This is a genomic window from Rhodococcus shunpengi, from assembly GCF_048381395.1.
Taxonomy (GTDB): domain Bacteria; phylum Actinomycetota; class Actinomycetes; order Mycobacteriales; family Mycobacteriaceae; genus Rhodococcus.
The window spans coordinates 317,478-431,302 of the sequence record NZ_JBLWIU010000034.1 but is presented as its reverse complement, the minus strand read 5'-3'; the positions used below and the strand labels follow the sequence as shown (position 1 = coordinate 431,302).

General features: G+C 69.1%; 106 protein-coding genes and 6 tRNA genes (2 of these 112 cut by a window edge). 50 read left to right on the top strand and 62 right to left on the bottom strand.

Annotated elements, in window-relative coordinates; genetic code table 11:
- From pgsA (ACNJ7K_RS22275) to ACNJ7K_RS22255, 5 genes are all read right to left on the bottom strand, one after another.
- Positions 1-146, bottom strand: partial view of a phosphatidylinositol phosphate synthase gene (gene pgsA, locus ACNJ7K_RS22275; RefSeq protein WP_106199936.1) — the 5' end (the start) only. 526 nt of this gene lie to the left of the window's left edge; 146 of the gene's 672 nt are visible here — the first part of the coding sequence; the start codon lies at positions 144-146; its stop codon lies off the left edge, out of view.
- A 151-nt stretch (positions 147-297) separates the two neighbouring features.
- Positions 298-819, bottom strand: coding sequence for an ATP adenylyltransferase (locus ACNJ7K_RS22270; RefSeq protein ID WP_060653306.1), 522 nt, complete (start codon positions 817-819; stop codon positions 298-300).
- A 59-nt stretch (positions 820-878) separates the two neighbouring features.
- Positions 879-2,945, bottom strand: coding sequence for a threonine--tRNA ligase (gene thrS, locus ACNJ7K_RS22265; RefSeq protein WP_487042196.1), 2,067 nt, complete (start codon positions 2,943-2,945; stop codon positions 879-881).
- Positions 2,946-3,084: 139 nt separating this feature from the next.
- Positions 3,085-3,717, bottom strand: coding sequence for a DUF742 domain-containing protein (locus ACNJ7K_RS22260; RefSeq protein ID WP_487042195.1), 633 nt, complete (start codon positions 3,715-3,717; stop codon positions 3,085-3,087).
- Between the two features lie 239 nt (positions 3,718-3,956).
- A tRNA-Val gene (locus ACNJ7K_RS22255) sits at positions 3,957-4,028 on the bottom strand.
- Between the two features lie 434 nt (positions 4,029-4,462).
- On the opposite strand from ACNJ7K_RS22255, the gene ACNJ7K_RS22250 reads away from it, so the two are divergent.
- From ACNJ7K_RS22250 to ACNJ7K_RS22230, 5 genes are all read left to right on the top strand, one after another.
- Positions 4,463-4,535: transfer RNA gene (locus ACNJ7K_RS22250), tRNA-Gly, on the top strand.
- A 25-nt stretch (positions 4,536-4,560) separates the two neighbouring features.
- Positions 4,561-4,631 (top strand) — tRNA-Cys (locus tag ACNJ7K_RS22245).
- Between the two features lies 1 nt (position 4,632).
- A tRNA-Val gene (locus tag ACNJ7K_RS22240) sits at positions 4,633-4,707 on the top strand.
- Between the two features lie 50 nt (positions 4,708-4,757).
- Positions 4,758-4,833: transfer RNA gene (locus tag ACNJ7K_RS22235), tRNA-Gly, on the top strand.
- 20 nt (positions 4,834-4,853) lie between these two features.
- A tRNA-Val gene (locus ACNJ7K_RS22230) sits at positions 4,854-4,925 on the top strand.
- A gap of 139 nt (positions 4,926-5,064) precedes the next feature.
- Here ACNJ7K_RS22230 and ACNJ7K_RS22225 read toward each other — a convergent pair.
- A complete protein-coding gene (locus tag ACNJ7K_RS22225; RefSeq protein ID WP_159418497.1) occupies positions 5,065-5,559 on the bottom strand; it encodes a 2-isopropylmalate synthase in 495 nt (164 codons plus the stop codon).
- A gap of 400 nt (positions 5,560-5,959) precedes the next feature.
- Here ACNJ7K_RS22225 and ACNJ7K_RS22220 point away from each other — a divergent pair, with 400 nt between their 5' ends.
- Entirely contained in the window at positions 5,960-6,529 is a 570-nt protein-coding gene (locus ACNJ7K_RS22220) for a GNAT family N-acetyltransferase (protein WP_487042194.1), read from the top strand.
- 54 nt (positions 6,530-6,583) lie between these two features.
- Here the strand turns inward: ACNJ7K_RS22220 and zapE are convergent, their stop codons facing one another.
- The gene (gene zapE, locus ACNJ7K_RS22215; protein ID WP_487042193.1) at positions 6,584-7,597 is read right to left on the bottom strand and encodes a cell division protein ZapE; all 1,014 of its coding nucleotides are present in this window, start codon (positions 7,595-7,597) and stop codon (positions 6,584-6,586) included.
- Between the two features lie 180 nt (positions 7,598-7,777).
- On the opposite strand from zapE, the gene ACNJ7K_RS22210 reads away from it, so the two are divergent.
- From ACNJ7K_RS22210 to msrB, 3 genes are all read left to right on the top strand, one after another.
- Positions 7,778-9,322 carry an alpha/beta fold hydrolase gene (locus ACNJ7K_RS22210; protein ID WP_487042290.1) on the top strand — a complete coding sequence of 515 codons (1,545 nt, stop codon included), beginning with the start codon at positions 7,778-7,780 and terminating at the stop codon, positions 9,320-9,322.
- A 63-nt stretch (positions 9,323-9,385) separates the two neighbouring features.
- Positions 9,386-10,621, top strand: coding sequence for a glycosyltransferase family 87 protein (locus ACNJ7K_RS22205; protein WP_487042192.1), 1,236 nt, complete (start codon positions 9,386-9,388; stop codon positions 10,619-10,621).
- A gap of 57 nt (positions 10,622-10,678) precedes the next feature.
- On the top strand, positions 10,679-11,107 hold the full coding sequence (gene msrB / locus ACNJ7K_RS22200) for a peptide-methionine (R)-S-oxide reductase MsrB (RefSeq protein WP_059381498.1): 429 nt from the start codon (positions 10,679-10,681) through the stop codon (positions 11,105-11,107).
- Here the strand turns inward: msrB and ACNJ7K_RS22195 are convergent.
- The gene (locus ACNJ7K_RS22195; protein ID WP_487042191.1) at positions 11,070-11,795 is read right to left on the bottom strand and encodes an HAD family hydrolase; all 726 of its coding nucleotides are present in this window, start codon (positions 11,793-11,795) and stop codon (positions 11,070-11,072) included. The genes msrB and ACNJ7K_RS22195 overlap by 38 nt on opposite strands.
- A 172-nt stretch (positions 11,796-11,967) precedes the next feature.
- Here ACNJ7K_RS22195 and ACNJ7K_RS22190 point away from each other — a divergent pair, with 172 nt between their 5' ends.
- The gene (locus ACNJ7K_RS22190; RefSeq protein WP_487042190.1) at positions 11,968-12,936 is read left to right on the top strand and encodes an L-lactate dehydrogenase; all 969 of its coding nucleotides are present in this window, start codon (positions 11,968-11,970) and stop codon (positions 12,934-12,936) included.
- 32 nt (positions 12,937-12,968) lie between these two features.
- Here the strand turns inward: ACNJ7K_RS22190 and ACNJ7K_RS22185 are convergent, their stop codons facing one another.
- From ACNJ7K_RS22185 to hemE, 4 genes are read right to left on the bottom strand one after another with little or no spacing between them, the layout of a single operon-like run.
- Complete coding sequence (locus ACNJ7K_RS22185) at positions 12,969-15,254, bottom strand: molybdopterin-dependent oxidoreductase (RefSeq protein WP_487042289.1); 2,286 nt, start codon at positions 15,252-15,254, stop codon at positions 12,969-12,971.
- Between the two features lie 55 nt (positions 15,255-15,309).
- Positions 15,310-16,005, bottom strand: a complete 696-nt coding sequence (gene hemQ, locus ACNJ7K_RS22180) for a hydrogen peroxide-dependent heme synthase (protein ID WP_060651217.1) — start codon at positions 16,003-16,005, stop codon at positions 15,310-15,312.
- A 5-nt stretch (positions 16,006-16,010) separates the two neighbouring features.
- Positions 16,011-17,369 (bottom strand): protoporphyrinogen oxidase, encoded by a 1,359-nt coding sequence (locus ACNJ7K_RS22175; protein WP_230787277.1) that lies wholly within the window; start codon positions 17,367-17,369, stop codon positions 16,011-16,013.
- On the bottom strand, positions 17,366-18,463 hold the full coding sequence (hemE, locus tag ACNJ7K_RS22170; protein WP_230787282.1) for a uroporphyrinogen decarboxylase: 1,098 nt from the start codon (positions 18,461-18,463) through the stop codon (positions 17,366-17,368). The genes ACNJ7K_RS22175 and hemE overlap by 4 nt, the downstream gene beginning before the upstream one ends.
- A gap of 168 nt (positions 18,464-18,631) precedes the next feature.
- Between hemE and ACNJ7K_RS22165 the strand changes: the two genes are divergently transcribed.
- The 3 genes from ACNJ7K_RS22165 (at position 18,632) to ACNJ7K_RS22155 (ending at position 22,041) form a co-directional block, all read left to right on the top strand.
- The gene (locus ACNJ7K_RS22165; RefSeq protein ID WP_026061620.1) at positions 18,632-19,207 is read left to right on the top strand and encodes a DUF3000 domain-containing protein; all 576 of its coding nucleotides are present in this window, start codon (positions 18,632-18,634) and stop codon (positions 19,205-19,207) included.
- A 50-nt stretch (positions 19,208-19,257) separates the two neighbouring features.
- Complete coding sequence (locus tag ACNJ7K_RS22160; RefSeq protein ID WP_230787285.1) at positions 19,258-20,670, top strand: WS/DGAT/MGAT family O-acyltransferase; 1,413 nt, start codon at positions 19,258-19,260, stop codon at positions 20,668-20,670.
- A 117-nt stretch (positions 20,671-20,787) separates the two neighbouring features.
- Entirely contained in the window at positions 20,788-22,041 is a 1,254-nt protein-coding gene (locus tag ACNJ7K_RS22155) for an HRDC domain-containing protein (RefSeq protein WP_159418503.1), read from the top strand.
- A 61-nt stretch (positions 22,042-22,102) separates the two neighbouring features.
- Here the strand turns inward: ACNJ7K_RS22155 and ACNJ7K_RS22150 are convergent, their stop codons facing one another.
- Positions 22,103-22,906, bottom strand: coding sequence for an oxygenase MpaB family protein (locus ACNJ7K_RS22150; protein ID WP_487042189.1), 804 nt, complete (start codon positions 22,904-22,906; stop codon positions 22,103-22,105).
- A gap of 287 nt (positions 22,907-23,193) precedes the next feature.
- On the opposite strand from ACNJ7K_RS22150, the gene ACNJ7K_RS22145 reads away from it, so the two are divergent.
- Positions 23,194-24,591, top strand: coding sequence for a sugar porter family MFS transporter (locus tag ACNJ7K_RS22145; RefSeq protein ID WP_159418505.1), 1,398 nt, complete (start codon positions 23,194-23,196; stop codon positions 24,589-24,591).
- A 76-nt stretch (positions 24,592-24,667) separates the two neighbouring features.
- Here the strand turns inward: ACNJ7K_RS22145 and dxs are convergent, their stop codons facing one another.
- The 5 genes from dxs to ACNJ7K_RS22120 form a co-directional block, all read right to left on the bottom strand.
- A complete protein-coding gene (gene dxs / locus ACNJ7K_RS22140; RefSeq protein ID WP_159418506.1) occupies positions 24,668-26,611 on the bottom strand; it encodes a 1-deoxy-D-xylulose-5-phosphate synthase in 1,944 nt (647 codons plus the stop codon).
- Positions 26,612-26,770: 159 nt separating this feature from the next.
- The gene (locus ACNJ7K_RS22135; RefSeq protein ID WP_159418507.1) at positions 26,771-28,366 is read right to left on the bottom strand and encodes an MDR family MFS transporter; all 1,596 of its coding nucleotides are present in this window, start codon (positions 28,364-28,366) and stop codon (positions 26,771-26,773) included.
- Complete coding sequence (locus ACNJ7K_RS22130) at positions 28,363-28,821, bottom strand: MarR family winged helix-turn-helix transcriptional regulator (RefSeq protein ID WP_159418508.1); 459 nt, start codon at positions 28,819-28,821, stop codon at positions 28,363-28,365. Before ACNJ7K_RS22130 ends, ACNJ7K_RS22135 begins: the two co-directional genes overlap by 4 nt.
- Before the next feature lie 174 nt (positions 28,822-28,995).
- Complete coding sequence (locus ACNJ7K_RS22125; protein ID WP_159418509.1) at positions 28,996-30,279, bottom strand: class I SAM-dependent RNA methyltransferase; 1,284 nt, start codon at positions 30,277-30,279, stop codon at positions 28,996-28,998.
- Positions 30,276-32,273, bottom strand: coding sequence for an APC family permease (locus ACNJ7K_RS22120; RefSeq protein ID WP_159418510.1), 1,998 nt, complete (start codon positions 32,271-32,273; stop codon positions 30,276-30,278). Before ACNJ7K_RS22120 ends, ACNJ7K_RS22125 begins: the two co-directional genes overlap by 4 nt.
- A 141-nt stretch (positions 32,274-32,414) precedes the next feature.
- Here ACNJ7K_RS22120 and ACNJ7K_RS22115 point away from each other — a divergent pair, with 141 nt between their 5' ends.
- A complete protein-coding gene (locus ACNJ7K_RS22115; protein ID WP_060650900.1) occupies positions 32,415-33,080 on the top strand; it encodes a potassium channel family protein in 666 nt (221 codons plus the stop codon).
- Positions 33,081-33,105: 25 nt separating this feature from the next.
- Complete coding sequence (locus ACNJ7K_RS22110) at positions 33,106-33,759, top strand: potassium channel family protein (protein WP_019289215.1); 654 nt, start codon at positions 33,106-33,108, stop codon at positions 33,757-33,759.
- 40 nt (positions 33,760-33,799) lie between these two features.
- Here ACNJ7K_RS22110 and ACNJ7K_RS22105 read toward each other — a convergent pair whose 3' ends face one another.
- Positions 33,800-34,540 (bottom strand): DUF3159 domain-containing protein, encoded by a 741-nt coding sequence (locus ACNJ7K_RS22105; RefSeq protein ID WP_159418511.1) that lies wholly within the window; start codon positions 34,538-34,540, stop codon positions 33,800-33,802.
- A gap of 74 nt (positions 34,541-34,614) precedes the next feature.
- Positions 34,615-34,989 carry an OB-fold nucleic acid binding domain-containing protein gene (locus ACNJ7K_RS22100; RefSeq protein WP_016694463.1) on the bottom strand — a complete coding sequence of 125 codons (375 nt, stop codon included), beginning with the start codon at positions 34,987-34,989 and terminating at the stop codon, positions 34,615-34,617.
- 184 nt (positions 34,990-35,173) lie between these two features.
- On the opposite strand from ACNJ7K_RS22100, the gene ACNJ7K_RS22095 reads away from it, so the two are divergent.
- The gene (locus ACNJ7K_RS22095) at positions 35,174-35,905 is read left to right on the top strand and encodes an alpha/beta fold hydrolase (protein ID WP_192378839.1); all 732 of its coding nucleotides are present in this window, start codon (positions 35,174-35,176) and stop codon (positions 35,903-35,905) included.
- A 12-nt stretch (positions 35,906-35,917) separates the two neighbouring features.
- Here ACNJ7K_RS22095 and ACNJ7K_RS22090 read toward each other — a convergent pair whose 3' ends face one another.
- Positions 35,918-36,790 (bottom strand): DUF3710 domain-containing protein, encoded by an 873-nt coding sequence (locus ACNJ7K_RS22090; protein ID WP_159418513.1) that lies wholly within the window; start codon positions 36,788-36,790, stop codon positions 35,918-35,920.
- A gap of 1 nt (position 36,791) precedes the next feature.
- A complete protein-coding gene (gene dut, locus ACNJ7K_RS22085; protein ID WP_277371523.1) occupies positions 36,792-37,262 on the bottom strand; it encodes a dUTP diphosphatase in 471 nt (156 codons plus the stop codon).
- Positions 37,263-37,388: 126 nt separating this feature from the next.
- Here dut and ACNJ7K_RS22080 point away from each other — a divergent pair, with 126 nt between their 5' ends.
- Positions 37,389-37,841: a DUF3093 domain-containing protein gene (locus ACNJ7K_RS22080; RefSeq protein ID WP_159419248.1), complete on the top strand. Its 453-nt coding sequence runs from the start codon at positions 37,389-37,391 to the stop codon at positions 37,839-37,841.
- A 184-nt stretch (positions 37,842-38,025) separates the two neighbouring features.
- Here the strand turns inward: ACNJ7K_RS22080 and ACNJ7K_RS22075 are convergent, their stop codons facing one another.
- Complete coding sequence (locus tag ACNJ7K_RS22075; RefSeq protein WP_006551346.1) at positions 38,026-38,328, bottom strand: DUF4193 domain-containing protein; 303 nt, start codon at positions 38,326-38,328, stop codon at positions 38,026-38,028.
- A gap of 361 nt (positions 38,329-38,689) precedes the next feature.
- Between ACNJ7K_RS22075 and cei the strand changes: the two genes are divergently transcribed.
- Positions 38,690-39,373 carry an envelope integrity protein Cei gene (gene cei / locus ACNJ7K_RS22070; protein ID WP_159418515.1) on the top strand — a complete coding sequence of 228 codons (684 nt, stop codon included), beginning with the start codon at positions 38,690-38,692 and terminating at the stop codon, positions 39,371-39,373.
- Between the two features lie 85 nt (positions 39,374-39,458).
- Here the strand turns inward: cei and ACNJ7K_RS22065 are convergent, their stop codons facing one another.
- Entirely contained in the window at positions 39,459-40,352 is an 894-nt protein-coding gene (locus tag ACNJ7K_RS22065) for an inositol monophosphatase family protein (protein WP_159419249.1), read from the bottom strand.
- A gap of 101 nt (positions 40,353-40,453) precedes the next feature.
- On the opposite strand from ACNJ7K_RS22065, the gene ppgK reads away from it, so the two are divergent.
- Together ppgK and ACNJ7K_RS22055 are read left to right on the top strand one after the other, a co-directional pair.
- Complete coding sequence (gene ppgK / locus ACNJ7K_RS22060; RefSeq protein WP_060650906.1) at positions 40,454-41,239, top strand: polyphosphate--glucose phosphotransferase; 786 nt, start codon at positions 40,454-40,456, stop codon at positions 41,237-41,239.
- A gap of 134 nt (positions 41,240-41,373) precedes the next feature.
- The gene (locus ACNJ7K_RS22055) at positions 41,374-42,747 is read left to right on the top strand and encodes an RNA polymerase sigma factor (protein ID WP_487042188.1); all 1,374 of its coding nucleotides are present in this window, start codon (positions 41,374-41,376) and stop codon (positions 42,745-42,747) included.
- A 98-nt stretch (positions 42,748-42,845) separates the two neighbouring features.
- Here the strand turns inward: ACNJ7K_RS22055 and ACNJ7K_RS22050 are convergent, their stop codons facing one another.
- Genes ACNJ7K_RS22050 through ACNJ7K_RS22040 form a run of 3 tightly spaced genes read right to left on the bottom strand, consistent with a single transcriptional unit; the run spans position 42,846 to position 44,943 of the window.
- A complete protein-coding gene (locus ACNJ7K_RS22050; protein WP_268655603.1) occupies positions 42,846-44,060 on the bottom strand; it encodes a cation:proton antiporter in 1,215 nt (404 codons plus the stop codon).
- Between the two features lie 9 nt (positions 44,061-44,069).
- Positions 44,070-44,552, bottom strand: a complete 483-nt coding sequence (locus ACNJ7K_RS22045; protein WP_159418517.1) for a cation:proton antiporter regulatory subunit — start codon at positions 44,550-44,552, stop codon at positions 44,070-44,072.
- Between the two features lie 10 nt (positions 44,553-44,562).
- On the bottom strand, positions 44,563-44,943 hold the full coding sequence (locus tag ACNJ7K_RS22040; RefSeq protein WP_159418518.1) for a DUF952 domain-containing protein: 381 nt from the start codon (positions 44,941-44,943) through the stop codon (positions 44,563-44,565).
- A gap of 258 nt (positions 44,944-45,201) precedes the next feature.
- Between ACNJ7K_RS22040 and ACNJ7K_RS22035 the strand changes: the two genes are divergently transcribed.
- Positions 45,202-45,396 (top strand): DUF7455 domain-containing protein, encoded by a 195-nt coding sequence (locus ACNJ7K_RS22035; protein ID WP_006551338.1) that lies wholly within the window; start codon positions 45,202-45,204, stop codon positions 45,394-45,396.
- Between the two features lie 75 nt (positions 45,397-45,471).
- Here the strand turns inward: ACNJ7K_RS22035 and ACNJ7K_RS22030 are convergent, their stop codons facing one another.
- Entirely contained in the window at positions 45,472-47,199 is a 1,728-nt protein-coding gene (locus ACNJ7K_RS22030; protein WP_225623776.1) for a DEAD/DEAH box helicase, read from the bottom strand.
- Positions 47,200-47,410: 211 nt separating this feature from the next.
- On the opposite strand from ACNJ7K_RS22030, the gene ACNJ7K_RS22025 reads away from it, so the two are divergent.
- Entirely contained in the window at positions 47,411-48,745 is a 1,335-nt protein-coding gene (locus tag ACNJ7K_RS22025; RefSeq protein WP_230787300.1) for a YihY/virulence factor BrkB family protein, read from the top strand.
- Here ACNJ7K_RS22025 and ACNJ7K_RS22020 read toward each other — a convergent pair.
- Complete coding sequence (locus ACNJ7K_RS22020; protein WP_006551335.1) at positions 48,718-48,954, bottom strand: DUF3039 domain-containing protein; 237 nt, start codon at positions 48,952-48,954, stop codon at positions 48,718-48,720. The genes ACNJ7K_RS22025 and ACNJ7K_RS22020 overlap by 28 nt on opposite strands.
- A 73-nt stretch (positions 48,955-49,027) precedes the next feature.
- On the opposite strand from ACNJ7K_RS22020, the gene ACNJ7K_RS22015 reads away from it, so the two are divergent.
- The 3 genes from ACNJ7K_RS22015 to ACNJ7K_RS22005 all read left to right on the top strand — a co-directional run bounded on the left by ACNJ7K_RS22015 (position 49,028) and on the right by ACNJ7K_RS22005 (position 52,034).
- Positions 49,028-49,387: a DUF3099 domain-containing protein gene (locus ACNJ7K_RS22015; protein WP_230787303.1), complete on the top strand. Its 360-nt coding sequence runs from the start codon at positions 49,028-49,030 to the stop codon at positions 49,385-49,387.
- Between the two features lie 37 nt (positions 49,388-49,424).
- Positions 49,425-50,903, top strand: a complete 1,479-nt coding sequence (locus ACNJ7K_RS22010; protein ID WP_230787306.1) for a DUF7782 domain-containing protein — start codon at positions 49,425-49,427, stop codon at positions 50,901-50,903.
- 168 nt (positions 50,904-51,071) lie between these two features.
- On the top strand, positions 51,072-52,034 hold the full coding sequence (locus tag ACNJ7K_RS22005; RefSeq protein ID WP_016692730.1) for a sigma-70 family RNA polymerase sigma factor: 963 nt from the start codon (positions 51,072-51,074) through the stop codon (positions 52,032-52,034).
- 102 nt (positions 52,035-52,136) lie between these two features.
- On the opposite strand, the gene ACNJ7K_RS22000 is transcribed toward ACNJ7K_RS22005, so the two are convergent.
- Entirely contained in the window at positions 52,137-54,791 is a 2,655-nt protein-coding gene (locus tag ACNJ7K_RS22000; RefSeq protein WP_120284204.1) for a bifunctional acetate--CoA ligase family protein/GNAT family N-acetyltransferase, read from the bottom strand.
- Positions 54,792-54,897: 106 nt separating this feature from the next.
- Positions 54,898-56,169, bottom strand: coding sequence for an acetoin utilization protein AcuC (locus ACNJ7K_RS21995; RefSeq protein ID WP_487042187.1), 1,272 nt, complete (start codon positions 56,167-56,169; stop codon positions 54,898-54,900).
- Between the two features lie 104 nt (positions 56,170-56,273).
- Here ACNJ7K_RS21995 and ACNJ7K_RS21990 point away from each other — a divergent pair, with 104 nt between their 5' ends.
- Entirely contained in the window at positions 56,274-56,960 is a 687-nt protein-coding gene (locus tag ACNJ7K_RS21990; protein WP_016692727.1) for an iron-dependent transcriptional repressor DtxR, read from the top strand.
- A 45-nt stretch (positions 56,961-57,005) separates the two neighbouring features.
- Positions 57,006-57,998 carry a UDP-glucose 4-epimerase GalE gene (gene galE / locus ACNJ7K_RS21985; RefSeq protein ID WP_487042186.1) on the top strand — a complete coding sequence of 331 codons (993 nt, stop codon included), beginning with the start codon at positions 57,006-57,008 and terminating at the stop codon, positions 57,996-57,998.
- A gap of 36 nt (positions 57,999-58,034) precedes the next feature.
- Here the strand turns inward: galE and ACNJ7K_RS21980 are convergent, their stop codons facing one another.
- Together ACNJ7K_RS21980 and ACNJ7K_RS21975 are read right to left on the bottom strand one after the other, a co-directional pair.
- On the bottom strand, positions 58,035-59,171 hold the full coding sequence (locus tag ACNJ7K_RS21980; protein WP_487042185.1) for a DUF4192 domain-containing protein: 1,137 nt from the start codon (positions 59,169-59,171) through the stop codon (positions 58,035-58,037).
- 171 nt (positions 59,172-59,342) lie between these two features.
- The gene (locus ACNJ7K_RS21975; protein ID WP_487042288.1) at positions 59,343-60,017 is read right to left on the bottom strand and encodes a sensor domain-containing protein; all 675 of its coding nucleotides are present in this window, start codon (positions 60,015-60,017) and stop codon (positions 59,343-59,345) included.
- Positions 60,018-60,236: 219 nt separating this feature from the next.
- On the opposite strand from ACNJ7K_RS21975, the gene ACNJ7K_RS21970 reads away from it, so the two are divergent.
- From ACNJ7K_RS21970 to ACNJ7K_RS21955, 4 genes are all read left to right on the top strand, one after another.
- Positions 60,237-61,259, top strand: coding sequence for a proteasome assembly chaperone family protein (locus ACNJ7K_RS21970; RefSeq protein WP_120282342.1), 1,023 nt, complete (start codon positions 60,237-60,239; stop codon positions 61,257-61,259).
- A gap of 173 nt (positions 61,260-61,432) precedes the next feature.
- Entirely contained in the window at positions 61,433-62,470 is a 1,038-nt protein-coding gene (locus tag ACNJ7K_RS21965; protein WP_487042184.1) for an alpha/beta fold hydrolase, read from the top strand.
- A 139-nt stretch (positions 62,471-62,609) separates the two neighbouring features.
- A complete protein-coding gene (locus ACNJ7K_RS21960; protein ID WP_120282341.1) occupies positions 62,610-65,114 on the top strand; it encodes a DEAD/DEAH box helicase in 2,505 nt (834 codons plus the stop codon).
- A 41-nt stretch (positions 65,115-65,155) separates the two neighbouring features.
- A complete protein-coding gene (locus ACNJ7K_RS21955) occupies positions 65,156-65,923 on the top strand; it encodes a LysR family substrate-binding domain-containing protein (RefSeq protein ID WP_120282340.1) in 768 nt (255 codons plus the stop codon).
- An 11-nt stretch (positions 65,924-65,934) separates the two neighbouring features.
- Here ACNJ7K_RS21955 and ACNJ7K_RS21950 read toward each other — a convergent pair whose 3' ends face one another.
- Together ACNJ7K_RS21950 and ACNJ7K_RS21945 are read right to left on the bottom strand one after the other, a co-directional pair.
- Positions 65,935-66,867 carry a hydrogen peroxide-inducible genes activator gene (locus ACNJ7K_RS21950; RefSeq protein ID WP_120282339.1) on the bottom strand — a complete coding sequence of 311 codons (933 nt, stop codon included), beginning with the start codon at positions 66,865-66,867 and terminating at the stop codon, positions 65,935-65,937.
- A gap of 67 nt (positions 66,868-66,934) precedes the next feature.
- Positions 66,935-67,645, bottom strand: coding sequence for a hypothetical protein (locus tag ACNJ7K_RS21945; protein ID WP_120282338.1), 711 nt, complete (start codon positions 67,643-67,645; stop codon positions 66,935-66,937).
- A 132-nt stretch (positions 67,646-67,777) separates the two neighbouring features.
- Here ACNJ7K_RS21945 and ACNJ7K_RS21940 point away from each other — a divergent pair, with 132 nt between their 5' ends.
- A complete protein-coding gene (locus ACNJ7K_RS21940) occupies positions 67,778-68,044 on the top strand; it encodes a hypothetical protein (RefSeq protein WP_088898209.1) in 267 nt (88 codons plus the stop codon).
- On the opposite strand, the gene ACNJ7K_RS21935 is transcribed toward ACNJ7K_RS21940, so the two are convergent.
- Positions 68,004-69,197 (bottom strand): aminotransferase family protein, encoded by a 1,194-nt coding sequence (locus ACNJ7K_RS21935; RefSeq protein ID WP_159419252.1) that lies wholly within the window; start codon positions 69,195-69,197, stop codon positions 68,004-68,006. The genes ACNJ7K_RS21940 and ACNJ7K_RS21935 overlap by 41 nt on opposite strands.
- A gap of 124 nt (positions 69,198-69,321) precedes the next feature.
- Between ACNJ7K_RS21935 and ACNJ7K_RS21930 the strand changes: the two genes are divergently transcribed.
- A complete protein-coding gene (locus ACNJ7K_RS21930; RefSeq protein WP_230787313.1) occupies positions 69,322-70,272 on the top strand; it encodes a TIGR03621 family F420-dependent LLM class oxidoreductase in 951 nt (316 codons plus the stop codon).
- A 67-nt stretch (positions 70,273-70,339) separates the two neighbouring features.
- Entirely contained in the window at positions 70,340-74,233 is a 3,894-nt protein-coding gene (gene hrpA, locus ACNJ7K_RS21925; protein ID WP_159418527.1) for an ATP-dependent RNA helicase HrpA, read from the top strand.
- A 12-nt stretch (positions 74,234-74,245) separates the two neighbouring features.
- On the opposite strand, the gene nrdR is transcribed toward hrpA, so the two are convergent.
- A complete protein-coding gene (nrdR, locus tag ACNJ7K_RS21920; RefSeq protein WP_059381265.1) occupies positions 74,246-74,716 on the bottom strand; it encodes a transcriptional regulator NrdR in 471 nt (156 codons plus the stop codon).
- A 193-nt stretch (positions 74,717-74,909) separates the two neighbouring features.
- A complete protein-coding gene (locus ACNJ7K_RS21915; protein ID WP_230787320.1) occupies positions 74,910-75,179 on the bottom strand; it encodes a LysM peptidoglycan-binding domain-containing protein in 270 nt (89 codons plus the stop codon).
- A gap of 613 nt (positions 75,180-75,792) precedes the next feature.
- Here ACNJ7K_RS21915 and lexA point away from each other — a divergent pair.
- Positions 75,793-76,503, top strand: coding sequence for a transcriptional repressor LexA (lexA, locus tag ACNJ7K_RS21910; protein ID WP_230787322.1), 711 nt, complete (start codon positions 75,793-75,795; stop codon positions 76,501-76,503).
- Positions 76,504-76,582: 79 nt separating this feature from the next.
- On the opposite strand, the gene ACNJ7K_RS21905 is transcribed toward lexA, so the two are convergent.
- From ACNJ7K_RS21905 to ptsP, 3 genes are all read right to left on the bottom strand, one after another.
- Positions 76,583-77,725, bottom strand: a complete 1,143-nt coding sequence (locus ACNJ7K_RS21905; RefSeq protein WP_016692710.1) for an acyl-CoA dehydrogenase family protein — start codon at positions 77,723-77,725, stop codon at positions 76,583-76,585.
- A 147-nt stretch (positions 77,726-77,872) separates the two neighbouring features.
- A complete protein-coding gene (locus ACNJ7K_RS21900; RefSeq protein ID WP_487042183.1) occupies positions 77,873-79,165 on the bottom strand; it encodes a uracil-xanthine permease family protein in 1,293 nt (430 codons plus the stop codon).
- 131 nt (positions 79,166-79,296) lie between these two features.
- Positions 79,297-80,964, bottom strand: a complete 1,668-nt coding sequence (gene ptsP, locus ACNJ7K_RS21895) for a phosphoenolpyruvate--protein phosphotransferase (protein ID WP_230787337.1) — start codon at positions 80,962-80,964, stop codon at positions 79,297-79,299.
- A 132-nt stretch (positions 80,965-81,096) separates the two neighbouring features.
- Here ptsP and ACNJ7K_RS21890 point away from each other — a divergent pair, with 132 nt between their 5' ends.
- The 4 genes from ACNJ7K_RS21890 (at position 81,097) to ACNJ7K_RS21875 (ending at position 85,271) form a co-directional block, all read left to right on the top strand.
- Positions 81,097-81,864 (top strand): DeoR/GlpR family DNA-binding transcription regulator, encoded by a 768-nt coding sequence (locus ACNJ7K_RS21890; protein ID WP_060651224.1) that lies wholly within the window; start codon positions 81,097-81,099, stop codon positions 81,862-81,864.
- Positions 81,861-82,850, top strand: coding sequence for a 1-phosphofructokinase (pfkB, locus tag ACNJ7K_RS21885; RefSeq protein WP_487042182.1), 990 nt, complete (start codon positions 81,861-81,863; stop codon positions 82,848-82,850). Before ACNJ7K_RS21890 ends, pfkB begins: the two co-directional genes overlap by 4 nt.
- An 8-nt stretch (positions 82,851-82,858) precedes the next feature.
- Positions 82,859-84,949, top strand: a complete 2,091-nt coding sequence (locus ACNJ7K_RS21880) for a PTS fructose transporter subunit IIABC (RefSeq protein WP_277371506.1) — start codon at positions 82,859-82,861, stop codon at positions 84,947-84,949.
- A 64-nt stretch (positions 84,950-85,013) separates the two neighbouring features.
- Positions 85,014-85,271: an HPr family phosphocarrier protein gene (locus tag ACNJ7K_RS21875; RefSeq protein ID WP_120282330.1), complete on the top strand. Its 258-nt coding sequence runs from the start codon at positions 85,014-85,016 to the stop codon at positions 85,269-85,271.
- A gap of 52 nt (positions 85,272-85,323) precedes the next feature.
- Here the strand turns inward: ACNJ7K_RS21875 and ACNJ7K_RS21870 are convergent, their stop codons facing one another.
- The 5 genes from ACNJ7K_RS21870 to ACNJ7K_RS21850 form a co-directional block, all read right to left on the bottom strand.
- Positions 85,324-86,364, bottom strand: coding sequence for an NHL repeat-containing protein (locus tag ACNJ7K_RS21870; protein ID WP_487042181.1), 1,041 nt, complete (start codon positions 86,362-86,364; stop codon positions 85,324-85,326).
- Positions 86,364-87,830, bottom strand: a complete 1,467-nt coding sequence (gene hflX / locus ACNJ7K_RS21865; protein WP_120282328.1) for a GTPase HflX — start codon at positions 87,828-87,830, stop codon at positions 86,364-86,366. Before hflX ends, ACNJ7K_RS21870 begins: the two co-directional genes overlap by 1 nt.
- Positions 87,831-87,935: 105 nt before the next feature.
- Positions 87,936-88,802 (bottom strand): diaminopimelate epimerase, encoded by an 867-nt coding sequence (dapF, locus tag ACNJ7K_RS21860; RefSeq protein ID WP_487042180.1) that lies wholly within the window; start codon positions 88,800-88,802, stop codon positions 87,936-87,938.
- Between the two features lie 10 nt (positions 88,803-88,812).
- A complete protein-coding gene (gene miaA / locus ACNJ7K_RS21855) occupies positions 88,813-89,775 on the bottom strand; it encodes a tRNA (adenosine(37)-N6)-dimethylallyltransferase MiaA (protein WP_174247048.1) in 963 nt (320 codons plus the stop codon).
- On the bottom strand, positions 89,772-90,485 hold the full coding sequence (locus ACNJ7K_RS21850) for a class III extradiol ring-cleavage dioxygenase family protein (protein ID WP_487042179.1): 714 nt from the start codon (positions 90,483-90,485) through the stop codon (positions 89,772-89,774). The genes miaA and ACNJ7K_RS21850 overlap by 4 nt, the downstream gene beginning before the upstream one ends.
- Before the next feature lie 149 nt (positions 90,486-90,634).
- Between ACNJ7K_RS21850 and ACNJ7K_RS21845 the strand changes: the two genes are divergently transcribed.
- On the top strand, positions 90,635-92,047 hold the full coding sequence (locus ACNJ7K_RS21845) for a DUF349 domain-containing protein (protein WP_487042178.1): 1,413 nt from the start codon (positions 90,635-90,637) through the stop codon (positions 92,045-92,047).
- Positions 92,048-92,123: 76 nt separating this feature from the next.
- Here the strand turns inward: ACNJ7K_RS21845 and ACNJ7K_RS21840 are convergent, their stop codons facing one another.
- Positions 92,124-92,717: an Rv2732c family membrane protein gene (locus ACNJ7K_RS21840; protein ID WP_487042177.1), complete on the bottom strand. Its 594-nt coding sequence runs from the start codon at positions 92,715-92,717 to the stop codon at positions 92,124-92,126.
- Positions 92,705-94,234: a tRNA (N6-isopentenyl adenosine(37)-C2)-methylthiotransferase MiaB gene (gene miaB / locus ACNJ7K_RS21835; protein WP_455408884.1), complete on the bottom strand. Its 1,530-nt coding sequence runs from the start codon at positions 94,232-94,234 to the stop codon at positions 92,705-92,707. Before miaB ends, ACNJ7K_RS21840 begins: the two co-directional genes overlap by 13 nt.
- Before the next feature lie 225 nt (positions 94,235-94,459).
- On the opposite strand from miaB, the gene gluA reads away from it, so the two are divergent.
- From gluA to ACNJ7K_RS21815, 4 genes are all read left to right on the top strand, one after another.
- Positions 94,460-95,188, top strand: a complete 729-nt coding sequence (gene gluA, locus ACNJ7K_RS21830; protein WP_172414951.1) for a glutamate ABC transporter ATP-binding protein GluA — start codon at positions 94,460-94,462, stop codon at positions 95,186-95,188.
- A gap of 69 nt (positions 95,189-95,257) precedes the next feature.
- Positions 95,258-96,091, top strand: coding sequence for a glutamate ABC transporter substrate-binding protein (locus tag ACNJ7K_RS21825; RefSeq protein ID WP_120282322.1), 834 nt, complete (start codon positions 95,258-95,260; stop codon positions 96,089-96,091).
- Positions 96,092-96,217: 126 nt separating this feature from the next.
- Positions 96,218-96,898 (top strand): amino acid ABC transporter permease, encoded by a 681-nt coding sequence (locus tag ACNJ7K_RS21820; protein ID WP_006551296.1) that lies wholly within the window; start codon positions 96,218-96,220, stop codon positions 96,896-96,898.
- Positions 96,895-97,803, top strand: coding sequence for an amino acid ABC transporter permease (locus tag ACNJ7K_RS21815; RefSeq protein WP_159418538.1), 909 nt, complete (start codon positions 96,895-96,897; stop codon positions 97,801-97,803). The genes ACNJ7K_RS21820 and ACNJ7K_RS21815 overlap by 4 nt, the downstream gene beginning before the upstream one ends.
- Before the next feature lie 33 nt (positions 97,804-97,836).
- Here the strand turns inward: ACNJ7K_RS21815 and recX are convergent, their stop codons facing one another.
- The 6 genes from recX to ACNJ7K_RS21785 form a co-directional block, all read right to left on the bottom strand.
- Entirely contained in the window at positions 97,837-98,454 is a 618-nt protein-coding gene (gene recX, locus ACNJ7K_RS21810; protein ID WP_277371501.1) for a recombination regulator RecX, read from the bottom strand.
- 101 nt (positions 98,455-98,555) lie between these two features.
- Positions 98,556-99,599, bottom strand: coding sequence for a recombinase RecA (recA, locus tag ACNJ7K_RS21805; RefSeq protein ID WP_059381245.1), 1,044 nt, complete (start codon positions 99,597-99,599; stop codon positions 98,556-98,558).
- A 252-nt stretch (positions 99,600-99,851) separates the two neighbouring features.
- The gene (locus tag ACNJ7K_RS21800) at positions 99,852-100,046 is read right to left on the bottom strand and encodes a DUF3046 domain-containing protein (protein ID WP_006551291.1); all 195 of its coding nucleotides are present in this window, start codon (positions 100,044-100,046) and stop codon (positions 99,852-99,854) included.
- Between the two features lie 37 nt (positions 100,047-100,083).
- Positions 100,084-101,229 carry a glycosyltransferase gene (locus ACNJ7K_RS21795; protein WP_183070806.1) on the bottom strand — a complete coding sequence of 382 codons (1,146 nt, stop codon included), beginning with the start codon at positions 101,227-101,229 and terminating at the stop codon, positions 100,084-100,086.
- A gap of 87 nt (positions 101,230-101,316) precedes the next feature.
- Positions 101,317-102,036 (bottom strand): PIG-L deacetylase family protein, encoded by a 720-nt coding sequence (locus tag ACNJ7K_RS21790; RefSeq protein WP_120282319.1) that lies wholly within the window; start codon positions 102,034-102,036, stop codon positions 101,317-101,319.
- Positions 102,037-102,052: 16 nt separating this feature from the next.
- Positions 102,053-102,226 (bottom strand): hypothetical protein, encoded by a 174-nt coding sequence (locus ACNJ7K_RS21785; RefSeq protein WP_006551287.1) that lies wholly within the window; start codon positions 102,224-102,226, stop codon positions 102,053-102,055.
- Between the two features lie 249 nt (positions 102,227-102,475).
- On the opposite strand from ACNJ7K_RS21785, the gene ACNJ7K_RS21780 reads away from it, so the two are divergent.
- The 3 genes from ACNJ7K_RS21780 to ACNJ7K_RS21770 are packed head-to-tail and all read left to right on the top strand — an operon-like array spanning position 102,476 to position 104,374.
- Positions 102,476-103,072, top strand: coding sequence for a biotin transporter BioY (locus ACNJ7K_RS21780; protein WP_120282318.1), 597 nt, complete (start codon positions 102,476-102,478; stop codon positions 103,070-103,072).
- Positions 103,073-103,091: 19 nt separating this feature from the next.
- Positions 103,092-103,772: an energy-coupling factor ABC transporter ATP-binding protein gene (locus ACNJ7K_RS21775; protein WP_024100681.1), complete on the top strand. Its 681-nt coding sequence runs from the start codon at positions 103,092-103,094 to the stop codon at positions 103,770-103,772.
- On the top strand, positions 103,769-104,374 hold the full coding sequence (locus ACNJ7K_RS21770) for a CbiQ family ECF transporter T component (protein ID WP_120282317.1): 606 nt from the start codon (positions 103,769-103,771) through the stop codon (positions 104,372-104,374). The genes ACNJ7K_RS21775 and ACNJ7K_RS21770 overlap by 4 nt, the downstream gene beginning before the upstream one ends.
- A 59-nt stretch (positions 104,375-104,433) precedes the next feature.
- Here ACNJ7K_RS21770 and pspM read toward each other — a convergent pair whose 3' ends face one another.
- The 4 genes from pspM to pgsA (ACNJ7K_RS21750) all read right to left on the bottom strand — a co-directional run bounded on the left by pspM (position 104,434) and on the right by pgsA (ACNJ7K_RS21750) (position 107,603).
- Positions 104,434-105,243: a phage shock envelope stress response protein PspM gene (gene pspM / locus ACNJ7K_RS21765; RefSeq protein WP_120282316.1), complete on the bottom strand. Its 810-nt coding sequence runs from the start codon at positions 105,241-105,243 to the stop codon at positions 104,434-104,436.
- Positions 105,244-105,269: 26 nt separating this feature from the next.
- Entirely contained in the window at positions 105,270-106,076 is an 807-nt protein-coding gene (gene pspA, locus ACNJ7K_RS21760; RefSeq protein ID WP_006551283.1) for a phage shock protein PspA, read from the bottom strand.
- A gap of 199 nt (positions 106,077-106,275) precedes the next feature.
- Entirely contained in the window at positions 106,276-106,662 is a 387-nt protein-coding gene (locus ACNJ7K_RS21755) for a helix-turn-helix domain-containing protein (protein WP_006551282.1), read from the bottom strand.
- Positions 106,663-106,856: 194 nt separating this feature from the next.
- Positions 106,857-107,603, bottom strand: coding sequence for a CDP-diacylglycerol--glycerol-3-phosphate 3-phosphatidyltransferase (pgsA, locus tag ACNJ7K_RS21750; protein WP_120282315.1), 747 nt, complete (start codon positions 107,601-107,603; stop codon positions 106,857-106,859).
- A 43-nt stretch (positions 107,604-107,646) separates the two neighbouring features.
- Between pgsA (ACNJ7K_RS21750) and ACNJ7K_RS21745 the strand changes: the two genes are divergently transcribed.
- Positions 107,647-108,174 carry an amino-acid N-acetyltransferase gene (locus tag ACNJ7K_RS21745; RefSeq protein ID WP_225623775.1) on the top strand — a complete coding sequence of 176 codons (528 nt, stop codon included), beginning with the start codon at positions 107,647-107,649 and terminating at the stop codon, positions 108,172-108,174.
- 25 nt (positions 108,175-108,199) lie between these two features.
- The gene (locus ACNJ7K_RS21740) at positions 108,200-108,484 is read left to right on the top strand and encodes a YciI family protein (protein WP_120282314.1); all 285 of its coding nucleotides are present in this window, start codon (positions 108,200-108,202) and stop codon (positions 108,482-108,484) included.
- On the opposite strand, the gene ACNJ7K_RS21735 is transcribed toward ACNJ7K_RS21740, so the two are convergent.
- The 4 genes from ACNJ7K_RS21735 to ACNJ7K_RS21720 all read right to left on the bottom strand — a co-directional run.
- Positions 108,474-109,457: a TerC family protein gene (locus ACNJ7K_RS21735; protein WP_159418545.1), complete on the bottom strand. Its 984-nt coding sequence runs from the start codon at positions 109,455-109,457 to the stop codon at positions 108,474-108,476. The two genes, ACNJ7K_RS21740 and ACNJ7K_RS21735, sit on opposite strands and share 11 nt — an antisense overlap.
- 217 nt (positions 109,458-109,674) lie before the next feature.
- Positions 109,675-112,458, bottom strand: a complete 2,784-nt coding sequence (locus ACNJ7K_RS21730) for a DNA translocase FtsK (RefSeq protein ID WP_455408888.1) — start codon at positions 112,456-112,458, stop codon at positions 109,675-109,677.
- A gap of 93 nt (positions 112,459-112,551) precedes the next feature.
- Positions 112,552-113,178: a TIGR03085 family metal-binding protein gene (locus ACNJ7K_RS21725; RefSeq protein ID WP_487042176.1), complete on the bottom strand. Its 627-nt coding sequence runs from the start codon at positions 113,176-113,178 to the stop codon at positions 112,552-112,554.
- Between the two features lie 77 nt (positions 113,179-113,255).
- Positions 113,256-113,825, bottom strand: the end of a protein-coding gene (locus ACNJ7K_RS21720; protein ID WP_225623774.1) for a ribonuclease J. The gene runs 1,236 nt beyond the window's last position; only the last 570 of its 1,806 coding nucleotides appear in the window; its start codon lies beyond the right edge, outside the window — the gene reads right to left on this strand; its stop codon occupies positions 113,256-113,258.

Here is a 113,825-nt window from a genome sequence, read left to right as displayed (position 1 = left end):
ATGGGGAACAGGGTCACGGCGGCGGCGATCGTGGCGACGGTACCGATGAGCGTGACGGCGTCCGGAGTCAGGCCGGTACGGATCAGCGCCTTGCCGAGCGGCGCGGTGACCTTCGACACCGACGCACGCCCGAAGAAGCTCAGCATCCCGCGACCCCTGTCTTCCTGTCCGACCGTTGTGTCCGGAATCCGATCCTGCCACGAGTAGGGCCGGAAATGCGCAGTCGGCCCGCAGCGGATCGGCACGCGAACGGCACCACGGCCGTGCGCTGCGATCGCGACGACTCGGGGAGGGTTGTCACTCGTCCCATGCCGAGGCGAGCAGTGCACGGGTGTCGCGCAGCAGCTGCACCATGACCTTCGACCCACCGAGGACGGTGATGAAGTTGGCGTCCCCACCCCAGCGCGGCACGACGTGCAGGTGGAGATGCTCGGCCAGCGAGCCTCCCGCCGCGGCACCGAGGTTGAGGCCGACGTTGAAGCCGTGCGGACGCGAGACGCGCTTGATGACGCGGAGCGCCCGCTGCGCGAACTGCATGAGTTCGGCGCTCTCCTCGGGCGTCAGGTCCTCGAGGTTGGCCACCCGGCGATACGGTACGACCATCAGATGACCCGGGTTGTACGGGTACAGGTTGAGCACCGCGTACACCAGTTCGCCGCGTGCGACGACGAGGCCCTCCTCGTCGGACATCTTGGGGATGTCGGTGAAGGGCTCGTACGGCTCGTCGCGACCCCGCGGGGACTCGGTGATGTACGACATGCGATGGGGCGACCACAGGCGCTGCAGGTGGTCGGACTCCCCCACGCCGCGGTCGACCATCGAGGCGGGACTGTCGTCGGTCGCTGGGATGTCGGCGGGCCCCGGGGTACGGTCGCCCGTCACGACGGGCTGCCTTCCCCGCCGGAACCGACGAGTTCGGCGGTGGGCGAGGCGTTCTCGCGGCGGCGGACCCACTCGGTGACGATTCGCACGGCCTCGTCGACGGGCACGCCGTTGACCTGCGTGCCGTCGCGGAAGCGGAAGCTGACCGCGCCGGCCGCGACGTCGCGCTCGCCGGCGAGCAGCATGAACGGCACCTTCTGCGTGGTGTGGGTGCGGATCTTCTTCTGCATGCGGTCGTCGGAGACGTCGACCTCGGCGCGGATCCCCTGCGCCTTCAGCTTGCCGACGACGTCGAACAGGTGGCCCTCGAAGTCGGCGGCCACGGGAATGCCCACGACCTGCACGGGCGAGAGCCACGCGGGGAAGGCACCGGCGTAGTGCTCGGTGAGCACACCGAAGAACCGTTCGATGGAACCGAACAGGGCGCGGTGGATCATGACGGGGCGGTGCTTGGCACCGTCGGCGCCGGTGTACTCGAGCTCGAACCGCTCGGGCAGGTTGAAGTCGAGCTGGATCGTCGACATCTGCCAGCTGCGGCCGAGCGCGTCCTTGACCTGCACCGAGATCTTCGGGCCGTAGAAGGCGGCCCCGCCCGGGTCGGGCACGAGGTTCAGGCCGGAGGCCTCACCGACCTCCCGCAGCGTCTCGGTCGCGACGTCCCACAGCTCGTCGCTGCCGACGAACTTCTTGGGGTTCTTCGTCGACAGTTCGAGGTAGTAGTCGTCGAGCCCGTAGTCCTTGAGCAGGTCGAGGATGAAGTTCAGGACGCTGGTGAGCTCGTCGCGCATCTGCTCGGGGGTGCAGAAGATGTGCGCGTCGTCCTGCGTCATGCCGCGCACGCGGGTCAGGCCGTGGACGACACCGGACTTCTCGTAGCGGTAGACCGAACCGAACTCGAACATGCGCAGCGGCAGTTCGCGGTAGGAGCGCCCGCGCGACCGGAAGATCAGGTCGTGCATCGGGCAGTTCATGGGCTTGAGGTAGTAGTCCTGGCCCGGCTTGCGGACGGTGCCGTCCTCGTTGAGCTCCTCGTCGATGTGCATCGCCGGGAACATGCCGTCGCGGTACCAGTCGAGGTGACCGGACACCTCGTACAGCTGGCCCTTGGTGATGTGCGGCGAGTACACGAACTCGTAGCCGGCCTCGACGTGCCGCTGGCGCGAGTAGTTCTCCATCTCCTGGCGGATGATGCCGCCCTTGGGATGGAAGACGGGCAGACCCGAACCGAGCTCGTCGGGGAACGAGAACAGGTCGAGCTCGTTGCCGAGCTTTCGGTGGTCGCGGCGTTCGGCCTCGGCGAGGAGTTCGAGGTGCGCGTCGAGCGCTTCGGTGGACTCCCAGGCCGTGCCGTAGATGCGCTGCAGGCCGGCGTTGTCCTGGTCGCCGCGCCAGTAGGCCGCGGAGCTACGCGTGAGCTTGAAGGCCGGGATGAACTTGGTGGTGGGCACGTGCGGGCCGCGGCACAGGTCCTTCCAGACGAGCTCACCCGTGCGCGGGTTGAGGTTGTCGTAGATGGTCAGTTCCTTGCCGCCGACCTCCATCACCTCGGGGTCGTCGATACCGGACTTGTCGTCGATGAGTTCGAGCTTGAACGGCTCGTCCTTCAGTTCCTCACGGGCGTCGTCGAGGCTGTCGACGACGCGACGCGAGAAGCGCTGGGCGTCCTTGACGATCTTCTTCATCCGCTTCTCGAGCTTCGCGAGATCCTCGGGCGTGAAGGGACGCTCGACCTGGAAGTCGTAGTAGAAACCGTCGCGGATGGGCGGGCCGATGCCGAGCTTGGCCTCCGGGAACTCCTGCTGCACGGCCTGCGCGAGCACGTGGGCGGCCGAGTGGCGGATGACGCTGCGGCCTTCCTCGGTGTCGGCGCCGACGGCCTCGACCTCGACGTCTGCTTCGGGCGTCCAGGACAGATCGCGCAGCGCGCCTTCGGAGTCGCGGACGACCACGATCGTCTCGGGTCCCTTGGTGGGCAGACCCGCGTCACGGACCGCCGCGCCCGCAGTGGTCCCCGCGGGCACCCGGACGATCGTGGCTGGTTTCGCGGATGCGGGCGTGGTCACTGTGACGGACTCCTCGGCTCGATGCCTGATACGTGGTCGTCGCCGGGCACGTGCTGCGGTCGACGACCGCGAGCACACGGCAACTTCATCATGCTATCGACATCCGCGCGGACCGCGAACACAGGGAGCCGCGAAGTCCTCAGAGGTGGTTGAGACCCGTCAGTACCCGTTCGAGCAGTTCGACGTTCGGTCCCACCTTGTCGGCCGTGCGGTGCACGGTGATCTCGCCGGTCGCCGCGAGATCCCCGACGAGCACGCGCGCGACACCGAGTGGGATCTGCGCGAGGGCAGCGATCTCCATGATCGATCTCGGCTGGGCGCACAACGCCAGCACGAGGCGATGCTCGTCCATCGCCGGACCGGACTCGCTGCCCATCGCGGAGGGGACGGCCGACACGAGCACTTCGAGAGGCAGCTCCACCTCGGCTCGGGTGCGTCCCCCGCTCCGCACGAACGGGCGCACGAACGACGACGTCTCTGGCTGGTTCATGTCCTCGATTCCCACACTGGTCCCGGTGCCCGCATTCCGGCCGGCCGCCTGCGCCGTGTCGACCGGCTCTGTTGCGCCGACCGACTGCGCTGTGTCGACCGGCTGCGCTGCGGGCCGGTACATCTCGGCTGCCGGGACCTCGTCCACGACGGGACCCGGCTCGCGGTGATTCCGTACCGGCACGGCGTGATCCGCCGGCCGCCGACGTCGACGGGACCGACCGGATCCGAATCTCGCTCCGGTCGCCCCCACGACCGGCCATTCGCTGTCCGCAACGCTCATCCGGACGTGTCCTCCTCGACGACCACGATCCTGCCATCACTATGCGCACTTCGGCCACAAGCACCACAGCTGTGCCCACACGACACGCGTGGTCGAGCCCGATGGGGCCGTTGCGGTTCGAAGGAAATACGCGCTCGCGGGCGACCCGCCCGACCGGGTGCCACGCACGCTCAACGATTTCATCAAGGTACGAAAAAAGGCACCCCTGCGGGGGTGCCTTTCGTCACTGTCGATCTCGGTGGTCCCGGCTGGGATCGAACCAGCGACCTCCCCGGTGTGAACGGGACGCTCTTCCACTGAGCCACGGGACCGGGCCGCTTCGCAGCGGCTCGAACGAGATGGAACACTAACACGCTCCCGCCACGAAGACGAATCGCCTGGTCGCAGCGTTTCGACGTGATGTTCCGGGTAGCGCGTCCGGGCGGCTCCGCGCGCGCGCGCGTACGCGGGCGGGCAAGAGACCGTGCCCGAGGAGGCAGGAGGACGCACCCGGAGCCCCGGGACGTCGACGGCCCTCCGCTCGGGAGGACCGGAGGGCGCATTTGCCGGCCGGAGCGACACGAGCGGTGGACGCGGGCTGGACTTCCGAAGCCCGATTCGTCGCCTCCCGCGGGGGTCATCGACCCGTCACCTTCGCGAAATCTGCCGGTTTTCTTCCGTTGACCTGCGGATTTGTGTGTTTCGTAGATGCTCGGCTACTGTTTTGAACCGCACCACGGAGAGCAAGACGCCGAACGGTGCGAATGCGGATGTAGCGCAGCTGGTAGCGCATCACCTTGCCAAGGTGAGGGTCGCGGGTTCGAATCCCGTCATCCGCTCGAGAGGTTGGACTCGACCTTTTACGGTGGAGTGGCCGAGTGGTGAGGCAACGGCCTGCAAAGCCGTGCACACGGGTTCGATTCCCGTCTCCACCTCGCGCGATTAGCTCAGCGGGAGAGCGCTTCCCTGACACGGAAGAGGTCACTGGTTCAATCCCAGTATCGCGCACCAGGTTCGACCAGCACGTGGGTCGAGCCGGTTCACCGAAACAACGTGCACATGCGGATGTAGCGCAGCTGGTAGCGCATCACCTTGCCAAGGTGAGGGTCGCGGGTTCGAATCCCGTCATCCGCTCCACTCCGGCGATCACCATGCCGGCGCGATTAGCTCAGCGGGAGAGCGCTTCCCTGACACGGAAGAGGTCACTGGTTCAATCCCAGTATCGCGCACAGAAGATGAAGGCCCCCTTCGAATTTCGAAGGGGGCCTTCATCCGTTCGCGGGGCCGGCCGATCGTCCGGGTCATCCGGTGAGGATCCGACAGCGGGCAGTCCGGTGCGGAGGTACTCCCCCGCACCGGACCGGCGCGTCAGGCGCCGAGCTTGTTGATCCCCGCGATCATGGCCCGCAGCGACGACTCGCTGCCGGTCTCGCCCGTGCCCATCACCCAGACCGTGCGCTCGCCGGAGCGGCACAGCAGGAAGGTCGCGGACATCTCACCGAGGTCGTGGCGGTGGAACGACAGGATCTCGATGTTCAGCCCGAGGTCGTACAGCATCGCGGTCATCGCGGCGATCGGTCCGCAGGTCGTGGCGGATGCCGTGTGGATCGTGTCGCCGATCGCGATCGTTGCCTCGAAGGCGCTGCGTCCCGCACCCAGGGCTGTCGCGGTCCAGCCACCGAGGCGGACCGGGCCGTGCTGCGCACCGTAGGTGGATTCGAACTCCGTCCAGCTCATGCCGGAGGCTTCCTCGCGCAATCCCCGAGGAAGGGCACGTCCGTAGCGGGCGAAGAACGGATCGGCATCAGGGGTGCCGAAGGGGAACATCGGGGCGAAATCCGAGAAGGAGGTGAAGGCGTTCATCGTTCGTAGTGGTCTTCCACGAGAAGGAAGGACCGACGCGTAGCTCAACGACCCGCAGCGAGGGGTCGGTCCGAATCAGACCCCGCTACGGCGGTGAACTACGAGTACGCGCTTCATTGCCGCGACGGTACAACGCCCCGACATTTTGTGCAAGTCGCATGCACGGGACCGTGTGACGCAACCGTGACCACGGTCGCTGGAACCTGAGGGATCCCTCATGTAGCGTGGATGTTGCCATCCCCCCGATGGTGTCGAACCCCAGCCATGACCCCCCATCCAAGGCTGGGGTTCAGCCATATCCGGACCCTTCTCCGTCTCGCGTCCGGGCTCGTGTCTCCGTCTCGCATCGACACGCGGGGCATCTGCCGGATCGTCCTGTCCGAGTGCTTCACTGGTGTGCATGTCCATGCCACCACTCGAAGAAGCGATCTCCGTCGACGAGGCGGGCATCTGGGATGCCGAGGCGATCGCTCAGGTCGCCGCCGCGACCTTCCCGCTCGCCTGCCCTCCGGACGCCGCCGAGGACGACATCGCCGACTTCATCGAGCGCACCCTCAGCGCGGAGAAGTTCGCCGAGTACCTGTCCTCTCCCGAACGCATCGTTCTCGAGGCGCGCGCGGGTGAGGAGATCGTCGGATACCTGATGGCAGTGGACGCCGCTCCGGAGGATCCGGCGATCGACGCGATGATCACGGCGCGGCCGGCGATCGAGATCAGCAAGCTGTACGTGATGCCGGGCCATCACGGTTCCGGAATCTCTGCGGCGCTCATGGATGCGATCGTCGCGCGGGCCCACACGCTCGGGCGTGCCGGCCTGTGGCTCGGCGTCAACCAGAAGAACACCCGCGCCCGGCGCTTCTACGAGAAGCAGGGTTTCGAGGTGGTGGGCACGCGCACGTTCGTCGTGGGCGCGCAGACGCACGACGATTTCGTCATGCAGCGCACCCTCCGAGCGGATGCCGGCCGGTGAGCCGATGATGCGGTGAAGGTCGACCCGGCGGGCATGCGCGCGCCGGGTGTCCGATCAGCCCGCGGCGACCTCGAAACGGGACAGCGCCAGCAGGCGGGACGTCGCGCGCAGGTACTTCTTGCGGTAGCCGCCCGCGAGCATCTCGGGCGTGAAGATCTCGTCGAGCTTGGCGCCGGAGACCGTCACGGGGATGCTCGCGTCGTACATGCGGTCGGCGAGGACCACCAGACGCAGGGCCACCGACTGGTCCTTCGCCGGGTGCACGCCCTCGAGGAAGACAGCGGGGACACCCTCGACGAGCTTGCCGTAACGCGACGGGTGCAGCGTGCTCAGGTGCGCGCACAGCTCGTCGAAGTCGTCGAGCGTGGCACCCGGGATCGCATCGGCGCGCTCGGAGAGCTCGGCCGAGTCGATCGGATCGGGTGCGGGCGGCAGGTCGCGGTGACGGTAGTCGGGGCCGTCGACGCGGATGGTCTCGAAGATCGACGCGAGCTTCTTGATCTCGCGCAGGAAGTCCTGTGCCGCGAACCGTCCCTCACCCAACTGGCCGGGGAGCGTGTTGGAGGTCGCGACGATCGAGACGCCGCGGGCCGACAGTTCGGTCAGCAGACGCGAGACGAGCATGGTGTCGCCCGGATCGTCGAGTTCGAACTCGTCGATGCACAGCACGCTGTGGTTCGACAGCTCCTCGACGGCCTTGTTGAACCCGAGGGCGCCGACGACGTGGGTGAGCTCGACGAACGTGCCGAAAGCCTTGGGCGCGGGTGCGCTGTGGAAGATCGAGGCGAGCAGGTGGGTCTTGCCCACGCCGAAGCCGCCGTCGAGGTAGAGGCCGGCACCCTGCGGCTGGGAGCGACGGCCGAACAGGCCGCGCTTGCCGCCGCGGATCTTCCCGATCTTGCCGACGAACTCCGCCGCGGTCTTCACCGCGGCCGCCTGGCTCGGCTCGTTCGGATCCGGAATGTACGACTCGAAGCTCACCTCGTCGAACATCGCGGGGGGCACCATCTGCGCCACCAACTGGTCTGCAGGCACCACCGGATTGCGGTCGACGAGACGTTCGTGCATTAGCCCAGGGTACGACCGCATCATGCTCGGATCCTCACTCGAATCCGGAATGCGACCTACTTCACACGGCGTTCACCTCGACGTCACGCACCGGGAGGACACTTCGGATCGGCCGCTCCACCACCGGTTGCACGCGCCCGCCGGTGAACCTGGCAGGCTGTGCGCATGCGCAGATCGGGAGTGATCGCCGCGATGTTGATCACGGTTGCCGCGGCGTCGACCGCGTGCGGAGCAGGACCGTCGATACGTCCCGACGTCGCCGTGGTGCGCGACGATCCCGGTATCGCCGTCGACAGGACCCCGCAGGACGAGACCGAGGTACCCGAACTTCCGGTGCCGTCGGCCGAACCGGCATGGCGGAACTGCACGGACGAGACGCTCTCCTCGTTCGACGCACCGCCCGGTCCCCAGGGTCTCGTTCTCGAGTGCGCGGAGGTCGTCGCCCCGATCGATGCGGCCGGCAACGTGGCGGGCACCTTCCCGCTGGCAGTCATGCGCGCACGGTTGCCCGACACCCCCACCGACGTGGCGCCGCTGGTTCTCACGACCGGCGCCGACATCGCGTCGACGCGCGCACTGACCGGCATGGCGACCGGCCCGATGTCCGGTGCACTGACGATGCGCCCGATCATCGCGGTGGATCGGCGCGGAATGGGCAACTCGCTCGCAATCGACTGCATCTTTCCCGCGGATCGTCGCGGTCTCGGCGATCTCGGACAATTCGGCCGCACCGGCGATGCACCCGAACGTGTCGCCGATCTGGGCCGTCAGGCGACCATCTCGTGCACCGACTACCTGCAGCCGCAGCAGCTGATGTTCGGCGCATCACACGCCGCTGACGACATCGAACGCCTCCGCCAGGCATGGGGCGTGGACCGGATCGGTCTCCTCGGGGTGGGGAACGGTGCGACGGTCGCGCTCGCCTACGCCGCCGCCTATCCGGGCGCGGTCGGCCGTCTCGTCCTCGATTCCCCCGCCGCGGCCACCGCCGACGCCGAACTCATGGCCGAGTCGCAGGCCCGCGGCGCGGAGGCCGCCGTCGATGCCTTCGCCCGGCAGTGCACCGCCCTCGACTGCGCCCTGGGCGACGATCCCCGCGCGGCGATCGAGGATCTGCACGATCAGGCCACCGAGGGTGATCTCGCGCCGGTCTCGGCCAATTCGTTCCTCACGGCACTGACGGGTGTCCTCGGCACGCCGCGCGCCGATCTGCAGGCCCGCGTCCGTGAGGTGGCGGACGTCCTCGCAGCCGCGCGGGACGGCGATGTCATGCCGCTCATCGAACTGGTCGGTGCGGCCGAGGAGAGGCTCTCGACGGACGGTCAGTTCGTCGCCCGGTGCAGCGACGGACAGCGGTGGCCGACCCCGACCCACGCGGGCGATCTCGCCCGGAGCTGGTCCACCCTGTATCCGCTGTACGGCGCGGACCTGGCGACGGGCCTGACGGCGTGTGCGGCGTGGCCGAGCCTGCCTCCCCCGCCGCTGCCGGCGGCGCTCGACGTGCCCGTGCTCGTCTCCTCAGGGGCCGCGGACCCGGTCGTGGGCAATGCCGGCGTGGAGTCGGTGACCGGTGTGCTCACCGCAGGCGGTATCGCCTGGGCGTCGCTGTCGTGGCAGGGTGCCGGTTACTCGGCGGTCCTGCACTCGGGTTGTGTGCAGGCCCGGGTGGAGGCCTATCTGTCCGGCGGGGAACTTCCGCCCAACGGGAGCCTGTGCCCCGCGTGACGTTCCCCGGCCGGGGTCAGGGCGTGTGCACGGGTCCGCAGGCCCGCGGTGTACCGTGCCGTAGTGTTCCTCAGAAGTCTCGAACCCCGGACCGCACGCACGACCGCCGAGGTGGTCAAGGCTGTGGTGTGGCCCCTTGCCGTACTGACGGTTCTGCACCGGGTCGTGATCAAAGCGGTCAACGGGTTCCGGACGGACGACTTCACCCCGGTCTACAACGCGGCGCTGGCCTTCCTCAACCGCCGGCCGGTGTACACCGCCGAGTTCCAGTGGGTCGATCCCCACTACCTCTATCCGCCTTCCGGCACGTTGTTGATCGCCCCGATCGCGGTGATCGACCCCGAGCGGTCGCGGTGGTTGTTCATCCTCGCCAATGCGATCGCGATCCTCGTCGCGCTCTATCTGTTGCTGCGCATGTTCGGTCTGCGACTCGATTCGCCGATCGCGCCGGTGCTGGTCTTCGCCGCGTTCGCCTCCGAGACGGTGACGAACACGCTCGTCTTCACGAACATCAACGGTCTCGTCCTGCTCGGCGAGATCGCGTTTCTGACGCTGCTGCTCAAACGACGTGATCTGTGGGCGGGGGCTGCGCTCGGCCTGACCTTCGCCGTCAAACCGATCCTCGCTCCCCTGCTGTTGCTCCCGCTCGTGCGCGGACAGTGGAAGGTCTTCATCACCGCCGCGGGTGTCCCGATCGCGCTGACGATCATCGCGTGGCCCCTGTCGGTCGACGCGTGGCAGTTCGTCGAACACACCGTGCCGTACCTGCTCGAGTCCCGCGACTACTTCAACAGCGCGATCGTCGGCAACGGCATGTACTACGGGCTCCCGGCCTGGCTGATCTTCGGTCTGCGGGCGGCGCTCGCGGTGATGGTCGCGGTGTCGGTGTGGTTGCTCTACCGCTACTGCCGCCACGACGAGGTGTTCTTCGTGTGCACCGCCGGTGGTGTGTTGCTCGCCGCTTCGTTCCTGCTCGGATCGCTCGGCCAGATGTACTACTCGATGATGCTGTTCCCGCTGCTGATGACGGTGCTGCTGCCGAACTCCGTGATGCGGAACTGGCCCGCCTGGCTCGCCGTCTACGGCTTCCTGAGCTACGACTCGTGGCTGTCGAGCCGGTGGGTGGAGGCCGGGCGCGCGGCGGAGTACATGAAGACCACCTTCGGCTGGTCGCTGCTGCTCGTCGTCGTCTTCGCCGTCCTGCTCGACCGCTACCTCGTCGCGAAGCGCGAAGGGCGCCTGGCGGACGGCATCGAGCCGTCGCACCTGCTCGAGGAGAAGCAGCCGGCACGGACGTGATCCGTCCGTGCCGGTGCAGACGTGACGCGCGCGCCGAGCGCGGTTAGCGTGGAGATCATGACGTCTGCTCCTCGATCCGAACCCGCACCCAAGGTCGTCCACACCGACGAGGAATGGCGTGCGAAGCTCACTCCCGCCGAATTCGCCGTGTTGCGTCAGGCCGGCACCGAGCGCCCCTTCGTCGGCGAGTACACCGACACCGAGACCGAGGGCATCTACGAATGCCGCGCGTGCGGTGCCGAACTGTTCCGCAGCACCGAGAAGTTCCACTCCCACTGCGGGTGGCCGTCGTTCTTCGACCCCGCCGACTCCGACGCCGTGATCCTGCGCGAGGACAACTCGCTGGGCATGCGGCGCATCGAGGTGGTGTGCGCGACGTGCCACAGCCATCTCGGGCATGTCTTCGAGGGCGAGGGTTACCCGACGCCCACCGACCAGCGGTACTGCATCAACTCGATCTCCCTGCGCCTGGTTCCGTCGGAGTGATCCCGGCCGCGGCCAGCGCGGTCCACAGTGCGTCGTGCCGCTCGGTGGTCGGTGCCGGTTCGACGAGTTCGAACGCACATCCGATCGACCGGGCGGCACCGTCCGCCTTCTCGCTGTCGCCGATCATCAGCGTCCGTCGCGGGTCGACACCGAGTCTGTCGACGGCGTAGCGGAAGATCTCCGGTTCGGGCTTGACGGCGCCCACCTCGAAGGACAGCGCGAACACCGACACGAGGTCGTCGATACCGAGCCGCGCGAAGGCCGGCCGCAGGTCGAAGGCGATGTTGCTCACCACGCCGACGGCGATCCCGTCTCCGGCGAGCGCCTCGATGACGGGGACGGTGTCGGGATAGACGGTCCAGCAGTCGGGGTCGGTCACCTTCTCGTAGAGCGCCTGTGCCTGCTCGGGATCGGCCACGCCCGACCTGCGCAGCACCGTCAGGTAGGCCTCGCGGTGCCAGCGCGGTTCGCGGTCGCGGTTGGTCCACGCGTGGTGCTCGTCGGCGTCCATCTCGACGGGCTGCCCGACGGGTTGCGTCAGCCGCCGCATGAGTTCGGCCTGCCGGTGCACGTCGAAGGGTCTGCCCTCGTGGTCGGTGACGTCCGCGAGCCAGCTCTCGTCCTCCTCGAGCCGGAACAGGGTGCCGGAGAAGTCGAACAGGACGGCATCGAAGGGAGTCTCGGCCATGTCCCGAGGCTAACGGCTACGCGACAGCGGCAGGTCGGCTCGGGTAGATCTCCTCGAGCAGTCGCTGCCATCGCGTCGGGCCGGCCGCACGCAGGGAATGTCCCGATGCGGACCGAAATCATGTGGCCCGAGGTTACCGACCGAGCGGCCTGTATACGCCACAATTTCTCGCATGGGTGAGACGGGTACGAGAATCCGGCGACACACGAAGCTGTCCGTCGTCGGCGCCGGGAGCGTCGGTACCGCGGTGGCGTATGCGTGTCTGCTCAGGGGTTCGGCAGACGCCATCGCGCTGTTCGACACGAATTCCGCGAAGGTGCGCGCGGAGGTCCTGGACCTGAACCACGGCACCCAGTTCGCGCCGTCGTGCCGGATCGAGGGCAGCGACGACATCGCGGTCACCGCCGGTTCCGATCTGATCGTCGTGACCGCAGGGGCCAAACAGCATCCCGGCCAGTCGCGTCTGGATCTCGCGGCGGCGAACGTCGCCCTGGCACGGGACCTGACGCCCGGCCTGCTGTCCGTCTCCCCCGAGGCGGTGATCGTCTTCGTCAGCAATCCGGTCGACATCGTCACCCGCGCCGCGATCGCGGCGACCGGCATCTCGGACGGCCGGATCTTCGGGTCGGGCACGGTGCTCGATTCCGGCCGGCTGCGGTATCTGCTCGCCCACCGCGCCGACGTCGCGATCGAGAACGTCCACGTGTTCGTCGTCGGTGAGCACGGCGATTCGGAGGTCGCGCTGTGGTCGGGTGCGGCGATCGGGGGTGTGCCGGTGGAGTCCTTCGCCGTCGACGGACGACCCGTCTTCGGTCCGGAGACCCGCGCCGCACTCTTCGAGGAGGTCGTGCGCAGCGCCTACGAGATCATCCGCGGCAAGGGCGCCACGAATCTCGCGATCGGACTGTCGAGTGCCCGCATCGTGGAGGCCGTGCTGCGGAACCAGCGCCGGGTGCTTGCGGTGTCGACGCTGCAGATCGGGCGGCACGGCCTGCAGGACGTCTGCCTCTCGCTTCCCACCGTCGTCGACGCGCGCGGCGCGCACACCGTGCTCGAGGTGCCGTTGTCGCCGGAGGAGGAGGCGGGTCTGGCCGCCTCCGCGGCCACCCTGCGCGAGGTCCAGTCGTCCCTCGGTCTGTGACGCTCCGGCCGTATGTGCTCGGCCGCGAGGACTCAGCGCTGCCGGACGACCGGCGGATCGTAGGCCCGGATGGGCGGTAGCTCGCCGTCGAACCGCTCGACATCGACGAGCACGTGCTGCCCGGTGCAGCCGTGGGACAGCGACGATGTGCCGACGTCGGGAGTGAGCACGTTCGCGTTCCCGTGCACGCACATCGATCCGGGATCGGACGGATCCAGCGGGTCGTACCAGGCTCCCGTCGCGAGCTGGACGACGTTCGGCAGCAGACCGTCGTCGAGGACGACCCCGGCAAGGCACGAACCACGATCGTTGAAGACGCGGACGATGTCGCCGGCCTCCAGACCTCGCGCGGCCGCGTCGTCGGGACGCATCCGGATCGGTTCGCGGCCACGGATCTTCGACGCCTGGCTCACCGAGCCGTGATCGAGCTGCCCGTGCAGGCGCGTGGCCGGCTGGTTGGCGATCAGGTGCAGTGGGAACCGTTCGACCCGCGAGGAGCCGAGCCATTCGTCGGGTTCGTACCAGGTGGGGTGCCCGGCGCAGTCGTCGTAGCCGAACGAGTCGATGTCGGCGGAGAAGATCTCGAGCCGTCCACTGGGAGTCCGTAGCGGGTTCGCCTCGGGGTCGGACCGGAAATCCTCGAACAGCGTCAGATCGTCCTCGGTCCGCATCCGGACCGGTCCGCCGTACCAGAAGTCGTCGAAGGGCGGTGGGTCCTCGATGCGTTGGTCGTCGGCGAGGACGAAACCGCGCCACTGCTCGTAGAGGTGTTCGAGCCACTGCCGGGAGGTCCGGCCCTCGGTGAACTGCTCGCCGAAGCCGAGGCGGTGGGCGAGAGCGGTGAAGGTGTCGTAGTCGTCGCGGGCGTCGGCGAAGCGCGGGACGGCGGCCTGCATCGCGACGAGCAGCGGATCGTTGCGCGTGCACGTCAGGTCGTCGCGCTCGAGCGCCGTGGTCGACGGCACGACGATGTCGGCGTGCTTGGCCATCGGCGTCCAGTACGGGTCGTGAACGACGATCGTGTCGGGTCGCTGCAGGGCCCGGCGGAGCCGGCCGATGTCCTGGTGGTGGTGGAAGGGATTGCCACCCGCCCAGTACACGAGCCGGATGTCCGGGAAGGTCAGGCGACGGCCGTCGTAGTCGAACTGCTCCCCGGGCCGCAACAGCAGGTCGGAGATCGCGGCGACGGGGATGAAGTCCTCGACGTCGTTGTTGCCCTGGAACAGGGTGGGCAGCGGATACGGGACGGGCGCGAGACCGGGTTCGTTCATCGACCCGTAGCCGTGGCCGAAACCGCCTCCGGGAACGCCGAGTTGACCGAGCATCGCGGCGAGGGTCACGCCCGCCCAGGGCGCCTGCTCGCCGTGCCGCACGCGTTGCAGCGACCATGTGACCGACACCAGGGTGCGGCCGCGGGCCATGCGTCGCGCGAGGTCGACGAGGGTGCCGGCCGGGATGCCCGACAGTCCGGCGGCCCACTCGGGGGTCTTCGGGACGCCGTCGGTGCGGCCGAGCAGATACTCCTCGAAGCGGTCGTAACCGGTGCAGTAGCGGTCGAGGAACTCGCGGTCGGCCAGACCTTCGGTGGCCAGGACGTAGCCGAGGGCGAGCATGATCGCGACGTCGGTGCCCGGCCGCGGCGCGAGCCACTCGTGCTCACCGTGCACGTCGCTGCGGATCGGGCTGAACGAGACGATCCGTCCGCCGCGGGCCCGCATCCGGTCGAGGGCGTCGCGGGTGGGGTGATCGCTCGTGCCGCCGTCGTTGACAGCGGTGTTCTTGAGCGGGATCCCGCCGAAACACACCATCAGATCGGTGTCGCGGGCGATGACCTCCCAGGAGGTCGAGCGCGCGAACAGTTTCCAGTGGGTGCCCACGACGTGCGGCATGATCACGCCGGTCGCGCCGAGCGAGTAGGAGTGCACCGAGCGGGTGTAGCCGCCGAACATCTTCAGGAAGCGGTGCACCTGGCTCTGTGCGTGGTGGAACCGGCCCGGGGCGGACCAGCCGTAGGAGCCGCCGAAGATCGCTCGGTTGCCGTGCCGGTCCTTCACGCGCTGCAGTTCGCCCGCGAGGATCTCGGTGAGTTCGTCCCACGAGACGGCGACGTACTCGTCGTCGCCGCGTCGTGTGCTCGGTCCCGGTCCGTTCTCGAGCCAGCCGCGGCGGACGGCCGGCCCGGCGATGCGAGCACGGTGCCGCACCGATCCGGGGATGTTCCCCAGGATCGGTGAGGGGTCGCGGTCCCCGGCGTAGGGCTGCACGGCGACGACCTCGCCGTCGCGTGCCTGCGCCGAGAACATGCCCCAGTGCGCCATCTGGGAGAACAGACGACCGTCTCCCTCCGGTGGCACCGCGCTCGTCGAGGTCACGTCAGGGCAGCGACGCGACGAGGGCTTCGACGTCGACCCGCGGTCCGGTGAAGAAGGGGGTCTCCTCCCGCACGTGCAGGCGCGCGTCGGTGGCACGCAGGTCGCGCATGAGATCGACGATGCGGTGCAGCTCCGGCGCCTCGAAGGCGAGGATCCACTCGTAGTCGCCGAGCGCGAAGGCCGGAACGGTGTTGGCGCGGACGTCGGGGTAGCCGCGGGCCGCCATGCCGTGGTCGGCGAGCATCTTGCGGCGCTGCTCGTCGGGCAGCAGGTACCACTCGTAGGACCGCACGAAGGGGTACACGCAGACGTAGTTGCCCGGCTCCTCCCCCGCGATGAAGGCGGGCAGGTGGCTCTTGTTGAACTCCGCGGGCCGGTGCAGTGCGGTGTTCGACCAGACCGGGGTGCTCGCGCGGCCGAGGATCGTGGTGCGCCGGAAGTCGGCGTACAGCTTCTGCAGATCCTCGATGTGCTCGGCGTGGGTCCAGATCATGAAGTCGGCGTCCGCGCGGGTGCCGGCCACGTCGTAGATGCCGCGGACGATCACGTCGGTGTCGTCGAAGCGGGCGAAGAACGCCTTCGCGTCCTCGATCGCCGCGGCGCGGTCGTCGCCGAGGACGCCGGGCCGGACCTGGAAGACCGACCACATCGCGTAGCGGAGGGTGGAATTGAGCTTGTCGTAGTCGAGACGTGCCATGACGTTCATCCTTCCATTCGTGCAGTCAGGCGTGCGGCCGCGGCCGTGCCTGTTGCGACACATGCAGGTACACCCACACCGTGCAGCATCGCGCCGGCGACCTCGAGTCCGTCGATCCCTGCGATCTCGGCCTCGAAGGCGGCGACGATCTCGCGGTGGTGTTCGCGGTACTGCGGCAGCCCGCCGTGCCACCGCTGCACGAAGGCGGCCACCGGTTCGGCGTCGACTCCGGTCACGGTCGCGAGATCCGCGCGGGCCAGCGCGATCAGGTCGGCCTCGGACGCGTCGACGAGCGCGTCGTCGCCGAACCGCCCGAACGACGCGCGGGCGAGCGCGACGGGCCGTTCGGCGAGGTGCGGCCACTTGCGGCTCGACAGCGTGAAGGCCTTCGCCGACAGTTCCTCCCCGGTCGCGACGAGGATCCCGGAGTTCTGCGGGAGGCCGGCGTCGTGCGGCAACGCGAGCGCGACCACCACCGACGAGGCGAGCGGGATCTGCGCTGCGCACTGTGCGGCGGATCGCACGCTGTCGACCAGCAGCCGGGCGGCATCCGGGGCGGGCACGGCGAGCACCACACCGTCGACCTCGCCGAGCGGATCGACCGACCACCGGCCACCGCTGCGCTTCAGTCCGGATGCGGCCGTGCCGTAGAGGAACTCGGCGTCGGCCCCGCGGACGAGGGCTTCGATCAACACGCCGTAGCCCTCGCGCAGCGTCCCGAAGACCGGGGCGTCCGACTTCGGGGGCAGAGCGCGGGCGACGGCGTCGCTCAGGCTCGTCGCGCCGGCGTCGAGGGCCGCGGCGAGCGTCGGGACGGTGGCACGGACACCCGCGGTGTCGGACAGCCCCGAGTACACCCCGCCGAGCAGCGGGTCGACGCTGCGCCGCACCACCTGCTCACCGAAGCGTGATCGGACGAGATCCGCGACGGAGACGTCGGAGTCCCGGTCCCAGTGGAACGGCACTGTGGGCTCGGCGGTGATGCGCGCCAGCGTCTCGTCGTCGACGAGCCCTTCGACGGAGTGCGCGGAGGCGGGGATACCCATCAACGTGCCCGTCGGCAGCGGATGCAGTCGCGCGTCGGCGTACAGGAGCGGACGGGCGGCCGTGGGGTGGACGACGTGGTCGCTCAGCCCGAGTTCCTCGACGAGCGCGAGCACCTCGGGTCGGCGTGCGATGAACGCCTCGGCACCGACGTCGACGGGGTCGCCCGCAAGCGGGACCGTACGGAGCTTGCCGCCGAGCCGCGACGATCGCTCGAGCACGACGATCCGCGCGGCGGCGCCGAGCGAACGACGCAGCCGGTACGCGGCGACGAGCCCACTGATCCCACCGCCGACGACCGCGACCGTCGGCGGGGTCACAGCGAATGCACCAGCTCGACCACTCGCGTGATGACGTCGGGATCGGTGTCGGGCAGGACGCCGTGACCGAGATTGAAGATGTGTCCGATGGCGCCGGCCTCGAGAGCACGGTCGGCCTCGGCGACGATGCGGCGCACCTCGCGTTCGACCACCTCCCGGCCCGCGAACAGGATCGCGGGATCGAGATTGCCCTGCAGGGCCTTGCCGGGGCCGACGCGGGTCGCGGCGACGTCGAGCGGGATACGCCAATCGACGCCGACCACGTCGGCACCCGCCTCACCCATGGCGCCGAGGAGCTCCCCGGTACCGACACCGAAGTGGATGCGCGGCACCCCCGCACCGGCGATCTCGGCGAAGACACGCTCGGAGTGCGGCAGGACGTACTCGCGGTAGTCGGCGAGCGAGAGGGCGCCGGCCCACGAGTCGAAGAGCTGGACGGCGTCGACACCGGCACCGATCTGCGCGCGCAGGAAGGCGATGGCGACGTCGGTGAGCTTGCCGAGAAGGGCGTGCCAGGTCTTCGGGTCGGCGTGCATGAGCGCCTTGGTGCGCTCGTGGTTGCGGCTCGGGCCGCCTTCGACGAGATAGGAGGCCAAGGTGAAGGGCGCGCCCGCGAATCCGATGAGCGGGGTGTCGCCGAGTTCGCGGGTCAGCAGACCGACCGCGCGGGCGACCGCTCCGACCTCTTCGGCCTCGAGGGTCGGCAGCGCGGTGACGTCGGCGGCGGTGCGGACGGGGTTCGCGACGACCGGGCCCGTGCCCGCGACGATGTCGAGGTCGATCCCGGCGGCCTTGAGCGGGACGACGATGTCGGAGAAGAGGATGGCGGCGTCGACCTTGTGCCGCCGCACCGGCTGCATCGTGATCTCGCAGACCAGTTCGGGGTCGAAGCACGATTCGAGCATGCCGATGCCGGTCCGGATCTCCCGGTACTCGGGCAGGGAGCGGCCGGCCTGGCGCATGAACCACACGGGCCGGTGGGCCGGCTTCTCACCGCGCGCGGCCGACAGCAGGGGCGCATGGGGCAGGATCCTCCGCGCGGGGTACTCCGCGGGCGCCGCAGATCCGACGTTCGTGTTCTCCAAGCCGGTCATCGATCCTCGTTCTTCGGGCACTGCGCGCCGTCGCGCAGGGCAGCGTCTGCCGGGGCGCACACAGGACGTGTGGTCCGGACCCGCTGCCCATGCTGCCACGCCCGTGCCGTTCGCCGGAATCGGCGCGCCTCCCGCGTGCGGTGCGTCACCGGCACTAACCTCCGCTCGGTGACCACCTCGCCCGCCGAGCCGGCCCGCTTCCGTTCCGCAGTCGATGCGATGAACGCGGCCACCGTGCGCCCGGAGATCGAGGTCGGGCCGATCCGCCCCCCGCAACGGCTCGCTCCCTACAGCTACGCCCTGGGCGCCGAGGTCCTGCACGACGAGACGGACCGGGTGCCCGAGCAGTCCGAGGGCGACGCGTTCGGCCGACTCATCCTTCTCTACGACCCCGACGGCGACGAGGCGTGGCACGGGACCACCCGGCTCGTCTCGTACATCCAGGCCGACGTCGACGAGAGCCTGGCAGCGGACTCGCTGCTACCGGAGGTCGCGTGGAGTTGGCTCGTCGACGCCCTCGCCGCGCACGGTGAACCGCTCACGGCGCTCGGCGGCACGGTGACCGCGACGACCTCCGTACGGTTCGGGGACATCGCGGGCCCGGGACGCGCCCACCAACTGGAACTGCGCGCGTCGTGGACTCCGCAGTCCGACATGCTGACCCCGCACGTGGAGGCGTTCTGCGACGTCCTCGCATATGCCGCGGGTCTGCCTCCGGCGGGGGTCGCGCGACTCCAGCGGTGAAAACCGGCGCAATCCGACCGGATTTCTAGAACCTGTTCTATTCTTGGTTCATGCAGCGTCTCAGCGGGCTCGATGCCGGTTTCCTCTATCTCGAGACCCCCAGTCAGCTCCTCCACATCTGCGGGCTGATCGTGCTCGATCCGTCCACCGTCCCGGGTGGCTACGACTACGTGAGCCTGCGCAACGAACTCGAAGCACGCCTCACCGCCGTACCCCAGTTCCGGATGAAGCTCGCCGACAGCAGATTCAACCTCGACCATCCGGTCTGGGTCGACGACCACGACTTCGACCTCGACCGGCACGTCCACCACGTCGGCGTGCCCGCTCCGGGCGGCCGGACCGAGCTCGCGGACCTGTGCGGCCACATCGCCGCACAACCGCTGGATCGCTCGCGGCCGCTGTGGGAGATGTGGTTCGTCGGCGGCCTCGACGACGGCAGGATTGCGGTCATCGCGAAGATGCACCACGCCGGGGTGGACGGGGTCTCCGGTGCCGCACTCATCGCGCAGCTGTGCAGCCTCGACCCGGCCGAGCCCCGGCCCGAACCGGTCCAGTGGGGTGCCGGCGACGCGAACGACCTCGCCATCGCGATCGCCGGAGCCCTCAACGTCGCCCGCCGGCCTCTCCACCTGCTGCGAATCCTCCCCGGCGCGGTCACATCGCTGACCTCGTGGATTGCGCGCGCACGCCGCGGCGACGCCATGCCCGCGCCGTTCACGGCGCCGCGCACCCCGTTCAACTCCACCATCACCGGACACCGCAACGTCGGCTTCGCCGAGTTGAACCTCGACGACGTGAAACTGGTGAAGAACGTCTTCGGCGTCACCGTCAACGACGTGGTGATGGCCGTGTGCTCCGGTGCGCTGCGCCGATATCTGGAGCGGCGCGGCGAGCTGCCCGACTCCCCGCTCATCGGGATGATCCCGGTCTCGGTCCACGGCAGGTCGGATCGCCCGGGACGCAACCAGGTCTCGGCGATGTTCGCCGACCTCCACACCCACATCGCCGACCCCGCCGAGCGGCTGCGGACCCTCGCGGAAGCGAACGCGGTGGCCAAGGAGCACAACGCCGATCTCGGCGCGAACCTGCTGCAGGACTGGTCGCAGTTCCTCGGCGCGGCGGTCTTCGCTCCCGCGATGCGCGCCTACGCCGGACTCCGACTCGCCGACCGGCACCCGGTGATCCACAACCTCGTGATCTCCAACGTGCCCGGACCGCCCGTCCCGCTGTACTTCCTGGGTGCGCGCATGACGGCGATGTATCCCTTCGGCCCGATCTTCCACGGCGCCGCGCTCAACGTGACGGTGCTCTCCCTCGACGGCAGGCTCGACATCGGCCTGATCTCGTGTCCCGATCTCGTTCCCGACCTGTGGGAACTCGTCGACGACTTCTCCCCCGCCCTCGAGGACCTCATCCTCGCGGCGGGTGCGGAAAGCGACGACGTCGTCTCGCAGGAGGGGTGACGCGGTACCCCGGAGGGGGTTCGCGTGGCGTCGAGCGGGTCCGTGTGTGTCCGCCGATCGGACGTTCCGGACAGGAACGGAATTGCGCACGGGGACGACACCGCTAGAGTCACGCCCATGCCGGCACAGAACGACGAGGACGAGCAGAAGAGCACGAGCGTGACGACGGTGCCGCTCCTCGAACCGCGCGACGGCGTCCCGGAGGTCGTCACCACGGCGCGCGGGGTCGCCGAGGCCGCAGCGATGCTGGCGCAGGGACACGGCCCGCTCGCCGTCGACGCCGAACGCGCGTCGGGCTACCGCTACTCCGCGCGCGCCTATCTCGTACAGCTCCGCCGTGAGGGCGCCGGCACGGTGCTGCTCGACCCCATTCCGACACGGGACGATCTTGCTCCCCTGGCCGAGGTGATCAACGACCTCGAATGGGTCCTGCACTCCGCCGACCAGGATCTCCCCGGCCTGGCCGAACTCGGACTCCGCCCGGCGAAGTTGTACGACACCGAACTCGCCGGTCGCCTCGCCGGATTCCCCCGCGTCGGTCTCGCCGCGATCGTGGCCGAGACCCTCGGCCTCGAGCTGCGCAAGGGCCACGGTGCGGCGGACTGGTCGACGCGGCCGCTTCCCGAGTCGTGGCTCAATTACGCAGCGCTCGACGTCGAACCGCTCGTGGAACTCCGCGACGCGATGGCGAGTGAACTCGAGCGGCAGAACAAGACCGAGTGGGCCGCCCAGGAATTCGAGCACATCCGGCTCGCGGGACCGCCCGCTCCGAAGCCCGATCGATGGCGCCGCACGTCCAAGATCCACGCGATCAAGGACCGACGCCGCCTGGCGATCGTCCGGGAACTGTGGACCACTCGCGACGAGATCGCCGCCCGGCGCGACATCGCGCCGGGGCGCATCCTTCCCGACTCCGCGATCATCGCCGCCGCGGAGGCGAATCCCACGACCGTCGAACAGCTGCAGAAGCTTCCGGTCTTCGGCGGTCCGCGGCAGCGGCGTTCCTCCCGCGCGTGGCTCAACGCGATCGAGCGGGCCCGTGCACTGCCGGAGGACCGGCTCCCACCCCTCACCCCGCCCCTGACCGGGCCTCCGCCGGCCGGCCGGTGGTCGCGCCACCACCCCGAGGAGGCCGCACGTCTCGCCCTCGCGCGCGGCGAACTCGCCGCTCTGAGCGAGGAAGTCGCCGTTCCGGTCGAGAACCTGATCAGTCCCGAACTCGTTCGGCGCCTGTGCTGGGACTGGGACGTCTCCGACGGGGGCGACGTCGAGGAGTACATCGACGGCCGCTTCGCCGAGGGCGGGGCACGTCCGTGGCAGCGCGCGTTGACCGTGCCGCGACTCGCGAAGGCCCTGACGGCGGAGAACTGATCTCCGCCGTCTCTCCTACGTACTGCTTCGTTCCGGCGCTTCCGCGTCCCGGGCAGCACATCTAGCCAGCAGCGACGTGCGCGGGCACCGCGGCGAACCTCTTACGCGCGTCGCGCAGGACCAGCCTCTTGGGCAGGTGGCGCGCCGCCGCGGGCAGCGCCCGGTAGGCGGGCACCGCGATCCGCATGAGGCGGTCGAACCATCGCTGGTGGGCCTCGGTCCACGTGAAGCGGTAGGCCTCACGGATACGGGGATCGAGCATGCCCAGGGTGAAGAACCTATTGAGCGCCATCGCCGGCCGGACGACGATCGGCAGGTCGCCACCGGAGAGCAGGGCGCGTGCGTAGGAACGAACGGTCTCGTCGATCTCGAGATCGTCGACGACACTGTGCCAGTAGGCATCGAACGCGTCGAGGTCCGCGGGCCACATCTCCTCAGGTACCTGCAACGACGTGCCGTAGACCGCGAACTCGCGGTACAGCCGTTCGGCCTCGGCCCGGTCGAGGCGGCCGAAGAACCGCTCGTACACGTCGCGGCCGCCGTGGAACATCACCGCGGCGATCCACAACTGGAGCTTCGGATCGAAGGCGTTGTATCCGTCGGAGCGAACCGGTGCGTGGGCGCGGTTGACGAAACGCACCACCCTGCGCCGTTCCTCGTCGTCGCCGAACGCCACGAGGAAGATGTACGCACTCGTGTTCCGGAAGCGTGTGACGGGATCGATGAGCGCCTTGCTGTGTTCCACCACCCCGTGCCCCACCGGAGGCAGAGCGATCTCCATGAGGAACCTCCGAGGTGAGGTCAGCAGGAACGCCGCTTCACCCACCACACCCTGTACCGTCGCATCCGGTCGTCGCCGAGTCATGGAAAGAGACTGTATTCCCAGATCACACAGTGTCAAGCGGAGGTCCTCCCCGGATGGGAAGGTCGCAGGCAGAGCAACGAAGCAGAGAGAATACATCTTAACTTCTTGCCCGCTCGGAGGCGTCGCCACACTCCGTGGATGTCCCGTTCGAAGTCCGCCCTGCGGGCGAGTTCTCGCCGGAAACGTCGAGTCGGCCGTTCACCCCGGCGTAATGTTCCCCTGAAGAAAACACACTGTGTCCAGCCCTTTTCCCGCCCTCGCGGCCAGTCCGATCCAGGAGTTCCTCGGTGACCCAACCATCGACCGCACACGCCGCGAAAGTCATCGCCGTGACCGTCGCGGCGGCCGTGGGCGGTTTCCTGTTCGGCTTCGACAGCTCGGTCATCAACGGTGCCGTCGACTCCATCCAGGACAACTTCGCACTCAGTTCGTTCGTGACCGGTTTCGCCGTCGCCATCGCCCTGCTCGGCTGTGCCGTCGGGGCATGGTTCGCCGGACGCCTCGCCGACAGTTGGGGCCGCAAGCGGGTGATGCTCCTCGGCTCCGCCCTGTTCGTCATCTCGTCGATCGGGTCCGGTCTGGCCTTCAGCGTTCCCGATCTCATGCTGTGGCGTGTGCTCGGCGGCCTCGGCATCGGTATCGCCTCGGTCATCGCCCCGACCTACATCTCCGAGATCGCACCCGCTCGCTACCGCGGCGCCCTCGCATCACTGCAGCAGCTCGCCATCACTCTCGGCATCTTCGCGGCCCTGCTGTCCGACGCGGTGCTGCAGAACGCCGCCGGTGGAGCGTCGAACGAGCTGTGGTGGAATCTCGAGGCTTGGCGTTGGATGTTCCTCGTCGGCGTCGCGCCCGCCGTCCTCTACGGCGTACTGGCGCTGACGATCCCGGAGTCCCCCCGTTATCTCGTCGGCAAGGACATGGACGAGGAGGCTGCGGCCGTCCTGGCCAACGTCACGGGCGAACTCCGGCCCGACGAGCGTGTCCGCGAGATCCGGCTGACGCTGCGACGCGAGTCGAAGGCGTCCTTCGGCGACATCCGCGGTCCGGTCTTCGGTCTGCAGCCGCTGGTGTGGGTCGGCATCACGATGGCCGTCTTCCAGCAGTTCGTCGGTATCAACGCGATCTTCTACTACTCGACGACCCTGTGGAAGTCGGTGGGCTTCACCGAGAACCAGTCGTTCACGACGTCGGTGATCACGGCCGTGATCAACGTGCTCATGACGTTCGTCGCGATCCTGTTCGTCGACAAGATCGGCCGCCGTCCGCTGTTGATGACCGGTTCGATCGGCATGTTCGTCAGCCTGCTGCTCGCCGCCATCGCCTTCTCGCAGGCGGTCGGCAGCGGTGAGGATGTCGAACTTCCGGCACCGTGGGGTGCGCTCGCCCTCGTCGGCGCGAACGCCTTCGTGATCTTCTTCGCCGCCACCTGGGGTCCGATCATGTGGGTGATGCTCGGCGAGATGTTCCCGAACCGCATGCGCGCGGTGGCCCTCGGTATCAGCACCGCGGCGAACTGGATCGCGAATTTCACGGTGACACTGGCGTTCCCGCCGCTGACCTCCGCGGTCGGGCTGTGGTTCCTGTACGGACTGTTCGCGTTCTTCGCCCTGCTGTCGTTCTTCTTCGTCAAGACGAAGATCCCCGAGACCAAGGGCATGGAACTCGAGGAGATGCAGAGCTAGTCGATACAGACGCCAGGGGCGGTATCCGGATCACCGGATACCGCCCCTCGCGTCTGTGCACCTGCGTCGGTCGGACTCAGCCCGCTTCGCGGTCGGACTGCTCGACCGCCGAGGGTCGCGATCGCTCCTCGGGTTCGCTGTCCAGACCGGCGACCCAGCCGGTGACCTGACGCGCCACATCCTGGGCCGTCAGACCGAGTTCGGCGTGGATCTCGTTGCGGGAGGCGTGATCGAGGAACTGCTGCGGCACCCCGAGATCGCGCGTGGGCACATCGACGTCGTTGCGGCGCAGCGCGGCGGAGACCGCCGAGCCGACACCACCGTGGAGGCCGCTGTCCTCGATCGTGACGACGATCCGGAAGCCGCGTGCGAGGTCGACCACCGCGTCGGGCACGGGGAAGACCCACCGCGGGTCGACGACCGCGGCGTCGATGCCCTGCTTGGAGAGACGATCGGCGACGTCGAGCGCGAGACCGGCGAAGGCGCCGACCGCGACGATCAGTGCGTCGCCGCGCCGCGACGGCGGCATCCGCAGCACGTCGACCGTGCCGTCGAGACGCTCAAGCGCCGGAATGTCTTCTCCCACCGAGCCTTTGGGGAACCGGAGGACGGTCGGGCCGTCGGAGACGTCGAGCGCCTCACCGAGTTCCTCGCGCAGCGTCGCCCCGTCGCGCGGAGCGGCGACCCGGATGCCGGGAACGATGCCCAGCAGGGACAGATCCCACATGCCGTTGTGACTGGCCCCGTCGGAACCCGTGACACCCGCCCGGTCGAGCACCACGGTGACCGGCTGCCGAAGCAGTGCGACGTCCATGAGCAGCTGGTCGAACGCGCGGTTGAGGAAGGTCGAGTAGACGGCGACGACGGGATGCATCCCACCGAGCGCGAGCCCCGCCGCCGACGTCACCGCGTGCTGTTCGGCGATGCCGACGTCGAAGGTGCGCTCGGGGAACCGTTCGCCGAACTTGGCGAGTCCGGTCGGTCCGGGCATCGCAGCGGTGATCGCCACGACGTCCTCCCGCTTCTCCCCCAGCGCGATGAGTTCGTCGGAGAAGACCGACGTCCAGTCGGGGGCGGAGGTGGACTTCGCCCGACCCGTGCGCGGATCCATCACGCCCGTGGCATGCATCTGATCGGCGAGGTGGTTCTCGGCGGGCGCGTAGCCGGCTCCCTTGCGGGTGACGGCGTGGACGAGGACCGGGCCGCCGTACGCCTTCGCGCGACGCAGCGCCGATTCCATGGCCTGCTCGTCGTGCCCGTCGACCGGGCCGAGGTACTTGATGCCCAGATCGGTGAAGAGCACCTGCGGGCTGACCGCGTCCTTCACACCGGCCTTCATGCCGTGCAGCACCGAGTAGGCCGCCGAGCCGATCCAGGGGATCCGCTTGACGATGCGCCGACTGTTGTCGAGCACCTTCTCGTAGCCGGGCTTGAGGCGCAGCGCCGCGAGGTGCTCGGCGAGACCGCCGATCGTGGGTGCGTATGAGCGGCCGTTGTCGTTGACGACGATCACCATCGAGCGGTTCTGCCCGGCGGCGATGTTGTTGAGCGCTTCCCAGCACATACCGCCGGTCAGCGCGCCGTCGCCCACGACGGCCACCACGGTCCGATCGGACTGTCCGGACAGCGAATAGGCCTTGGCGAGTCCGTCGGCGTACGACAGGGCGGCCGAGGCGTGCGACGACTCGATCCAGTCGTGTTCGCTCTCCGCGCGGCACGGGTAGCCGGACAACCCACCCTTCTGCCGGAGACTGTCGAACTCGTCGCGACGACCGGTGAGGATCTTGTGGACGTAGGCCTGATGACCGGTGTCGAAGAGGATCGGATCGCGTGGCGAATCGAACACCCGGTGCAGAGCGATGGTCAGCTCGACGACGCCGAGATTGGGCCCGAGGTGACCGCCGGTCGCCGCGACCTTCTCGACCAGGAATTCCCGGATCTCCCCCGCAAGCTCGGTGAGCTCCACAGGGGAGAGTCGACGTAGATCGTCGGGCGACTGGATGCGGGACAGAACACCCAACTGGAACAGCTCCCTCCGGCTCGTGCCTCACGCTCGTCGCGCGAGTGATTTCCTCAGTCTACGGAGCGCGGGAACGGAGCGTCTCCCGCCACCGCCTCGCTTCCGCGTGATCTCCTGGTCACCGGCGGGCGGATCGTCCGCCGGTGAGCGAGGTCACCCTCACGAGGAGATGTCGGCGCGATCGGCCGGCGACTTCTCCTCGACGAGGTCGATGGTGGTGCGCAACGCCTGGTTCGGGATCAGCACCACTGCCACCAGGGTAACGACCGCGAACGCCGCCGCCACGAGGAAGAGGGTCGCCGTCGCGTCGCCGTAGGCGGCACGGATGACTTCGGCCACCGGCTCGGGCAACTGGGAGAAGTCGAGAGTTCCACCCGATCCGCCACCGGAGGTGTCCACACCGAGCTTCGCGAGGCCGTCGGCGGAGATCGTCGCGACACGGGACGCGAGGATCGAACCGAGCACCGACACACCGATCGCGCCACCGAAGGTGCGGAAGAAGGCGACGGAACTGCTCGCGGCGCCGATGTTGCGCACGCTCACGGTGTTCTGCACGGCGAGGACGAGGTTCTGCATCAGCATGCCGGTGCCCAGACCCACGATCGCGATGTACACGCTGATGAGCGTGAGCGAGGTGAGGTGGTCGACCGTGCCGAGAAGTCCGAAACCGACCATCTGCAGAATCGCGCCGCCGACCAGGAAGCCCTTCCACTTGCCGAAGCGCGTGATGAGCTGACCGGAAAGCATCGACGAGACGAGTGTGCCGGCGACCATCGGGATAGTGAGCAGACCGGCGACCGTCGGGCTGTAGGCCCGCGAGGTCTGGAAGTACTGGCCGAGGAAGGTGGTGGCGCCGAACAGGCCGATACCGACTGCCACGGACGCGATGATCGCGAGACCGGTGGTGCGTTCGGTGACGATCTTCAGCGGGATGATCGGATCGGCGACCTTCGACTCGACGATCAGCGTCGCGACGAGCAGGACGATGCCGGCACCGACGTAGAGGGCAGACTCGGCCGAGAACCACTCGTAGTAGTCGGCCTTACCGGCGAAGGACACCCAGACGAGCAGGACACTCACGGCGGCGGTGATGAGCGTGGCGCCGAACCAGTCGATGCTCACGTTCTCCTTGCGGACGGTCGTGACGTGCAGCGTGCGCTGCAGCAGGATCAGCGCGACGACGGCGATCGGCACGCAGACGTAGAAGCACCAGCGCCAGCCGAGGAGGTCGACGATGACACCACCGAGCACGGGTCCACCCGACATGGCGACGGCCATGACGGCGCCCATGTAGCCGGAGTACCGGCCGCGCTGGCGGGGCGGGATGATGCTGCCGATGATCGCGACGACGAGAGCGGTCAGACCACCCATGCCGATGCCCTGGATCACGCGGGCGGCGAGCAGGACCGGCACGTTGTGCGCGATGCCGGCCAGGACCGAGCCGATCACGAAGACCAGGATCCCGAGCTGGACGAGCAGCTTCTTGTTGAACAGGTCGGCGAACTTGCCCCAGATGGGCGTCGACGCGGCGTTCGCGAGCAGCGCCGTGGTGATGACCCAGGCGTACTGGGTCTGGGTACCGTTCAGATCCGCGATGATCGTCGGCAGAGCGGTCGAGACGATGGTGCTGCTCAGCAACGCCGTGAAGAGAGCGGCGAGGAGGCCCGACAGCACGACGAGGATCTCGCGGTGCGTCATCTGCTCCTCGGCTGCCGGAGCATCCGGCTGCGCTCCCTGTCCGGAGACTGTGGTCATGAATTGGTCCTTCGAGTATCGATGACGAGCGGAGCCAGGGACGAGGTGAGACGTTCGAGCGTCGTGATGGCGCCTGCGATCTCGTCCTCGTGCCAGTCCGAGAGTTCTGCGGAGAGCCGTTCGGTCCGGCGCTTCTTCACGAGGTCGAGGATCTCGATACCCGCGACCGAACAACTCACCCGGTGAGCACGACGATCGTCGGGATCGGGATGTCGATCCACGAGGCCTCGCTCGACGAGTTCGGCGATCTGTCTGCTCAACGACGACTGGCTGACGCACATTTCGACGGCGAGCTCGCTGGGCCGGCACTCCCCCATCCGTGCGAGCACGAACAGCACCGCGACGAGCGCGGAAGGAAGCACATCGGTGTCGTGGTGCACGAGTGCACCACGCAGCGTGCGACCGAACATGAAGATGGCGTCGGCGAGTTCGTGGGCCTGAGCCTTTTCCGGCACAGCGAACCTCCGTCGGAATGAACTAATTGATTACGTCATGCAACTATACAGATTAGTTGCGTACTACAAGCAATCTCTTTTTCATGTCACACCGACTACCCGGATACGGTCCCCGTCACACCTCGCCACACCACACACAGCACGGACCCCGGGCGGGTGCGACGGGAACCCGGTTCAACGGGTGAACAGACCGATGCACTCCACGTGATGAGTGGAGGGGAACGCCGCGAAGGCCCGGACGTCCGCCAACTCGAATCCGTTGTCCCGGTACAGACCCACGTCCCGACCGAAGGACGCGGGATCGCAGCCCACGTGGACGATCCGGCGCGGTCCCGCCGCGGCCACGGCGGCCACCACGTCCTTGCCCGCCCCCGCGCGCGGCGGGTCGAGGACGACCACCTCTGGGGCCGGCAGATCGGGGATCATCCGCTCCACGCGCCCGTGACGGAAGGACACCTGCCCGAGGTCGCCGAGCGCCTCGACCCCGTCGTCCACGGCGGTCTTCGACGACTCGACCGACACCACCCGACCGGACGGACCGACCTGCTCGGCGAGCACGGCCGCGAAGACGCCCACTCCGCCGTACAGATCCCACGCCGTCGCCCCCTCCGAGGCCTGCGCCCAGTCGGCCACCGCAGCCGAATAGGTCGACGCGGCGCCGCGATGAGCCTGCCAGAAACCGGTCGGCGCCAACCGCCACTCGCGCTCGCCGACCCGCTCGACCACCCGTCCCGAGCCTTCGATCACCTTCTCCGGACGGGGCGCGTTCACCGCCGCCCGCCGCGACGCCGCGCCGCGCCGGCCCTGCCGTCGCGCACCACCCGAGAGGACCGGAGGTGCGATCTCCACCACGTGCCGCCGGCCGTCCGCGTCGAGCACGACCTGCAGCTCCGCTCCCGGCTGCCACACACGATCGGTGAGGCCGACGTAGGCGTGCGGATCGATCTGCGGGCACGCCAGTTCGGGGACGACCTCGTTGCTGCGGTACCGGCGGTACCCCGGGTTCCCCACCACGTCCACCGCGAGCCGGACCCGGGTGCGCCACAGGGTGCCGTTGGACGCACCGCCGGGCACCTCCTCGACGGTCACCTCGCGGTCCACCCCACCGAGCCGGCGCAGCTGCTCGGCCACCACCGCGCCCGTGAAACGGCGTTGCGCCTCGACGGTCATGTGCGCGAGGTCGCAGCAACCCGCCCCTCCCGGACCGGAGATCGGGCAGACTCGATCGACGCGGTCCTCGGACGCCTCGAGCACGTCCTCCACGTCGGCGAAGCAGAACGACCCGCCCCGATCCTCGGTGACCCGAGCGAAGACCCGCTCCCCCGGCAGTCCGTGCCGCACGAACACGACGCGCCCCTCGAACCGCGCGACACACGCACCACCGTGGGCGGGATTGCCGAGGATCACCTCGATCCTCCGGCCGGACCAATCCGTGCGCGGGTGTGCCTGACGATTCACCGCGGTTCCTCCTCGTTGTCCAACTGTCGATCCTGCCCGTTCGGGGCGGCCCGCCCCACCGCACCGGCGTCCGCGGACGAGCGCAGCTGCCAGGGCACACTCGTCACCATCACCCCCGGCTGGAAGAGGAGCCGGCTCTTGAGCCGCAGGGCGCTCTGGTTGTGAAGCAGTTGCTCCCACCAGTGCCCCACCACGTACTCGGGGATGAAGACGGTCACGACGTCGCGGGGAGAATCGCGCCGCACCCGGCGGACGTAGTCGAGGACGGGCCGCGTGATCTCCCGGTAGGGCGACTCGACGACCTTCAACGGCACGGTGAGATCGCTCTTCTCCCATTCGAGTACGAGACGCCGGGTGCTCTCGTCGTCGACGTTCACGGTGATCGCCTCGAGGGTGTCGGGGTGAGTCGCCCGCGCGTAGGCGAGAGCGCGCATCGTGGGCAGGTGCAGGGTCGAGACGAGCACGATCGAATGGGTGCGGCTGGGCAGCACACCGTCCCAATCCGCCCTCTCGAGTTCCGCGGCGACCGTGTCGTAGTGGTGCCGGATCGCCTTCATGAGCCCGAACGCGACGACCATGGTCACCACCGCGATCCACGCCCCGGCGGCGAACTTGCCCGTCAGCACGACCAGCAGCACCACCGACGTGGAGACGCATCCGACACCGTTGATCAACCGCGACCGCGCCATGCGGCCCCGCGCCGACGGATCCGTCTCGGTGCTCAGTTCCCGCGTCCAGTGGCGCACCATGCCGGCCTGCCCCAGGCTGAACGCGACGAACACACCCACGATGTACAGCTGGATGAGCCGGGTGACCTCGGCCTCGAAGACCCACACGAAGACGACGGCGATCCCGGCGAGGAACAGGATGCCGTTGCTGAAGGCGAGCCGGTCGCCGCGGGTGTGGAACTGGCGCGGCAGGTAACGGTTCTGCGCGAGAACCGAACCGAGCACCGGGAATCCGTTGAAGGCCGTATTGGCGGCGAGCACGAGGATCACGGCGGTGACGATCGTGATCAGGACGAACGCGGCCGGCACCCCCTCGAAGACGGTGTGCGCCAGCTGGGAGAGCAACGTCTTCTGCTCGTAACCCTCGGGTGCACCGCGCAGCTGGGTGTCGGGATGCTCGGCCACCACCACACCGAGCCGCTCGGCGAGGAAGACCACCCCGAGGAACAGCGTGACGGCGATTCCACCGAGCACCAGCAGGGTCGTCGCGGCGTTGCGTGCCTTCGGCTTCTCGAAGGCCGGCACACCCGTGCTGATCGCCTCGACACCCGTCAGCGCCGCGCAGCCGGACGAGAAGGCCCGCGCGAGCAGGAGGACGAAGGCGAGCGCGGTCAGGTCCGTCTGCTCGGCGACGAGTTCGAAGTCCGCCGACTCCGCCCGCAGGTCGTCGCCCAGGACGAAGATCCGGAACAACCCGGCCCCGAGCATCACCAGCATGCAGCCCACGAAGGTGTAGGTGAGGACGGCGAACGCCCGGCCGGCGCGCCGGAGTCCTCGCAGGTTCACCGCGGTCAGCAGCACGATCGCGACGACGACGAAGAGCACCTTGTGCCGGGCGACGAACGGGACGGCCGATCCGACCGTCGCCGCCGCGGACGACAGCGACACCGCGACCGTCAGGACGTAGTCGACGAGCAGCGCACTGCCGACGGTCAGCCCTGCCGTGGGGCCGAGATTCTTCGTGGCGACCTCGTAGTCGCCACCGCCGGACGGGTAGGCACGCACGGTCTGGCGGTAACCGGCGACCACGATCACGAGCACGAAGGCGACAGCGAGCCCGATCCACGGCGAGAAGGCGTAGGCAGACAACCCCGCGACGGAGAGGACGAGGAAGATCTCCTCGGGTGCGTAGGCGACCGACGACAGCGCGTCGGAGGCGAAGACCGGCAGTGCGGTGCGCTTGGGCAGCAACTCGTGCCCGAGAGTGTCGCTGCGGAAGGGGCGACCCAGCACGAGCCGCTTCGCCGCGGTGGAAAGCTTGGACACGCGCAAAGCCTATGCGGTTCCGGCCCCGAAGTACCCCTCGGCCGGGTCACGACCTCTCGAAGATCGTCACGCGGTACCGTTCGGATCGGCGGTCCGCAGCGGTCCGTCTCGGAAAGACCGACCGGAACGGAGTCCACTCGGGTGTACGTGGTGGTGATGGGGTGCGGTCGGGTCGGTTCGGCGGTGGCCACCGCACTCGTCCGGCTCGGTCACGAAGTCGCGGTCATCGACCGCGACGCGAGCGCGTTCGGACGACTCGGCCCGGACTTCCCCGGGCACACCGTGCTCGGCATGGGCTTCGACCGCGACGTCCTGATCTCCGCCGGCATCGAACGTGCCGACGCCTTCGCAGCGGTCTCGTCCGGCGACAACTCGAACATCATCTCGACGCGCGTGGCCCGCGAGACCTTCGGCGTCGAACGCGTCGTCGCGAGGATTTACGACGCCAAGCGGGCCGCAGCGTACGAGCGACTCGGCATCCCCACCGTGGCGACCGTGCCGTGGACCACCGACCGTTTCCTGCATGCGCTCACGCACGACAGCGAGACCGCCCGCTGGCGCGATCCCACCGGATCCGTCGCCATCGCCGAGGTGAACGTGCACGAGGGGTGGGTCGGACGACGCGTCACCGACCTCGAGGAGGCCACGGGTTCGCGCGTCGCGTTCCTGATCCGGTTCGGCACCGGGTTGCTGCCCGACCGCAGGACGGTGCTGCAGGCCGACGACTCCGTCTACATCGCGGCCGTGTCGGGTTCGGTCTCGGAGGCGATCACACACGCCGAGAACCCGCCGGTCGACGAGAACTGACCCGTCCACCCGAGAGGAAGCCCACATGAAGGTGGCGATCGCCGGCGCCGGAGCGGTGGGGCGCTCGATAGCGCGGGAACTGCTGCGCAACGCCCACGAGGTGATGCTCATCGAACGCAAGCTCGACCACGTCGAACCCGAGTCCGTGCCGGACGCGACGTGGGTCCACGCCGACGCCTGCGAACTCAGCTCGCTCGAATCCACCGGACTCGAGCAGTACGACGTCGTGATCGCGGCGACGGGCGACGACAAGGCCAACCTGGTCCTCAGCCTGCTCGCGACCACCGAGTTCGGTGTTCCACGGGTCGTGGCCCGCGTCAACGATCCGCGCAACGAGTGGCTGTTCGACGAATCGTGGGGTGTGGACGTCGCGGTGTCCACACCGCGCATGCTCGCGGCGCTGGTCGAGGAGGCCGTCACCGTGGGCGATCTGGTGCGGCTGATGACGCTGCGCAAGGGCGCGAACCTGGTGGAGGTCACCCTGCGCGACACCACCGCCCTCGCCGGGAAACCGGTCCGGAAACTGGAACTGCCGCGCGATACGGCACTCGTGGCGATCCTGCGCGGCGGGCGGGCGATCGTCCCGCAGCCGGACGATCCGCTCGAAGGCGGGGACGAACTGCTGTTCGTCACGGCGGAGGACGTCGAGGACGATCTCCGGCAGGCGGTGAACCGCTAGTCGCGGAGTCTGTGTTGACTGGTCGCAGAGCCGGTGCCGACTAGTCGCGGAGCCGGTGCTGACCGGGGAGTTGAGGCTGCCCGTCGTGCGCCCCTTGCTCGTCGCGGGGCTTGTTCGACAGCCCGTCGTCCGCCGCCGGATCGTCGGCCGGCGCGTCGTCGGCCGTCTCCGCGGGCGCGGGTTCGACGATGCGGTCGGCACGCCGGACCGCCCAGAGGGTCACGAGCAGGGCCAGTGCGGTCAGCGGCCAGCCCATGCCGATCCGGGCCACCGCGAGCCAGCCGGTGCGGTCCTCGTCGTAGAGGTGGTTCTGCACGAGATAACGACCGAGGAAGACCAGGGTCCACGCGAGGGTCGCGACGTCGTAGGCGCGCACCGCGGTGGGATGCGAACGCCACCGCGATCCCTGGCCGTTGAGCATCCCCCAGATCACGCCCACGAGCGGTCTGCGGACGAGCACGGATAACAGGAATGCGCCCCCGTAGACCAGGCTGGCGTAGATCCCGAAGAGGAAGTATCCCTTCGCGTCGCCGGTGCGATGAGCGATGAAGGCACACAGGGCGACTCCGAAGAAGCCCGAGATCGCGGGCTGGATCGGGGTGCGCTGGATCAGGCGCCACACGAGCACCGCGAGGGCGACGCCCAGCGCGGACCAGATGGCGACGGTGAGGCCCCACAGGCTGTTGACGGGGACGAACACCAGCACCGGCAGCGTCGAATAGATCAACCCGCTGATCCCACCGAGTTGTTCGAGCATCGTCTGCTGGTTGGTGTCGCTCACTCCTACGAGCCTGCCACATCCAGGACAGGGCTACGACCCCGCGTGACCGGGGTTGCACCCCCGGCGCACACAGTTCAGGCGGGCTCGCGCAGCTCGTAGTAGGGGTTGTAGATCACCTTGCGTCCGTCGCGTTCGCCGACACGACCGCGGACCGTCAACGTACGCCCGGGCTCGATTCCCGGGATGCGCCGACGACCGATCCACACGAGCTGGATCGAGTCGGTCCCGTCGAAGAACTCTGCCTCGACGACGGCGGCAGCGGCACGCGAACACGACTCGACACTGCGAAGACGTCCGTACATGGTCACTTCCTGACCGCGGGCGCATTCGACGACGGGTAGGGCGCCCGTGGAGTGCGAGGATTCGGCCATCTCCTCGGCATCGAGTTCTTCGATGTCCTCGGTGAGCCGCCGTGTGAGCCGACGCAGGTAGCCGGCCGGGGAAGCCATAACACGCTCCTGTACGGAAGGGGCACGGATCTTCGTGCCACCGGACTCTTCTTCGCCCGCCACTGTAGACCCATTCTCGCCGGATACAAGTTGCACGGTGCACACACGCGTGCAGCCGTCGTTCGTCCTGCTGTGCGGGCAGGTGAGCGTGGTCTCCGGAGGTCGATGGTGCAGGATCGTCCGCATGTCCCACAGCGAATCCCCGGTCCCCCCGACCGCCGGCACCGCGGTCGTGCTTCCCGGTACGGGTTCGGATGCATGTTTCGCCGAGAAGGCGTTCGGCGCCGAACTCCGACGGCGGGGTATCACCCCGATCGCCGTCGATCCGGATCCGCGCGGTGTGGTGGCGAGCTATCTCGCCGCGCTCGACGAGGCGGCCGGGAACGGGCAGATCCTCGTCGGTGGGGTGTCGATCGGTGCGGCCGTCGCGTTGAGATGGGCATTCGACAATCCGGGCCGGGTCGTCGGCGTCCTCGCTGCCCTACCTGCGTGGACCGGCGATCCGCGGGAGGCGCCGGCCGCCGCGAGCGCGCGGTGGACGGCCTCCGAACTGCGCGCTCACGGCCTCGATACGGTCACCGCTGCGATGGCGGCGTCGAGTCCGCCCTGGCTCGCCCGGGAGTTGACGCGCTCCTGGAGCGCCCAGTGGCCCGATCTCCCGTCCGCGCTGGACGAGGCCGCGCACTACCGGGCACTCGACGTCGACGAACTACGGTCCGTGGCCGTGCCGGTCGGTATTTCCGCCGCGGTGGACGACGCGGTCCATCCGCTCGCAGTGGGGCGGCAATGGGCGCGGGAGATCCCTCACGCGGAACTCGCGACGGTGACACTCGAACAGGTCGGGGACGACCCCTCCGTGCTCGGGAGGTTGTGCCTCGCCGCGCTCGACAGGATCGTCCCCGTCCCGAACCGATGATCGGTATCGGCCTCAGAAGCCGAGTTGCTGCATCGCCGAACCGGATTCGCCGCGGCGCGGCGGCGTCTGCCGGGTGGGCGGGACCTGCTGCGTCTGCTGGGTGGGCTGTGCCGCCGGGGCCGTCCGCGGAGCGGGTTGCGCCGGGGCCGCGCCCTGTTGTTGCTGCGCCGTGCCCTGCTGTTGCTGCTGCGCGGCCGCCTGCTGTTGCTGCTGCTGCGCCGCGACGAGCTGGCGGGTGAGCGCCTCGGGAAGCACGATCGGCAGCGGTGTACGGACCGGATGGGGCTCGGATCCGCGGCGGACGACGGTGCCGGAGATCACCGACCGTGCGATCCGAACGAGTTCGGAGTCGGCTCCGGCGTTCCCCGAGGGCGCCGCGACGACGCAGCGGATCATCCAGCGGAAGCCGTCGACACCGATGAACCGGAGATCCGCGTTCGCGGTCCTGCCGTGCAGTTCGCGACCCCACGGCCCCGATTCGATGCTGACCTCGGCCTTGTCGTTGCGCAGCGTCTCCGCGAGCTCGGCGGCGACCTCACGCCACTGTCCCGGCGACTTCGGTGCGGCGTACGCGGAGACCGTGATGCGCCCGAACTGGGTCACGAGGTGGACGTTCTGCGGCGTCCCGTTCGGAGCCATCTCGACCTGGATCTGACCACCGGCCGGGAGCGGTACGAGCACGGATCCGAGGTCGAGACGGGAGGCGGTCACCGTCTCCTCGTCGACCTCGTCGATGTCGTACGGGCCGGAATCGGCCGCACTTCCGGTGGCGTACTCGTCGTACTCCTCGTCGGCGGGCTCGTCGTACGCGCCGAGGTCGCCGGCGGATGCGGCGTCGGTCGCCTCGACGTTCGACCCGCGGTCCTTGCGGCGTCGTCCGAACATGTCAGGAACCCTCCTTCACGAGGCCGGCGTGCCCGCCGCTCGATCCGTATCCGCCGCTGCCCCGCGCCGTGTCGTCGAGCTCGTCCACTTCGACGAAATCGACGAGTTCGACACGCTGGACGAGCAGCTGCGCGATGCGGTCGCCTCGGCGGAGTTCGACGGCGCGCTCGGTGTCGTGGTTGATCAGACACACCTTGATCTCTCCACGGTAGCCCGCGTCGACCGTCCCGGGAGTGTTCACGACGGACAGGCCGAACTTGGCGGCGAGGCCCGAACGCGGGTGGATCAGGCCGACGGTGCCCACGGGCAGCGCGACGGCGATGCCGGTGCCGACGAGCGCCCGCTCCCCCGGGCCGAGGGTCACGTCGACCGACGTGCACAGGTCCACACCGGCGTCACCGGGGTGGGCACGAGTGGGCACGGGAAGGTCCGGATCGAGCCGGCGCAGCGGTATCGGGGGAAGATCGGTCACGTCGTCCGAGACTACTCGCGTGCCGGGTCGCTCCACCGAGGCGACTATCCTTACGGTGTGTCCCGTTCCTCGCGCACCTCACCGACTACCCCTCCGACGGCCGACGCTCCGACCTTCTCGGAGCGGATGTGGGTGCCGTGGTGGTGGTGGCCGATCGGGCTCGGTGTGGCCGCCCTGCTCGCGGCCGAGCTGCACATGGGCGCCCCGGGGATGTACGCGTGGCTTCCCTACGTCCTTCTGCTCCCGGTCCCGATCTGGGTCCTGACCTGGCTCTCACGCAGCCGGGTCGAGGTGGTCGGCGGCGAACTCGTCGTCGGTCGCGCGCATCTGCCCGTCGACGTGATCTCGCGGGGTGTGGTGGTTCCGGCGTCGGCCAAGAGTGCCGCGATGGGTCGCCAGCTCGATCCGGCGGCGTTCGTCCAGCACCGTCCCTGGGTGCGGACCATGGCGCTCGTCGTGCTCGACGACCCGGAGGATCCGACGCCCTACTGGCTGGTGAGCACGCGGCGGCCTGCCGAACTGCTCGCGGCGCTGGGCTGCGACGAGTCGGGCCGCAAGGACGATCCGACCCACAAGTAGGGCTGTTCGAACGGGCATCGGTCCCCGTATACGACAGGGCCCGTATACGACAGGGCCCCGGATGCCAGGAACAGCAGAGGCTGCCGCGGCGCCGGGGCACGCAGGAGGGAGACGCGGGTGACCACGGCGCACCGTCGTCACCCGGCCTCGTTCCGCACCTATGTCCTCACTCTGCCCTATGTCCTCACGCTGCGCAGTCCCGGCAGATCATGACACCGTTCTCCTCGCTCGCGAGTCTGCTCCGGTGATGCACCAGGAAACAGCTCGAGCAGGTGAACTCGTCGGCCTGCTTCGGGACGACACGCACCGACAGCTCTTCGCCGGACAGATCCGCCCCGGGCAGCTCGAAGGACTCGGCGGTGTCCGATTCGTCGACGTCCACCACAGCGGACTGGGCCTCGTTGCGCCGGGCCTTCAGTTCCTCGAGTGAATCCTCCGACACATCGTCGCTGTCGGTCCGCCGGGGTGCGTCGTAGTCAGTCGCCATTTCCTCTTACCTTCTAGTACTCGTACCGGTAGCCGGCCGGGACACGGACGGTGCTCCCGGCCAGGGCAACGCACGGCCGTCCGTTGGAGTTCCCGACGGGTGTGCCATTGCTGTGGCATACCCGAATTCACTCTGTTTTCGCGCCGCACCGCCCCTTCTTGGACGGTTCGGCCGCCGAACAATAGCCGACCTCACGCACGAATATGCAATCGATGCGTGGAAACGCCGGGAATTGTCTGGCAATCGTCATCAACAACACAACGACTCGTGACATTTCCTCGGGTCGGCGGTTCCACCGACCACGTCCGCGACCTCTACAGTGAGTGCGACGAACACGGCATGACACGAGAGGCAGGGCCGCGTGGTTTCCCTGATCACCGAAGGAAGCGCAACCGATGACCGCGGCCGCCCGTTCCGTCGGCGCCGGGTGGTCCCGGCCGCCGTGGCGGGTGCCGTCCTCGCCGCAGGCACCATCGTCGTGTGGTCCTCCGTGTTCACCTCGTCCGAGCCCGTCACGACCACCGTGGCGTGCAACGCTCCCCCGACCGAGGCCACCGACCCCGAAGGCCCGCAACCGGCTCCGCTCGGCGAGGTCGTGGACCGGTCGACGCTGCTCGAGATCGAACCCGCTCCCCTGACGGCCACCCGGGTGCGCGTCTACAACGCCAACGGCGAACGCGGCCAGGCCACGCACGTGGCCGCTCAGCTGAGCGATTACGGTTTCTCGAGCCCGCCCGACGTGCAGGCCGGCAACGATCCGGTCTACGTCGACCAGAACATGCAGTGCCAGGGGCAGATCCGCTTCGGCGAGGCCGGGCGCGCTGCTGCGTCCTCGGTGTGGTTGCTCGCCCCGTGCGCCGAGTTGGTGCAGGACACACGCGAGGACGACACCGTCGACCTCGCGCTGGGAACCTACTTCCGGGACATCTCCCCCGGGGCGGATGCCGAAGAGGTCCTGCGGGCACTACGCGAGGTCCCGGTGGGCGAGGAGACGGCTCCGCTCGACCTCGATCTGCTCACGGCCGCACGCAATGCCCGGTGCTGAATCTCTTTTCACAGACCGTGCATCCTGTTTTTCGTCACTGTTGCGGTAAAAGGTGACGAACGCAATTCATGATGTGACGAAACGGTCAATTCGGAATTGCGTCGAGCGCTCCGATTTCGCCGAGCAGAGTTTCGAAATCGGCCGCGATCCCCGGCGCGGCCGCGACCGTGAGTTCCCCGTCGTCCCCGGTGCCGCTCGGGACACGCACCACCGCACCGGCTTCCGCAGCGACGAGCGCCCCCGCCGCCCAGTCCCAGGGACCGAGTCCGTGTTCGTAGTGGGCGTCGACCCTGCCGGCCGCGACCATGCACAGGTCCAGGGCGGCCGCTCCGACACGCCGGATGTCGCGCACCCTCGGTAGCAGCGCCGCCACCAGCTCACCCTGACGTGCGCGTCGTGCCGGCGAGTACGAGAAGCCGGTCGCCACGAGCGCCAGTCGCGGATCCGTCACGGGATTGCATCGCAACGGCACCCGCGTGCCGTCGACGTCCAGATGGGCACCGAGACCCTCTGCCGCCGAGAACGTCTCCCCCGAGGCGATGTCGACGACGGCACCGGCCACCGAGCGTCCGTCGACCCGCGCGGCCACCGAGACCGCCGAGGCGGGGAGGCCGTAGACGAAGTTGACGGTGCCGTCGATGGGATCGACCACCCAGACGACTCCGCTCGCGGCAGTCGCCGTCCCGCCGTCGGCCCCGGTCTCCTCGCCGAGGAAGGCGTCGCCCGGCCGCAGTTCCGTGAGCCGGCGCCGGATGAGTTCCTCACTCTCGGTGTCGGCGGCGGTGACGGGATCGGTCACTGTCGATTTCGTCCCCACACGGACGGCCTCCCCCGAGCCCGGAGGACCGAACAGCTCGACCCGGCGTAAACGGACGTAGGACGCGGCCTCACGTGCGACGGTCACCGCCACATCCCTCAGCGCGGACAACTCGGATTCGGGGAGTGTTCTCTGTGCGTGCACGAACCGATCCGAACACAGTGCCGACGGTTTCGCCACCGACCCCGCACCCGGTGACACCGGGCATTATCGTTTCCACACGAGCGGAGCAGCCGGCCCCACCCAGCGAGAGGAAGTACGCAATGGCACAGGACGTCCCCACGGACCGAGCGACTCCCGTCAACCACGGATTCGGAGTCGACATCGGGGGAAGTGGCGTCAAGGGTGCCGTGGTGGATCTCGACACGGGCCGCCTGGTCGGCGACCGCATCAAGATCCTCACTCCGCAACCGTCCACTCCCGAGGCCGTGGCGAAGACGGTGGCGCAGATCGTCGAACAGGCCGGCTGGACGGGTCCCGTCGGCGTGACCCTGCCGAGCGTGGTCACCGGAGGCGTCGCCCGCACCGCCGCCAACATCGACAAGTCGTGGATCGGCACCGACGCCGGATCCCTCTTCTCGCGGGTGCTCGGCGGCCGGGACGTCTCGGTGCTCAACGACGCGGACGCCGCGGGAATCGCCGAGGACCGCTTCGGTGCCGCCAAGGACACCGACGGCGTGGTGATCCTCCTGACCTTCGGCACCGGGATCGGTTCGGCCGTGCTGCACAACGGTGTACTGCTGCCCAACACCGAGTTCGGGCACATGGAGGTCGACGGCAAGGAGGCCGAGCACCGCGCCGCCTCGTCGGTCAAGGAGCGCAACGACCTGTCGTACAAGCAGTGGGCCAAGGAGGTCTCCCGCGTCCTCACCCGCTTCGAGGATCTGCTCTGGCCCGACCTGTTCATCGCGGGCGGCGGCATCAGCCGCAAGCACGAGAAGTGGATCCCGCTCCTGACCAACCGCACCCCGGTGGTCCCCGCCGAACTGCGCAACGCGGCGGGAATCGTAGGGGCTGCTTACGCTGCGAAAACAGGTGTCACTCCCTGAGTCCGGCGCATCGGCCGCCCGAGGGATCGTTACAATGGTCCCCAGCAGGCCGGAACCGGCCCTCATCCCGACAGACCTCTCCGCCGGAATCACTCTGGCGCGACGCCGCACTACCTCGTCACGAAAGGGCGTACGTGGCAGCCACCGACATCCACACCGCTGATTCCGCCAACGAATCGGCACCCGTTGCGGACGCTTCGAGCGTCGCAGGCGCTGCGGACTCCGCGGAGGGTACCACTCCCGGTGCCAAGCCGCCGGCGAAGAAGACCGCTGCGAAGAAGGCCCCCGCGAAGAAGGCAGCCGCCAAGAAGGCTCCTGCGAAGAAGGCAGCCGCCAAGAAGACCACCGCGAAGAAGGCAGCAAAGAAGGCCACGAAGGCTGCAGGTTCGGGCGACGAGGACTTCGACGCCACCGAGGAAGCGGACCTCGCAGACCTCGAGGTCTCGGAGGGTGATCTCGCCGGCGCCGAGGATGTGGTGGTCGAGGACGACGAGCCCAGCGAGAAGGACAAGGCCTCGGGCGACTTCGTCTGGGACGAGGAGGAGTCCGAGGCGCTGCGTCAGGCACGCAAGGACGCCGAGCTCACCGCCTCGGCCGACTCCGTGCGCGCCTACCTCAAGCAGATCGGCAAGGTCGCCCTCCTCAACGCCGAGGAGGAGGTGGAGCTCGCCAAGCGCATCGAGGCCGGTCTGTACGCGACCCACATGCTGCAGCAGCTGGCGGAGAAGGGCGAGAAGCTCCCCGTCGCCCAGCGCCGCGATCTGAACTGGATCTGCCGCGACGGCAACCGGGCCAAGAACCACCTGCTCGAGGCGAACCTCCGTCTCGTCGTCTCGCTCGCCAAGCGCTACACCGGCCGCGGCATGGCGTTCCTGGACCTGATCCAGGAAGGCAACCTCGGTCTGATCCGCGCGGTCGAGAAGTTCGACTACACCAAGGGTTACAAGTTCTCCACCTACGCGACCTGGTGGATCCGTCAGGCCATCACCCGTGCCATGGCCGACCAGGCCCGCACCATCCGTATCCCGGTGCACATGGTCGAGGTCATCAACAAGCTCGGTCGTATCCAGCGCGAGCTGCTCCAGGATCTGGGCCGCGAGCCCACGCCCGAGGAGCTCGCCAAGGAAATGGACATCACGCCGGAGAAGGTGCTGGAGATCCAGCAGTACGCGCGTGAGCCCATCTCCCTCGACCAGACGATCGGCGACGAGGGCGACAGCCAGCTCGGCGACTTCATCGAGGACTCCGAGGCCGTCGTGGCCGTCGACGCCGTCTCCTTCACCCTGCTGCAGGATCAGCTGCAGTCGGTGCTCGAGACCCTGTCCGAGCGCGAAGCGGGCGTCGTGCGTCTGCGCTTCGGCCTCACCGACGGCCAGCCGCGCACCCTCGACGAGATCGGTCAGGTCTACGGCGTGACGCGCGAGCGCATCCGCCAGATCGAGTCGAAGACCATGTCGAAGCTGCGCCACCCGTCGCGGTCGCAGGTGCTGCGCGACTACCTCGACTGACATCCGTCCCGAAGAACGAGGGCCATCCGATCGGGTGGCCCTCGTTCTTCGTTCCGGACCCCGGGGTCCGCAGAAGAAGGCCGCGAGAGAAGGGGCCGCTAGAGAAGCTCCGGTTCGTCTCCGGGAAGGCGCTGTCGCTCGTCGCCTCCGGGGAGTCGTGTGGATGCGAACCGCATCACCGGTTCGACGATCCGCGCGGCCACGGGACCGAGCACCGCGGTGATCATCACGTATGCCGAGGCGATCGCCGCGAGGCGACTGTCGACGTGACCGGAGGCCACGGCCAGTCCGGCGATCACGATGGAGAACTCTCCCCGGGCGATGAGTGCCGCGCCGGCGCGCGCCCGGCCCATCACAGCGATACCGTGACGGGCCGCCGCGATCCATCCGGTGACGAGCTTCGTCAGCGCGGTCAGCACGGCCAGCAGGATCGCCCAGCCGAGCACCGGCGGTATCGCCGTCGGATCGGTGTTGAGTCCGAAGAAGACGAAGAAGATGGCGGCGAACAGGTCGCGGAGCGGTTCGAGGACCCGGACCGCGTTGTGTGCCGTCGAACCGGAGATGGCGATGCCCAGCAGGAAGGCACCCACGGCCGCGGACACCTGTAGGGCCGACGCCATTCCCGCCACCAACAATGCCGCGCCGAGCAGCTTGAGCAACAGCGTTTCCCGATCGGGGCTGTCGAGCACGACCGAGACGTAGCGCCCGTATCGCACCACCAGCACCAACACCACGGTGACGAGACCGAGTGAGATCGCGACGGCTTCGAGGCCGCCGAGCAGACTCACGCCCGCCAGGATCGCAGTGAGGATCGGGAGGTAGACGGCCATCGCGAGATCCTCGAAGACGAGGATCGACAGGACGACCGGGGTCTCGCGGTTGCCGAGGCGCCCCAGATCGGCGAGGACCTTCGCCACGATCCCGGACGACGAGATGTAGGTGACACCCGCGAGCACGAAGGCGCCGATGGGTCCGAGACCCAGGATCAGCGCGACGGCGGCTCCCGGCACCGCGTTCAGGGCGAGGTCGAGCAGACCTGCCATCCGGGAGCGTCGCAGGCCGCTGATCAACTCGTTCGCGGTGTACTCGAGACCGAGCAGCAACAGCAGCAGGACCACGCCGATCTCGCTGGCGATGTGACTGAACGCCCCGATGTCGCCGAGCTGGATGAAGCCACCGTTGCCGAAGCACAGGCCGCCGATCAGATAGAACGGGAGCGGCGACATGCCGATCCGCGCCGCGAGCCGTCCGAGGACGCCGAGTCCGAAGAACACCGCACCCAGTTCGATGAGTGCGAGTGTCGTCGTGTCCATTCTGCGGGATCAGCCGTTGCGCAGGATCCTGGCGACCGCGTCGAGACCGTCGGCCGTGCCGACCGCCACCAGGATGTCCCCACCCGTGAGAACGAAGTCGGGTGTCGGAGACGGCATGACCTGACCGGCACGCATCACGGCCACGACGGACACACCGGTGCGGGTGCGCAACGCGGTGTCGCCCAGTACCGCTCCGTCGAACCGGGAATCCTCGTTGACATGGAGCTGTCGGGTGAGGATTCCGGGCAGTTCGCGGTGGTCTTCACGCAACTGTGCGACGAGCTGTGGGGCACCGAGCAGATTGCTGAGCGTCGCCGCCTCCTCGACGGTGAGAGGCAGGGAAGCCGCACACGCGTCGGGGTCGCCCGCCTTCGAGATGATGAGGTCGCTGTGACCGTCCCGATGGGTGATCACCCCGATGCGGCGCCCGGAGGCCAGTTCGAAGTCCTTGCGTACACCGATCCCGGGAAGCGGCGTCACGTCGACGATCATGGTCGAAAGACTAGTCCTCCGGACCGACGGCGTCCGCTCGCTCCCGGTCCAGGGGCGGGAACCGACCGTCCGGTCCCGGCAGGTAGGGCGTCACCTCCACGACGGCGTCGACGGGCAGGGGCCCGTAGAGGTGAGGAAAGCGCATCGACTCCGGGTCCTCCGGTACGCCGGGTTCGAAACGGAGCGGGTCGACGAGGCGCGTCGGGTCGACGCGCAGCAGGAGGAGGTCCGTGCGGCCGACGTACAACCGGTCGGCGGGCAGGTGCACCTGGTGCGGGGTCGACAGGTGGACGAAACCCTGGGTCCCGAGGGAGTCCGGCACGACCGCCCCGAGGGGTCGGAAGCGGTCCCAATCGTCGCGGGAGATGATGTGCAGCAGGGTCTCGGTCATGGCGTCATTGTGCGTCGGACAGCCCGTCCGGGGCGTTCCCGGCCCCCTCGAGCTCTGCGCTGTGAGCGAACACACCGTGCGGAAAACGGCCATGTCGAAGCGTTTTCGCTGTTCGATGCGTGAAACACGCCACCATTGGGCATCCAGGGGAACAACACGTGAATACGAATCGTCTGTCAGAGTAGATCCACCGCGCCGGCCGGTGCGGCGGACCAGACCCCGGCACCCGATATGAGCGGTGGCCAGTTTGGAGGAGTCATGCCCGGTACGTTGACCAGCCCGAAGTTGACCGCTGCAGATCGCTGCGATCGGTGCAATGCCGCCGCTCGTGTCCGCGCCGTCCTTCCGACCGGCGGAGAACTGTTGTTCTGCGGGCACCACGCGAACGAGCACACCGACCGCCTCCGTGAACTCGGAGCGACGATCGTGAGCGAGTCCGACGCCACCGTGTGATCCGCCGTCCGGAACCACGGTTCCGCGACCCGACCGAACGGGCGACCACCTCGAGGTGGTCGCCCGTTCTCGTCCTCACCAGCTGCGCAGGATCGCGATCCGGTCGCGCAGTTGCTCGGCGGTCGCCATCGCCGTCGGCGGACCACCGCACTGGCGACGCAGTTCGCCGTGGATCACCCCGTGCGGCTTCCTGGTCCGGTGGTGGACGACCGCGACGAGCGAGTTGAGTTCGCGACGGAGCTGGGCGAGGGTGTCGGCGGTCTCGACCCGCTCGGTCACCTGGGGCGGCGGCGTGGGTGCCGGTGCGGCCTTGGGCTTGTTCAGCTGCTGTTCCTGACGCTGACGCAGCAGCGCCCGCATCTGTTCCGCGTCGAGCAGACCAGGGAGCCCCAGATAGTCGGCCTCCTCGTCGGAGCCGGCGAATGTCGCGGTGCCGAACGAGGATCCGTCGTAGATGACCTGATCGAGTTCCGCGTCCGCCCCGAGCGAGTGGTAGGCCTTCTCGTCCTCGCCGGGCTCGTCCTTGCGCCGGTTCGCGTCGGCGAGCAGCTCGTCGTCGAAGCCCTCCTTGACCCGGTGCGGCTTGCCGAGGATGTGGTCGCGCTGCGCCTCGAGCTGGCTGGCGAGTTCGAGCAGCACCGGCACGGACGGCAGGAAGACGCTGGCGGTCTCCCCCTTGCGCCGCGACCGCACGAAGCGGCCGATCGCCTGCGCGAAGAACAACGGGGTCGAGGCGCTGGTCGCGTACACACCCACCGCGAGTCGCGGGACGTCGACGCCTTCGGACACCATTCGGACGGCGACCATCCACCTCTGGTTGCCCTCGCTGAACTGCGAGATGCGGTCGGACGCGGTGGGATCGTCCGAGAGCACGACGGTCGGCATCTCGCCGGTGATCGTCTCGAGGATCTTCGCGTACGCACGCGCGGTGGTCTGGTCGGTGGCGATGACGAGCCCACCGGCGTCCGGCATGCCGCCGGCACGCAGCTGCTGCAGACGGGTGTTCGCCGCCCCCAGCACCGCAGGAATCCAGTCGCCCTGGGGGTCGAGGGCCGTCCGCCACGCCCGGGCCGTCTGCTCGGCGCTGAGGGGCTCTCCCAGTCGAGCGGTGAACTCCTCTCCCGCACTCGTGCGCCAGCGCGCCTCGCCCGAGTACGCGAGGAACACGACGGGGCGCACGACGCCGTCGGCGAGTGCGTCGGCGTAGCCGTAGGCGTGGTCGGCCTTGGACTGCAGCAGACCGTCCTCGTTCGGCTCGTAGCTCACGAACGGGATCGCACTGTCGTCACTGCGGAAGGGCGTACCGGTCAGCGCCAGACGGCGGGTCGCGTCCCCGAACGCCTCGAGAATGCCCTCACCCCAGCTCTTCGCGTCGCCACCGTGGTGGATCTCGTCGAGGATCACCAGGGTGCGACGCGCCTCCGTGCGCACACGGTGCTTGAACGGGTGCGAGGCGACCTGCGCGTAGGTGACCACGACGCCCTGGTAGTCGCTCGACGTCTGCCCGGTGGAGTTCGTGAAGTTCGAGTCGAGCGCGATGCCGATGCGGGCCGCGGCACCCGCCCACTGGTGCTTGAGGTGCTCGGTGGGGGCGACCACCGTGATCTGGTCGACAGTCCGGTCGCGCAGCAACTCCGACGCCACCCGGAGGGCGAAGGTCGTCTTACCGGCACCGGGGGTCGCGACGGCGAGGAAGTCGCGCGGCTTCGTCGCGAGGTACTTGGTGAGGGCGCGGCGCTGCCAGGCACGCAGCTGGGCCACAGGGGCGGAGGTCGTAGCTTGTCCGACGGTTTCGGTGCTCACCGGTTTCTCGTGCTCCTTGTCCGCTTCGCTCGGGTCGGTGCCACCGCACTCGTCCGGGCGCCGACCGTCATGCAGCCTATCGTCTCGGAGCCCGCGAACCCGCCGAAGCCGCGGCGTCGGCGGGTTCTCCGAGGACTGCGTGGCAGAATTCGAGAGGCCCTCACCTGCCTGTGCGCGCACGCGAGCGTGTCTTCAGGAATTCTGGAAGTAGATGAACGACACACCACGATCCCCCGCCCAGGCACCCTCCGGCCGCGTTCGCCGCGCGGTCGGAAAGGGCTGGGAAGTCGTGACGCACACCCTGTCGTCGGCCTGGGACCACTCGATCTTCAGCAAGGCGGCGACCGCGGCCTTCTGGCAGACCCTCTCGCTGCCGCCCCTGGTGCTCGGTCTGCTCGGCAGTCTCGGTTACGTCGGTGGCTGGTTCGGTCCCGACACGGTGGAGATCATCACGTCGAAGACCGTCACCTTCCTCCGCTCGGTCTTCAGCGACAGCGTGGTCGACCAGATCATCGAGCCCACCGTCGAGGACGTCCTCCGTCGGGGTCGCGCCGACGTGATGTCGTTGGGCTTCGTGTTGTCGCTGTGGGCGGGATCGTCGGCGATCTCGACGTTCGTGGATTCGATCGTCGAAGCGCACCACCAGCAGGACCATCGCCACCCCGTGTGGCAGCGGATCTTCGGGCTGCTCCTCTACGTGGTCTTCCTGATCCTGGCGGTGTTCACGATGCCGCTCGTCGCGCTCGGACCCACCCTGATCGGCCGGTTGCTGCCCGACGCCTGGTTCGATGTCGGCTCACGGATCATCGACACCTTCTACTTCCCCGCAGTGGGCCTGCTCCTGCTCATCGGTCTGACGACCCTGTACAAGGTGGCGCTGCCGAAGTCACTGCCGTGGCACCGACTGCTCGGTGGCGCAGTGCTGGCCGGGGTGTTCTTCCTCGCGTCGAGCGTGATCCTGCGGTGGTACCTGACGTGGGTCGCGGCCACGGGCTACACCTACGGCGCGCTCGCCGCCCCGATCGCGTTCCTGCTGTTCACGTTCTTCCTGGGTTTCGCCGTGGTCCTCGGAGCGGAGTTCAACGCCACGGTGCAACAGTTCTGGCCGGCGCGCGCCACGCGTCTGGAGCAGTGGCGGATCTGGCTCGCGGAGCAGTCGGCCCGTGATCCGTCGCCCGACAGCGGGCCGGTGACGAACCTCACCCGCCGGTTGACGAGCTCCACGACCATCCGACTGTCGGACCTGATCCGGCCCGGGGATCGCCAACCCGAGTCGTGGCCGATCGACGGGAAACCCGCCGAGTCGGATGCGGCGCCGGACGACCGGCCTGCACCCCACGACGACACTGCCCCCCACGACCCTGCCTCGCACGACGACAAGGCCGGGGGATCCGAAGTTCCCCCGGCCCAGACCGAACTCCCGCCGGTGGAGGCAGTATCACCGTCTTCGCCGGCAGCAAGACCGTCGCCGGAATCACCCGACGCCGCGGCGGACGACGGGGTGTTCCACCAGGTGTCTCAGTCGCCCTTGCGCAAACCGTCGTAGACTTTCTTGCATTCGGGGCACACCGGCGAGCCGGGCTTCGGCGACCGGGTCACCGGAAAGACCTCACCGCACAGCGCGACCACATGGGTACCCATGACCGCACTCTCGGCGATCTTGTTCTTCTTCACGTAGTGGAAGAACTTCGGGGTGTCGTCGTCGGTCGTTTCGTCGGTGGTGGTATCCGGCCGTTCCTTGATATCCGTGCTCACGTGTCCATGATGCCGCACGGAAGGGCCGGATGTGTATGTGCGTGCGACGGCCCGGCGTGGGAAGGTGGAAGACATGGCGAGAACTCACGGTTTCGGCGGATCCCCCGAGAACGGATCGCCCGACAACCCGGTTCTGATCACCGCGGCGGAGGCGTCGCTCGAGGATCAGCACCGAGCACGGGTTCGCAAGTACCTCACCATCATGTCGGTCCGCATCCCCGCCCTGCTGCTGGCGGCGATCGCGTACGGCGTATGGGCCAATCCCTGGATCTCGATGGCGATCATCGGGGTGTCGATCCCGCTGCCGTGGATCGCCGTCCTCATCGCCAACGACCGGCCGCCGCGCCGCAAGGACGAACCGAGCCGCTGGGACGGCCGCTTCGACGACGCCCCGGCGATCGAGTCGTCCCGACACCCTGTGATCGACGGCTGAGAAGGACCCCCGACGGGTCGCTTGCGAGAATGTCGTGGTGGACCGCGACCTTCTCCTGTCTCTCTGCCCGGCTCTGCGCACCGCACTGATCCGGTGCCGCTACGACCTCGACACCGTGCGGGAACTGCTCGGCTCCGAGGCGCATGCCGCCCTCGGACGCAGTGAACCCGTCCCCGCCCGGCGTATCGCGCGTGGTGCGGGCGATCTCGGCGTGCTCGTGCGGCTGTTCCTCCTCCAGGACACCTGCCCCGAGGACGAGGTCGCGCAGGCTCTCGCTCCGGTGACGACGGAGCAGGCCGTGCAGGCGGGGCTCGTCGAACGCGACGGCGACGGCGTGCGGGCCGCTCTCGACCTGCGACCCCTCGACGCCGGGACCGGTACCCGCTGGGTGCTGTCCGATCTCGACGGCTCGATCCGGCCCGTGCCGACCCGCCCCGATCACGTCCTCGGCGTCGGTCAGGCCTCCCTGTCGCTGCTGCAGGCCACCCCGACCGATCGGGTGGGTTCGGTGCTCGACCTCGGCACCGGTTGCGGGGTGCAGGCCATCCGCGCCGCGGACCACGCGGACGAGGTCACCGCGACCGACATCAATCCCCGTTGCCTGACCCTGGCCGCCGCGAGCGCCGCGCTGAACGAGATCGACATCGATCTTCTCGAAGGGTCGTGGTTCGAGCCGGTCGCCGGCCGGACCTTCGACCGCATCGTCGCGAACCCGCCGTTCGTGGTGAGCGCGGGACGCGTCGAGCACAGCTACCGCGACTCCGGTCTCGACCTCGACGGCGCCAGCCGGCTCATGATCTCGCAGGCCGCCGAGCACCTGAATCCCAGCGGCACCGCCGCGATGCTCGCGTCCTGGGTGCACGTCGAGGGTGAGGACTGGCGGGCGCGGGTCGCATCGTGGTTGCCGTCACACGGCGTCGACGCCTGGATCGTGCAGCGTGATGTGGCCGATCCCGCCCTGTACGTCGGGACGTGGCTGCGCGACGGCGACGCCGATCAGCGGGAGCCGGAGGTCGCGGCGCGCGCAGAGCAGTGGCTCGACCACTTCGAGGAGCACGGCGTCGAGGGTGTCGGGTTCGGGTTCGTCTACCTGCGCCGCACCGACCTGCCGTCCGACGTGATGGCGGAGGATCTGCGGCACGCGTTCACCGATGCGCTGGGTGACGAGGCGGTCGACTACTTCCGTCGCCTCGACTGGCTGCGTACGCACGAGGTGCTCTACGCCCGTTTCGCGGTGCGGCCCGACACTGCCCTCGAGCGGGTGCACCTGCCCGGCGAGGACGGGTGGGACCAGGTGGTCGTGCGGGTGCACCGCGGTGGCGGTCCGGCCTGGCAGCACGAGGTGGACGATCTCGCGGCCGCCCTGCTCGGCGGCATGCGCGCCGACGGTCTTCCGCTCGGGGATCTCGTGTCGCTGCTCGCGGCCGCGCACGGCGAGGACGAGGACGACCTCCTCACGCAATCGGTAGGCCTCGTGCACGGCTTGGTGCGGCACGGGTTGATCGAGCCCGTCTGACCCCGTTCGGGGCGTTCCTGAGGTTCCACGATTCGGTTCTCTCAGCAACTTCTCAGGAGCTCATCGGGTTAGTGCAGGTCAGCGCGGTGGTACTCGGAGACCGACGGGAACTCCACCGCTTCGCCGGTCGTTGAACCCTGTGAGACACCACCGATGAGGAGGCACGTCATGGCACGCCCCGAAACCACCGCTCGCTTCGATTCCGACCTGGACGGTCAGAGCCCCGCAGCCGATCTCGTTCGCGTCTACCTGAACGGTATCGGACGGACTGCTCTGCTCACCGCAGCCGACGAGGTGGAATTGGCCAAGCGGATCGAGGCCGGCCTGTATGCCAAGCACCTGCTCGAGACGAAGAAGCGTCTGTCGGCGGCGAAGAAGCGCGACCTCGCGATCATCGTCCGCGAAGGACAGGCCGCTCGCAGCCACCTGCTCGAGGCGAACCTGCGCCTCGTCGTCTCGCTGGCGAAGCGTTACACCGGACGCGGTATGCCCCTGCTGGACCTCATCCAGGAGGGCAACCTCGGCCTGATCCGTGCGATGGAGAAGTTCGACTACGCGAAGGGCTTCAAGTTCTCGACCTACGCGACGTGGTGGATCCGTCAGGCCATCACCCGCGGCATGGCCGACCAGAGCCGCACGATCCGGCTCCCCGTCCACCTCGTCGAACAGGTCAACAAGCTCGCCCGCATCAAGCGTGAGCTGCACCAGCAGCTCGGCCGCGAGGCGACCGACGAGGAACTCGCCAACGAGTCGGGTATCCCCGTCGAGAAGATCGCCGACCTGCTCGACCACAGCCGCGACCCGGTGAGCCTCGACATGCCCGTCGGCAACGACGAGGAGGCCCCGCTGGGCGACTTCATCGAGGACGCCGAGGCGACGTCCGCCGAGACCGCCGTCATCGCCGGCCTCCTGCACAGCGACGTCCGCAGCGTCCTCGCGACGCTCGACGAGCGCGAACAGCAGGTCATCCGTCTGCGCTACGGACTCGACGACGGCCAGCCCCGCACACTCGATCAGATCGGCAAGCTCTTCGGGCTGTCCCGTGAGCGTGTCCGCCAGATCGAACGCGAAGTGATGGCCAAGCTCCGCGAAGGAGACCGCGCCGAGCGCCTTCGCGCCTACGCCAGCTGACCGGGCGCGTCAGCGGTATCCGATCCCCGAGAACCGGGCTGGGTTCTCGGGGATCGTTGCCGTTCGGGGTCTTTTCCGGCGGGCGGTCGGCCGGGGCTGCCGTCAGCGCAGACGACGCGGCCCGAGGTCGAGCGGGTGCGGTTCGGGCCCGATCCGCACGTGTGCGTCGGTGAGTTCGGCCCCCACCACCGAGGCCAGCACCGGTTCGCACACCAGTTCGCGCACCTCGGGCAGGTCGTCGGCGAGCGCCGAGATCCGCTGGACGAAGTCGACGAGTGCAGGCTTGTTCACCGGCGCGGCGTTGCGATAGCCCGACAGCAACGGCGCCGCCTTCGGCGCGTCGATCAGCTCGACCGCCTCGTCCTCCGTGAGCGGAAGAACACGGTAGGCCCGATCACCGAGCAGGTCGGAGATCACACCGGCGAGACCGAACGAGATGAGCGAACCGAACGACGGGTCGTCCTGCACACGGATCGCGCAACCGATGCCCTTATGGGCCATTCGCTGCACGTGCATCAACGGCTCCCCCGACACCGCGGCCAGGTCGCGATAGGCGATCCGCACCGAATCGGCGTCGACGAGATCGAGCCGGACCCCGCTCAGATCGGGCCGGTGCCGCCACTGCGCACCGGTGGCCTTGACCGCCACGGGGAAGCCGATCTCCTCCGCCGCCGCGACCGCCTCCTCCTCGGTGGTGACGGCGCGGAAGTCGGCGACCTCGACTCCGTAGCAGGACAGCAACAGTGCCGCTTCGGTATCCGACAGGTAGCGACCCTCGGGAGTGGTCTCGAGCCAGCCGTCCACGAGCGAGCGGGCGCGCTCGGGATCGATGCCCGCCGGTCGCACGACCTGCGAGGGTGGACGACTGCGCCACTTCGCGTACCGCCACGCCCGTCCCAGGGCGAGCGCGGCTCGTTCCGGACCGGGATAGGACGGCACGGATCCGCGCATCGGAGTGCCGTCCGGTCCGCGCACGGCCAGCACGTCGGGGATGCCCTCGGTCGCAAGGAAGGTGGTGACCACGGGCTTCTCCGACCCGGCGACGGCGTCGCGCAGGGCCTGGGCGTAGGGCTGGACGTCGACGGCGACCGGCGGGACGAAGACCGCGATCACCGAGTCGACGTCGGGTGAGTCGAGCGCCCGGGCGACGGCGTCGGCGAACTCCTCCGGCGACGCCTGCGCGCCGAGATCCACCGCGTCCGGTGCCTGCAGGCCCTGTCCGCGGGCGGCGTCGACGGCGAGCAGGCCCAGGGCGGTGGAGTTGCCGACCACGGCGACGCGGGGACCGGCGGGCAGCGGCTGGTAGCCGAACAGCAGCGCCGAGTCGAAGAGCTGGCCGATGGACTCGACCTGGACGACGCCGGCCTGCTCGAACAGGTATCGCACGATGGTGTCGTCCATCTCGCCCGTCCGGGCGGCGAGCGCCGGGGGCACCGCGTGGCGGCCGCTCTTGACGGCGACGATCGGCTTGCTGCGCGCCACCCGCCGCGCGATGCGCGAGAACTTGCGCGGGTTGCCGAAGCTCTCCAGATACAGCAGCACCACTTCGGTCGCAGGATCGGTGTCCCAGTACTGGAGCAGGTCGTTGCCGGACAGGTCGGCGCGGTTACCGGCCGAGACGAAGGACGACAGTCCGACACCCGTCTTGGCGGCCTCGTCGAGGATCGCGATGCCGAGGGCGCCGGACTGGCAGAAGAAGCCGACGTTGCCGGACGCCGGAAGTACGGGCGCGAGGGTCGCGTTGAGCCGGATGGCGGGATCGTTGTTGGCGACACCGAGAGCATTCGGGCCGATGAGTCGCATACCGTGCGACCGCGCCGCCAGGGTGAGCCGCCGCTCGGCGTCGCGGCCCTCCGGTCCGGTCTCGCCGAAACCGGACGAGACGACGAGCAGCGCCTTGACGCCCTTCGCGAGACAGTCGTCGAGCACCGAGTCGATCGATTCGGCGGGTACGGCGGCGACCGCGAGGTCGATCTCGTCGGGGATGTCGCGGACGGTCGGGTAGGCGCGGACACCCCGGACGGACCGGTGTTCGGCGTTGACCGGATAGACCGGCCCGGTGAACCCGCTGCGCAGCATGTTCACCAGCACGGCGTTGCCCACCTTGCGGCTGTCGGTGGAGGCACCGATGACGGCGACACTGCCGGGACCGAGGATGTTGCGCACGCTGCGCGCCTCGGCGGCGCGTTCGCGGGCGTTGCGGACCGAGACGAGGGCCTCGGTGGGGTCGATCGCGAACTCGAGCCGGACGACTCCCCCTTCGAAGCTGCGGCTGACCTGGTAGCCGGCCTCCCGGAAGACCGTGATCATGTGCCGGTTCTCGGCGAGGACCTCGGCGACGAAGGTGTGCAGTCCGTTCTCTGCGGCCGCGCCGGCGAGATGTTCGAGCAGGATCGGGCCGAGACCGCGTCCCTGGTGGGCGTCGGCGACGGTGAAGGCCACCTCGGCGGAGAGGCCGTCGCCCTCGTGCGAGAGTCCCTCGTACCGCCCGACGGCGATGATCTCGTCACCGAGCACCGCGACGAACGCCACTCGCGACTTGTGGTCGACGACCGTGAAGTTGAACAGGTCCTTCTTCGAGATCGTCGGGTACGGACCGAAGTACCGCAGATAGCGGGTTCGTTCGGACAGCTTGGCGTGGAAGGCGACGATCCCGTCGGCGTCCTCGGGGACGATCGGCCGCAGGTGCACGACACCACCGTCCGAGGCCAGCACGTCGGCGACCCAATGCCGCGGATAGTCGCGGGCGCGCGCCAGCGCCGCCTCGCGCGCGGGGTCGGTCTCCCCCGTCGTCCCGACGCCGTGTGCGGGTGCGGCGCCCGCCGCAGACGCGGTGTTCGGTGCCGCCGCGGGATTCTGCCGGTCAGTCACGGGGGTCCTCCGGGTCCAGGCCGAGCAGCGGGAAGGCCGCCCGCCTCGTGGCGATGATCGCCGAATCGATGCGGGTCAGTGCACGGTCCAGGGAGGCGATTCCCGTTTCCGGGGTGCCGCCGGGACCGTCCCACGGCAGGTACGAGACGTCGGAGCCCTCCCCCATGACGGTGGGCAGTTCGACGCTCGGGGCGAGAGCGCCGACACGCTCGCTCCAGTCCGCCGGGATCGGGGTGCTCAGGTCGATCTCGCGGTCCAGCGCTGCGGCGATCAGGTGGGTCCACGCACGCGGCACCACCCGCACGAGGCCGTAACCGCCGCCGCCCACGGCGAGCCAGCGGCCCTCGCAGTAGCGATCGGCGAGATCGCGCATCGCGAGATACGACGCGCGCTGGCCGTCGACGGTCAGGGACAGGTCGGCCAGGGGGTCCTCGCGGTGGCTGTCGGCACCGCACTGGCTGATGAGGATCTGGGGTCGGAATGCCGCGACCGCGCCCGGTACGACGGCGTGGAAGGCGCGCAACCACAACGCGTCCACGGTGCCCGGCAACACCGGCAGATTGATCGCGGTGCCCTCGGCCGGACCCGACCCGACCTCGCTGGACCAGCCGGTGTTGGGCCACAGCGTCGCCGGATGCTGGTGCAGGGAGATGGTCAGGACGCGGGGATCGCCGAGGAAGGCGTGCTGCACGCCGTCGCCGTGGTGGGCGTCGACGTCGATGTAGGCGATGCGGTCGTAGCCGTGGTCGAGCAACCACGAGATCGCGATGGCGGCGTCGTTGTAGACGCAGAATCCCGCGGCCCAGTCGGCCATCGCGTGATGCATGCCGCCCCCGATGCTCACGGCGCGCCGGGCCCGGCCGCTCGCGATCTCGCGTGCGGCGGCGAGGGTTCCTCCGGCGAGCGTCGCGCTGGCCTCGTGCATGCGGGGGAAGATCGGGTTGTCCTCGGTGCCGAGACCGTGGGGCGCGTCGGCCGGGGGTGCCGCTCCCTCGGGGGCGGAGCCCGCGCGCTTGACCGCGTCGACGTAGGAGGCGGTGTGGATGCGCAGCAGATCGGTGTCGTCCGCAGGGGACGGGCGGACCGTCTCGACGCCTTCGAGGAGACCGAGACTGCGGGACAGCGCCATCGTGAGATCGAGACGCGTGGGATTCATCGGATGTGTCGGACCCCACCGGTAATCGAGGTAGTCGGGGCTCCACACCACTATCCGATCGCCGCTCAGCTGTGTCGTACCGCCCGCCGCGGTGGAGCTCGTGGTCATGGACACAGACGCTACTGGTCCACCCACGGACATGCGAGCCTCGGAGGGCGCCCCCACCGTCCTGTTCGCACGGTTAGAATCGGCCCAGACGAAGGGGTGTGAGAGTGAAGGACCTGGTCGATACAACGGAGATGTATCTCCGGACCATCTACGACTTGGAAGAGGAAGGCGTGGTGCCGCTGCGCGCGCGTATCGCCGAGCGCCTCGAACAGAGCGGACCGACGGTCAGCCAGACCGTGGCCCGCATGGAACGCGACGGCCTGCTCCGGGTCGCCGGCGACCGCCACCTGCAGCTCACCGAGAAGGGCCGCGATCTCGCGGTCTCGGTCATGCGCAAGCACCGGCTCGCGGAACGGCTTCTCGTGGACGTGATCGGTCTCGACTGGGAGAACGTGCACGCCGAGGCGTGCCGCTGGGAACACGTGATGAGCGAGGAGGTCGAGCGCCGCCTCGTGGAGGTGCTCAACAACCCGACCACCTCCCCCTACGGCAACCCCATCCCGGGACTGGCCCAGCTCGGCCTCGACCGCACGGCGGTCCTCGACGAGAAGCTGGTGCGGCTGACGGAGATCCCGCACGGCAAGCCGACCGCGGTCGTGGTGCGCCGGCTCGCGGAGTACGTCCAGTCCGACCCCGAGGTCATCGCGCGGCTGCGTGAGGCCGGTGTGGTCCCGGACGCGCGGGTTACAGTCGAGACGCGACCGGGCTCGGTGTCCATCACCGTGGCCGGTCACGACAGTTTCGAGCTTTCCGACGAGATGGCCCACGCCGTGCAGGTGAAGCAGGTCTGACACAGACCCCTTTTCGCATGTCCGGTACGGGCGTGCGAAAAGGGGATGTCCAGCGTGAGACTTCTGGTGACCGGCGGCGCCGGCTATGTGGGCAGCGTGTGCACGACCGTGTTGCTCGAACAGGGCAACGACGTCGTGGTCGTCGACGACCTGTCCACCGGGAACGCCGAGGCGGTCCCCACCGGTGCCGAGTTCGTCGAGGGCGACATCGCGGCCGTCGCCGACGAACTGCTCTCCGGATCCCGTTTCGACGGCGTCCTCCACTTCGGTGCACAGTCGCTGGTCGGCGAGTCGGTGGAGTTCCCCGAGAAGTACTGGCAGGGCAACGTGGTGACCACCCTCGCCCTGCTCGAGGCCGTCCGCCGCTCGGGTACCCCGCGGTTGGTGTTCTCCTCCACCGCCGCGACCTACGGCGAACCCGAGAGCGTGCCGATCACCGAGGACGCGCCCACCCGCCCGACCAACCCGTACGGTGCGTCGAAGCTCGCCATCGATCACGCGATCTCGTCGTACGCGCACGCCCACGGTCTCGCAGCGACGAGCCTGCGGTATTTCAACGTCGCCGGCGCCTACGGCGGTGCCGGGGAGAACCGCGTCGTCGAGACGCATCTGATCCCGCTGGTGCTGCAGGTCGCTCTCGGTGTGCGCGATCACATCTCGGTCTTCGGCACCGACTGGCCGACCAAGGACGGCACCGCGGTGCGCGACTACATCCACGTGAAGGATCTCGCCGACGCGCACGTGCTGGCCCTGACGAAGTCCGAACCCGGCCGCCACGGCATCTACAACCTCGGCAGCGGAGAGGGCTTCACCGTCCGCGAGGTCATCTCGGCGTGCGAGCGGGTCACGGGCCTGCCGATCGCAGCGGTCGACGCGCCGCGCCGCGCCGGCGATCCGGCCGTGCTCATCGCCTCGAGCAGCCGCGCGATCTCCGAGCTCGGGTGGAACCCCCAGCACACCGATCTCGACGAGATCGTCTCCGATGCGTGGGAGTTCACCCGGTCTCTCGGCGACCGGTTGCACGCCACTCGACGCTGATCGAGCGTAGGGCCTGAGCGAGCAGACGGCCCCGGTTCAGGACGGTTCGTCGCCGCGCGGCAGTTCGAGTCCCAGCCGCGCCGCGATCTCGTGTCCCGTCTCCGCGAGGCCGCGGATCGACTCGGGACGCAGTCCCGCCTGCAGGGCCTGGTCGAGCAGATCCGAAAGCCGGTGGCGGGGATCGGATTCGAGGGCCGCTGCGAGCGCGACTCCGGCGAGCGGACCGTCGCCGCGCACGTAGGCGCCGAAGCCGACGAGCGCGGCAGCGTCGGCCCGTTCGGGATCGGGCAGGGCCCGGGCGAGCTCGGTCCACAGACGCTCCGCCGGCCGTGCGAGCGGTCCGGTCGCGAGTCCCATGGCGGCGTCGCGCACCGTGCGGTTGGCGAGCAGAACGGCCAGCTCGGCGACGTCGGACGCGCTGGGATCCGCTCCTGCGGCGTACGTCTCGATGTGCGCCAGCACGGTCTCGAGTTCGAGACGATCGGCGCGTTCGCCGCCGCCCTCGCGGGCACAACGTTCGTACTCGCGGTCGCGGGTCTCGACGACCTCGTCGATACACCGCGCGACCTCCTGCCGCACCGCCGGCGGATACGGCGCGAGCAGTGCGGCGAGTTCGGTGCGGGAGCCGCGGATCGGGCTGCCCTCGAACACCCGGGCGGCCGCGACCACCGAGGATCCGGGATCGGCCACGCTGCCGGTGATGTCCTGGCCGGGAACGAACCAGGTCGCTCCACCGGTTATCTCCGGCAGCGCGTACACCCCCGCCAGGTCGATGCCGACGGCGTCGAGATGGTCGGCGAAGTCGTCGACGAGCCTGCACACGTCGGCGATCACCGGATCGTGCCGGTCGGCGAGATCGTCGTCCACGAGCACGGCCACCACAGATTCCGCGCCCTCGCGGGCACAGACGGCGCAGAAGCGCCGGAACGCCGCGCGCATGAGCTCGGGGACCGGTTCCCCGGACCGGGGCAGGACGAGGTCGTGTCGCATCACCGCACCGATGCTCGCCACCCTGCCGTTCGGGCGGGTCGGAACGTCACCGGTCGGAGTCAGGCACATCACGACGATCGAACGCGTCGGCGGGAAGCCCATCAGCGCGGGCAGGGCGGCGATCACGTCACCGACATCGGTGAGACGGAGTGGGTGCGACGACGAAGGCGTGGAAGTTGTCATGCTCGAACCGTGGCCCATCGGTCCGAGCGGAAAGCGGCTCCCGGGGCCGTTCCGGGGCCTTCTGGGGATGAACCGGCCGGCTGTGGACAACTTCGAGACCGGCACCGTGATCGGGTGCCGAGCGGACGATCCCGTCGGCGGGCGCTGTTAGGGTGCCGCGCCCGGCCCGCGTCAGGGGCGGGCGGCGAAGTCGACGGCCTCCCGGAACACGCGGTCGAGATTGTCGGTGTCGGGAGATGCCGCGTCGAAGGACATGTACGTGACCGTCACGCGCACGTCCTCGATCTGTGCGATGCGCGTGGCCATCGACTGCGTCAGGCCGCCCGATCCCCGGCCGGAGTCGACCGCCCGGGTCAGGGCCAGCGTCCCTGCTCCGTCGACGGGCGCAGCAGGATCGTCGTCGAGGACGGTCGAGACGGTCGAGGTTATCCCCCGCACGGTGGCGTCCACCTGCGAACACTCCGTCAGATGGGTGCGGTACTCGGCGAGGTCCGGAGCGGGCCGGGTGACCTCGACGCTGATCGTCGCGCGACTGGCGTTGTCGGTACCGACCACCATGGCGGTGCTCTCGGGGCCGTAATCCTGCGCGGGCGGCAGACATCCGCCCGGATCGACCCTCGAGCCGGGCTGGATCCCGGTCAGGTCGGGCGCCGCCTGCGCCACCGCCTCCGGTGGGAGGACCACCGCGACGTACGGTTCGGGAAACCGTTCGGGGGGAAGCACCAGTTCGCCCGGTGCCCGGGCGGGCGCAGGCGCAGGCGCAGGCGCGGACGCGGTTCCTGTCAGGGCTGCCGGTTCGGGCCGGGGGTCGCCGGAGACGGTCTGGGAGCAGGCGGATGCGAGCATCAGGCACGCGGCCGCCACCACGCTCCGGCCGGCCGATGCGCGGCGCCTCGGACGAGTATCGCGTCGGGTCACCCGAACCTCCCTCGGTCGTCGACGTCGGGCAGGGTGTGCGCCCCGGAATCGGTCGTCGTGGCGTCAATTAGACTCGAACACCACCATGCCACGTCGGGTGACCCCGGCGGAGATGCCGAGACTGAGTGTGATCGGAGTGGTTCGCAGATGGACGAGCAGTCCCGCATGTACGAGCTGGAATTCCCGGCTCCGCAGCTCACCTCCCCGGACGGTGAGGGGCCCGTCCTCGTGCACGGTCTCGAAGGGTTCGCCGACGCGGGACACGCGGTGCGCCTGGCGACCACGCACCTGCGCGAGAACTTGGAGACCGAACTCGTCGCGTCGTTCGCCGTCGACGAACTGATCGACTACCGATCGCGTCGGCCGCTCATGACGTTCAAGGCCGACCACTTCTCGGATTACGCCGAGCCCGAACTGAACCTGTACGCGCTCATCGACGAGGCCGGCACCCCGTTCCTGCTGCTCGCGGGTGCCGAGCCGGATCTGAAGTGGGAGCGTTTCATCACCGCGGTGCGGTTGCTCGCCGAGCAGTTCGGGGTGCGGCGGACCATCGGGCTCAATGCGATCCCCATGGCGATCCCGCACACCCGGCCGTTGGCGGTCACCGCGCACTCGACCAACAAGGACCTCATCGCGGGGCACCACCGCTGGTCGGGCGAGCTGCAGGTGCCCGCCGGGGTCTCGTCGCTGCTCGAATACCGGATGGGGCAGCACGGGCACGAGTCCGTGGGCTTCTCCGTGCACGTGCCGCACTATCTCGCCCAGACCGACTATCCGGCTGCCGCCGAGACGCTGCTGACGAACGTCGCCGAGGTCGGGGGCCTGGAGCTGCCGCTGCAGGCGCTCGGCGAGGCTGCGGCACGGGTGCGGGAGCAGATCGACGAGCACATCGAGGACAACGCCGAGGTCCTCGGGGTGGTGCACGCGCTCGAGCGACAGTACGACAGCTACGTCGCCGCCCAGGAACAGCAGACCTCTCCCCTGCCGACCGACGAGAGTCTGCCGACGGGTGAGGAGATCGGCGCCGAATTCGAGCGGTTCCTCGCCGAATACGACCGGCGCGGCACCGATCCCGGCGACGATCTCCCAGGTCCGGGCGACGGCGGGGCCGGCGACGGCGGGTTCGGCGAGCTCGGCCCGGACGACGGGGACGATTCCGCTCCGCGCTGACGCCAAGACGGGTCCGCCGGATGTTTCATGATCGTCACAATCGTCGTTGTCGGCGTCACATACAGGCGGTACGCTTCGGCGACATGCCACAGTGGTAGTTGTGTCCGGTTCCCGGCGACGGGCCGGGCAGCCCGGCTACCACCACGCGATCACCGACGTCGCAGGAGACGCTCATGGTTCCACCGCGCGCCCGGACGCTTCGCCCGGTTCCGGACAACGAACCCCGCATCGTGTTCCGCACGATCCACGGTTACCGACGCGCGTTCCGCATGGCCGGCAGCGGTCCCGCTCTGTTGCTCGTGCACGGCATCGGTGACGACTCCTCGACCTGGCAGGACGTGATCCCGCACCTGGCGGAGAAGTACACCGTGATCGCCCCCGACCTGCTCGGGCACGGTCGATCCGACAAGCCGCGGGCCGACTACTCGGTGGCCGCATACGCGAACGGCATGCGCGACCTGCTGTCGGTCCTGGGGATCGAGTCGGTCACGGTGATCGGCCATTCCCTCGGCGGCGGGGTGGCGATGCAGTTCGCCTACCAGTTCCCCCACATGGTCGAGCGTCTGGTGCTCGTCGCGTCCGGCGGAGTCACCAAGGACGTTCATCCTGCGCTGCGCCTGATCTCGGTGCCGATCGTCAGCGAAGCGCTGCAGGTCCTGCGGCTGCCCGGGGCGATGCCGGTCCTGCGCGCCGCCGGTGCCGTGCTGAATCGGGTCAACGGATCGCCGCTGCGTCCCGGTGCCCTGCTGCACGACACCTCGGATCTGGTGCGCGTGCTGGGGAACCTCCCCGACCCCACGGCCTACGAGGCGTATCTGCGCACGCTGCGCGCGGTGGTCGACTGGCGCGGTCAGGTCGTGACCATGCTCGATCGCTGTTATCTGACGGAGAACCTCCCCGTCCAGCTCATCTGGGGCGATCACGACAGCGTCATCCCGATCGCCCACGCCTATCTCGCGCACTCGGCCATGCCCGGTTCACGTCTCGAGATCTTCCGGGGTTCCGGCCACTTCCCGTTCCGCGACGACCCGCTGCGCTTCCTGCGGGTGGTCGAGAACTTTCTGGAGACCACCTCTCCCCTGGAGTTCGACCTCGACCGTTGGCGTCGACTGCTCGTGTCGGGCGTGAGCGAGTCGCAGATCAGCGGCGGCCCGGAGACCCGCATGGCGGTGCTCGGCGCGATGGGTTCGGACGAGCGCAGCGCCACCTGACCTGCACTGCCCGCAGGGCACCCGACTGCACTGCCCGCAGGGCACCGACTGCACTGCCCGCAGGGGCACCCGACTGCGCTGCCCGCAGAGCCGCGCGACCCGCTCGGGTGGGTCGGTTCCTTCCGACTAGCCTGGAGAAGTGCTGCTTCCCGATCTGATACCCGACCCCGTCGATGACGACGCGTTGTTCGACGCGTTCACCACCTGGACGACGGATCGGGGCATCTCGCTGTATCCGGCGCAGGAGGAAGCGCTCATGGAGCTCGTCGCCGGCTCCAACGTCATCCTCGCCACACCCACGGGCTCGGGGAAATCGATGGTGGCGCTCGGTGCGCACTTCTTCGCGCTCGCCGCGGGCAAGCGCACCTTCTACACCGCCCCGATCAAGGCGCTCGTGAGCGAGAAGTTCTTCGCCCTGTGCGACGTCTTCGGTGCCGACAAGGTCGGCATGATGACCGGCGACGCGTCGGTCAACGCCGGAGCACCGATCATCTGCGCGACCGCCGAGATCGTCGCGAATCTCGCGTTGCGCGAAGGACCGGACTCCGACATCGGCCAGGTCGTGATGGACGAGTTCCACTTCTACTCCGAACCCGACCGCGGGTGGGCGTGGCAGGTTCCGCTCATCGAATTGCCGCACGCGCAGTTCCTGCTCATGTCCGCGACGCTCGGCGACGTGACTTTCCTGCAGAAGGACCTGACCCGCCGCACGGGACGGCCGACGGCGGAGGTCTCGGGCTCCGAACGTCCGGTCCCGCTGACCTTCTCGTACTCGCAGGCACCCATCGGGGAAGCGATCGAGGAGCTCGTCACGACGCACCAGGCGCCCGTCTACGTCGTGCACTTCACCCAGGCCGCGGCCCTCGAGCGCGCTCAGGCTCTGACCAGCGTGAACATGTGCACGAAGGCCGAGAAGGAGGCGATCGCCACCGCTCTGGGCGACTTCCGGTTCTCCACCGGTTTCGGCAAGACCCTTTCGCGTCTCGTCCGGCACGGTATCGGCGTGCACCACGCGGGCATGCTGCCGAAATACCGGCGCCTGATCGAGAAGCTCGCGCAGGACGGGCTGCTGAAGGTCATCTGCGGTACCGACACGCTCGGCGTCGGCATCAACGTGCCGATCCGCACCGTGCTGCTCACGGGCCTGACGAAGTTCGACGGCACCCGCACCCGGCAGCTCAAGGCGCGCGAGTTCCACCAGATCGCCGGTCGTGCAGGTCGCGCCGGATACGACACGATGGGCACCGTCGTCGTGCAGGCCCCGGAGCACGAGATCGAGAACGTCCGGGCTCTCGCCAAGGCCGGGGACGATCCGAAGAAGCGCCGGAAGGTGCAGCGCAAGAAGGCACCCGAAGGTTTCGTCTCGTGGGGTGAGGGCACCTTCGACAAGCTGATCGCGGCGTCGCCCGAACCGCTGCAGTCGCGGTTCTCGGTGAGCAACTCGATGTTGCTCAACGTCATTGCGCGACCGGGCAATTGCTTCGACGCGATGCGGCATCTGCTCGAGGACAACCACGAACCCCGTCCGGCGCAGCGCAAGCACATCCTCAAGGCGATCTCGCTGTATCGGGGGCTGCTGCAGGCGGGCGTGGTCCAGCAGCTCGACGAGCCGGACGAGTTCGGGCGCCGGGCCCGTCTCACCGTCGACCTGCAACGCGACTTCGCGCTCAACCAGCCGCTGTCGCCGTTCGCCCTCGCAGCGATCGAACTGCTCGACGTCGACTCCCCCACCTACGCTCTCGATGTCGTGTCGGTCATCGAATCGACGCTCGACGATCCGCGTCAGGTGCTCATGGCACAGCAGCACGCTGCGCGCGGTGAGGCCGTCGCGCAGATGAAGGCCGACGGCATCGAGTACGACGAGCGAATGGAACTGCTCGAGGAGATCACCTGGCCCAAGCCGCTCGTAGAGCTGCTCGAGCCTGCCTTCGAGACGTACCGGGGTGGCCATCCCTGGGTGTCGGAGTTCCCGCTGTCCCCGAAGTCGGTGGTGCGCGACATGATCGAGCGCAGCATGACCTTCTCCGAGCTGGTCTCGCACTACGGTCTGGCCCGCTCCGAGGGATTGGTCCTGCGCTATCTCGCCGACGCCTACCGCGCCCTGCGGCAGACGGTGCCGGACGCCGCGCGCACGGAGGAGCTCGAGGACATCATCGAGTGGCTCGGCGAACTGATCCGTCAGGTCGACTCGTCCCTGCTCGACGAGTGGGAGTCGCTCACCCATCCCGGGGTGGAATCCGACGACCAGCAGATCGCGTTCGGTGTCGACTCCCCTCGGCCGTTGTCCGCGAACGTCCGTGCGTTCAAGGTCATGGTCCGCAACGCGATGTTCAAGCGGGTCGAGCTGGCCTCACGTCGGCGCTGGGACGAACTCGCGGCCCTCGGCGACGGTCTCGACGCCGAGGACTGGGAGGACCTGCTCGAGTTGTACTTCGAGGAGTACGACGAGATCGGCACCGGCCCCGACGCGCGTGGACCGCTGCTCTTCACCGTCGAGACGGGTCCCGAACTGTGGCGGGTGCGTCAGACCCTGCACGACCCGCAGGGCGATCACGGCTGGGCGTTGATCGGCGAGGTGAATCTCGGCGAGTCCGATGCGGCCGGTGAAGTGGTGTTCGACGAGTTCGAGATCGTCGAGGGCTGATCGTCGCAGGCGGCGGGTCACGGGAGCGGTAGCCTGACTCGGTGAGCGAACCGACCGTGCAACCCTTCCGCTTGGCCTACGTCCCGGGTGTCACCCCCGCGAAGTGGGTGCGGGTGTGGAACGAGCGGATGCCGGACGTCCCGATCGAACTGGTCCCCGTCGAACCGACGGCAGGCGCGGATCCGCTGCGCGAGGACGCCGCCGACATCGCACTGCTGCGCCTGCCGCTGCAGCGGGACGGCCTGTCGGTCATCCCCCTCTACACCGAGGTCTCCGTCGTGGTGGTGCCCAAGGAGCACGTGTTCGCGGCGGTCGACGAGGTGTCGGTGTCCGACCTCGCCGACGAGACGGTGCTGCATCCGCTCGACGACGTGCTCGATTGGGTCGCCCTTCCCGGCGAGGAGGCCTTCGAGCGGCCCGCGACCACCGAGGACGCGATCTCGCACGTCGCCTCGGAAGTGGGTGTGCTCGTCACGCCGCAGTCGCTCGCCCGCCTGCACCACCGACGCGACCTGACCTACCGTCCCGTCGTCGACGCGCCGGCGTCCCAGGTGGGTCTCGTGTGGATCACCGACCGGACGACCGATCTCGTCGACGAGTTCGTCGGCATCGTCCGGGGACGGACGGCCAACAGTTCTCGTGGCCGCCGCAGCGACTCCGAACCGGAAGCCGAGTCGGGCGGCACCTCGCGTCGTGGTGAACGCAAGGGCTCGGCCCCGAAGCGCCGCGCGCCGGAACCCAAGACGTCGCGCCGAGCAGGGACCTCCGCGCGCAAGCGCCCCGGAAAACCCCGACGCGGTCGGCGCTGAGGGGGTCTTCGTCAGGAGACGACGGGGCGGCAGGTCGGCGGGACGCAGCCGCGGATGGTCTCGGCGAGGATGCGGTAGTCGACTCCGCGCGGGGACGACGAGCGGAACACCAGACCGATCCGGCGGCCGGGTGCCGGGTCCGCGAAGTGCGCGACCTCGAGGTCTCCCCGGGCGGTTTCGACGGCGACCGCGGAGGCCGGGACGAGCGTGATGCCCAATCGTCCTGCGACGCAGCGCACCACGGTGGACAGGGAGGTCGCACGGGTGTCGCCGAATGTCGGTCGCGCGTCGACGGACCGGCACAGGTCGAGTGTCTGGTCGCGCAGGCAGTGGCCTTCGTCGAGCAGCAGCAGTTGCGCATTGTCGAGTGCGGAGACCGAGAGATCGGTGCGCCCGGCGAGTTCGTGTCCGGTCGGCAGGACGAGGACGAATTCCTCGTCGTACAGCGGAACTTCGATCACACCCGAAACGTCGGCGGGCAGTGCGAGGACGGCGACGTCGAGGGTTCCGGCGCGCAGTGCGTCGAGGAGCCGCGCAGTCTGGTCCTCGACGACCTGCAGCGACAGGGCCGGCATCGCTTCGTCGAGTGCGGGCAGGATCTCGGGCAGGACGTAGGGCGCGACGGTGGGGATCAACCCCACCCGCAGCGGGCCCGACAGTCCGTCGGACACTCCTGCCGCCGCGTCGACGAAGCCGTCGGCTGCGTCGAGCACCACCTCTGCGTAGGGAAGCAGGCGTGCACCCACCGGTGTCACCAGCACACGGCGGGTGCTGCGCTCGATGAGCTGGACGCCGAGGCCGTTCTCGAGAGCCGCCAGACCCTGGGACAGGGTGGGCTGGCTGACCTCGAGTCGCGCTGCGGCCGTGCCGAAGTGGCGGTAGGTGGCCACCGCGACGAAGGCACGCAGCTGCGAGAGGGTGGGCTGGTAGCTCTGATCGGTCACGCCTATCAGTGTAGAACGACCTATCGTCTTTACCTTTCACAACTATCGGACTACGCCGGTCCGGGCTCTACGACGCCGAGCCGGCCGCCTTTCCGGCAGCGAGGTCGTCCTCATCGAGCACGACCTCGATCTCGCCGCCGAACTCCACCCCGGGAGCGAGCGGCAGCCGATCGCCGCTCCAGAACCGGCCGGGGTCGTACCAGTTGCTTCCCCGGTGCCGTTGCTGCAGCAATCCCATCTCCTCCAGCGTCAATCCGACCACCTCGGCGCAGTACGCGCTCTCGAGCCCACCGGACGGGACGGCGGCCCGCCGACGACGTGGGAGTCGGCCCGCGAACCATCGCCCCGTGAGTGTCGTCGTCGACGGGAACGGTGTGCCGTCGAGCCGCGCGATCGTGCGCAGCAGCTGATCCTCCTGATCCGGGGTGACCGCCACCGAGATCTGCCGCAACCAGCCGCGCTGGCCGTAACGCGCGGCCCACACCTGCACCGCACTGCGCAGGTCGTGCAACTGCACGCCGCGCTGGTGCCGTCCCGTCCACATGTCCGGGAGGCTGCGGCCCAGCTCGGCGTGCCACATGAGCGGCGGCAGGTCCTCGAGTGCGACCGTCATCCCCACGTGGTTCACCGGCGCGTTGGTCAGCGTCTGGATCGCTCGGTCGGCCGGGGTTGCGCCGCGGAAGATCCACAGGTCCCCCGTGCGGGTCGTCGCCACGGCCTCGTCGAGGGTGAGACGCGAACGCGCACCGGCAGACCGATCAGCCGACGAAGTGTCCATGCCGTCAGCCTGCCATGCCCGACCGCCGCTGGGGTCGTCCGCATGGCCCCGACGGCCGCTGGGGTCGTCCGCATGGCCCCGACGGCCGCTGGGGTCGTCCGCATGGTCCCGACGGCCGCTAGGGTCGTCCACATGGCACTACGCGGTGGCAAGTGGTGGAAGCTCGTCGGACTCGCCGGGATCGTGGGAGTCGCGGCGACCGGTGCCGTCGCCGCCCGCAACGAGCGGCAACGACGGAACTACAGCCCGGACGAGGTGCGGTCGGTGCTGCACGAGCGTTACGCGCGTTCGCTCGCCGCACGCGACGGCAGCGCCGAACTCCCCCTCGCCGAGGTACCGGTCGGGCCGAAGGAACGGATCAGCCGAGTGCTGCGGCGATTCCGTCGGCGAGATCGGTGATCTGCTCGTCGGTCATCACGAACGACGGGGAGATCTGCATCGCTCCCTGACCGGCCGCACGTCCCGAGATCCCGTGCTGTCGCAGGGTCTTGACGAAGCCGAGCGCCTCGGACGGATCGGCGAGCTGCACGGCCGCCACCGCACCGAGACCGCTGCGGACCTCGGCGACCCGCGGATGATCCGCCAGCGGAGCGAGCTTCTCGTGCAGCGTCCGCTCGATACGCGCCGACTCGGTGAGCAGATCCTCGCGCTCGATGATGTCGAGGTTGGCGAGAGCGGCCGCTGCGGCGGCAGCGTGCCCGCCGTAGGTGTAGCCGTGGCGCCACCACACGCCTCCGGCGAAGAACGGTTCGGCGACCCGCGGAGCGACGAACAGAGCGCCCATCGGCAGGTAGCCGGAGGTGAGTCCCTTTGCGGTGGTGACCATGTCGGGATTCAGATCGAATCGGGACGATGCGAACCACGAACCACCGATACGACCGAAACCGGTGACCACCTCGTCGACGACGAACAGGATGTCGTGGTCGCGGCAGATGTCGCGGATCTCGGCGAGATAGCCGTCCGGCGGCAGGTACACCCCGCCCGCACCGATGACGGGTTCGCAGAAGAAGGCCGCGATGGAGTCGGCACCGACCGAATCGATGAGTTCGAGCAGAGCCTTGGCGTCGTCCCACGCAACCCGCGCGGTGTCCTCCCACAGGCGGCCGTAGCCCTCACCGTTGACGGGGATACCGGCGAGCGAGGTACCACCGACGTGCATGCCGTGGTACGCCTTCTCCCGCGAGACCAGCAGCCGCTTGCCGGGCTTTCCGACCTCCTGCCAGTACCGCCGCGCGAGCTTGGCCGCCGAATCGACCGAGTCGGATCCGCCGGAGGTGAAGAAGATCTTGCTGCCCGGAACCGGGGCGATCCCCGCGAGACGCTCGGCGAGTTCGACCGTGGGCTCGGAGGTCAGGTCGCCGAAGTTCGAGTAGTGGGCGAGCTTGGCGATCTGCGCTGCGATCGCCTCGCCGATCTCGGTGCGGCCGTGACCGACGTTGGTGAACCACAGTCCGGCGGTGGCATCGAGGTAACGGTTGCCGGCGTCGTCCCAGATGTACGCGCCTTCCCCGCGCGACACGACGAATGCGCCGTCCCGTTCGATCGCGCCCATATCGGCGAATCCGTGCCACAACGCACCCACGACCAACTCCCGTCCACGACGATCACGACACCCGCCATCGTATGCGGAGGAAACGACTCTGGCGCCGAAGACCCGCACCCGCCACCCTGGTGCCATGACCGAGTTCCGCTTCTCCGTCAACATCTTCGAGGTCGGGTCCCCCGATGCGTTCGCTCGCTGGTGCCGGGCCGTCGAGGACGCGGGCTTCGACGCCGTGTACGCGGCCGACCATCTCGGTGTCCCCGCGCCGTTCCCCGTCCTGGTCGCCGCCGCCGGCGCCACCGAGCGTCTGCGGGTCGGAACGATGGTGCTCAATGCCGGTTTCTGGAATCCGGCACTGCTCGCCCGCGAGATCGCGACCACCGATCTGCTCACCGGCGGCCGGCTCGAGGTCGGTCTCGGCGCAGGCCACATGAGATGGGAGTTCGAGGCGGCCGGGATCGAGTGGGAACGCTTCGACGAGCGAGCCGAGAGACTCGAAGCCACTGTGCAGGAACTGCAGCGATCGTTCACCGGGTCCGGTTTCGACGAGCAGGCAGCGCTGCGCGAAGCGTTCGATCTGTCCGTGCTCCGTCCGGTGCAACGGCGCGGATTCGGCGGCTACGGTCCGCCCCTGATCGTCGGAGGCACCGGCGACCGGATCCTCGCCGTCGCCGCCGCCCACGCCGACATCCTGAGCGTCGCCGGCGCCGTCCAACTGCCGGGGAAGCCACCGGGGACGTTCCGCATCGCCACCGCGGCCGAGGCCGACGACCGTGTCACGTTCGCGCGGGCACGGGCCGGCGACCGGGTCGAGGACATCGAGTGGCACACCCTGCTCCAGGCGGTCGTCGAGACCGACGATCGGGCAGGCACCGCCGCCGCGCTCGCCGAGCGGTTCGAGCACACCGTCGGCGCCGACGATCTGCTCGACTCGCCGTTCGTGCTGATCGGCACGGTCGACGAGATGGCCGGGCAGATCCTGCGCAGCCGGGAGCGCTACGGGTTCACCCACTTCACGGTCCACGCCCCGTACCGGGAGATCTTCGGTGAAGTGATCGGCCGGGTGCGCGCCCTGGCGGGCTGACCACCGGGCCTGCCCGCCCTCCCCGACCGGCCCCGACCGGGTCGTTTCGCTAGGCTGTGTGATCAGCATGTCCATCTCCCCCGCCCCGAATCGTCGCGAACTGCGCGCTGCCCTGTCCGAGGTCTCCCTCCGCGACGAGAACCGCCTCCGTCGCAGGCTCGACCGGGCGTGGGGCGGCGAGGCGCTGACCGAGGTCGCCGCCGAGATCGAGAACGCCCGCACCCGGCTCGCGTCCCGCGCGTCGTCGGTCCCGGAGATCCGTTATCCCGAGGACCTGCCGGTCTCGCAGCGCAAGGACGACATCGCCGCCGCGATCCGCGACCACCAGGTCGTGGTGGTCGCCGGCGAGACCGGTTCGGGCAAGACGACGCAGATCCCGAAGATCTGCCTCGAACTCGGGCGCGGGGTTCGCGGCCTGATCGGCCACACCCAGCCGCGCCGTATCGCCGCGCGCGCCGTCGCCGAACGACTCGCGGAGGAACTGGACACCGAGCTCGGCGACGCCGTCGGATACACGGTGCGTTTCAACGATCAGGTCACCGAGTCGACACTCGTCAAGCTGATGACCGACGGCATCCTCCTCGCCGAGATCCAGCGCGACCGTCTGCTGCGCCGGTACGACACGCTCATCATCGACGAGGCGCACGAGCGCAGCCTCAACATCGACTTCCTGCTCGGGTACCTCGCGCAGCTGCTTCCGCGTCGCCCCGATCTGAAGGTGATCATCACCTCGGCGACGATCGACCCCGAACGTTTCGCACGCCACTTCGCCGACGCGAACGGCACGCCCGCCCCCATCGTGGAGGTCTCCGGCCGCACTTATCCCGTCGAGGTCCGTTATCGGCCGCTGACGGTCGAGGTGGGCGACACGCTCGTCGACCGCGACCCCGTCGACGCGGTGTGCGAGGCCGTCGAGGAACTCCAGCGCGAAGGCGACGGCGACATCCTGGTCTTCCTCTCCGGCGAGCGTGAGATCCGCGACACCGCCGATGCGCTGCGCGACCGCAAGCTGCGCAACACCGAGATCCTCCCGCTCTACGGACGTCTGTCGGCGGCCGAACAGCACCGGGTCTTCGCACCGCACACGGGTCGACGGGTCGTGTTGTCCACCAACGTCGCCGAGACGTCCCTGACGGTTCCCGGTATCCGCTACGTCGTCGACCCCGGCACCGCCCGTATCTCGCGGTACTCGGTGCGGACGAAGGTGCAGCGACTGCCGATCGAGCCGATCTCGCAGGCCTCGGCGCGTCAGCGCGCCGGGCGTTGCGGTCGCGTCGCCGACGGCATCTGCATCCGCTTGTACTCGGAGGACGACTTCGACGGCCGGCCGGAGTTCACCGAACCCGAGATCCTGCGCACCAACCTCGCGTCGGTGGTGCTGCAGATGACGGCGCTCGGTCTCGGCGACATCGAGGCGTTCCCGTTCGTGGAGGCACCGGATCCCCGCGCGATCCGCGACGGCATCGCTCTGCTCGAGGAGCTCGGCGCGCTCGAACCCGCGAAGAAGGGCGAGACGCCGCGCCTGACCGCGACGGGTCGCGAGGTCGCCCGGCTGCCCGTCGATCCGCGCATGGCCCGAATGATCGTCGAGGGCCACCGCAACGGATGCCTGCGCGAGGTCCTCATCATCGTCGCGGCCCTGTCGATCCAGGACGTGCGTGAGCGCCCGACCGAGTTCCAGCAGGCCGCCGATGAGAAGCACGCCCGGTTCGCGGTCGAGGGCTCGGATTTCCTGGCCTTCCTGCGGCTGTGGGACTACCTGAAGGAGCAACGGCGGGAACTGTCGTCGAGCAGGTTCCGCAGGTTGTGCCGCGACGAGTTCCTGCACTGGTTGCGGATCCGTGAGTGGCAGGACCTGCAGGGGCAGCTCCGTCAGATCACCGTCGACATGGGCTGGCAGACGCACCACCGCGACGTGAACCCCGACGACGTCCACAAGTCGCTGCTTGCAGGTCTGCTGTCGCACATCGGTCTTCGCGAGGGCGACAAGCGCGACTTCCTCGGTGCCCGCGGCGCACGGTTCGCGGTCTTCCCGGGATCGTCGTTGTTCAAGAAGCCTCCGCGCTGGGTCATGGCCGCCGAACTCGTGGAGACCTCCCGGCTGTGGGCGCGGACGGCCGCGCGCATCGAACCCGAATGGGTCGAGAAGCTCGCTCCGCACCTGGTCAAGCGCACCTATTCGGAGCCGCACTGGTCGACGCGCCGCGAGTCGGCGATGGCCTACGAACGCGTCACGCTCTACGGCATCCCGTTGATCGCCCAGCGTCCCGTGCCGTACGGACGGATCGATCCGGAGGTCTCGCGCGAACTGTTCATCCGTCACGCCCTCGTGCAGGGCGAATGGCGCACACAGCACAAGTTCTTCCACGACAACCGGGCGTTGCTCGAGGACGTCGAGGAACTCGAACACCGTGCGCGCCGGCGCGACATCGTCGTCGACGACGAGACCCTGTTCGACTTCTACGACCAGCGGGTCGGCCCGGAGGCGATCTCGGCCCGGCACTTCGACACGTGGTGGAAGAAGACCCGCAGGCAGCAACCCGACCTGCTGACGTTCACGCCGGACACCGTGGTGAACCAGGACGCCGCGTCGGTGCTCGAGGGCGACTACCCGGATGCGTGGCGCCAGGGCGAGATCCAGTTCCCCCTCACCTACCAGTTCGAGCCGGGCACGGAGGAGGACGGCGTCACCGCCCGCGTCCCCGTCGCGCTGCTCGCGAACCTCAAGTCCGTCGGTTTCGACTGGCTCGTACCCGGGATGCGGACCGAGCTGGTGACGGCCCTCATCAAGACTTTGCCGAAACACCTTCGGAGGCAGGTCGTCCCGGCTCCCGATTTCGCGGCGGCCGCCCTCGCCTCGGTGACGCCGCGCTCCGAACCGCTCGTCAATGCGATGGCCCGCGAGCTGTCGCGGCTCGGCCGGTGCACGATCGAGCCCTCGGACTTCGATACCGGTGCGTTGCCCGACCATCTGCGGATGACCTTCGCGGCGGTCGACGAGCGCGGCACCGTGCTCGGTCGCAGCAAGAGCCTGGCGGCCCTGCGGAAGAAGTTGGCTCCGCGGGTCGAAGCGGAGGTCTCGCGCGCCGCTGCGGGCACCGAACGTCCCGCGGCGGTGGTGTGGACGGCCGAGACCCTCGGGGACCTGCCGGAGACCGTCACCCGCGAGGTCGGCGGCCGGAAGGTCACCGGTTACCCCGCCCTGGTCGCGGAGAAGGACGGCGTCGCGGTGCGCGTGCTCAGCACACCGCAGGCCCAGCAGAACGCAACGCGTCAGGGGTTGCGCGCCCTGTTGCTGTCGTCGGCACCGACGAAGGCGAAGGCCGTGACCTCGGGGCTGACCAACATGGAGCGGCTCGCGCTCGGGCGGAACCCCGACGGATCGTTCGAGGCGCTGATCGAGGACTGCCGTGCCTGCGCGGTGGATGAACTCATCGCCGCGCACGGCGCTCCCGTGCGCACCCCCGAGGAGTTCGAGGCGCTCGCGGCCACGGTGCGGTCACACCTGCCGGGGCGCGTGGCCCGTCTGTTGAAAGCGGTTGTGCCCGTGCTGTCCCGTGCCCACGAGGTGGGTGTGCTCCTCGATCGGTCGAACGGCGAGGCTGCCGACGACGTACGCGAACAGCTGCAGTCGTTGCTGTTCCCCGGCTTCGTCACCGATCTGGGGTCGCGGCGGATCGCCGACCTGCCGCGCTATCTCACCGCGGCTGCGCAGCGCCTGGAGGCGTTGCCGGCGAGTGCGCATCGCGACGCGGCGGGAATGGATGTGCTCGATCGCGTCTACGGCGCTTACGACAAGCTGCTCGCACGACTGCCGGAGGAGCGGCGCGCCGCGCCCGAGGTGGTCGAGATCTACTGGATGATCGAGGAACTGCGCGTGAGCCTGTTCGCGCAGGGTCTCGGGACGCGGATCCCGGTGTCGGAGAAGCGCGTCCTGAAGGCGATCGACGGGATCCGGTAGCGACCGGGACGGTCAGTCGGTCGCGTCCGAGCGGGACTTCTTGTGCTCGCGCAGTTCCTGGATCTCACGTTCGAAATCCTCTGCGGAGCTGAAGGAACGATAGACCGACGCGAATCGCAGATAGGCGACCTCGTCGAGATCGCGTAGGGGTCCGAGGATCGCCAGTCCGACCTCGTGGCTCGGGACCTCGGGTGAGCCCTTCGCCCGCACCGCGTCCTCGACCTGCTGCGCGAGCTTGTTGAGTGCGTCGTTGTCGACATCGCGTCCCTGGCAGGCGCGGGCCACGCCGCGCACGACCTTCTCGCGGCTGAACGGCTCGGTCACGCCGCTGCGCTTGACGACGGACAGAACGGCCGTCTCGACTGTGGTGAAGCGGCGCCCGCATTCGGGACACGCCCGTCGACGACGGATCGCGGCACCCTCGTCTGCCTCGCGCGAATCGACCACCCGGGAATCGGGATGGCGGCAATACGGGCAGTACATGTCGGTTCCTTCGTCGTGCCCGTGCGGGTCGCGACGTCGGCGCCGAAGCAATGTCTCCCGACCGGAACCGTCTCCACCCGCGAGTGGGCCGACACCGCCGCAACCACACGGAGTGGTGTGACTGACAGTGTTAGACAATACCCGCCTGTCCGGTTCGGGCGCGGATCGCGGGTCGGGCAGGGCCACGACGCCCTCATCCCCGGGTGGAATCCGGCACGAGGAGGCGGCTTCCGGCCTGCACGGCCGTACCGTCGAGCGAGTTGAGGTCGGCGATCCTCGCCATCATGACGTCGACCGGGGCGTCGGGCCACACGCGAGCGGCCAAGGCCTCCAGGCTCTCCCCCTCTCGCACGACCGTGACCGTGGTGCCGGCGCTCTGCGAGATCACCTCATCGGTACGCACGTGGGCGAGCACGAGGAGCATCGTGGTCGCGAGCGCGGTGAGGAGCACCGTCGCGGCCATCTGCCGCCAACTCGTCCCCTCCGCAGGTCGGCGACTGCGCGGTGTGATCTCCGAACGGCGGTGCAGGGGTTCGCGCGAGGGCGCGGCGCCGGATTCGCGCGAAGGCGCGGCGCCGGATTCGCGCGAAGGCGCGGCGACGCGCGGTCTCGTCCGCGCCGGGACACGGGTGCGATGGTGCAGCGTCGACGTCGCTATCGGTCGGATGCGATATGCCGCCGCTCCGGGCGCACCTGCTCCGTGCGGGCCCGCGACGGTCCGCCCTGCCGTGCTCGTCCGGACTGAGGCACCGGTTCGGACCACCGCGCCCTGTCGCGCCGTACCCACCGGAACCGCCGTGTCGATCCGAACCGCTCTGCTCATCGGAAATCCTCCGTGTCGCTGTGCGTGGTCTTCCGACCCCGTCCGTGTCACCGTGCGTGGTCTCACGACCTCACTCGATCACTCGATCATGTGTTCGAACGAAAGTCTGTTCGAATGTTCTACCACGAGTCGCACCCCGACGACAGCTCTCCGGAGGGTGAATCTCGAACATCTGTTTGATATACGCGCGGGATCTCGATAGATTCGAAAGGCAACTTGCAACCCATCCGACACTCGCCGCACGGAGGTCACGATGAAGGCGGACGGAACATCCACAGCCCGCCGGGGCGGACCCGAGACCGACGATCCCACCGCGAGCCTCACCGAGCGTCAGCGTCGTGTGCTCGAGGTCATCCGCGATTCCGTCAGCGAACGGGGGTACCCACCGAGCATCCGCGAGATCGGCGACGCCGTCGGACTCAACTCCACGTCCTCCGTCGCACACCAGCTGCGCACCCTCGAACGGAAGGGCTTCCTGCGTCGCGATCCGAACCGTCCGCGTGCCGTGGACGTCCGCGGTCTCGAGCCCACCCCCGCGGCCGAGCCCTCCCCCGAGGTGGTCGCCGGCTCGTCGACCGACGACATCCCTTCGGCGGCAATGGTTCCCGTCGTCGGCCGGATCGCGGCCGGTGGTCCGATCCTGGCCGAGGAATCGGTCGAGGACGTCTTCCCGCTGCCGCGCGAACTCGTCGGTCAGGGCTCGTTGTTCCTGCTCAAGGTCGTCGGCCAGTCGATGATCGACGCGGCCATCTGCGACGGCGACTGGGTGGTCGTCCGGCAGCAGAACGTCGCCGACAACGGCGACATCGTCGCCGCGATGCTCGACGGCGAGGCCACCGTCAAGACGTTCAAGCGGGTCGACGGCGACGTCTGGCTCATGCCGCACAACCCGATGTTCGAGCCGATCCCGGGCAATGACGCAGTCATTCTCGGCAAGGTCGTCACCGTCGTCCGCAAGATCTGATTCCCGGGCCACCCGGAGACGAACGAGGCCGGGGTGGNCTCCGCTGAGCGGAGCCACCCCGGCCTTTCTCGTACGTGCCTCAGACGTTGAGGCCGCGCCCGATGACTTCCTTCATGATCTCGTTCGTACCGCCGTAGATCTTCTGCACGCGGGCATCGAGGTACGCCTTGGCGACCGGGTACTCGCGCATGTAGCCGTAGCCGCCGTGCAGCTGCAGGCAGCGGTCGATCAGCTCGACCTGCTTGTCGGTGGTCCAGTACTTGGCCATCGCGGCCTCCTGGACGGTGAGCTTCTTCTCGTTGAGCAGCTCGATGCACCGGTCCACGAACACCCGGGCCAGCTGGGTCTCGGTGGCGAGCTCGGCGAGCTCGAAGCGGGTGTTCTGGAACTTGCCGATCGGCTTGCCGAACGCCTTGCGGTCGCGGCAGTACTGGATCGTGTCGTCGAGCACGCGCTCCATCGCGGCAGCGGCGACGACGGCGATCGCGAGACGTTCCTGCGGCAGGTTCTGCATCAGATAGATGAAGCCCATGCCCTCCTGGCCGAGGAGGTTGGCCGCCGGGACGCGGACGTCGTTGAAGCTGAGCTCCGCCGTGTCCTGCGCGTCGAGGCCGATCTTGTCGAGGTTGCGTCCCCGCTCGAAGCCCGGCATGCCGCGCTCGACGACGAGCAGTGAGAAGCCCTGGGCGCCCTTCTCCGGATCGGTGCAGGCGACGACGATCACCAGATCCGAGTGGATGCCGTTGGTGATGAACGTCTTGGCGCCGTTGAGGACCCAGTCGTCACCGTCGCGCACCGCGCGGGTCTTGATGCCCTGCAGGTCGCTGCCGGTGCCGGGCTCGGTCATCGCGATGGCCGTGATCAGCTCACCCGAACAGAAGCCGGGGAGCCAGCGCTTCTTCTGCTCCTCGTTCGCGAGCTCGAGCAGGTAGGGAGCGACGACGTCGTTGTGCAGCATGAAGCCCAGACCGCTGAAGCCCAGCTTGGTGGTCTCCTCGGCCATGATGGCGTTGTAGCGGAAGTCGTCCATTCCACCGCCGCCGTATTCCTCCGGCACCGCCATGCCGAGGAAGCCCTGCGCGCCGGCCTTCTTCCACACCTCACGGTCGACGATCTTGTCCTTCTCCCACTGCTCGTGGAAGGGGGCCACCTCCTGTTCGAGGAACTTCCGGTACGACTCCCGGAAGAGGTCGTGCTCGGGCTCGAAAAGGGTGCGTTCCATCTGCGCTCCTGTGTGAGACGTCGTTCGACATACTCACGGTATGCAGACGAGCGCGCGGTGACGCTGACACAACCGAGCGCATTTTGTGACCCGGACGACCCCAGCGGGTACGCGTCGGTATCGAACGGCCGATGCGCCGGGTTCCGGTCAGCGGCGCAGATCCGCGAGTCTGCGCAGCAGCGGGTACGCGACGAGGATGCCGATCGAACCCCAGGCGATACCGCCGAGTTCGACCGAGCCGATCGACAGGGTCAGGTCGCCGATGCCGGCGACGAGCGCCGCAGCCGCAACCGTGAGGTTGACCGGATCCGTGAAGTCGACCTTCGCCTCCGTCCAGATACGCACACCGAGGATGCCGATCAGGCCGTAGAGCACGAGGGTCGCGCCGCCGAGGACACCGTCGGGCACGGTGAACACCAGCGCACCGAACTTCGGCGAGAAGGCCAGCACGACGGCGGTGACCGCCGCAACGGCGTATGCAGCGGTCGAATACACGCGCGTGGCCGCCATGACGCCGATGTTCTCGGCGTAGGTGGTCGTGCCCGAGCCGCCGCCCGCACCGGCGAGGGTGGTCGCAAGGCCGTCGGCGACGAGCGCGTTGCCGGCCATGTCGTCGAGGTTCCGGCCGGTCATCGCGGCGACCGCCTTGACGTGGCCGACGTTCTCCGCGACCAGCACGACGACGACGGGCAGCGCCAGCAGCACGACCGACAGTTCGAAGGTGGGGCCGTGCAGATCGGGCAGGCCGAACCAGGCCGCGTCGCGCATGGCGTCGATGCGTTCGGACGCGATCGCCCCGGTGAACGCCGCGAAGATCCATCCGACGATCACACCGACGAGGATGCCGAGGCGGCCGAGCATGCCCGGGCCGACCACCGTCACGAGCAGCGTGACCACGAGCGTGATCGTGGCGACGAGCGGTTGGGCTTCGAACGATCCGGTGGCGGTCGGCGCGAGGTTGAGGCCGATGAGGGCGACGATCGCCCCGGTGACCACCGGCGGCATGATCGCATCGATGATGCGCGAACCTGCCGCCTTGACCACGAGACCGATGATCACCAGAACGATGCCGACGGCGACGATCCCGCCGAGCTGCGCTGCAGGACCGGAACCGGCCGAGGCGCTGAGCGGCGCGATGAACGCGAACGACGAGCCGAGATAGCTGGGCACCCGGCCGCGCGTGATGATCAGGAACAGCGCGGTGCCGATTCCGGAGAACAGCAGCGTCGTCGTGACGGGGAAGCCCGTGATCGTCGGCACGAGCAGGGTGGCGCCGAACATCGCGATGACGTGCTGCATCCCGATGCCGATGGTGCGCGGCCACGACAGTCGCTCGTGCGGTGCGACCACCGCACCGGGATTGATACGACGCCCGTCGCCGTGCAGGGTCCAGCCGCGGCGTGTGGTCGTGCGTCCGGTCGTGTTCGCTCGTTCGGTCACGACAGGTCATCGTAGAACCGGCAGCCTCAGCGGCGTGGAATCGGCCATCCCGGCCGCGTGGAACAGGCCGTCCCGGCCGCGTCGAACAGGCCGTCCCGGCCGCGTGGAACAGGCCGTCCCGGCCGCGCCGCTCAGTCCAGCAGTTTCGCTGCCGCGGCACGTGCCGCTACGGGGTCGTCGCTCGCGAGGACCGCCTCGGCCGCCTCGCGGCAACGGTCCATCGGGACCGAGGAGAGCCGGGCGCCGACACCCGTCACCGCGGACGCCGCGCACGACAAGGAGGTCACGCCCATTCCGGCCAGGACGCAGGCGAGAAGCGGGTCGGCCGCCGCCTCGCCGCACACCCCGACCGGCTTGCCCGCAGCCGCCCCGGCCTGTGCCGCGCGGGCCACCAGCGCGAGCACCGCGGGCTGCCACGGGTCGGTGAGTGCGGCCAGCTGCGGCGACATCCGGTCGGCCGCCATCGTGTACTGGGCGAGGTCGTTGGTGCCGATCGACAGGAAGTCCAGGTGTTCGAGCAGCCGGTCGGCGAGCAGGGCAGCGGACGGAACCTCGATCATGACGCCCGGTGACAGTCCGCGCTCGCGCACGCGCGCGGCGAAATCGGCGGCCTCCGAAACGGTCGCCACCATCGGCGCCATGACCCACGGCGTGGCGCCGGTGCGCGAAGCCGCCGCGGCCACCGCGTCGAGCTGACGATCGAGGACGCCCGGCGCCGTGGTCGTGATGCGGATACCGCGGACGCCGAGGGCGGGGTTGTGCTCGTCGGGGTGGTTGGCGAACCGGAGGGGCTTGTCGGATCCGGCGTCGAGCGTCCTCAGGACGACCTTCCGCCCGTCGAACGCCTCGAAGACCGCCGCATAGATGTCGGCCTGCTCGTCCACCGTCGGTTCGGTGTCGCGGTCGAGGAAGCACAGCTCGGTGCGGAACAGTCCGACGCCCTGCGCCGGCGTCCGGCGCGCTGCGTGGGCACCGGCTCCGTCCTGCACGTTGGCGAGGATCTCGACCGGGTGACCGTCGGCGGTGGCACCGGGGCCGGACCAGCCCGCCACCCGCTCGCGTTCGACGCGGTCGCGTTCGACCTCTGCTGCGGCCTCGGCACCGTCCGGGGAGAGCACGATCCGGCCCGCCGCGCCGTCGACCAGCACCTCGGTGCCGGCCGGAACGTCGTCGAGACCGGCCACCGCGACGACGCACGGGATGCCGAGCTGGCGCGCGATGATCGCGGTGTGGCTCGTGGGTCCTCCGAGAGAGGTGGCCAGCGCGACGACGACGGAGGGGTCGAGTCCGGCGGTGTCGGCGGGTGCGAGATCGGCCGCGAGGAGCACGGACGGCGAATCGGGCATCTCGAGGCCGGGTTCGGGGGCGCCCTGCAGTTCGGCGATCACGCGGTCGCGGATGTCGAGCAGGTCGGTGACGCGCTCGGCCTGCAGCCCGCCCATCTTCTCGAACAGGGCTGCGAACTGGTCGGTGGCGGCGACGGTGGCGCCGACCGCGTCGGTGCCGGACCGGATCTTCGTCGCGGCCGCCCCGCGCCAGGCGCGGTCCTCGACCAGCACAGCGGTGGCCTGAAGCACTTCTGCTGCGGCACCCGATGCCCGCGAGGCCCGGGCCCGCAGCCGCTCGGCCACGACTTTCGCGGCGTCCTCGAATCGGCCCACCTCGGCCTCGCGCGCCGTGTCGGGGATCGAGGCGCCCTGCGCCGGGACCACAGGACGCGCGACGGGACGGATGACCGGCCCGTATCCGATACCGGGGACGACGGGGGTGCCGTGCAGGACGGACGCCGACTGCTCCATGGAGATCTCCTCACCGCAGTAGTTCGTTGTGACTCAGATTACTCGGAAGCCTTGACATGTCAACACAGACGGGCGTAAAACAACATAAACCAACATTGTTTCCCCACAAATCGGGTACCCCCAGGAGTGTCGGTGTACGCAGAGGAACGGCAGCAGGCGATCGCAGCGCTGGTGGCGGCTCGTGGCCGCGTATCGGTCGCCGTGCTCGCCGACCGGTACGGCGTCACCACCGAAACCGTGCGCCGCGACCTCGCCCACCTCGAACGCCTGGGCCTCGTGCGGCGCGTCCACGGCGGCGCGATCCCGGCCGCCTCGCTGTCGGTGGCCGAGCCCGCCCTCTCCGAGCGCGAACACACCCGCGCCGAACACAAGGACCGCATCGCCGCCGCCGCCACGTCCTTCCTCCCGCCGTCCGGCGGAAGCGTGCTCTTCGACGCCGGCACCACGACCGGCAGGATCGTCGGAGCGCTGCCGCCCGAGGTCGACCTCACCGTCGTCACCAACTCGGTGCCGATCGCCGCGCGCCTCGCCGCGATGAGCACCGTGCAACTGCACCTGCTCGGCGGTCGCGTCCGCGGTGTCACGCAGGCCGCGGTGGGCGCCGAGGCCCTCGCCACCTTGTCGACGGTGCACGTCGACGTGGCGTTCATCGGCACCAACGCGCTGAGCATCGACCACGGCCTGTCCACCCCCGACGCCGACGAGGCCGCGGTCAAGCGCGCGATGGTGCGCACCGCCGACCGGGTCGTCGTGGTCGCCGATTCGTCGAAGGTCGGTCGGCGCAATCTCCTGAGCTTCGCGTCGCTCGAACCGATCGACGTCCTGGTCACCGACACCGATCTCGACGACACCGACCGTCGGCAACTCATCGAACACGGAATCGAGGTGGTGACGGCATGATCGTCACGCTCACGGCCAACCCCAGTCTCGATCGCACGGTCGGGCTGACGGGCCCGCTCGAGCGCGGGAGGGTGCATCGCACCGAGCGATCCACCGTCGATCCGGGCGGCAAGGGGATCAACGTCGCCCGTGTGCTGCACGCCGCGACAACCGAGGTCGTCGCCGTTCTCCCGGCCAACGCCGGCGATCCTCTGCTCGCCGCGCTGGACGAGCAGGGCATCGCCCATCGGGCCGTGCCCACCTCCGGGCCGACGCGCAACAACATCACCGTCGCCGAACCCGACGGCACCACCACCAAGCTCAACGAACCCGGAACCCCCTGCACCGGACGCACACTCGGCGAACTGCACGCAGTCCTGCTGGAATGCGCGCAGGGAGCCGCGTGGACCGTCCTGTCCGGTTCTCTTCCTCCCGGTGTGCCCGAGTCGTGGTATGCCGATCTCGTGGGTGCCCTTCGCGGTCTCGGATGCCGCATCGCGGTCGACACCTCCGAGCGGCCACTGCTCGCCCTCGCCGAGCGGTTCCCCGCGGCGGCCCCCGACGTGATCAAGCCGAACTCCGACGAACTGGCCCAGCTCACCGGCGCCGACGCCCACGAACTCGAATCCGGTGCCGCCGCAGGAGACGTCGGCGCCGTGGTCGACGCGGGACGGGTGCTGGTGGAACGCGGTGTCGGCGCGGTGCTCGCGACCCTCGGCGGTGCGGGCGCAGTGCTGGTCACCGCCACCGGCGCGTGGCGGGCCACCGCCGACGACGTCACGGTCCGCAGCACGGTCGGCGCGGGAGACTCGTCGCTCGCCGGATATCTGCTCGCCGATCAGGCCGGTCACACCCCCGACGAGTGCCTGCGCCTCGCCGTGGCGTACGGGACCGCAGCCGTCACGCTCCCCGGAACAGCCCTGCCCACAACCGATTCCGTCGATCCATCCCGGGTGCACGTCACCGACGTCCACCGCCGACCCCGACCGCTCCCCTCCCACTCCTAAGGAACGTCATGTCCGACACCACCTCCGGCTCCGCAGGCGGTTCCTCGATCATCGGCACGGAACTCGTCTCGCTCGATGCCGACCTGGGATCCGACAAGAACTCCGTCATCGCCGCGCTCGCCGAGCGTCTCGCAGTGAACGGTCGCGCGTCCGACGCCGACGCACTCACCGCAGCCGTTCTCGAACGGGAGGCCAAGTCCGCCACCGGTCTTCCCGGCGGGATCGCGATCCCGCACGCACGCAGCGAAGCGGTGACCACACCGTCGCTCGGTTTCGCCCGACTGTCCCCGAAGGCCGACTTCGGTGCGCCCGACGGACCCGCCGATCTCGTCTTCCTCATCGCCGCGCCCGAAGGTGCGGGCGGCGACCACATGAAGCTCCTCACCGCTCTCGCTCGTGCACTCGTGCGCCCGGACTTCGTCGCGTCGCTGCGCGCGGCCGCGTCCGCGGACGAGGTCATCGCGCTCGTCGAGGACGTCCTCCCGCCCCGACCGGAAGCGTCGAGCAGCGCTGCTGCCGGCTCGACCGCAGCGCCGGAACAGCCGTCACCGACAGCTTCCGCGAAGCCGGCGGTCGCGCCTCCGCAGAGCGCGGAACAACCCGGAGGCCGCACGATCGTCGCGGTCACCGCGTGCCCGACCGGTATCGCGCACACCTACATGGCCGCCGACGCGCTGGCCGCCGCCGGTGAACGCGCGGGCGTGACGGTCCGGGTGGAGACGCAGGGATCGAGCGGCAGCACTCCTCTGCCCGCCGACGTGATCGCCGGCGCCGACGCCGTCATCTTCGCCACCGACGTGGGCGTCAAGGGCCGCGAACGGTTCGCCGGGAAGCCCGTGATCGCCTCGGGCGTCAAGCGCGCGATCAACGAACCGGACACCATGGTCGGCGAGGCCCTGCGGGCCGCCACCGATCCGTCCGCACGCACCGTCGAGGGCACCGCGGGCGCCCCGGCGGGTGAGTCGGAGAGCGGCAGCGATCTCGGCTGGGGTACCCGGCTGCGGCAGATCCTGCTCACCGGCGTGAGCTACATGATCCCGTTCGTCGCGGCCGGTGGTCTGCTCATCGCTCTGGGCTTCCTGCTCGCCGGTCCCGACATCACCGACTCGGCCGCCGACATCGTCCTCGACAACACGCTCACCAACCTGCCCGAGGGTGGGCTCGGCACCTATCTCGGTGCGGTGCTGTACCAGATCGGCTCGTTGGCGTTCTCGTTCCTCGTCCCGGCACTGGCCGGGTACATCGCCTTCGCGATCGCGGACCGTCCGGGTCTGGCTCCGGGCTTCACCGCCGGTGCGGTGGCCGTCTTCGTCGGCGCCGGTTTCATCGGCGGTCTCGTCGGCGGCATCATCGCCGGCTTCGCGGCCCTGTGGGTCGGCCGTATCCCGCTGCCCACCTGGGCTCGTGGTCTGATGCCCGTGGTGATCATCCCGCTGCTCGCGAGCCTGATCGTCGGTGGGCTCATGTTCCTGCTGCTCGGTCGCCCGCTGGCCGCGATCACGACCGGTCTCACCGACTGGCTCAACGGTCTGTCCGGCGGTTCCGCGGTGCTGCTCGGCGCGATCCTCGGCCTGATGATGTGCTTCGACCTCGGCGGACCGGTCAACAAGGCCGCCTACGCCTTCGCGGTCGCGGGTCTCGACGTCGCCAACACCGGTTCGCTCGAGATCATGGCGGCGGTCATGGCCGCCGGTATGGTTCCGCCGCTCGCCATGGCACTGTCGTCGCTGGTGCGTCCGCGTCTCTACAGCACGGCCGAACGCGAGAACGGCAAGGCCGCATGGCTGCTCGGTGCATCGTTCATCTCGGAGGGCGCCATCCCGTTCGCGGCGGCGGACCCGTTCCGGGTCATCCCGTCGATGATGCTCGGCGGCGCCGTGACGGGCGGCATCGTCATGGCGACGGGTGTCACGCTCACCGCTCCCCACGGCGGATTGTTCGTGTTGTTCGCGATGGACCGCGTGGTGTGGTTCCTGATCGCACTGGCGGCCGGCACGGTGGTCGCCGCACTCGCGGTCAGCATCGCCAAGTCGATCACGCGTCCCGCCCGGGTCGCCGCCGACGAGGCGAACCCCCAGCCCGTAGCGGCACGCTCCTGATCGACAGCGGCACGCTCCTGACCGCACCGACTCCCTGCACTTCCCCACCACGAAGGAGATTCACATGCCCAGCACCACGGTTGCCGTCGGTTCGTCCATCGGCCTCCATGCCCGTCCCGCAGGGATCATCGCCGAGGCCGTGGTCGCGGCCGGTGTCCCGGTGACCCTCGCGGTCGACGGCGGCGAGCCCGTCGACGCCGGTTCGGCCCTGATGATCATGACCCTCGGCGCGGAAAAGGACACGCAGGTCACGATCTCGTGCGACGACGACGCGGTCCTCGCGCAGGTCGCGGAGCTGGTCGCCGCAGACCTCGACGCCTGATCTCAGCCGCGGGCGCGACGCCTGATCTCGGCCGCGGGCGCGGCGCCTGATCTCAGCCGCGGGCGCGGCGCCGGACGACGAGTCCGAGGACCCCGAGGGCGATGACCCCGGCGGCTACGCCCGCACCGACGACCGGCAGTGCCGCGGACGACATCTCGTCCGCGGCATCGTCGTTCGCGGGTGCGAAGAGATCGGTCGCACCGCGACGGATATGGAGCGGTGGATTCTCCGTGCCTGCCGCGCCGCGCTCGGACGCGGTGAGCAGGTCCCCGTCGGCGGTGAAGGCGACGGCTTCGCCCTGCGGTTCGTCCGGGACCGGGACGCGGAAGCGCGGACCGGCGACCAGAGCGGACGCGAGATCGCCGTCGGGAACATGGAACAGGTAGACGTCGGTGTAGGTGCGGACCGCCGCGACCGTCCCGTCGGCGCTGACCGCACCACCGGTGATCATCGAGGAGGACGCACCGGGAATGGGACCGCCGGGAGTGTCCGACGGTCCGAGTGCCAGCGACCCGACCTTCTCGAGGGGGGCCGGTCCCGGGGCGGGCAGGCCGTCGATCGTGAGTCCGCGTGCGGGCCGATAGACATTGCTCGAGCCGAACAGCGCCTTCGTCACGATCACAGGTTCGCCCGTCGCGGAGACGAGCACGGTCTCGGCGTCGCGGGGACCGTCGGGATAGGTCAGCCGATGCAGATCTCCCTGCCCGGTGTCGGGGTCGAGGGAGATGAGCGCGATCGTCTCGCGGACGCGGGTGTTGTCGCCGAGATCCCCGAGCCACAACCGGCCGTCGGGCCCCGCGGCGAGATCCTCGATGTCGTAGGGATCGACGGGCGACGGAACACGTTGCAGCACCGAGCAATCGCCGTCGAGTTCGACGATGCGTTCGTCCTCCCCGGCATCGGGCGTCGCGAACAGCCGGTTGCCGATCGTCGCGAAGCCGGACAGTTCGGCGAGCACGGGATCGTCGGGGATACACAGCATCTCGGTCGGCAGATCCGCGACCGGAATCCCGGCGTCCTGCGCGCCGGCGTGCGAGACCGGCACGAACGCCGCGACGGCAGCGAGCAGCGCCGCCCGGCGCACGACCCGCATCAGGCCGCGAAGTCGACCAATGCCGACGCCAGCGCTGCCGGCACCTTCGCGTGCACCCGCGTGCCGTCCACCTCGTGCTCGGACGACAGGATCTGACCGTCCGAGTGGATGCGCGCGAGCAGATCACCGCGGGTGTACGGCAGGAGCAGCTTCACCTCGACGTCGGGATCCTCGAGCAGACCCGCGAGATGGGTCTGCAACTCCTCGACGCCCTCGCCGGTGTGCGCGGAGACGAACACCGCGCCGGGGATCGCGCTGCGCAACTGCGCCAGGGTGACCGGGTCGGCGGCATCGATCTTGTTGACGACGATCAGTTCCGGCGGCGGCGGTGCGTCCGATTCGCGGAGCACCTCGGTGACGACTTCGCGCACCGCCTTGATCTGCTCGGTGGGCATCGGGTCGGAACCGTCGACGACGTGGAGCAGCACATCGGCGTCGGCGACTTCCTCGAGGGTCGACCGGAACGCCTCGACCAGCTGGGTCGGGAGGTGCCGGACGAAACCGACGGTGTCGGTGAGCACGTACTCGCGGCCGTCGGGCAGCGCCGACCGGCGGGTCGTCGGGTCGAGGGTCGCGAACAGTGCGTTCTGCACCAGGACACCGGAGCCGGTGAGCTTGTTGAGCAGGCTCGACTTGCCGGCGTTGGTGTATCCGACGATCGCGACGGACGGGATCTTGTTGCGCAGACGCCGGGTGCGCTTGGTGTCGCGCGCGGCCTTCATCGCCTTGATCTCGCGACGGAGCTTGGCCATCCGCTCACGGATCCGGCGACGGTCGGTCTCGATCTTCGTCTCACCGGGACCGCGCAGGCCCACACCGCCGTTGCTACCGGCACGGCCACCGGCCTGCCGCGACATCGACTCGCCCCAGCCGCGCAGCCGCGGGAGCATGTACTCCATCTGCGCGAGGGAGACCTGTGCCTTACCCTCCCGCGAGGTGGCGTGCTGGGCGAAGATGTCGAGAATCAGCGCGGTCCGGTCGATGACCTTGACCTTGACGACCTTCTCCAGCGCGGTGAGCTGGGCGGGGGTGAGTTCGCCGTCGCAGATCACGGTGTCGGCACCGGTGGACAGGACGATCTCCCGCAGTTCGTCGGCCTTGCCGGAGCCGATGTAGGTGGAAGCATCGGGCCGGTCGCGACGCTGGACCAGACCTTCGAGGACCTCGGAGCCCGCGGTCTCGGCGAGCGCGGCCAGCTCGGCCAGACTCGCTTCCGCCTGGGCGGCCGTTCCGCCCGTCCAGACACCGACGAGCACGACACGCTCGAGTCGGAGCTGACGGTATTCGACCTCGGTGATGTCCTCGAGTTCGGTGGACAGACCGGCCACACGCCGCAACGCGCTACGGTCTTCGAGTTGCATCTCGCCGACGGACGGATCCTCGGCGGTCCAGCCTCCGGATGCGTCGTACGCGGTCGGAGTGCTGTCATCTGTGGTTGCGCGATGCATGCGCTGTGTGTTCGTCATACACCTCCATGGTGTCACGAAGCCCGAATCGGTGCATTCGAGTTCTTCTGCCGCATCCCCGCGGGGGTACCCGAGTGCACCCCGAGCTGGCCCGATCGGTGCCGATCAGTTCGGCGCCGACCACCAGGTGTCGTCGAGTTCACCCGCTGCGACCAGCACCGACGGCCCGCGCAGCCAGGCGCGACCGTCCTCGATGCGCACCTCGACCGAGCCGCCGGGGATCCGCACCCGCACCGCGCCGTCGGATGCGCCGTCGAAGCGCAGGGCCGCAGCGGCCGCCGCCACCGTGCCGGTTCCGCACGAGCGGGTCTCCCCCACGCCGCGTTCGTGGACGCGCATGTGGACCGTCCCGGCCGCGATCGGGGTCAGGAACTCGATGTTGACCCCGTGCGGGAAGAAGCCCGGGTCGAAGCCGGGCGAGGTGAGGTCGAGACCGGCAAGACTCGTGTCGTTCAGGTGCGGGTCCACGCACGCGAGGTGCGGGTTGCCGACGTCGATGCCGATGCCCGGATAGACCCGCCCGTCGATGGTCGCCGCCGACTCGCCGAGGGTGCGCACCGTCCCCATGTCCACGGTCACCTCGCCGAGGACCGGTCCGGTCTCGTGCACGGTGACGGGCTTGCCTCCCGCCCGGCTGCCGACGACGAACTCGCGGCGGTCCTCGAGTCCGTGCGCGGTGAGATAGTGCGCGAACACCCGCACACCGTTGCCGCACATCTCGGCGATGGATCCGTCGCCGTTGCGGTAGTCCATGAACCAGTCGTCGGCGTCGGTGCCCTCGGGCAGTTCTTCGAGCACACCGGCCGACACCAGCGCACCGGCCCGCGCCACGCGGAGCACACCGTCGGCACCGAGCCCGCGGCGCCGGTCGCACAGGGCGGCGATCCGGCCTGCGTCGAGGTCCAGGCGCGCGTCGGGGTCGGGAAGGATCACGAAGTCGTTCTCGGTTCCGTGCCCTTTGCTGAACTCCATGCGCGCTACCTTATCGGGCTGGTGAGGCCGGTGATGTGCGTGCGTCCTGTACGGCCCGCCGGGCGACGTCGAGCAGGTGGGGGTCGGCGCCGTCGAGCCAGTGGATGCGCGGGTCGCGGCGGAACCACGAGCGTTGTCGTCGCACGTAGCGGCGGGTCCCGATGAACGTCCGCTCGCGTGCGTGGTCGAGGTCGTACTCCCCGTCGATGTACGCGAGCACCTGCGCGTAGCCGATCGCGCGACGTGCGGTGACACCCTCGTGCAGGCCGACCTCGAGGAGACCGTGCACCTCGTCGACGAGGCCCCGTTCGAACATCAGGTCGGTGCGCCGCGCGATGCGGTCGTCGAGTTCGGCGGTGTCGCGGTCGACGCCCAGGATCACGGTGCCCCAGCGAGGCTCACCGATCGTCGGCTGCGACGCCGCGAACGGTTGCCCGGTCAGTTCGACGACCTCGAGCGCGCGGACCATGCGGCGGCCGTCGGTGGGCAGGATCGTCGCCGCGGCGGCGGGATCGGCGCTCTGCAGCGCCCGGTGGACCGCTGCGAGCCCCTCGGTCTCGAGGACCGCCTCCCACTTGGCGCGGACCTGCGGATCCGTCGCCGGGAACTGCCATTCGTCGAGCAGTGCCTGTACGTACATCATCGATCCGCCGACGACGATCGGGAGACGACCGCGCCCGAGGATCGCCTCGACGTCGGCGATCGCGGCCTGCTGGTAGCGGGCGACCGTCGCGGTCTCGGTGACGTCGAGGACGTCGAGCTGATGGTGCGGGATCCCGCGACGCTCGTCCGGTGCCAGCTTGGCCGTCCCGATGTCCATCCCGCGGTACTGCTGCATCGCGTCGATGTTGACGATCTCGCCACCGAGCGCCTCGGCGAGGTCCAGTCCGAGATCGGACTTGCCCGTGGCGGTGGGGCCCACCACCGCGATCGGTACGAGCGTGTCGGCGGGGCCGGTGATTCCTGCGCTCACGGTGTCCAGATTCCCACGTGGTAGCCCACGCCGTAGGGCGCGGCGGAGTAGGTGACGGACGCCGAACGCGGGCGCGCGCCGAGGGTGGCCGCCAGGACGTGCCAGGCGGCGCGTCCGGTCAGCTTGATGTCCGAACACAGCTCGGGGTCGAGTGCCGCGAGCGCCTCCGGATCGCCGGCGCAGAGCGCCGCGGCCAGGGCCGCCTCGACCTCCTCCGAACGCGAATCGTAGGCGCCGGGCGCCTTGGCCGTGAGGGTCGTCGCTCCGTCCGCGACGACGAGCAACGCTCGCGGCCGATCGTCGCGGTCGAGTTCCGCACGCAGGTCGCGGCCGAGATCGGCGCAGTCGGCGGCGGCGGCGTCGGCGGCCACCACGTGGGTCGTCACGCGGGTGCCGGGTGCCGTGCGGTCGCGGATCCAGCCGGCCACCAGAGCGGTCAACGCGAGCGCGGGATCGGGTTCGCCGGCGGCCTCGGGACCGAGCTGGACCGTGACGTCGACACCGAAGCCGAGGAAGGACCCGCGCGCGGTGGGGGGAACGGTCTGCTCGGCCGTCTCGGCTCCCACGACCACCCATTCCGTGGCACCGGACAGGCTACGACCGACCTCGAGAACCGCCTCGCGCAGATCGTCGGTCTCGGACGCGGCGAGACCGGTGAGCTCGGGCACGAGCAGCGGTGGGGACGGCACGAACGCCGCGGCGGTCAACACATCGGCAACCGTAGTCCACCGGACCCGGCGCCCTGCATCGACACGACCTGTTTCAATAGTGGGCGGACACGATCGCGGAGCCCCGGGATCGACCGGCGGTAGACCCATGCGACCAGGCAGCCGTGCCGCGCGGCAGAGATGAGGTATCGATGAGCGACCCGAACGCACAGGACCGAACCGGCGAGTCGACGCAGGAGCGGACCCCGCGTCCCGGTCCCGCCACACCCCGAGCCCATGCTGCGACGCCCGGCCCTGCGGGCCGAGAGAACGGCAGTTCCACCGCAGCACCCCCGAAGCCGCATCCCGTCGCGGCCCAGACGCACCCCCACGTCCCGGCGGTGCCCGCGAGCGATCCGAGTCGGTTCGGACGCGTCGACGAGGACGGCACCGCATGGGTCCGCACGAGCGAGGGCGAGCGGTGCATCGGATCGTGGCAGGCAGGCGACGCCGCCGAGGGCCTCGCGCACTTCGGACGCCGTTACGACGATCTCGCCACCGAGGTGGCGATCCTCGAGACCCGGTTGACCTCCGGCACCGCCGACGTGAAGAAGACCCGCGCGGCCGCCGAGGCACTGGCCGAGTCGCTGCCGACCGCCGCCGTCATCGGTGATCTCGATGCGCTCGCCACCCGGCTCACCGCGATCATCGAGCACTCCGAGGAGGCCGCGGCTCTCGCCAAGCAGGAGAAGGAGCGTCGGCGCGCCGAGAGCACGGCCCGCAAGGAGGCCCTCGCGGCCGAGGCCGAGACGATCGCCGCCGAATCCACCCAGTGGAAGGCTGCGGGCGACCGGCTGCGCGAGATCCTCGAGGAGTGGAAGACCATCCGCGGGGTCGACCGGAAGGTCGACGACGTGTTGTGGCGTCGCTACTCGAAGGCACGCGAGGCGTTCAACCGGCGTCGCGGGGCCCACTTCGCCGAACTCGACCGCGAGCGCGCCGCGGCGAAGAGCCGCAAGGAAGAACTCGTCGCCCGGGCGGAGGATCTGCAGAACTCCACCGACTGGGGTGCCACCGCCGCGGCCTTCCGCGACCTGCTCGGCGAGTGGAAGGCCGCCGGACGGGCACCGAAGGACGCCGACGACCAGCTGTGGAAGCGATTCAAGGGCGCCCAGGACGTCTTCTTCGCCGCACGCAACGCCGCGAACGCCGAGCGCGACGCCGAGTTCGAGGAGAACGCCCGCGCGAAGGAGGCCCTGCTCGAAGCGGCCTCTTCGATCGACCCGTCGGCCGATCTCGAAGGTGCCCGGGCGCGCCTGCGCGAGCTGCAGGACCAGTGGGAGGCGATCGGCAAGGTGCCGCGCGAGCGCATGCACGACCTCGAGGGTCGTCTGCGGGCCATCGAGAAGAAGGTGCGCGAGGCCGCGGATTCCGAGTGGCGCCGCACCGATCCCGAGGCCCTCGCCCGTGCGGCCCAGTTCCGTGAGCGGGTGCGCCAGTTCGAGGAGCAGGCCGCCAAAGCGACCGCCGCCGGCCGGGCGAAGGAGGCCGAGAAGGCTCTCGCCCAGGCCGCGCAGTGGCGCGAGTGGGCCGACGCGGCCGAAGGTGCCGTCGGCGAGCGCTGACCCCCGCGACATCCGAGACGGACGATCCCCCTCTCCCGATCGGGAGAGGGGGATCGTCGTGTTCGTGCCGGAGGCGTCAGGCGTCGGGGTCGTCGCGCATCAGGCGGGGCCGTTCGTGCTGGGCTGCGACCTTCCGCAACTCGGCCTCGGCCTCGAGCTGGGCCGAGGTCCGCGCCCACACCACGCGGGCCCAGTGGAAGACGATCACCATGACGGCGAACCAGCCGATGACGAGACCGAATCCCGGTCCCGCGGCGGACGACTCGACGGGCAGGGTCTGGCGCGACCAGATCGCGAGCATGCCGAAGACGATGGTCACCGCCGATCCGGCCAGGGACACCCACGCGAGCGCCCACTTGCGGGTGACGAGCGCGAGGATCGAGCCCAGCCCGGCGAAGACCACTGCGAAGCCGACGAACAGCCGCGACGGCAGACCGATCTCCTCGGTGGTCGCGTCCGGGGCGAAGGACAGCACCTCCCACCCGTTCGCGGATCCGGCGTGGGGCAGGCTGAAGGTCGCCAGCAGGATCAGGACGGCGATCGCGACGAACATCGCCCGGGCGCCCGGGTCGATGTCGCTCGCCACCTTCCGTTCGGCGGCTTCGAGTTCGGCGCGTACGTCACCCGTCGCGTGGTGATCGTGCGGCTTGTCGGTGGTCATGCGTTGCATCCCATCTGAGGCGGCAGCGGGTCGGGGACGCCGATGCTCGGCAGTCCGAGTCCGACACCGATCGGCGGTGTCTTGGGCAGCCGGCCCTGTTCGAAGTGGTCGCCCGCACGTGTACGGCGGTGCGTGAGGATCGGGGTGTCCGCGACGAGGTGGTGCGGCGCGGCGTCGCTGACGACGATCGTGATGACGTCGCCGGGACGCACCGCGGTGTCGATCGCGCCCTCGGGACGGAAGTGGACGAGGCGGCCGTCGCGGGCACGCCCGCTCATCCGGGCGGTCTCGGCGTTCTTGCGGCCCTCCCCCGCGGCGACGAGCAGTTCGACCTCGGTTCCGACGAGCTTGCGGTTCTCCTCGAGGGTGATGCGTTCCTGCAGCGCGATCAGGCGCTCGTAACGTTCCTGCACCACGGCCTTGGGGAGCTGACCGTCCATGTCGGCAGCGGGCGTGCCGGGGCGCTTCGAGTACTGGAAGGTGAACGCGCTGGTGAACCGTGCCTTCTCGACGACCTCGAGGGTCTGCTGGAAGTCCTCCTCGGTCTCACCGGGGAAGCCGACGATGATGTCGGTGGTGATCGCGGCGTGCGGCATCGCGGCACGGACCCGCTCGATGATGCCCAGGAAGCGTTCCTTGCGGTACGAGCGGCGCATGGCGCGCAGGATCCGGTCGCTGCCGGACTGCAGCGGCATGTGCAGCTGCGGGCACACGTTGGGGGTCTGCGCCATCGCGTCGATGACGTCGTCGGTGAACTCGGCCGGATGCGGGGACGTGAAGCGCACCCGCTCGAGGCCCTCGATGTCGCCGCACGCGCGCAGCAGCGACGCGAAGGCGCCCCGGTCGCGGGGCTGCTCCGGATCGGCGAAGGACCGGCCGTAGGAGTTGACGTTCTGGCCGAGCAGTGTCACCTCGAGCACGCCCTCGTCGACGAGCGCCTGCACCTCGGCGAGGATGTCGCCCGGGCGCCGGTCGACCTCCTTGCCGCGCAGCGACGGCACGATGCAGAAGGTGCACGTGTTGTTGCAGCCGACGGAGATCGACACCCATCCGGCGTACGACGACTCGCGCTTGGCGGGCAGCGTCGAGGGGAACGCCTCGAGGGCGTCGAGGATCTCGACCTCGGCACGGCGGTTGTGCCGCGCGCGTTCGAGCAGTGCGGGGAGATTGCCGATGTTGTGCGTGCCGAAGACCACGTCGACCCAGGGCGCCTTCTTGACGACCGTGTCGCGGTCCTTCTGGGCGAGGCAGCCTCCGACGGCGATCTGCATGTCGGGGTTGTCGTCCTTGACCGGACGCAGATGACTCAGATTGCCGTACAGCTTGTTGTCGGCGTTCTCCCGCACCGCGCAGGTGTTGAAGACCACCAGATCGGGTGACGCGCCGGGCCCGGCCTTGGTGAAGCCGGCGTCCTCCAACAACCCCGACAGACGCTCGGAGTCGTGTACGTTCATCTGGCAGCCGTAGGTGCGGACCTCGTAGGTCCGGGCACCGGTGCGGGGGGCTTCTTCGTCGATCAGTGACACGTCTCAGGGTATCTCACCTCGACCGGTCTCCTTTCCACGCGCTGCCCCCATGAGCCCCGTCGAGGTGTCGGTCACCGCTCGTGCCGTAAAAATCCCGTGACGCGTGCACCGAAGGTGTCCCGAAATGCGAAGTCTCGGGCGCCGGACGGCATAGGGTCTGCAGATATGACATCAGCGGCAGCCGGAACGGATCGTCCGTCCGAGAAGTCGGACACCAGCTCGTCCATGATCTCCATGAACGGGGTGAACAAGCACTTCGGATCCCTGCACGTATTGCAGGACATCAACCTCGAGATCCCACGAGGGCAGGTCGTCATCGTCGTCGGCCCGTCCGGTTCGGGGAAATCGACCCTCTGCCGCACCATCAACCGGCTCGAACCGATCGACACGGGCGAGATCCACGTCGACGGCACCCTGCTGCCGGAGGAGGGCCGGGCGTTGGCCCGCCTGCGCGCGGACGTCGGCATGGTGTTCCAGTCGTTCAACCTCTTCGCCCACAAGACGATCCTCCAGAACGTCATGCTCGGCCCCTCGAAGGTGCGCAAGATCAAGAAGGAACAGGCCCGCGAGTCGGCGATGGCGCTGCTCGACCGCGTCGGGATCGCCAACCAGGCCGACAAGTACCCGGCGCAGCTGTCGGGCGGCCAGCAGCAGCGCGTGGCGATCGCACGCGCGCTCGCGATGAACCCCAAGGTCATGCTGTTCGACGAGCCCACCTCCGCCCTCGACCCCGAGATGGTCCAGGAGGTCCTCGACGTGATGACCTCCCTCGCGAAAGAGGGCATGACGATGGTCGTGGTCACCCACGAGATGGGATTCGCCCGCAAGGCCGGCGACCGCGTTCTGTTCATGGCCGACGGTCGCATCGTCGAGGACACCGATCCCGAGACCTTCTTCACCGCACCGAAATCCGATCGCGCCAAGGACTTCCTCGGCAAGATCCTCAGTCACTGACCTGATTCCCGCATCCGACGGGCCGCCCGGCCCGTCGGACGTAGTTCCGAACCGCACCGGAGGTATTCGATGAAATTGTCCCGCTCCATCCGCCTGGGCATCGGCGCCGTCGCCGTGGCAGTGGTCGCTACGGCGTGCGGTGGCGACGAGACGCGCAGTGTCTCGCAGTCCGCGGAGAACGGCACCCTGACGGTCGGTATCAAGTTCGACCAGCCGGGCCTGGGCCTGCGCAACCCGGACGGTTCGTTCAGCGGGTTCGACGTCGAGGTCGCCAAGTATGTCGCCGGTCAGCTCGGTGTCTCGGAGGAGAACATCGAGTTCAAGGAAGCTCCGTCCGCTCAGCGCGAGACCCTCATCCAGAACGGTGAGGTCGACTACATCGTCGCGACCTACTCGATCACCGATTCCCGCAAGGAGAAGGTGGACTTCGCCGGCCCGTACTTCATCGCGGGCCAGTCACTCCTCGTGCGCGCGGACGACACCGAGATCACCGGACCCGACTCGCTCAACGGCGGCAAGCGCCTGTGCTCGGTGGCGGGTTCGACCCCGGCCCAGAACGTGAAGGACAACTACGCGCAGGACGTCCAGCTCCAGGAGTTCGACACCTACTCGCTGTGCGTCGAGGCGCTGCGCAACGGCGCGGTCGACGCGGTGACCACCGACGACATCATCCTCGCCGGCTACGCCGCGCAGAGCCCGGGCGACTTCAAGGTCGTCGGTGAGCCGTTCACCACCGAGCGCTACGGCATCGGTCTCGCCAAGGGCGACGACGAGTCGCGCAACGCGATCAACGACGCGATCGAGGAGATGATCGCCAGCGGTGCGTGGGAGGCCGCCTTCCAGGAGACGGTCGGTGCCTCGGGTTACGAGCTGCCCGAGCAGCCCGAGGTCGATCGCTACTGAGCGTCGATCTCTACCGAGCACGGGCCAGTCCCGTCCTGTCCGCCGGTGCGGCCGGTCCGTGAGATCTCACGGACCGGCCGGACCGTTCCGGACACCCACCCCGTCCCCTCGATCCCGGAGTGACCTGTGGATCTGTTGAGCAAGTACAGCAGTCAGCTACTCGACGCGTTCTGGACCACGATCCAGTTGACCGTCATCTCGGCGATCGGCGCTCTGATCCTCGGAACGATCCTTGCTGCGATGCGCGTGTCTCCCATCCCCGTGGCGCGTGCCGTCGGCGCCGCCTACGTGACGATCTTCCGTAACACCCCGCTGACCCTGATCATCATCTTCTGCCTGTTCGGTCTGTCCCAGACGCTCGGCATCAAGCTGGCATCCGAGTCGTCGCCGACCTTCCTGGTGGACAACAACTTCCGGCTCGCCGTGCTCGGCCTGAGCGTCTACACGGCGGCCTTCGTGTGTGAGTCGCTCCGCTCGGGCATCAACACGGTCTCGCTCGGACAGTCGGAGGCCGGCCGCTCGCTGGGCCTGACCTTCAGCCAGAATCTGCGCCTGATCGTCCTCCCCCAGGCGTTCCGCGCGGTCATCGCCCCGCTCGGTTCGGTGCTCATCGCGTTGACCAAGAACTCGACGATCGCCTCCGTCATCGGCGTGTCCGAGGCCTCGCTGTTGATGAAGACGATGATCGAGAACGAAGCGGCCATCTTCGTCGTCGGTGGCATCTTCGCGCTCGGGTTCGTCATCCTCACCCTTCCCACCGGCCTGCTCTTCGGCCGGCTCAGCAAGCGATACGAGGTCGCCCGATGAGTGCACACGGAACCGTTCTCTACGACGCACCCGGGCCCCGCGCCAAGGCGCTCTACCGGATCCTGTCGGTGGTCGTGGTCGCGCTCCTCGTCCTCGTCGGCTGGATCGTCTACCGCGCGCTCGACGCCAACGGACAGCTGACGGCCGCCAAGTGGGAGCCGTTCGTCGAATCGTCCAGCTGGACCACCTATCTGCTGCCCGGCATCCGCGGCACGATCATCGCGGCCGTCGCGTCGATCGTGCTGGCACTGGTCCTCGGCACGGTGCTCGGCATCGCCCGTCTGTCCGATCACCGATGGGTCCGCGGGATCGCCGGCACGATCGTCGAGTTGTTCCGCGCCGTCCCGGTACTGATCCTGATGATCTTCGCCTACCAGGTGTTCGCCGAGTACCGAGTCTTCAAGTCCGAGTACCTCGCGCTCGCTGCGGTCATCACCGGCCTGACCCTGTACAACGGATCGGTCATCGCGGAGATCGTGCGAGCGGGCATCAGGTCGCTCCCGCGCGGCCAGAGCGAGGCCGCCTACGCCATCGGCATGCGGAAGAACCAGCTCATGCGGCTGATCCTGCTGCCGCAGGCCGTGACGGTCATGCTCCCGGCGATCGTGTCGCAGATGGTGATCGCGCTCAAGGACTCCGCGCTCGGCTACCTCATCGGCTATGTCGAAGTGGTGCGTTCCGGACAGCAGCTCGGCGCGTTCTTCCAGAACTACCTGCCGTCGCTGCTGGTAGTCGCGGCGATCATGATCATCCTCAACAGCGCGCTGACGCAGTTCGCGATCTGGCTCGAGAAGCGCCTGCGATCCGGGAAGCGGAAGAAGGGTGCCGTGCCGGCCGAGGAGCCGCAGACGATGCCCACGATGTCGGTGCCCGGCCTGGACATGACCGGGGAGGGACGCAAGTAGTGCGCCCGACCGTCGAGGTCCGGACGTAATGTTTCAGTCGTGCGGGAGGTCGCTCGCGTCGGCACCGAAGGTCGCGAGTTCCTCCCGCACGACGTCGAACGCCATCCCCTGCGCGTAACCGCGCCGGGCCAGCATTCCGACCAGTCGCCGTACCAACTTGTCGCGTTCGGCCGCGATCTCGCGCCGATCCCCTTCGGTGGGCAGCGGCGGCTGGGTGCGGAGCTTCTTGCGGACCAGTTCGACCGCTCGTTCCCGTTCGTCGGCGGTGTCGATCTGTTCGAGGGCAGCCGCCGCGTCGTCGGCGTCGATTCCCTTGCGGCGCAGTTCGAGTGCGATTGCGCGCCTACCCTTCCCCGCGTGCAGATGCCGTGAACGTGCCCACTGGTTGGCGAAATCCGCGTCGTCGATCAACCCGACCTCGGTGAGACGGTCGAGGGCACGTTCGGCGACGTCGGGTGCGAACCCCTTCTGCTCGAGCTTCGTCGCGAGCTCGGATCGGCTGCGTGCCCGATCGGTCAGCAGACGGAGACAGACGTCCTTGGCCTGCGCTTCGGTGCCACCGCCGGGCAGTTCCTGCTCGGTGCGAGCCGAGCGCCGCCGTCCGCGTCGTTCGCGCCGTGCGTCGGGCCGTTGTTCCTCGGGGTCGTCCATGACGCGCACAGTAGCCGGACCCACCGACAGCGCGGCCGGGTGCAGATACGCCACGGGGCACGGCCGACGTGCGTCCGTGCCCCGTGCGGTCTGGGCGGTGACTAGAAGTCGACCGGCTCCTCGACATCACTCGGATCGGTGAGAACGGCACCGATGCCGAGCTTCTCCTTGATCTTCTTCTCGATCTCGTCGCGCACATCGGTGTTCTCGAGCAGGAACTTGCGGGCGTTCTCCTTGCCCTGCCCCAGCTGGTCGCCCTCGTAGGTGTACCAGGAGCCGGACTTACGGATGAAGCCCTGATCGACACCCATGTCGATGAGCGAGCCCTCCTTCGAGATGCCCTGGCCGTACAGGATGTCGAACTCGGCCTGCTTGAACGGAGGCGAGACCTTGTTCTTGACGACCTTCACGCGGGTGCGGTTGCCCACCGCGTCGCCGCCGTCCTTGAGCGTCTCGATCCGGCGCACGTCCAGACGCACGGAGGCGTAGAACTTCAGCGCCTTACCGCCCGTGGTGGTCTCGGGCGAGCCGAACATCACGCCGATCTTCTCGCGCAGCTGGTTGATGAAGATCGCGGTGGTGCCGGAGTTGTTGAGCGCACCGGTCATCTTGCGCAGTGCCTGGCTCATCAGGCGGGCCTGGAGACCGACGTGGCTGTCGCCCATCTCGCCTTCGATCTCGGCGCGGGGCACGAGCGCCGCGACCGAGTCGATGACGATGATGTCGAGCGCACCCGAGCGGATGAGCATGTCGGCGATCTCGAGGGCCTGCTCACCGGTGTCGGGCTGGGACACGAGCAGGGCGTCGGTGTCGACACCGAGCTTGCGCGCGTAGTCCGGATCGAGGGCGTGCTCGGCGTCGATGAACGCCGCGATGCCGCCGGCGGCCTGCGCGTTGGCGACGGCGTGGAGGGCCACCGTCGTCTTACCCGAGGATTCCGGGCCGTAGATCTCGATGACGCGCCCGCGCGGCAGGCCGCCGATACCGAGAGCCACGTCGAGTGCGATCGACCCGGTGGGAATGACTGCGATGGGCGGACGGACGTCCTCGCCCAGGCGCATCACCGAGCCCTTACCGAAGCTCTTGTCGATCTGCGCGAGGGCGAGCTCGAGCGCCTTCTCGCGGTCGTGAGCCTGTGCTGCCATCTTGGTCCCCTTAATAGAATCTCGTCCTTGTTGTCGACGACGTTAGAACCCGGCACCGACAAGTTCGCTGTCGCGACCGCGGAAACGCCGTATCTGTGGATGGAATCACCACCTGTGGACAACCCACCCGGCGCTCCCAGCATAGCCGAACACGTGTTCGAAAGCCGGTCGCTTCGTGTACGCGAGGAATGGTCGCATCCCCGTCGGACAGAAAATCGATTCGGCGCGTGACACTCCCGGCCGGTCCCGTGACTACCGCCGTACGGGCGGGACGTCGAACTCGTCGCAGAGCGCGCGCCACACCTCCCGGGGCTCCTGTCCCGCCTCGATCGCCTCGGCCGCCGTCCGTCCACCGAGCGAGAGCAGCACGTGATCGCGCAGCAGGGCATCGCCGTGCATCTGTCCGAACTCGTCCCGGACCACCTCGTAGAACTCCGTCAACCGCACCCCGACCACGGTAGTCGCGCGTGCTGCGCCGCGACAGTCAGTCCGCTGCGGCCTCGCACACCGCGACCGGATCCTCCACGTCGCCGGCACCGTCGGCGGCCGCACGAGCCGCTGCGGCGAAGTCCGGGGACGACAGCACGGTGTCGATCGCGGAGCGGACCGCAGCCGCGTCGAGCGGACGCACCACCACCGCACTCCCCTGCCGTGCGGCGCGGTTCGCCAGCTCCCACTGGTCGCCACCCCCGGGCACGATCACCGCCGGAACCCCCGCACTCAGCGTCTTGGCGAGCATCCCGTGCCCACCCCCGCACACGACGACATCGGCCTGCCGGAGCAGGACGTCCTGCCGGCCGCGACCCGAGACGGCCCAGCTCGGGAGCGACTGCTGCGGGGGGTCGAGCATCGTCGCGGCGACCCGCATCCCGGCCCCGTCGAGTGCGTCGCAGACCGTCTCGACCATCCCGGTCACGCCGGTGACCGCGGTCGACGGCGCGACCATCACGACAGGTCCGTCACCCGGCGGCGGATCGAGGATCTCCGCGGTGGGTTCCCACAGCAGTGGACCGACGACATGCGCGTGCCCGGGCCAGTCGGGACGGGGCACCTCGAGTGCCGGCAGGGTGGCGATCAGCCGGGCCCGGGGCCCGGGATCGCGCGCCGGCAGACCGATTCCGACACGTGCGGCAGAACGCTCGCGCTCCCCCTGCCGCAACGATCTCGCGGTCATCGCACGCAACGCGGCGTCCCTCAACCGGCCCCGCACACCCGTGCCCACATCGAGACCGCTCCCGATCGGTGGAAGCCCGCGCGAGGGCAGGTACAACGGATGCGGCGAGAGCTCGACCCACGGGATCCCCAGTCGCTCGGCGGCCATCCCTCCGCCGGCGGTGAGCACGTCCGCCACGACGAGGTCGGGTAGCAGGGCTCCGAGATCCGGGAGCATCTCGTTCGCGATGTGGGCGGCACGGGCGTGGATCTTCGCCCCCGCGTCGCCGTCGTCGTCCCCGAGCCGGGGTGCGAGCCCCTTCAATTCTGCGAACGTCACACCGGGCAGCTCGAGGCCGAGCCATCGTTCGCCCGTGAGGACGACCGCGTCGTGCCCGGCATCCGCGAGCCGCAGCGACAACGCGATCGCCGGAATCGCATGACCCGCATCGGGCCCGGCCACCACCGCCACTCGCACGCGCACAGCCTGCCACATCCCGCGCACGCGGGATCGGGCCTCCCGCGCACGCGGGACAGATGTCACAACACCGTCGTGGGACGTCCCCTATCCCGCGAAGGTGTACAGCTCGAATCCGGCGGCCCGAGCGGCCGGAAAGCCCGGCAGCGGTGCGGACGATCGCTCCACCTGCTCGCGGGCCTGCTCCTCGGCGCTCCTGTCGTCGAGGGCCTCGAGATAGCGGCGGTGCGCCGAGAGCGACTCGACCGCCACCTCGACGGTGTCGGTGACGTCCACCCCGTGGGTCGGAGACGTCGTATTGACCGCCACCCACCGCACCCCGGGCCAGGCTTCGAGACCGGCCTCCGCGAGTTCCGGGAAGATCCACTCGTTGGCAGCGTCGGCAACGGCATCGAGCACGGCCAGCCCGACCGCACGGTGGTCCGCGCTGTTGAGGATGCCGGGGAACCAGGTGAGCCCGAAGTTCCCGGTCACCACCATCTCGGGTCGGTGTCTGCGGATGCTCGCCGCGATGTCGCGTCGCAGATCGAGGCCGGCGACGATGTGCCCGTCGCGGTGGCCGAGGAACTCCACCGAGTCCACGCCGACGATCCGCGCGGATTCGCGTTCCTCCGCCTCCCGCAGCGGGCCGCACTCCTCGGGGTCGAGCCCGGCGATCCCGGCCTCCCCGCTCGTCGCGAGGACGTAGCGCACCTGTTTGCCCTGCCGGGTCCATCTGGCCACGGCCGCGGCGGCACCGTATTCGATGTCGTCGGGGTGCGCGGCGATCACGAGTCCGTCCTGCCAGTCCTCCGGTACCGCCTCCACAGCTGCCCCCTTCGTCCTACAGACGTGTCAGGTCGTGCTTGTCACCTCCCGATACTGCCTTGTACAGCAGGTATCCGCCGAAGATCACGGCGCCGAGTACGAGAAAGCCGAACAGGTTGTCGAGCAGGGCGCCGAGGACGGCGAGACCGACCCACACCACCGCGACGATTCCTACGATCTTCCAGAACATTGGGTACTCCCACCCTCGATGCCGACCTCTTCCGTGCCGGACTCCGTTTGCTCGGTACGCCTCGATCCTGACAGCTCGAGTGGAGAAAAACAGCAGGTCAGCGCAGATATCAGGGAAAGATCAGGGGACACCCGGAGACGCACCCCGGGTGTGGCCCACGGGCACCCGGAGGTGGGTCGGTGACCCGCGGCACGCCGGTACGGCTTAGGCTCTACGGGTTCACCGTCCATACCGGAAGGCTGAGTAATCGTGTCCACGTCCCGCCGTATCCCCGCGCGCGACCTCGCGCAGATCGCCGTCTTCGCCGCCCTGATCATCGCCCTGGGACTGCCCGGTCAGATCAGCATCGGATCGTCCGGCGTGCCCATCACGTTGCAGACCCTCGGCGTGATGCTCGCGGGTGCACTGCTCGGCGCACGCAAGGGTGTCCTGTCGGTGCTCACCGTGATCGTGCTGGGACTGGCGCTGCCCGTACTCGCCGGCGGGCGCACGACCCTCACCTCGCTGGCCGGTCCCACGGTGGGCTTCCTCATCGGCTGGGTCCCTGCCGTCGCCGTGATCGGCTGGCTGAGCATGAAGATGCTGCCGCGCTACCGCACGTTGCCCGGTGTGGCCGTCAACGTCCTCGGTGGCATCGTCGTTCTCTACGCCTTCGGTATCGCGGGCATGGTCCTGCGCACGGATCTCACGGTGTGGGCCGCCGCCGCTGCCAACGTCACCTTCCTGCCGGGCGATCTCGCCAAGGCGGTCGTCGCCGCAGCGGTCGCCGCCCAGGTGCACCGCGCCTACCCCGCACTGGCGGCACCGCGCATCGTGCCCCGCCCCGCTGCGGATCCCGCGCACTGACGCCGCCGCCCGACCGTCGATGAGCGAGATCCGATTCCGGGAGGTGCGGCACGCCTACGGCGACCGCACCGTCCTCGACGGGGTCGACGTGGTCCTCACCGAACGACGCGTCGGCATCGTCGGCGCGAACGGTAGCGGCAAGTCGACGATGGCGCGCATGATCAACGGTCTGCTCGTCCCGTCGTCCGGTTCGGTGACCGTCGACGGCCTCGACACGGCGCGCAAGGGCCGGGAGGTCCGCAAGAAGGTCGGATTCGTCTTCACCGACCCGGACCATCAGATCGTCATGCCGACGGTCGCCGAGGACGTCGCCTTCTCGCTCCGACGCAGCGGACTCGGCAAGGAGGAACGCGAGGCCCGGGTACGGCAGGTCCTCGCCGACTTCGGGCTCGCGGGGCATCACGACCACCCCAGCCACCTGCTCTCGGGCGGTCAGAAGCAGTTGCTCGCGCTCGCCGCGATCATGGTGACCGACCCGGCGGTGCTCGTCGCGGACGAACCGACGACCCTGCTCGACCTGCGCAACACGAAGCTCATCGCGCGCACTTTCGCGAGCCTGCCGCAGCAGGTGATCGCGGTGACCCACAATCTCGAACTCCTCGCGGACTTCGATCGTGTACTGGTGGTCGACTCGGGGCGGGTCGTCGCCGACGACGAACCGGCGTCCGCGCTCGCGTTCTACCGGAATCTGATCGGGTGAACACTTTCGGCCTCTACCATCCCGGACGCTCCGTCCTGCATCGGCTTCCGGCGGGAGCGAAGCTGCTCGCGGTCGCAGCACTGATCCTCGCGCTGACCCTGTGGATCCGGCAGCCCTGGCAGGTGCTGCCCGCCCTGGCGTTGGCCGTGCTCGCGTACGCGGCCGCGCGCATACCTCCGCGTCTGGCCGCTGTGCAATTGCGGCCGCTGGCGTGGATGCTGGCGATCATCGCAGCGTTCCAGGTCCTCGTCGCGGGGTGGGAACGGGCGGTGGTGATCTGCGGGTCGCTGCTCGTGGCGGTTGCCCTGGCCGCCCTGGTGACCCTCACGACGCGGACCACCGACATGCTCGACGCGATCGTGCGAGCGGCCCGTCCCCTCGCGCGCGTCGGGGTCGATCCCGACCGGGTGGGACTCGTGCTGGTGATGACCGTCCGCGCGATCCCGCTGATCGGCACCGTGGTCACCCGCGTGACCGAGGCACGCAAGGCGCGTGGTCTCGGATTCTCGTTGCGGGCCCTCGTGGTTCCGGTGGTGGTGGGAGCCCTGCGCACCGCGGAGGCGATGGGCGAGGCCCTCGCCGCTCGCGGTGTCGACGACTGAGAGGTGTCGACGACCGACGTGTTCGGCCCGCGGTGTCGATGACGGAGGTGTTCCGCCCCTCAGGGGCGGTAACGCTGCTCGATCTGCCCCAACTCGCGCCAGGACTGCGCCCAGCTCTCGAGCTTGTCGGACGTGGCGATCAGTTCGGCGCGCCGCTGGTCGAGCATCGCCAGCGACCGGTTGCCCTCGGCGGTCGCGGCGAGGCGTGCTGCAGCGGCGACGAGTTCCTCGAACTGGTCGACACCCGTCCCGAGACGCTCGCCCGCGTCGACGATGGCAGCGGACAGGTGGGTCTTGGCGGCCGCACTGCCCTGCGCGGCGGATTCGAGGGCTACGACGTCCTCGACGACGGCATCGAGTGCGGATGCGGCTGCGCGGGCCGCGTCGTCGATCTCGGTGAGGTCGTCGGGGGCCACGGAGTTCGACCGCACGAGCACACCGAGCAGGCGCCGCAGGCTCTCCTCGTTCGCCGCGAGGCGTTCCATCGGGGCGCGGGCGACCGAACCGGCCGGTGGCAGCGGCCGGCGGCGCGGCGGCGGTGGGGGCAGCGGCACGGCATCGAGGCGACGGAACGTACGGACGGCGAGGACGGCGGGCACTGCGAGAGCCGCCGTCGCTCCCCCGGCCGCGACGAGCGTCCATTCGGGAGCCGACGCGACGGCCAGGGTCGCGGTGCCGATCGCCGTGGTGCCAGAGCCGGCACCGAAGAAACTGGCACGCCGACGCGCGCGACGTTTCTTACGCCGCAAGCGGGCGGCCGGATCGCGCCAGCGGCGCGCGGCCTCCATCGCGTTGTCGGTGGCGTCGCGGAACGCAGAGACGACCGAACCGGGGATGTTCCCGGTCCGGTCGTCTCCGGAGGCGTTCACGGCGGATCAGTTCCGAGGCGTGCGGATCAGCGGCCGGTGGTACCGGCAGCGTTCGGGGGCTCTTTGCGCGTGTCGACGGCAGGGTTGGCGGGAGTGCCCGGAAGCGCCTCGCCCTTCATCGACGCCCGGATCTGCTCGAGTCGGCTGTGACCGGCCATCTGGACGGTGGCCTGCTGCACCTCGAGCATGCGGCCCTGCACCGAGTTCTGGGCGAGCTCGGCCGAACCGAGAGCGTTGGCGTAGCGACGCTCGATCTTCTCGCGGACGGCGTCGAGGCTCGGAGTGGTGCCCGGAGCTGCGAGGGTCGAATCCATCGAACGCAGCGACTCGCTCACGCGCTCCTGCATCTTGGCCTGCTCGAGCTGGCTGAGCAGCTTCGTGCGCTCGGCGACCTTCTGCTGCAGCGCCATGGCGTTCTGCTCGACGGCCTTCTTGGCCTGCGCGGCGGCCTGGAGCGACTGGTCGTGCAGCACCTTGAGGTCCTCGACGGACTGCTCGGCGGTGACGAGCTGTGCCGCGAAGGCCTCGGCCGCGTTCGTGTACTGGATCGCCTTCTCGGTATCGCCCGCCGCCGTGGCCTGGTCGGCCATCATGACGGCCTGGCGAGCACTCGCGTTGAGCTTCTCGACCTCGTCCAGCTGACGGTTGAGCTTCATCTCGAGCTGACGCTGGTTACCGATGACGGAGGCCGCCTGCTGCGAGAGTGCCTGATGCTGACGCTGCGCGTCCTCGATCGCCTGCTGAATCTGGACCTTCGGATCGGCCTTCTCATCGATCTTCGAGTTGAAAAGCGCCATCAGGTACTTCCAGCCCTTGACGAAAGGATTAGCCATGGGTGTGATCCTGCCTCCATCTGGTACGCCGCGCCGAACGCGACCCGGTACGCGGCCCTCGCGCCCCGGTTCGAAGATCGCCGGTCCGCTGCTACCCCCGACGACCCACCTGCCCCGGCCGGGTCCGTGCACGCACCACGCCCCGGTCGATGTCGCTTACGACCGTATCCGGCGAGGCCGGCACGGTTCGTGATCCATGTTAGGCGGCTGCCAGCGCCTGCGCGGCGGGTGCAGGGATCACCATGCGCGGCTCCTGCGCGAGCAAACCGGGCTCGGCGGTGGCGCCGTCGTCGGACCGCTCGGCCGGTGCCGTGTCGGCTGCGGTGGTCTCCATGTCCGTGCGACGGTCGAGGCCGTCCGCCAGCAGACCGCTCACGTCGAACAGCACGTCGGACAGCGGGACCTCCAGTGCATCGCAGATGGCCGCGAGCAGTTCGCTCGAGGCCTCCTTCCTGCCGCGCTCGATCTCCGAGAGATAGCCGAGGCTGACCCGGGCGCTGCTGGAGACTTCGCGCAGGGTGCGGCTCTGCGAAACACGGGTGCGCCGAAGGCTGTCACCGAGTGCCTCACGCAACAACAGCGCCATCCCATCCTCCTTCGTCCGTCGTGCCGACACCTCGTCAACGCACGACGACGCTGCGAGGTTCCCGCAGATCGATCGGACCTCGATACCGCGGTGTCCAGACATTACAACGCCGACGGCGGTTGCAGACGTCCGAGTAGTCCCGACACAGCGGTGTCGACCGCACCGAGCCGGATCCCGCGCGTCCCGTCCCGTGGTTACCGGGCGTCCTCACCCACCGTGCGGCCGTCGCCCGGTGTGTCCCGGGCGGCGGCATCCCCCGAGACGTCCGCCCCCGAAACGTCCCCCGCACGGGCGGTCTCGCTCTCGCTCCGGCGCACCCCGGAACGCAGCCGGATCGCCTGGACCACATAGTCGAGTCCCGTCACCACCGTCAGTGCGACCGCCAGGATCATCAGGCCGATCGCCACCGGTTCCACCGATTCGGGCAGCGGCATCAGGTAGACACCGATGGCGAGCGTCTGCACCAGGGTCTTGAGCTTGCCGCCGCGACTCGCCGGGATCACGGCGTGCCGGAGCACAGCGAACCGCAGGGCAGTGATACCCAGCTCCCGAGCCGCGATGATGCCGGTGACCCACCACGACAGGTCGCCGAGCAGCGACAGCCCGACGAGCGCGGCACCGATGAGGGCCTTGTCGGCGATGGGATCGGCGAGTTTGCCGAAATCGGTGACGAGACCGTGCTTTCGCGCGAGTTGACCGTCGATCCGGTCGGTGATGGCGGCGATCGCGAAGACTCCGGTCGCCGCGAGCCTCCACGCGGTGTCGTGCCCGTCGCCGACGAAGAGCAGCACCAGGAAGACCGGTACCAACGCGATCCGGCCCACCGTCAGGATGTTGGCGATGTTCCACAACGGCACCGGATCGTGCGGGCTCCCGGCGTGCGGTCCCGGTGCGGCGCCGCTCCCGCCCGACGCGGTGACATGCTGGCGGGGCGTGCTCATGTGCCCCACAATATCGGTAGCCGCACGCGCTACTGTTCACCGCATGACGACACCGCCGACGAACCACGACTCGAACGATCGAATGGTCGTACGGCGCGCCCGAACCTCCGACGTGCCCGAGATCAAGCGGCTCATCGACATCTACGCGGGCAGGATCCTGCTCGAGAAGAATCTCGTGACCCTGTACGAGGCCGTCCAGGAGTTCTGGGTGGCCGAACTCGGCGGACAGGTCGTCGGGTGCGGGGCCCTGCACGTGCTGTGGTCGGATCTCGGCGAGGTGCGCACCGTGGCCGTCGACCCGTCCGTCAAGGGCCACGGCGCCGGTCACCTGATCGTCGCGCGCCTCATCGAGGTCGCCCGCGAGCTCGAGCTGGAACGACTGTTCGTGCTCACCTTCGAGGTGGAATTCTTTGCGCGGCACGGTTTCGCGGAGATCCAGGGGACTCCGGTGACGGCCGAGGTCTATGCGGAGATGTGCCGGTCGTACGATACGGGCGTCGCGGAGTTCCTGGACCTGAGCTATGTGAAACCGAACACGCTCGGGAACACCCGGATGCTCCTCACCCTCTGATCGAGACCACGAAAGCGAGACCCGTATGGCCCTGTTCGCCGTCGAGTACACCTATTCGGATGCGACCGCCTCGGCGCGCGACGAGCACCGCCCGAAGCACCGAGCATGGCTCGGCGACCTCGTGGATCAGGGCATCGTGCGGGCGACCGGCCCGTGGACGGACGGTTCGGGTGCGCTCATCCTCGTCGACGTGGCCGACGAGGCCGCGGCGCGCGAACTGATGGGCCAGGACCCGTTCGCGCAGCGCGACCTCGTCGACGCCGTGCGCATCACCGGGTGGAACCCGGTGATGGGCGTGTTCAACTCCTGACGGATTCCTTCTCGCCGCGCGTCCTGAGCAGGCTGGCCACCGTCGTCACGGCCAGCACTCCGATGATCACGACCAGGGACACGCCGGTGGAGATCTCCGGGACGGCAACGTGCTCGCCGCCGTTGATCCAGCCGAGCGTGTTCTCGTGCAAGGCATGGAGCACCAGCTTCACGCCGATGAACGCGAGGATGATCGACAGTCCGTAGGACAGGTAGACCAACCGCTCGAGCAGACCGCCGATGAGGAAGAACAGCTGTCGCAGGCCCATCAGGGCGAAGGCGTTCGCGGTGAACACCAGATACGGCTCGTTGGTCAGACCGTAGATCGCGGGGATCGAGTCGAGCGCGAAGAGGATGTCGGTGAAGCCGATGGCGACAAGCGCGAGCAGCATCGGCGTGACGAGCTTCTTGCCGTCGATGCGAGTGATGAGGCGGTCGCCGTCGTACTCGTCGTGCACCGGCAGGAACTTCCGGGCCAGCTTGACCATCCGGTTCTCCGAGATGGCCTGCGGGTCCTCACCGTGGTCGCGGATGAGCTTGACGGCCGTGTAGATGAGGAAGAAGCCGAACAGGTAGAACACCCAGCTGTAGGCGTTGATCGCCGCGGCACCGACCGCGATGAAGGCACCGCGCATGACCAGCGCCAGCACGATGCCGATGGTGAGGACCTTCTGCTGGTACTCACGGGGCACCGCGAAGGTGGCCATGATGATGACGAAGACGAAGAGGTTGTCGACCGACAGCGCCTTCTCGGTGATGTAGCCGGCGAAGTACTCGCCGCCGTAGGTCGGTCCCCAGACCGCGAAGACGATCACGCCGAAGAGGATCGCGATGGCGATGAAGACGGCCGACCAGAAACCGGATTCGCGCAGTGTGGGCGCGTGCGGCTTGCGGACGTGGGCGAAGAAGTCGAAGACGAACAACCCGATGATGACGGCGATCGTGATCAACCAGGTGGTCAGGTTTACGTGCATGGACCCATAGGCCTTCCGGTAGGTATGCGTACCTGCCGGAGGTCTCTCCCGCCCGGACTATCGCCGGACCGACGGCCCCGGGACGGCATCGGCGCCGCACGTGTTGACGAGACCGCCGCGGATCTGGGGATACTCCCCTCCACAGCTTCCACGATTGTGCCACACATCGTCGCTTCCCGCCGGAGGCAGCAGGGACGGCCCGTCGAGAGGGCATGTCTCACTGCTCTGCAGCCGGGGCCTCTGCCGGATCTCCACCGCCACGGATCGAGTACAGCAGGCCGTCGAGCTCCTCGGGCTTGACCAGCACCTCGCGGGCCTTGCTGCCCTCGCTCGGCCCGACCACACCGCGGGTCTCCATCAGGTCCATCAGGCGACCGGCCTTGGCGAATCCGACGCGCAGCTTGCGCTGCAGCATCGACGTCGAACCGAACTGGCTCGTGACGACGAGTTCGACGGCCTGCAGGAAGACGTCGAGGTCATCGCCGATGTCGGGATCGACGTCCTTCTTGTCGCCGGCCTTCGGAGCGGTGACTCCCTCGTTGTACTCGGGTTCGGCCTGATTCTTGGCGAAGTCGACGACCCCTGCGATCTCCTCGTCGGTGATGAACGCACCCTGCAGGCGGATCGGCTTGCCCGCCCCCATCGGCAGGAACAGTCCGTCGCCCATACCGATGAGCTTCTCGGCGCCGGGCTGGTCGAGGATGACGCGCGAGTCGGTGAGCGAACTCGTCGCGAACGCGAGTCGCGAGGGCACGTTCGTCTTGATGAGACCCGTGACGACGTCCACCGAGGGTCGCTGGGTGGCGAGCACGAGATGGATGCCGGCGGCGCGGGCCTTCTGGGTGATGCGGACGATCGCGTCCTCGACGTCGCGTGGGGCCGTCATCATCAGGTCGGCGAGCTCGTCGACGATGGCGAGGATGTACGGATACGGCCGGTACACGCGCTCACTGCCGAGCGGTGCGGTGATCTCCCCCGACTTCACCTTCGCGTTGAAGTCGTCGATGTGGCGCACGCGGTTGGCCTGCATGTCCTGGTAGCGCTGCTCCATCTCCTCGACGAGCCAGGCCAGCGCCGCCGCGGCCTTCTTCGGCTGCGTGATGATCGGGGTGATCAGGTGCGGGATGCCCTCGTAGGGCGTCAGCTCGACCATCTTCGGGTCGATGAGGATCATCCGCACCTCGTCGGGCGTCGCGCGGATGAGCAGCGACACGAGCATCGAGTTGACGAAGCTCGACTTACCGGAACCGGTCGAACCGGCGACCAGCAGGTGCGGCATCTTCGCAAGGTTGGCGGAGACGAAGTCGCCCTCGATGTCCTTGCCGAGACCGATGACGAGGGGGTGATGGTCGCGGCGGGTCGACGGCGCCGCGAGCACGTCCGACAGCCGCACGAGTTCGCGGTCGGTGTTGGGGACCTCGATGCCGACGGCGGACTTGCCCGGGATCGGTGCGAGCAACCGGACGTTGTCGGTGGCCACCGCGTACGCGATGTTGCGGGCGAGCGCGGTGATCTTCTCGACCTTGACGCCGGGGCCGAGTTCGACCTCGTAGCGGGTGACGGTCGGGCCACGGGTGAAGCCGGTGACCGCGGCGTCGATCTTGAACTGTTCGAGAACCTCGGTGATCGCCTCGATCATCTGGTCGTTCGCGGCCGACCGCGTCTTGGGCGGGTCGCCCTTGGTGAGCAACTCCAGCGAGGGCAGCGTGTAGTCGCCCTCGATCTCGCGGTCGCGCACGAACGTCTCGGCCGGTTCCGGTTCGGAGGTCTGGTCGACGACCTCGGGTACCGGGGCGGCCTTCGGCTTCTTACGGGCGGGAGCGGGGGCCGGTGCTGCGGCCGGGGTCTCGGCGACCGAGGGCATCTCCAGCGTGGCCGGCGGCGAGGCGGGCGCCTCCGGTTCGGGTGCGCGGTCGTCCCACAGCGGGAGCACCTCGGTCTTCGCGTCGCCGTCGAACTCGTCGGGCGGGTAGTTCTCCACCGGGGTACGCCGGCGACGGGACCGCTTGGGCGCGGGCGGCTCGTCGATCGGGTAGCCGTCGGCGTCGAACATCGGCGGCTCGTCGTAGCCGTAATCGTCGTCGTAGTGGTCGTCGTAGTCGCCGTACTCGTCGTCGGCGCGGTAGCCGAGGCCGAAGTAGTCGCGGAACAGTTCGGGCAGCTCCCGCACCGTGGTGCCGGTGAGCAGCAGGATCCCGAAGCCCGCCGCGAGGAGCATCAGCGGCACGGACAGCCACACGGTGAGTCCGGAGGTGAGCGGTCCACCCACGGCGGCACCGACGAAACCGGCCCCTTCCGAGCGGCCCTCCGCGTCGGTGGGCGAACCGGAGGCGATGTGCCACAGACCCAACGCGGGCAGACCGACGAGCAGTCCGCCGACGACGAGCCGGGGACGGATCTCGGGATGCGGTTCGGTGCGCATGAGCGTCACCGCGACGCCGACCGCGACGAGCGGAAGGACCGCGCTCGCACCGCCGGTGACGGCGCGGACGGCCGTCTCGACCCACTCCCCCACCGGGCCGCCGACGCCGAACCACACCGTGCCGGCGATGATCACGCCGATGGAGATCAGTCCGAGCGCGATGCCGTCGCGGCGGTGTCCGGACTCGATCTCGGTGGCGCGACCCATCGTCCGGGTCGTGGCTCCGAGGGCGCGGGCCGTCATCATCCAGCCGGCGCCGACGGTGCGGCCGACAGCGGTGAGGATCCCCCCGGAACTGCGCCGGGGACGGGCGGGCGCGGGGCGGCGGCTCGCGGCCGGAGTGCGACGTGCGGTGCCACCGCTGCGACGGTTCGCGGTCGAGGCCGCGGCGCGCGGCTTGCGTGCGGGGGTGGACCGGGTCGATCCGGACGCCTTCGACTTCGCGGTCGATCCGGTCTTCGAGGTGGAGGCACCCGCGCTGCGAGCACGGGAGGTGCTGCCGCCCGAACCCCGCGCCCCCGCCCGCGACCGAGAGGTCGTAGACGACGTTCCGCGGCTGCCCGACGACTTTCCTGCCATATCCGCCAGGGTAGCCGCACGGACCTCTCATGAACCATCAGCAACACGGGTACCGGGCGGCGGCACTGGTCACACGCCGTCCCGGGCGAGCGCTCACAGTCCGCGTTTCGACCCCGCCAGTTCGGTGACCGCCGACTCGTCACCCTCGATCTCGAACCGCACCTGGTCGCGGCCGAAGGCGTGCAGCACGAGTTCGGCCGGTTCGCCGCGCAGCACGACGGTGCGCGGACCGCGCTTGCGCAGGGTGACCCGCTCGCCGGAACCGGACCGCTCGAAGACCACCGTGACGTCGCATCCGCCGTAGCTGTTGCGTCCGATCATCCGCGCGATGCGCCAGAGCTGGTCCTGGTCGTCCGCCGACAGCGTCCGCGGCTCCCATCCGGGCTGCGCGCGGCGCACGTCCTCGTGGTGCACGAACATCTCCGCCGCGTTGGCGACGGCGTCGAACAGGAACATCGGCGACCACTTCGGCGGGCCGGAATCGACGTCGGCGAGCAGGTGTGCCCACTGCCGGTCGGTGGCGGAGCGTCGCACCTTCTCCGTGTGATCGGCCAGGGCCGGGACGACGATGCCGGGCATCGCGTCCACCCGGCGCTCGCGGACGAGCAGGTGCGCGGCGAGATCCCGGACCGTCCAGTCGCCGCAGAGCGTCGGCGCGTCGGGCCCGACCTCGGACATGGTGCGGACGAGGGCATGTCGTTCGCTTCGGGCGAGGCTCATTCCGCCACTCTAGCGATCACTCCTGCCCTCGCCCATCGCGCGAGCCCGCGTGTTCGGCGGGACCGCGCGCACCGCACTCAGGAGACCGGGATCACCGTGGGCACGATCATCGGGCGACGACGATAGGTCTCGGCGACCCAGCGGCCGACGACGCGGCGGATGCCCTGGGCGATTCGATGGGTCTCCGTGACGCCTTCTGCAGCGAGTTCGTTGAGCGCCTTGTCGACGAGCTGTGCCGCCTCGTTGAGTGCGCCCGGGTCGTCGGAGAAACCGCGACCGGAGACTTCCGGGGTGCTCACCGCACGGCCGGTGGCGGCGTCGACCGCGACGGAGATCGAGATGAACCCACCCTCGCCGAGGACGAGACGATCCGACAGCGTGGACTCGCCCACGTCGCCCACCGACAGGCCGTCGACGTAGACGTGACCGACCGGGACGCGCCCGACGATCTCGGCGAGTCCGTCGACCATGTCGACGACCACACCGTCCTCCGCGAGCACGATCCGCTCGCGGGGAACACCCGTGGCCTCGGCCAGGGCGGCGTTCGCCCGCAGGTGGCGCCACTCGCCGTGGACGGGCATCGCGTTGGTGGGTCGCACCGCGTTGTAGAGGTACAGCAGCTCGCCGGCCGACGCGTGACCGGAGAC

Coding starts and splice junctions, on each gene's coding strand:
- ACNJ7K_RS22270 (WP_060653306.1), bottom strand. CDS start 819: ATGGTCGACCGCGGCGTGGGGGAGTCCGACCACCTGCAGCGCCTGTGG.
- ACNJ7K_RS22260 (WP_487042195.1), bottom strand. CDS start 3,717: ATGAGCGTTGCGGACAGCGAATGGCCGGTCGTGGGGGCGACCGGAGCG.
- ACNJ7K_RS22225 (WP_159418497.1), bottom strand. CDS start 5,559: ATGAACGCCTTCACCTCCTTCTCGGATTTCGCCCCGATGTTCCCCTTC.
- ACNJ7K_RS22220 (WP_487042194.1), top strand. CDS start 5,960: ATGTCCATGCCACCACTCGAAGAAGCGATCTCCGTCGACGAGGCGGGC.
- zapE (WP_487042193.1), bottom strand. CDS start 7,597: ATGCACGAACGTCTCGTCGACCGCAATCCGGTGGTGCCTGCAGACCAG.
- msrB (WP_059381498.1), top strand. CDS start 10,679: ATGACGTCTGCTCCTCGATCCGAACCCGCACCCAAGGTCGTCCACACC.
- ACNJ7K_RS22195 (WP_487042191.1), bottom strand. CDS start 11,795: ATGGCCGAGACTCCCTTCGATGCCGTCCTGTTCGACTTCTCCGGCACC.
- ACNJ7K_RS22190 (WP_487042190.1), top strand. CDS start 11,968: ATGGGTGAGACGGGTACGAGAATCCGGCGACACACGAAGCTGTCCGTC.
- ACNJ7K_RS22185 (WP_487042289.1), bottom strand. CDS start 15,254: ATGGCGCACTGGGGCATGTTCTCGGCGCAGGCACGCGACGGCGAGGTC.
- hemQ (WP_060651217.1), bottom strand. CDS start 16,005: ATGGCACGTCTCGACTACGACAAGCTCAATTCCACCCTCCGCTACGCG.
- hemE (WP_230787282.1), bottom strand. CDS start 18,463: ATGACCGGCTTGGAGAACACGAACGTCGGATCTGCGGCGCCCGCGGAG.
- ACNJ7K_RS22160 (WP_230787285.1), top strand. CDS start 19,258: ATGCAGCGTCTCAGCGGGCTCGATGCCGGTTTCCTCTATCTCGAGACC.
- ACNJ7K_RS22155 (WP_159418503.1), top strand. CDS start 20,788: ATGCCGGCACAGAACGACGAGGACGAGCAGAAGAGCACGAGCGTGACG.
- ACNJ7K_RS22150 (WP_487042189.1), bottom strand. CDS start 22,906: ATGACTCGGCGACGACCGGATGCGACGGTACAGGGTGTGGTGGGTGAA.
- ACNJ7K_RS22135 (WP_159418507.1), bottom strand. CDS start 28,366: ATGACCACAGTCTCCGGACAGGGAGCGCAGCCGGATGCTCCGGCAGCC.
- ACNJ7K_RS22110 (WP_019289215.1), top strand. CDS start 33,106: ATGAAGGTGGCGATCGCCGGCGCCGGAGCGGTGGGGCGCTCGATAGCG.
- ACNJ7K_RS22100 (WP_016694463.1), bottom strand. CDS start 34,989: ATGGCTTCCCCGGCCGGCTACCTGCGTCGGCTCACACGGCGGCTCACC.
- ACNJ7K_RS22095 (WP_192378839.1), top strand. CDS start 35,174: ATGTCCCACAGCGAATCCCCGGTCCCCCCGACCGCCGGCACCGCGGTC.
- ACNJ7K_RS22090 (WP_159418513.1), bottom strand. CDS start 36,790: ATGTTCGGACGACGCCGCAAGGACCGCGGGTCGAACGTCGAGGCGACC.
- ACNJ7K_RS22080 (WP_159419248.1), top strand. CDS start 37,389: ATGTGGGTGCCGTGGTGGTGGTGGCCGATCGGGCTCGGTGTGGCCGCC.
- ACNJ7K_RS22075 (WP_006551346.1), bottom strand. CDS start 38,328: ATGGCGACTGACTACGACGCACCCCGGCGGACCGACAGCGACGATGTG.
- ppgK (WP_060650906.1), top strand. CDS start 40,454: ATGGCACAGGACGTCCCCACGGACCGAGCGACTCCCGTCAACCACGGA.
- ACNJ7K_RS22050 (WP_268655603.1), bottom strand. CDS start 44,060: ATGGACACGACGACACTCGCACTCATCGAACTGGGTGCGGTGTTCTTC.
- ACNJ7K_RS22045 (WP_159418517.1), bottom strand. CDS start 44,552: ATGATCGTCGACGTGACGCCGCTTCCCGGGATCGGTGTACGCAAGGAC.
- ACNJ7K_RS22040 (WP_159418518.1), bottom strand. CDS start 44,943: ATGACCGAGACCCTGCTGCACATCATCTCCCGCGACGATTGGGACCGC.
- ACNJ7K_RS22035 (WP_006551338.1), top strand. CDS start 45,202: ATGCCCGGTACGTTGACCAGCCCGAAGTTGACCGCTGCAGATCGCTGC.
- ACNJ7K_RS22025 (WP_230787300.1), top strand. CDS start 47,411: ATGAACGACACACCACGATCCCCCGCCCAGGCACCCTCCGGCCGCGTT.
- ACNJ7K_RS22015 (WP_230787303.1), top strand. CDS start 49,028: ATGGCGAGAACTCACGGTTTCGGCGGATCCCCCGAGAACGGATCGCCC.
- ACNJ7K_RS22005 (WP_016692730.1), top strand. CDS start 51,072: ATGGCACGCCCCGAAACCACCGCTCGCTTCGATTCCGACCTGGACGGT.
- ACNJ7K_RS21995 (WP_487042187.1), bottom strand. CDS start 56,169: ATGACCACGAGCTCCACCGCGGCGGGCGGTACGACACAGCTGAGCGGC.
- galE (WP_487042186.1), top strand. CDS start 57,006: ATGTCCAGCGTGAGACTTCTGGTGACCGGCGGCGCCGGCTATGTGGGC.
- ACNJ7K_RS21980 (WP_487042185.1), bottom strand. CDS start 59,171: ATGACAACTTCCACGCCTTCGTCGTCGCACCCACTCCGTCTCACCGAT.
- ACNJ7K_RS21975 (WP_487042288.1), bottom strand. CDS start 60,017: ATGCTCGCATCCGCCTGCTCCCAGACCGTCTCCGGCGACCCCCGGCCC.
- ACNJ7K_RS21970 (WP_120282342.1), top strand. CDS start 60,237: ATGGACGAGCAGTCCCGCATGTACGAGCTGGAATTCCCGGCTCCGCAG.
- ACNJ7K_RS21965 (WP_487042184.1), top strand. CDS start 61,433: ATGGTTCCACCGCGCGCCCGGACGCTTCGCCCGGTTCCGGACAACGAA.
- ACNJ7K_RS21945 (WP_120282338.1), bottom strand. CDS start 67,645: ATGGACACTTCGTCGGCTGATCGGTCTGCCGGTGCGCGTTCGCGTCTC.
- ACNJ7K_RS21940 (WP_088898209.1), top strand. CDS start 67,778: ATGGCACTACGCGGTGGCAAGTGGTGGAAGCTCGTCGGACTCGCCGGG.
- ACNJ7K_RS21935 (WP_159419252.1), bottom strand. CDS start 69,197: ATGGGCGCGATCGAACGGGACGGCGCATTCGTCGTGTCGCGCGGGGAA.
- ACNJ7K_RS21930 (WP_230787313.1), top strand. CDS start 69,322: ATGACCGAGTTCCGCTTCTCCGTCAACATCTTCGAGGTCGGGTCCCCC.
- hrpA (WP_159418527.1), top strand. CDS start 70,340: ATGTCCATCTCCCCCGCCCCGAATCGTCGCGAACTGCGCGCTGCCCTG.
- nrdR (WP_059381265.1), bottom strand. CDS start 74,716: ATGTACTGCCCGTATTGCCGCCATCCCGATTCCCGGGTGGTCGATTCG.
- ACNJ7K_RS21915 (WP_230787320.1), bottom strand. CDS start 75,179: ATGGCCGCGACGGTGCTCCTCACCGCGCTCGCGACCACGATGCTCCTC.
- lexA (WP_230787322.1), top strand. CDS start 75,793: ATGAAGGCGGACGGAACATCCACAGCCCGCCGGGGCGGACCCGAGACC.
- ACNJ7K_RS21905 (WP_016692710.1), bottom strand. CDS start 77,725: ATGGAACGCACCCTTTTCGAGCCCGAGCACGACCTCTTCCGGGAGTCG.
- ptsP (WP_230787337.1), bottom strand. CDS start 80,964: ATGGAGCAGTCGGCGTCCGTCCTGCACGGCACCCCCGTCGTCCCCGGT.
- pfkB (WP_487042182.1), top strand. CDS start 81,861: ATGATCGTCACGCTCACGGCCAACCCCAGTCTCGATCGCACGGTCGGG.
- ACNJ7K_RS21880 (WP_277371506.1), top strand. CDS start 82,859: ATGTCCGACACCACCTCCGGCTCCGCAGGCGGTTCCTCGATCATCGGC.
- ACNJ7K_RS21875 (WP_120282330.1), top strand. CDS start 85,014: ATGCCCAGCACCACGGTTGCCGTCGGTTCGTCCATCGGCCTCCATGCC.
- ACNJ7K_RS21870 (WP_487042181.1), bottom strand. CDS start 86,364: ATGCGGGTCGTGCGCCGGGCGGCGCTGCTCGCTGCCGTCGCGGCGTTC.
- hflX (WP_120282328.1), bottom strand. CDS start 87,830: ATGACGAACACACAGCGCATGCATCGCGCAACCACAGATGACAGCACT.
- dapF (WP_487042180.1), bottom strand. CDS start 88,802: ATGGAGTTCAGCAAAGGGCACGGAACCGAGAACGACTTCGTGATCCTT.
- ACNJ7K_RS21845 (WP_487042178.1), top strand. CDS start 90,635: ATGAGCGACCCGAACGCACAGGACCGAACCGGCGAGTCGACGCAGGAG.
- ACNJ7K_RS21840 (WP_487042177.1), bottom strand. CDS start 92,717: ATGCAACGCATGACCACCGACAAGCCGCACGATCACCACGCGACGGGT.
- gluA (WP_172414951.1), top strand. CDS start 94,460: ATGATCTCCATGAACGGGGTGAACAAGCACTTCGGATCCCTGCACGTA.
- ACNJ7K_RS21825 (WP_120282322.1), top strand. CDS start 95,258: ATGAAATTGTCCCGCTCCATCCGCCTGGGCATCGGCGCCGTCGCCGTG.
- ACNJ7K_RS21815 (WP_159418538.1), top strand. CDS start 96,895: ATGAGTGCACACGGAACCGTTCTCTACGACGCACCCGGGCCCCGCGCC.
- recX (WP_277371501.1), bottom strand. CDS start 98,454: ATGGACGACCCCGAGGAACAACGGCCCGACGCACGGCGCGAACGACGC.
- recA (WP_059381245.1), bottom strand. CDS start 99,599: ATGGCAGCACAGGCTCACGACCGCGAGAAGGCGCTCGAGCTCGCCCTC.
- ACNJ7K_RS21785 (WP_006551287.1), bottom strand. CDS start 102,226: ATGTTCTGGAAGATCGTAGGAATCGTCGCGGTGGTGTGGGTCGGTCTC.
- ACNJ7K_RS21775 (WP_024100681.1), top strand. CDS start 103,092: ATGAGCGAGATCCGATTCCGGGAGGTGCGGCACGCCTACGGCGACCGC.
- pspA (WP_006551283.1), bottom strand. CDS start 106,076: ATGGCTAATCCTTTCGTCAAGGGCTGGAAGTACCTGATGGCGCTTTTC.
- ACNJ7K_RS21755 (WP_006551282.1), bottom strand. CDS start 106,662: ATGGCGCTGTTGTTGCGTGAGGCACTCGGTGACAGCCTTCGGCGCACC.
- pgsA (WP_120282315.1), bottom strand. CDS start 107,603: ATGAGCACGCCCCGCCAGCATGTCACCGCGTCGGGCGGGAGCGGCGCC.
- ACNJ7K_RS21745 (WP_225623775.1), top strand. CDS start 107,647: ATGACGACACCGCCGACGAACCACGACTCGAACGATCGAATGGTCGTA.
- ACNJ7K_RS21740 (WP_120282314.1), top strand. CDS start 108,200: ATGGCCCTGTTCGCCGTCGAGTACACCTATTCGGATGCGACCGCCTCG.
- ACNJ7K_RS21735 (WP_159418545.1), bottom strand. CDS start 109,457: ATGCACGTAAACCTGACCACCTGGTTGATCACGATCGCCGTCATCATC.
- ACNJ7K_RS21730 (WP_455408888.1), bottom strand. CDS start 112,458: ATGGCAGGAAAGTCGTCGGGCAGCCGCGGAACGTCGTCTACGACCTCT.
- ACNJ7K_RS21725 (WP_487042176.1), bottom strand. CDS start 113,178: ATGAGCCTCGCCCGAAGCGAACGACATGCCCTCGTCCGCACCATGTCC.